The organism is Haloarcula salina (genome assembly GCF_010119195.1).
Taxonomy (GTDB): domain Archaea; phylum Halobacteriota; class Halobacteria; order Halobacteriales; family Haloarculaceae; genus Haloarcula; species Haloarcula salina.
This window is the reverse complement of sequence record NZ_WRXL01000002.1, coordinates 55,939-167,862: the sequence shown is the minus strand read 5'-3', so window position 1 is coordinate 167,862 and position 111,924 is coordinate 55,939. Positions and strand designations below refer to the sequence as shown.

Here is a 111,924-nt window from a genome sequence, read left to right as displayed (position 1 = left end):
GGACTCCTCCACGGCAGCGTCTACTTCTACTCCAACGACAAGGGGTTCGAGACGTACCGGACGATGCGGGTCGGCTCCTTCGGCGGCGCGCTCGACACCGAGCGCCAGACGGTGTTCGAGTCCCGGATCGGCCCGGCCGGTTTCCGCGCGAAGGCGACGAAGAAGATCGGGCCCTCGAACTGGTAGCCCCGAGCACAACGCATAAAACGGCGACCCACCATATGCAGGTTAGATGCTTCAGCGGGCCGAGCCACAGGATTTCGACCGCATTCTTTCGTCGATGTGCACCGTCCCCCACCCCGCGGCGCGCGAGGCCGCCGAGCGCTTCCTCGCAACGAACCCGGGCGACCCGGGGACCTACGAGACCGTCGCGGACCTGGAGCGCGAGGCCGTCGAGTCCCTCGGCGAGGTGACCGGGCTGACCGACCCCGCGGGCTACGTATCCTCGGGCGGGACTGAGGCCAACATCCAGGCGATCCGCGTCGCCCGGAACCGCGCCGACACCGACGACCCGAACGTCGTCGCGCCCGTCCACGCGCACTTCTCCTTCACCAAGGCCGCGGACGTGCTCGGGGTCGAGCTACGGACCGCGCCCGCGCGGGACCACCGCGTCAACATCGACGCGATGGCCGAACTCGTCGACGAGGACACGGTCTGCGTGGTCGGCGTCGCCGGCTCGACCGAGTACGGCTACGTCGACCCGATTCCGGCCATCGCCGACCTCGCGGAGTCCGTCGACGCGCTCTGTCACGTCGACGCGGCGTGGGGCGGCTTCTACCTCCCCTTTACCGACCACGACTGGCACTTCGGCCACGCCGACGTGGACACGATGACCATCGACCCCCACAAGGTCGGACAGGCGGCGGTCCCCGCCGGCGGCCTGCTGGCCCGCGACCGGACGCTGCTGGACGAACTCGCCGTCGAGACGCCGTACCTCGAATCGACGGACCAGCTGACCCTGACCGGCACGCGCTCGGGCGCGGGCGTCGCCTCGGCCGTCGCGGCGATGGAGGCGCTGTGGCCGTCGGGCTACCGCCAGCAGTACGAGACCTCGATGGCCAACGCGGACTGGCTGGCCGAGCAGCTGTCGGCCCGGGGCCACGAGGTCGTCGACCCGGAGCTCCCGCTGGTCGCGGCGGACCTCTCGATGCCGATGACCGACGAGCTCCGTGAGCGCGGCTGGCGCGTCTCGAAGACCGGCGCGGGCGAGATGCGCGTGGTGTGTATGCCCCACGTGACGCGGTCGATGCTGCGGTCGTTCGTGGCGGACCTGGACTGGTACTGAGAGACTGCGGCGGTGAGAGTGAAAGACGTCGCCGCGAGCGGAGCGAGCGGCGGTCCCCGACTGCGAGGCATTCGGCCGAGCAGTCGGCTTTTTTCACCCACGTTTTTCAAGGAGTGGTGCCCGCAGGCTGCTGTGCAGCCGAGGACACCCGACGCAGAAAAAGGTGGTGTCCCACGTGACGCGGTCGATGCTACGGTCGTTCGTGGCGGACCTGGACTGGTACTGAGTGGACTGTAGCGGACCTGGACTGGTATTGAGTGGACTGTAGCAGATTTCGGGTGGTACTGAGCCGGCCCTGGCGTGACCGGACTGAAGCCGAGCGTTTGACTCACTATAGAACGCTCCGGAGTAAACATACGAACATTTAGGACCCGTTGTTTGCTAGAGAGTGCTGTGGACCTGGTAGTCTCGACACCGATGCTCGTCGCGTTCGTCGGCGACTGTACGACGACCGGCTCGGCCCTGACCCCGCTCGAGGACGCCGTCTGTACGGCCACTGGCCCGACCGGCCTCGGCATCATCGCGGTCTACTCGTTTCTCATCGCGTTCGTGCTGCCGCTTCCGAGCGAAGTCGTGCTCGTCCCGGCCGAGACGCTCCGCCTCGGCCTCTCGACGACCGGCAACCTGGCGGCCATCGTCGTCGTCAGTGCCCTCGGAAAGGCCTTCGGGAGCCTCGTCGCGTTCCACATCGGTCAGGAAGCGAAGGAGTACGGCCCGCTCGTGCGTCGCATCAAGCAGTCCCGGTTCGACATCATCGAGTGGTCCGAGAAGACCACCATCCAGCTGGCGAAGAAGTACGGCTACGTCGGCCTCGCGCTGGCGCTGTGTGTCCCGTTCTTCCCCGACACGCTCTCCATCTACGCGTTCACCGTCCTCGAGGAGGACTACCTCCGCTTCGGAGCGGCGACGTTCGCGGGGAGCGCGGGGCGGCTGCTCGTCACCCTCGGGCTCGCTGGCGGCACGCTCGCGCTCCTGTGAACGGCCGCCGCACAGATTTATGTAATCCGTTTGAGTAAACGGACGCATGTCCCGACGCCGTTTGACGGCCCAGACCCTCCTCGGCGGAATCGTCGTGCTGATCGGTCTCGCGCTGCTCGGACGGTCCACCGGGCTGTTCGACCTCGGCGCGCTGTTCGTCTACGTCCCGTCGCTGTTCGTCCTCCTCGGCCTCTACGCGCTGGTGACCGGCGGACTGCGTAACCTCGTGGGTCCGCTGCTGGTCGTCCTCGTCGCCGGCGCGTGGCAGTTGGTCGCGCTGGACCTCCTCGCGGCGAGTGCCGTGGTGCAGTTCTGGCCGCTCCTGATCGTCCTGTTCGGACTCTCGCTGCTCCTCGGGCAGTACCGGGCGAAGGCGCGGGCGGAGCAGAGCGACCACGTCCTGCTGTTCGCGTTCTTCGGCGGTTCGGAGCGACGCGTCACCGCCGACGCGTTCCGGAGCGCCGACCTGACGGCCCTGTTCGGCGGCATCGAACTCGACCTCCGGGACGCGGGCATCGCCGACGCGCCGGCGCACGTGAGCACGACGACCATCTTCGGCGGGACCGAGATACGGGTCCCGCGGGAGTGGAACGTCCGCATCGACGTGCTGCCGCTGTTCGGCGCGGCGGAGGATTCGCGACCTCGCGCCGACGACGAACACGATGAGGTCGACCTCGTCGTCACCGGTTTCGTGGCGTTCGGCGGCCTGGAACTGCTTGATTGACGGACGGCAGTCACGCCGCGACGGACGCCGGGCAGGCTCACGTGACGCCGAAACCAACCTCCTTTTGACCCGTGGGCGGCACACGAACAGGTATGAGCCACGACGAGTTCCCGACGGAGCGCCCGGCGGTCGTGACCTGCGGGTTGCCCTACGCGAACGGCGACCTGCACGTCGGTCACCTCCGGACGTACGTCGACGGCGACGCGCTCTCGCGCGCGCTGCGACGCATCGGCCAGCAGACTGCGTTCGTCTCCGGGTCGGACATGCACGGCACGCCGGTGGCGGTCAACGCCGCCGAGGCGGGCGTCGAGCCCCGCGAGTTCGCGCTGGACTTCCACGAGACCTACGCCGAGACGTTCCCGCAGTTCAACATCGAGTTCGACAACTACGGCCACACCGACGACGCGGCGAACGTCGAACTCACCCAGGAGTTCGTCCGCTCGTGGGTCGAGAACGACCACGTCCACGAGAAGGAGATCCAGGTCGCCTGGGACACCGAGGAGGACCAGCCCCTCCCCGACCGCTTCGTCGAGGGGACCTGCCCCTACTGCGGCGAACAGGCGCGCGGCGACGAGTGTGACGAGGGGTGCCAGCGCCACCTCGAACCCGGCGAGATCGAGGACCCAGTCAGCACCATCACCGGGAACCCCGCCGAGTACCGCACCCGCGAGCACAAGTTCCTCCGACTCTCGGACTTCCAGGAGTACCTCCAGGGCTTTCTCGACCGCCTCGAAGGGACCGACAACGCGCAGAACCAGCCCCGCGAGTGGATCGAGGGCGAACTCCAGGACCTCTGTATCACGCGGGACATGGACTGGGGCGTGGACTACCCCGACGAGGCCGACGGTGGGGAGGACCTGGTGTTATACGTCTGGGTCGACGCGCCCATCGAGTACGTCGCCTCCACGAGGCAGTACTCCGAGCGGGTCGGGGCCGACGAGTACAACTGGGAGGATGTCTGGAAGGTCGGCGGCGAGGAGCGCCACGGCCCGCAGTGGGACGACGACTGGGCCGGCGAGAGCGGCGAGATAATCCACGTCATCGGCCGCGACATCATCCAGCACCACGCCGTCTTCTGGCCAGCTATGTTGCGCGGCGCGGGCTACAACGAACCGCGAGCGATCCTGGCGACCGGGTTCGTCGGCATCGACGGCAAGGCCCTCTCGACCTCGCGCAACCGCGCGGTCTGGGCCGACGAGTACCTCGACGCGGGCTTCCACCCCGACCTGTTCCGGTACTACATCGCGACCGGCGCGGAGCTCGACACGGACGTGGACTTCTCCTGGGACCGCTTCCAGGAGCGCGTCAACGGCGAGCTCGTCGGCAACGTCGGGAACTTCATCTACCGCTCGCTGCTGTTCGCCGAGCGCAACTACGACGGCACGCCCGACGCGCCCGTCAGCGACGACGTGCGCGAGCGCATCGAGGACGCCATCGCGGACTTCGAGGCCGCCGTCCGCGCGTACGACGTGCGCGAACTGGCCGAAATCGCCATCGAACTCTCGAACTACGGGAACGAGTACATCCAGCGCAACGAGCCCTGGAACCTCGTGGACGACGACCCCGAGCGCGCCGAGCAGGTCATCCGCGACTGCGTCCAGCTGACGAAGGCCGTCGCGGTGCTCATGCAGCCCGTCCTGCCGGGCAAGGCCGAGCGACTGTGGGGCCAGCTGGGCGAACAGGGCTCTGCGGCGGACGTGACGCTCGACGCGGCGCTGGACGCGCCGCCCGCCGAGTTCGACGAGCCGGCGGAGCTGTTCGAGCAGGTCGAGGACGACCACATCGAGGCGCTGAACGAAGAGCTTCAGGAGCGCGTCGAGAGCGAGGCGCCGGCCGACGCCTCGAACGGAGGCGAAGGCGACGAAGACGCCGACGAGAGTGATGAAAGCGACGACGTGGACCTCGAACCGCTGGTCGAGGAGCGCATCGGCTTCGAGGACTTCGAGGGCGTCGACATGCGCGTCGGCGAGGTCCGTAGCGCCGAGGCCGTCGAGGGCGCGGACAAGCTCCTGCGCCTCGAAGTCGACATCGGTCACGAGGTCCGGCAGGTCGTCGCCGGGCTCCGCCAGCTACACGACGCCGAGGACCTGCCCGGCACGCGGGTCATCCTGCTCGCGAACATGGAGAAGGCAGAGCTGTTCGGCGTCGAGTCCGACGGGATGGTGCTGGCGGCCGGCGACGAGGCCGACCTGCTGACCACCCACGAGGACGCCCCGCTGGGGACTCGCGTCAAGTAACCGCGGTCGCCAGCGCTTTTGTAGCCGCGGGCCGTATTCGAGGTATGGACGACGACGCCGGCCGCGACGAGACGGCCGCTCGTGACGGCGGGTTCACCGAGGAGTACGAACTGGCCACCGAAGCCGACGTCATCGAGGTCGAGGACGACGCCGAGGAAGGGGAAGGGGCGGTCGCGGGCTCGTTCGCGCCCGACCTGGAGGTGACGCCGGGCACGCCGAAAGCGGAGAACGTGGCGTTCGTCGCGCTCGGCGTCATCTTTGCGATTCTCGCGCTCGGCCGGATGTTCCTCGGCCAGCAGATGTACGCGCCGACGACGCTCGCCGGCGTGATCCTCGTGGTGCTCGTCGGAACGGCGGCGCTGTACGGCCTGTTCGTTCGGACCGGCGACGCGTAAATTCGGTCAACCGACCCCGACACTTAATCCCGCGCCGACCCAACAGCGAGGCATGGTGAACCCGCTGGCGGCGCTCGCCCCCCTGCAGGCCGAACCGCTGCTGAGCATGTCGCTCTCCATCCTGCTGTTCCTGGCCGGCGCGGGACTCATCGTCGGCGAGGCGCTCGCGCCCGGGACGCACTTTTTCGTCCTCGGCGTGGCGCTGCTGACGGCGGGGCTGGTCGGGCTGTTCATCCCGGCGAGCCTGGGCATCTTCGCGCCGCTCATCCTCACCGTCGTGGTGCTGGCGACGACGGCCGCGACGCTGTGGGGCTACCGAAAGCTCGACTTCGCCGGTCAGGGGCGCGGCCAGACGCTGAGTTCGGACTCGCTGCGCGGGCAGTTCGGGACCGTGACGGAGCGCGTGACCCGGAGCGACGGCGAGGTCAAACTGGAGGACGGCGGCTTCAACCCCTACTATCAGGCCCGCAGCGACGGCGATCCGATCGAGGAGGGGGCCGAGGTGATGGTCATCGACCCCGGGGGCGGGAACGTCCTCACGGTTGAGTCGGTCGAAACCGGAACCGACAGCATCGACCGCGAACTGGCACGCGAACGGAGCAAAAGCGACGCGAATTCCGACGCCGAAACCGAGCGCGAGTCCGAGCGTGCGTGAGAATCATGCGATTCGGTAGTGTGTGACACAGACACCGAAGTCTTTTCCTTGCGCGCTCCGGAGTTCTGACTGTCATGTTCCCCGCGACAGTACCGCTGCAGTCAGCGCTCGGAGGGATTATCGGCTTCGTCACGGTAATCTTCCTCCTGCTCGCTATCGCGCTCGTCTACTCGAGCGTCGTGATCATCCGCCCGTACCAGAAAGGTGCCTACACGGTCCTGGGGACCTACCGCGGCGTCCTCGATCAGGGGATCCACTTCATCTACCCCTTCGTCTCCGACGTGACGCGCTTCGACATGCGTACCCAGACGCTCGACGTGCCGCGTCAGGAGGCCATCACCCGCGACAACTCGCCGGTGACCGCCGACGCCGTCGTCTACATCAAGGTGATGGACCCGAAGAAGGCGTTCCTGGAAGTCGACAACTACGAGCGCGCCGTCTCCAACCTCGCCCAGACCACGCTGCGCGCCGTGCTGGGCGACATGGAACTGGACGACACGCTCAACAAGCGCGGCGAGATCAACGCCCGCATCCGCAAGGAACTGGACGAACCGACCGACGAGTGGGGCGTCCGCGTCGAGAGCGTCGAGGTCCGCGAGGTCAACCCCTCGAAGGACGTCCAGCAGGCCATGGAGCAACAGACCTCCGCCGAGCGGAAACGCCGCGCCATGATCCTGGAAGCCCAGGGTGAACGGCGCTCCGCCATCGAGACGGCGGAAGGTGACAAGCAGTCCAACATCATCCGCGCCCAGGGTGAGAAACAGAGCCAGATCCTGGAAGCCCAGGGTGACGCCATCTCGACCGTCCTGCGTGCGAAGTCCGCCGAGTCGATGGGCGAGCGCGCCGTCATCGACAAGGGGATGGAGACGCTCGCCGAGATCGGCCAGGGCGAGTCGACGAAGTTCGTCCTCCCGCAGGAACTCACGTCGCTCGTCGGCCGCTACGGCAAGCACCTCCAGGGCTCGGACGTGAAGGAGAACGGCCACACGCTCGACGCGCTCGACTTCGACGACGAGACCCGCGAGATGCTCGGCCTGGACGACATCGAGGAGATCCTCGGCCAGATCGACGAGGAGGCCCAAGTCGACGTGGAAGCGATGGAAGAGGAGGCCCAGAAGATCAAACACGGCGAGGACTCCGGCGTCGACAACGCCGACGACGTCATCGAGGAGATGGACGCCGAGTTCGAGGGCGGGTCGCAGACGGACGTGGCGGGCGGCCCCGACGACACGGCCCAGCCCTCCGAGGTCGACAAAGATAGTCAATCCTGATAGCAGGCGAAGACGTTTTACCATCGACCCGCCTTTTCCGTAGCAATGAGCCGCGAGGGCGAGGTCGACGAGGACAAGCGGGCCACGCTCCGCCGCTTCGCCGCCCTCGGCGCGGCGAGTCCGCTCGCTCGCTTCACCGACGACGGGAGCGACAGCGACGCGCCCGACGCCATCGCGGGCTACGTCTCGGCCCGCCCCGGAACCCACTTCTCGAAGCTCCGGGACGACCTCAAACTCGGGACCGGCGAGGCCCAGCACCACCTCCATCGGCTGGAGAACGAGGGCATCGTCGCCTCGCGCAAAGACGGCGACTACCGCCGCTACTTCCCCGACGGACAGTTCTCCGCGTTCGAGCAGGTGACGCTCGGCTACCTCCGACGCTCGACCGCGCGGGGGATGCTCGTCACGCTGCTCCGACGCCCGGACGCGACCGCCTCGGAGCTTGCGAGCGAACTCGACGTGTCGCGCCCGACGGTGAGCAACTACGCCGCCGACCTCGAAGCCGCCGACCTGCTGTCGCGCGAAGACGGCTACGCTGTCACGGAGCCCGAGACGGTGCTAACGCTCGTCATCAGGTACGCAGACTCCTTCGGCGACGACGCCGCCGCGCTGGCCGGTGAGGCCGACTCGCTGTTGCGGTACGACCCCTGAGCGTCGGGTTCCGTCTTACCCGAGCAGATACCGCATCCACGGGTAGCGCTCGATCAGCGGCGTACCGCCCACCTCGTACTGCTCGATGTACGGGTCGAGCCCGAGGATTCGCCCGGCCCCGAACGCGGCGACGGCGAGGAAGACGAGCATGTACGCGAAGTCGCCGTTGATGTAGCCGTGGGCGATGTCCCAGTTCCCGAAGTAGAACAGGAGCATCATGAACGCGCCCCAGAACGCCGCGAGGCGGGTGAACGCGCCGACGATCAGACCGAGACCGATGAACACCTCGCCCCACGGGACGGCGACGTTCACGAAGTCGACGAACGCCGGCGAGTTCCCCATGGCCACGAAGACGCCGGCGACGGGGCTCCCGTTGGCCGGCGGGGCGTTCTGGAGATAGCCCGCGGCACTGAAACTGCCAGACAGTGCCTTGTCGATCCCGCTCTGGAAGAACGCGATCCCCATCATCAACCGCAGCGCGAGGATGAACCACACGCTCAGCGTGTGGAGCTTGCCCTCCGCAGTGAACCCCGCGACCGTGCTAGTAAGTGTGACCTCCTGTGACGACATACCGACACAAACGCCACCGAATCTAATAAATCCAGTTCACGGTTCTCGGACTTCGAGACGGTGTTTCGAAGAATATCCGGCGAGAATAGTAAGCGAATCGTACACGAATGTGACGGTTCGCGGCCGGGAGCCGCCTCGGGAGTCAGTCGGTTGACTCGACTCAGGCGTCGACCATCCACGTCGTCGAGGAGGAGTAGCCCCACTTCTCGACAGCCAGGTCGTGATCGCCGTTCGCGATGGCGGTCATGTTCGTCCCGACCTCCTTGGCCGAGAGCCCGAGTTCGTCGCCGATGAGCCGCGACTTGAAGTACGTCTGCTCGTCGGCGTTGTCCCGCAGGTACTCGAGGATGCGACGCTGCTTGTCCGAGAGGGGACTGTCGGTGGTCTGTGCGGTGGCGCTCATTGCTCTGTTTAGGTGCAGGACCGAGACGCCCTTAGGGGGTTTGGTACAGTCGGTTAACGGCTTGCCGTCTTGCGGTTTTTCAGAATGTCGGGGAGCGATATCCCCGCCAGTCGGACCGCGCGCCCGGGCGTTGGTACAGGTGGGAAACACCGCCGGGCCACCACCTGAGTGGGTACGACGCCGGTCGTTCCCTCCGGCAGTTCTTTAGTAATGGGCCGTTTTGTGGGCGAACGGAGGTCTATCACATTGGAAATCTCGGATCAACTGCTGTGTCTGTTCAGTGCTGACGTCCGCGAGGAGGGGGACCGCTACGTCGTCGAGATCCCGCGACGCGAGATCGAGACCGGCGGCGTCGACCCGAACGGGACGTACCGCGTCGCACTCATTTCGGCGGACGACGGGTCGGCGTCGAGCGAGGAGTCCACGTCGGAGACGGAGACGCCGCCGGACCAGCCCCAACCACCGGTCGAACCTGGCGAGACGCGATACGTCGAGATCGAGGACATCGGCAAGCAGGGCGACGGCATCGCGCGGGTCGAACGCGGCTACGTCATCATCGTTCCGGGCGCCGAGATCGACGAGCGCGTCAAGATCGAGGTCACCGAGGTCAAGTCGAACTTCGCCGTCGGTGAGATCATCGACGAGGTCTGAGATCACCGCTCGTAGGGCGTCCCGTCGGGGCGTTTCGCCCCCTCCGAGTCGTGGACGACGACCTCTCCGTCGGCCGGGTCAGTCGGCCGGTAGCTGTCGCGAACGCCGATCGCTTCTTCCAGTTCCCGTACCGCTCGCGCTTTGAGCGCCGCGGCCAGTTCTTCTGCCTCGCCTCGCGGGATGTCGCGGCCGAGGCCCTCGCACTCGTGGGCCCTGACCAGTCCCTCCTCGTCGACCGCCTCGCCCATCGGCTGGCTCGTGCCGCCGAGCGCGACGCTGAACGGGTAGGTCCGGCAGATGAGCGGGCGGTCCTCGTGGACCGTACAGGCCCCCGTCCCGTCGTCGGCCTCGGCGTAGAACGAACAGTCGCCGCAGTCGTCTGTCTGGAGCGCCCACTCGAAGGTCTCGCCCTCGGGGCCGTCCGGGCCTTCCTCTAGCCCGTACGGCATCGGTCGGGCCACGTCGCGGAAGTCGTAGTCCCCCGCGGCCTGCAGTTGTCGGATCTCGTCGGGGAACACCGTCGCGGTGTGGGGGTCGCTCTCACTCTGATCGTCGGCTTCCCCGCCACAGCCGCCCGTTTTCGCCTTGCAGCAGGCCCCGCAGCGCGTACACTCGAACCCGATGGCCTCGATGGCATCGGCGAGCGCCGACTCGTCGAGGTCGCGGGCGCGTTCGAGTTCGGATTCGAGCGATTTCACACGCGCAGTAGCGCCCGGACGGGCAAAAAGGCGTCACCCCAACGGCGAATCGCGCTCGGTGGCCCCGACAAGGCGGGCCCGCTCGCCGTCCCACGTGAGTTCTCCTTCGACGGCAAGTTTCTCGACGTGCGCGCGAACCGTGGCCCGAGCGAGGTCTCGGACGCCGGAGAGGTCCTTCGCGTAGGCGGCTTCGACGATCTCGTCGAGCGACCGCGCGCCCGAGCGGATCGCCTCGCGCACCCGCCGCTCGCGATCGAGGCGATGGGCGATCAGCCGTTCGCACGTCGCACGCGGGTCCTCGATAGCGGGGCCGTGGCTCGGGAGCAGGCGGTCCGGACGACGGGCGTGGAGGCGACGCAGCGAGGACAGGTACGCGCGAACGTCGCCCCCGGGCGCGCCCACGACGACGCTCCCCTCGGCGACGGCCAGGTCACCGGAGACGACGCTTCCCCCGGCCGCGAACGCGACGTGGTCCGGCGCGTGGCCGGGCGTCTCGACGACGGTCGCCGGCCCGGCGTCGGTCGGGATGGTCGTCCCCTCGCCGAAGACGCGGTCCGGCCGGACGCCGGTCGCGGCTTCGAAGTCCGCGACGCGACCCCGGCGCGCCCAGACGGTCGCGTCGGTCGTCGCGGCGTAGTGTGCGACGCCGCCGACGTGGTCGGGATGCGTGTGTGTAACGGCGATGTGAGAGACGGTGCGGCCGCTGAGAAGGTCGTCCAGCGCGTCGGTCGCGTCGGCCGGATCGATCAAAAGTGCGTCGTCGTCGCCAAGGAGGTACCCTGCCGTCTCGCCGGTCGGGGCGCGCGTCGGAACGGACGCGTCGGCCCGCTGCCAGTCCATACCGGCGGGTCAGACCGTGAGGAAATAAACCTGTTTGCGCGCGTCCGTGAAGCTATAGCGGGAGTCCACCAGTCCGGACTCCTCGAGGCGGTTCAGGGCGTACCGGACGGTCCGGTCCGGGAGCAGCGAGTCTTCGGCGAGCTGGCCCTGCGACAGCGGGGCGTCGTCTTCCAGCACCTTCGCCACGAGCTTGGCGCTCGGCGGGAGTTCCCGGAGCGTCTCGCGGAACTCCTCGTCGGTGAAGGGGGCTGGCGCGGCGTTTTCAGTAAGTGCGCTCATACTCTGTGATATTCAAGTCTTGATGGTAAAACTTGGCTATATGCATGACCAAACAATACAGATTCTATGAAGTGTATAATGTGACCTTAAACACGGCCGTCATCGTGTGGTTTCGGTCGGGCCGTCGCTGGAGCGGGCCGGGACGGACTCGTGCGGGCGGGCGGACGGCGGACGTCCCAGCCCCGCCGCCCGAGGCGGGATTCCAGTATCGTTTTATCCCCCGCGGGGTGAGCAATAGAGCGTGAAAGGGCAGGAGTGGTATCAGGCCGACACCGTGGCCGAAGAGTACGAGGCCAAGCGATTCTCCCGCGGGGGTCGGTTGATCGACCGCCGCGAGAAGCAGGCGGTGCTCGACGCCATCGGACCCGTGGCGGACAAGAACGTGCTCGAAGTCGCCTGCGGGACCGGCCGGTTCACGGTGATGCTCGCCGAGCGCGGCGCGAACATCACGGGGCTCGACATCTCCGGGCCGATGCTCCAGCAGGGCCGCGAGAAGGCACAGGCGACCGGCGTCGACGACCACGTCGAGTTCATGCGCGGCGACGCGGCCCGCCTGCCGTTCCCCGACGACCACTTCGATACGGTGTTCGCGATGCGGTTTTTCCACCTCGCCGACACGCCGGCGGCGTTCCTCGCGGAGATGCGCCGCGTCTCGAAGGAGCAGGTCTTCTTCGACACCTTCAATCGGTTCTCGACCCGGTCGATCTACAACTGGGCGCTCCCGATGGGGTCGCGGCTGTACTCCCGGTGGGAGATCGACAGGCTGCTCGATGGCGCCGGACTCGAACTGACCGACTCGGACCACGACTGGCTGCTGCCCTACGGATTCTACCGGAAGATCCCGAACGAACTGGCCGCCTCGTTTCGCTCCCTCGACACGGCGCTGGGCGGGACCCCGCTGGGCGAGAAGATGGCCTCGGTGTCGTACTGGAACACCCACGTCTGACGCGTACCGCGGCCGGTTCCCGGGAGACGGCCGCTCGTTCGGTGTGCTACACGCGGACGTTCGGCCCGCGACTTTTATGCGCCTTCGCCGACGTACCCTGAGACATGACTATTTCGGTAGTGGTCCCGACGCTGAACGGCCGGGAGGAACTGGCCGGCTGTCTGGACGCACTCGCCGAGCAGGTCCCCGACGCCGAGACCATCGTCGTCAACGGGCCGTCCGCCGACGGCACGACGGGGATGGTCCGGGACCGCGACGACGTGTCGGTCCTCGTCGAGATCGCCGACCGCTCTGTCACCGTCGCCCGCAACGCCGGCCTCGACCGCGCCACCGGCGACATCGTCGCGTTCGTGAACCAGGGGCTGTCCGTCGAAGACGGCTGGGCCGACGCGGTCCGCGAGGGGCTCTCGGGGGCGGCTCAGGCGGTCACCGGTCCGACGCACGAGCGACTCAGAGCCGGGATGACCACCGAGTCGAAGGAGGCGCGGACGATCGCCGGCCGCGAAGTGACGTACTTCAACCCCGGCAACGTGGCGTTCGGCGCGGACGTACTGGAGAGCCTCGACGGGTTCGACGAGTACCTCTCGGTCGGGAGCGCGCGGGACTTCGCTCACCGGATGGCAGCGGGCGACCACGGCCTCTCCTGGAGTTCCGAGATGTGCGTCAGCCGCGAGTTCGAAGCCGACGGCGGCATCCGCGAGACGGACTGGACCCCGAAGTACCGGTCGCTCACCTACCGCCTGGTGAAGAACTACAACCTCAGGCCGACCGTCGTCCGCCGCATCGCCGGGCACGCCGCATCCGACGCGAAGGACTCGATGTTCGACGTGATCCGCGGCGACGCGACGCCGTCGCAGTGGCTCGGCACCGGCCAGGACGTGGTATCGGGCGTCGGCGCGGGCGTCGCGGACGGGGTCCGCGCCCGCCTCGGCGACCGGAGCGTTCGGCGAAATCCCAACGGTCGCTCCGCGCGGGCGGACCGCGCGGTGACGGTGTACGACTGGCGGTAGTCGACGGGCGCACGGCCCGCGCATCGACCGCTACGGAGCCAGTTCTTCGACGACGCGACTGGGATTGTTCGAGAATACCTTCCGCATCGCGTCCTCCGGTACGTCGAGCGTGAGAATCTCCATGACGGCGACGTTCGGGTGGACGCTCGGAACGCCGCTGCCGAAGAGGACGCGGTCGGGGTGTTCGAGGATCGCACGCTCCATCGGCCGGCGGTAGCGGACGGCGCTAGTGTCGAGATACAGTTGGTCGTGCGAGTCGAGCAGGTCGATGGCCGCGTCCATCAGGTTCCGTCGGAGCGGATGGGCCCCGAAGTGCGAGAGGACGACCGGGAAGTCGTAGCGCAACAGCGTCTCGGCGGCGGTCTCGGGCGGGAACGACTCGCCGCCGTGGACGATGACCGGCAGCGAGACGGCCTCCAGTTGCGAGAGGACCTCCTCGTCGGGCAGGCCGTCGACCGGGGGATGGAGCTTGAAGCCGCAGAACCGGTCGTCGTAGGCGTACTGCTCGATGTCGTCGGGCGACGTGTGGGCGTCGGTCCTGCTGCTCGTAAGGTTCCGCAGGGTCGATCCGGGACCGCTGCCGGGATCGCGGGCGCCGTTGACCCTGGCGAGGGCCACCATCGGCCGCTCGACGGTCATCCGGGCGACGGCGTTGTTGGCTTTCAGGTACGACCCCTCGCGCTTGCCCGGAAAGACCACGGCACGGACGACGCCAGCCTGATGCATCTCCCGCTCCAGTTGCTCCGGGTCGCCCATGCCGTCGCGGGGACGGCGCTGCTCGTCTGGTTCCAGGCGCGCGTGAGCGTCGACGACGCGGAACCCGTGCTCCAACTCGAGCATCTACAGTACGGTGTGTATACCCCTCTATTAAAACATGCGTCGGCGCACCCGAATCCGCGCCCGGGACGGCGCTGTCACCGGATGTCGCGGCCCGTTCCGTTAGAAAGATTTATATAGAACCGCTTGCCTTGTCTTAGGTGAGGTTCAATACACATGTCATCTGGCCAGCGACGCATGGGCGGCCAGCCTCTTTTCATCCTCGATGAGGACGCCCAGCGCACACACGGGAAGGACGCACAGTCGTCGAACATCTCTGCCGGCAAGGCCGTAAGCGAGTCCGTACGGACCACGCTCGGCCCCCGCGGCATGGACAAGATGCTCGTCTCCGACGACGGCGACGTCGTCATCACCAACGACGGGGCGACCATCCTCTCGGAGATGGACATCGAACACCCCGCCGCACAGATGATCGTCGAGGTCGCCCAGACCCAGGAGGACGAAGTGGGCGACGGCACGACGACGGCGTCCGTCCTGGCCGGCGAACTGCTGGCGAAGGGCGAGGACCTGCTCGACGACGACGTGCACCCGACGACCATCGTCGAGGGGTACTCCGTCGCCGCGGAACTGGCTCAGGAGGCCGTCGACGAGTCCGTCCTCGACGTCGACCTGGACGACGAGACGCTGGTCGAGGTCGCCGAGTCCTCGATGACCGGCAAGGGCACCGGCGACGTCGAGGCCGAGCGCCTCGCCGAAGTCGTCGTCGACGCGGTCCGCCACGCCAAGAGCGATAACGGCGTCATCCGGGACAACATCGAGGTCCACGCCCAGACGGGCGCGGCCTCCTCCGCGACGGAACTCGTCGAGGGCGTCATCGTCGACGAGACGGCCGTCCACGACAACATGCCCCAGTCCGTCGACGACGCGTCCATCGCCGTCGTCGACACCGAGCTCGACGTGCGCGAGAGCAACATCGACGCCGAGTACAACGTCTCCAGCGTCGACCAGCTCAACGCCGCCCTCGACGCCGAGGAGCAGGAGCTCAGCGGCTACGCCGAGGAGATCGTCGACAGCGGCGCTGACGTGGTCTTCGTCACGGAGGACGTGGCCGACCGCGTCGCCTCCCAGCTCGCCAAGGCGGGCGTCTTCGCCGTCGAGAGCGTCAGCTCCTCGACGGCCAAGGACATCGTCGAGGCGACGGGCGCGAAGCGCGTCGGCTCGCTCGACGCGCTCGACGAGGACGCCCTCGGCCACGCCGACGCCGTCGAGGTCGAGAAGCACGGCGACGACGAGGCGACGGTCATCACCGGCGGCGCGACCGCCGAGTCCGTCACGATCATGGCCCGCGGCTCCACTCAGCACGTCGTCGACGAGATCGAGCGCGCGCTCAACGACGCGCTCGACACCGTCGTCGCCGCGCTCGACGCGGGCGGCGTCGTCCCCGGTGCCGGCGCGACCGAGATCGCGATCGCCGACCACATCCGCTCCGAGGCGGCCTCCATCGAGGGCCGCAAGCAGCTCGCCGTCGAGGCGTTCGCCGACGCCGTCGACGTGCTGCCCCGCACCCTCGCGGAGAACACGGGCCTCGACGCCATCGACGCGCTCGTCGACCTCCGCGCGGAACACGAGAGCGAGGGCATCGCCGGCGTCATCAGCGAAGGCCAGACCGGCGTCGTCGGTGACCCCGTCGAGTACGGCATCCTCGACCCCGCCGCGGTCAAGCGCGAGGCCATCGAGTCCGCGACCGAGGCGGCGACGATGATCGTCCGCATCGACGACGTTATCTCGTCGAGTTAGCGACTCGAGCGCCTCGTCGCGAGAGCAGAAGTCGACGAGATCCCGAGTCGAGTTACGCGAGGTCGCCTCGCGGCCGTGTCGGCCTCTCAACACCTGATTTCTTTCGGAGAAGCGAACCGGGAGCGGCAGCCCTCGCGCCGGCTCGCCCGCCACCGAGAATCGTCAGTCCGGTCAGTCCGGTCAGTCCGGCGATTCGACCGTCAGCGTCAGCGTCGCGTCGTGGCCGTCGGCGAGCGCGGAAACGAGGGCGCGGTCGACGTCGCCGGCGGCGGCGTCGGCGTTCACCATCACCGTCCGGTCGTCGACGTAGTCGCTCGTCCGGAGGACGTGGCTGCGTTCGTTCTCGAAAGTAAGATCAGGGTGGCCGGTGCCGGTCACGGTGTCGCTGTGGTCGCCGGCCGCGACGGTGGCCGTGATGGTCGCGTCGGCGTCCCGGCAGGCCGAGACGAAGGCGTCGTCGAAGTCCGCCGGGACGCGGTCAGCATCGACGGCGAGAATGCAGTCGCCGGCGGGGGTCAGGAAATCGTCGCTGGTGACTTCGAGCGTGCTCGCGTGCTCGCCCGTGACGTTCTCGTGGCCGCTCGCGCGGACCACCTCTTCGCGTGGCATATCTGCCGGTCGGACGCCGGGCTACTTCAGCGAGACGACTCCGGGCGAGCGACGGTCACTGTCACCGCACCGCAGGGACACTCGTGGGCCTCCCGTCGGCCGGCCGCTGTCTCGAAGGCCAGTGCCGGTTCGCCGAGCGGCCGCTCGCAGTCCGGCGCGTCACAGGTCGGCGTCGTCGCCTCGTGCAGTTCGGTGAACATACCAGACTGTAGGGGGGCCACCTACCTCAAGGCGAGCCATGTCCGGAGTGAAAGTGAAAGTGAAGCACGGCGCAAAGGATATGGCCGCGGAGAACGCGCCACAAGGTATGTCGCTGGAGTGGCGCGGCGCGGCGGTTGCGCCGGACGACGAGATGCCGACCCCGGAGGAGTGGGAACCGGTGACGGTCCCCGGGCGGCCGGACCAGTTCGCCGGCGCGGACGCCGTCGCCTACGAGACGACGCTTTCGGACCCGCGCTCGGCGGGCGACGAGCACGCGTTTCTCGTTCTCGACGGGGCGTTCGCGCACACGCGGGTGTGGTGCGACGGCGACCTGCTCGCCAGCCACGACGCCTACTTCGAGCCGCTTCAGGTGGCGTTGCCCGACGCCGAAGAACTGCGGGTGGTGGTGGAGTGTCGCGCGCCCGAGGACCGCTTCGGCGGCCTGCACGCGACCGACCGGCTCCCGGACGACCGCTGCGTTCCGGGGATCTGGTGGGGCGCAGAGATAGCGACCCGGCCGGACCCCTGCGTGCGCGACCTGTCCGCGCGACCGCGGCTGCACGACGACGGTGCATCCGTCGAGGTGACGGCCACCGTCGCGACCGACGAGTCGCTCGACGACCGACTCACGCTCTCGCTCCGGCCCGAGGGCGACGTGCGGGGCGGGGGGATGATGGACCGGGCGCGCGTCTCGACCGACCCGGGTACGGAGACGGTGACCTACGCGATGGACGTGCGCGACCCCTCGCTGTGGTGGCCCCACGACCGCGGCGAGCAGTCGCGCTACGTCGTCCGGGCGAAGCTCGGCGACGACGAGCACACCGCGACGACCGGCCTGGCGAGCGTCGAGTACGACGACGGCCTGACGGTCAACGGCGAAACCGTCCGGGCTCGCGGCGTGACGCTCGTCGACCCGACGGTGGCGGACGTCGAGCGGGCCGTCCGGGCAAACGCGAATCTCGTCCGCGTCCGCGCTCAGGGGACGCCGCCCGACGTGGCGGAAGCCTGCGACGAACACGGCGTCCTCCTCTGGCAGGACCTCCCGCTGTCGGGGCCCGACGAGTTCGACCCCGAGCGCGGTTCGGACCTCGCCCGACGGCTCGATGAGACCTACGGGCGGCACCCGAGCTTCGCCGCGGTGGGCGTCCACGACGACCCGGTGTCGCCGTACGCCGACGGGCTCGGGTCGGGGTTCCTCGACCGCCTGCGCTTTCGCTTTCGGGCGTGGCGGGCCGGCTACGACGCGAGCGATGCAGAGGCCGTCGCCGAGGCGGTCGAGTCCGTCCCGACGTTTCCGGTCGTCGGGCCGCCCGGAATCGACCCGGACGCCGTCACGCTCTATCCCGGGTGGCGCTACGGCTCCGTGGACGACCTCGAGTGGCTCTGCGAGCGCTTCGGTGTCGGCGAGATCGTCGGCGGCTTCGGCGCTGGGTCGCTGGGACGGGCGGACCCGGAGGCGGCCCCCGGGTTCGACCGCTCGTGCCACGACCGCCACGTCGAGGGCGGCGTCGACGCGTCGCAAACGTATCAGGCGACCGTCGTCCGTCGGGTCACCGAGCGACTCCGTCAGCGCGAGGCGACGGTGCTCGTCGCCGACAGCCTGCGAGACGCGGGCGACGCCGGCATGGGACTGTTGACCGTCGACAGGGACGAGAAACCCGCGTACGACGCGCTGGCGAACGGATACGAGCCGACACAGATCGTCCTCTCCGATCCGCGTCCCGGCGAGCGCGAGGTCGTGATCCTCCACGACCGCCCGCGCCGCGCGGACCTCACCGTCGAGTGGGACCGCAACGGCGACCGCGAGCAGGTCGAACACACCGTCGGCCCGTTCGCCCGCGTCACCGTCGAGACTCTCTCGCTCTCGGCCGGCGACGACGTGACGCTCGCCGTGACCGACGGCCAGCGGGTCGCCACGAACGAGTACACTATCTCGGAGTAATATATCTCCGTGATATATAAGGCGCTTTCACATTCGTGTGAGGGCCTCACCCCCGAATATAGGGCGTGTGAGGCGTTGACGCGGTATTCGGTGCACCGGAATATTTAAACAATATCCACCTCTATCTGTAGACACCAGAACGCTTCCGCGTTCAGGCAGTATCGCTTTCAGCCCAACATGAGAGGGAACCCTTGTTATTGGTGCCAGCCCCTCAGTAGCGGCTTGACTGCCTGTGCTGAAGCGGTGATGGCATAGAGGTTTCAACAATGGCAGACTCGATAGACGAATCAAAGAACGTTACAGTAACCGAAGAGGATCTCGAAAACAAATCGAAGGGCGAGCTCATCAAACTCGCCGGCCAGCTCCGCGACCGCCGTAACGAGCTGAACCAGATGGCGTCCGAGCGGGCGTCGGCCCGCGACGACCTGAACGCCAAGACGCGCGAGAAGGTCGACGAGGCCCAGGAACACCGCGAGAAGCGCGACGAGCTCAACGAACAGGTCCAGGAGCACAAGGACAAGCGAAACGAGCTCAACGCCGAGGCCAACGAGCTCTTCGACAAGGTCGACAAGCTCAAGAACGACCTCGAACTCGACGAGGGCACGTCCGTCGACCAGCTCAAAGAGGAGATCGAAGACCTCGAGTTCAAGCAGCAGACGGAGGTCCTCTCCTCGGAAGACGAGAAGGAGCTCATCGAGAAGATCGAGACCAAGCGCGAGAAGCTTCAGGAGAAACAGGAGAAGCTCGACCAGGGCGGCGACCTCGAAGAGCTCAAAGAGGAGGCCGAAGAGGTCCGATCAGAGGCCTCGAAGCACCACCAGAAGGTCACGGAACTGGCCGACGAGGCCCAGAAGCACCACAACGAGATGATCGAGGCCTACCGCGAGGCCGACGAGATCCGTGACGAGGCCGACGAGAAGCACGAGGAGTTCGTCGAGGCCCAGGAGGCGGCCGACCAGCACCACGAGGACTTCGTCCGCGTCCAGAAGCGCCTGCGCGAACTCGACAAGAAGGAAGAGGAGCAGGAGCGCTCCCAGCGCGAGGAAAAGCAGGAGGCCGCCCGCGAGGAGGCCGAGGAGATCTACCAGAAGTTCAAGGAAGGCGAGACCCTCGACACCGAGGACCTGATGAAGCTGCAGAAAGCTGGCAAGCTGTAAGCTCGCCCGACTCTCTCTCTCTGTTTTCTCGACTCCATAGATGTATCTCACGCTCGTCTCGCCGCCGCTCGGCGCGTTCGCGTCGCTGAGCACCGGCGTCAGCGGATTGGCGTTACTGCCGACGGCGCTGGGCGGCGTCCTCTTCGGGCTCGCGCTCGCCGCCCCGCCCGGACCGATGAACGCGGTCATCGCCGAGGAGAGCGCGGTCCGCGGCTGGCGGGCCGGCTTCTTCGCCGGACTCGGCGCGATGACGGCCGACGCCTGCTTCTTCGTGCTCGCAGTGCTCGGCGTCGCGGCCGTCGTGACAGAGACGCCGGGCCTGCGACGCGTGATGATCGGCGCGGGCGGCCTCCTGATGCTCTGGTTCGCCTACGGCGCGGTTCGGGAGGCCCACGCGGTGGCGACCGCGGACCACGCGGTCGACGACGACGAGAGCCGCGGCTTCCGGAAGGCGCTGGTGCTGGCGCTGACGAATCCGTATCAGGTCGCCTTCTGGCTCACCGTCGGCGTCGGCCTGCTCGAACCGGGGACGGTCGACGTGGCGTCGTACGTCCCGGCGCTCTCGGCCGGCGCGACGGACGCGCTGGTGATTCAGACCGGACACCCGGTGCTGATGGCCGGCTTCTTCGGCGGCATCGTCCTCTGGATCACGGGGTTCCCGGCGGCGATCGTCGCCGCGAGGAACCGCGTCGAGCGATTCGCACCGCTGGTCGCGTGGGTCAGCGCCGCCGTGCTGGCCGGCACGGGTGTCCTCTTCGTCGTTCGGGCGCTATGAGTCGCCCATGCCGGTCGCCACGTCGTCGAGTTCCTCCTCGACGGCCATCTCGGCCACCTCCATCGTCAGCCACTCCTGGAACCAGCGGGTCCGCTTGAGCCGCTGGTGGATGATGGACTCGGCCGTGTCGCTCTCGACGCGCTCGCTGGCGTCCTCGCCGCGTTCGATGACCCGGTCGACCATCTCGGCGGCGTCCATGTGCGTCCGGGACTCGTAGCCCATGCGCAACAGCATGAGCGCCGTCCCGTTCGCGCCGACCTTGTCGAGGATGTCCGCCTCGATCAGACACTGGACCTCGAGGGGCAGGTCGGTCAGCGGGCCCTGGTACGAATGGGCCTCGACGGCCGAACACACCTGCTCGACGAACGACTCGGGGTAGTCTCCGTGGGTCGTGAGGTACTCGCGGGCGATCCGCGCGCCCGCTTCGGCGTGGACGTCCTGCTCGGCCTCCAGTTTCGCGATGTCGTGAAAGAGCGCGGCCACGCGCGTCACGTCCACGTTCGCCCCCTCTTTGCGGGCGATCTTCGTCGCGATGTCGACGACGTTGAGGATGTGGTTGAAGCGGTACTCCGCCGAGTGCCACGGATACCACCGCATGCGACCCCCTTCCTCCTCGTTTTCGACGCTCGCGGCGAGATAGCCGTGGACGAACTCCTTCATGTCCTCGAACGCGTCCGCCGAGACAGGTGACTCCCTAATCTCGACGCCCACAGCACCACCTCCGGCGACGTATTCCGATATTCATCTTACACATATAGAGGTACGTTCGACTCTTTAGCGTTACGACAGGGAGAACGACTGGCACGGCCGCCGTATCGCGCCCCCGACGAGCGTAGACAGTGCGGGTTTTATCGGCCATCTGTCGCCCTTCCGGAGGATCTGTCGCGGGCAGTCTACGGGACGGAAGCCGCCCGACCCCGGTGAGTCCTCCGCCCCGGTTCTCAGCGTCCGGGAACCCGGTCCTGGATTTTTAGTTCTAGTTGGATAATGAGGACGTATGTACCCAGCCCTGCTTCACGTCTCCGGTGATGCCGGTGGAAGCATCGGCCACGTGATCAACGAACACCTCGTCTCGGACATCCTGGTCGGCGTGTTCATCGCGCTGTGCCTGTTCGGCCTCTACTACAGGCTGATCCTCGTTCCGGCCAGCGAGCGCAAGACCTCACAGGGGAGTCCGCCGCCGGGGAATACGGGGAACTAGAGGTAGGCGGCGTCCCAGCGGAGGGGTTTTCGCACGTTCCCGCAGTTGTTGCACTCGATCCGTCCCATCGAGTTCATCGCGTTCGCGAGCGATTCGCAGTTGCTACAGAAGTACCCGTAGCGGTCGTCGCCGTCCTCGGTCATGTACACCACGTGGAACGGCTCGATCGACCCCTTCTCGTGAGTATCGTGATCGACGTAGACGGTTTTCCCCGACTCGTCTGTGACCGGATCGCGCCCGATCTCGTCGGCGTCGGTGTAGAGATTCTCGACGTAGGTGCGCTCGCCGATGTCGACCTCGCCGGTACCGACTCGCTCGAAGCCGCGGTCCTCGTAGAACGTGTTCCCTTCGACGTTGTCCGCGAGCACCCGGCCGTGGATCGTCTCGGCCCCGCGGTCGCGAAGCACGCGGTCGGTCTCGTCGAACAGTGCTGACCCGATGCCTTCGCCCCGATAGGACGGGTCGACGTGCAGCCACAGAATCGTCCCGACGTGGTCGCCCGAGAAGACGCTCTCCGAGACCCCGACGACCTGTCCGTCCCGGTCGGCGACGAGGAGGAGTCGGTCGTCTCCCTCCAGTATCTCCTCGATGCGGTCCTCGTCGTACCACTCCTCGATAGCGCTGGTGATGGCCTCGGGGCCCAGCGAGTACGATGCATCCAGCGACCGTCGCGCCACGTCCCGGACCGCCGGCCGGTCGGCCGGCTCCGCTTCTCGGATTCGCATATGCCACTAGTTGGCACGCCGCATTATAAATCTACAGTTATGTCTCGTGGAGTGTCACGTACGTCTGCGTATCGGAGGCGACCTGAACGGCTTTGGTACTCAGGCCCGATTCAGTTGTCGTTCCCGGAAGAGGATGTTACACAGACCTTCGGGGCCCCCGGTCGGTGGACAGAGGGGCGGCTCACGACCTCGTTCGTCGCAGAATAGTCCCGGGCGGATTCGAACCGTCCGAAGACTCGCTTCGCTCGTCTTCTGGGGTTCGAACCGCTGCGGATAAGTGCGGCTCGCGGATTGCTCGCCGCAACATAGTCCCGGGCGGATTCGAACCGCCGTCAAGGGCTCCAAAGGCCCTTATGATTGGCCACTACACCACGGGACTGTAGTCCCGCGACTCGCTCGCGGGCTGTACTCTGAGTAACCGACGGAACGCACTTGAACGCTTCGAGAGTCAGTCGCTCGTGGCCTCGACTTCGACTTCCAGGAGACCACAGACGTCGTCCTCGGCGTCGAAGCAGTCCGGGCACTTGGGATCGCGCTCGATGATCGTATCCAGTCGCTCGGCGACGGTCTCGTCGATGACGCCTTCGAGCTGTTTGGCCTCGGTGCGGAATTCCTCGACTTCGAGCACCTCGACGAGGAACCGCTCGATGATGCAGTAGTTCTGGAGGGCCTCGCGGGCCTGGTGGATGCCGTCGTCGGTCAGGTCGACGCCCTTGTACTTCTCGTGGTTGAGCAGTCCGCGGTCCTCGAGCTTCCCGATCATCTCGTTGGCGCTGGCCGGGCTCACGTCGAGCATGTCGGCCACGTCGCCGGTCGATGCGGGACCGTCCTTCTGCTGCTGTGTGAGATAGATCGCCTTCAGGTACTGGGCCTGTGAGTTCATTGCTGAGCCTCCATCAGATCGGTCACTTCCTCGACACCCTCGGCCTCGTCCGCACGGATGTCCGAGAGCACGTCGAGCAGTCGCGCTCGGTCGACGCTGAACGACACGTCCGACGCCTCGATGGCCTCGATGAGGTCGTCGTAGAATTTGTACGCCGTCTCCTCGTTACAGAGCTGATCGTAGAGGACGCCGTCGAAGTCCTCGTCGGACTCGTACTGGGCCTCGACCAGCATCTCGATCTCCTCGAAGGCGACGGTGTCCGCCTCCAGGTCGTCGACCAGTTCCTCCAGTCGACGGCGGTGCTCCGCCGACTCCGTCGAGGCGTGTTCGAGGAGTTCGATCACGTCGGGGTCCAGTTCGTCACCGGTCTCCTCCGCGTGTTTCGCGGATCGGGCCTCGACGACCTCTTCGAGGACGATCCCGATCTGCAGCAACCGGGCGAGCTGATGGTCCGATCCCACCGGCTGCGTGAGGCTCACGACATCACCCCCACGCGGCGCTGTGATGCAGTCATGGACGTAATTCGGGGAGGGGCGGACTTAAGCGGTTCCCTGTCGGCGCCCCGTTCACCGCCGAGCGGCGCAGACCTGTTAGGCACATATCGGACGGCAACACGGGCAAATGGAATCGTGCGAGCGTTCGTTCGCGGTCGATAGACTGCTCGCCGATCGCTTCGCTCCCCGCCTGCTATCCGAGGTCGCTACGCAACCTCGCTACTCACGAAGACAGCATCAGAGAAAGGTCCGACGAGTCTGTGCTCACGTTAGTCGCGCAGACGCCGAGAGAGCGAAGCTCCGACGAGCCTGCGGTCGTTTCACTCCCGCAGACGCTCGTAAATCAGCTGGTCGAGGTCCTCGCGGAGTTCGTCGACCTGGACCTCTTCCAGGACGGGGACGAAGAAGCCCTCGACGAGCATGTTCTTCGCCGCCTCGGGGTTGACACCGCGGGAGGTCATGTAGAACATGTCCTCCGCGTCGACCTGTCCCACCGTCGCGGAGTGAGAGGCCTCGGTGTCGTGGTTGTTGATGATGAGCTTCGGCGACGCGTCGGCCTCGGACTCGTCGGAGAGCATCAGCGTGTTCTCGCGCTGGTACGACGAGGTGTCCCAGGCCTCTCGGCCCACGTCCTGGACGCCCTCGTACACCGAGCGGGCCTCGTCGTCGAGGACGCCGCGGGTGACGAGGTCGGCGACGGTGTGCTCGGCCTCGTGCCAGACGCGGCTGGCGATGTCGAAGTGCTGGTCCTCGTGGCCGAAGAAGGCTCCGAGGATTTGGGACTCCGAGGAGTCGCCGAGCAGGCGCGTCTCGACGCTGGACTTGGTCAGCCGAGAGCCGATGTTGCCCTCGATCCAGTTGACCGTGGCGTAGGTGTCGGCGTGGCCGCGCTTGGCGGAGAAGTTGTACGTCTTCTCAGAGAGGTTCTGGAGCGCGCCGTACTGGACGTAGGCGTTCTCGCCGGCGACGGCCTCGACGACGCCCGAGTAGTAGCGGTCGCCGTCGGTCTCTTCACCGGTCTGCTGGCGTTCGAGGATCGTCACGGACGAGGACTCCTCGGCGACGACGAGCGTGTAGTTGAACAGCGACTGGCTGTTCATCGTCGTCCGAATCTTCACGTCCTCGGCGTCGACGCCCTCGGGGACGTAGACGACCGTGCCGGCCGAGAACAGCGCCGTCGACAGCGCGGTGAGGTAGTCCCGCTGGGTGTCGACGACGGTCCCGAAGTGCTCTTTCACGAGGTCTTCGTGTTCGTCGAGCGCCTCGCTCCAGGAGAGGACCTCGACGCCCTCGGCGTCGACGCGGTCCTTGTCCTGGGCGTAGTCGAGCGGGTCGACCAGCGACTCGTAGTCGAGCGCGTCGAGGTTCGTCCACGTGCGCCCCGGCGTCCGGATGACGTCCGGCATGTCGAGGTCGTCGAGCGCCGCGAGGGCCTCCTTGCGCGTCTCGAGCAGCCACTCGGGCTCGCCGAGATCCTCGGAAATCTGTTCGACCTGGCTCGCTGTGAGATTGGCGTGTACCTGCGTGCTCATTGTTATCCGAGCGACCCCTCCATCTCCAGTTCGATGAGGCGGTTCAGTTCGACCGCGTACTCAATGGGCAGTTCCTCCGTGATCGGCTCGATGAAGCCGGCGACGATCATCTGCTTTGCGTCGTCGTCGTCGAGCCCGCGGCTCTGGAGGTAGAACACGTCCTCGTCGCCGATCTTGCCGACGGTCGCCTCGTGGGCCACGTCGACCTTGGACTCCTGGATCTCCATGTACGGCATCGTGTCCGACGTGGACTCGTTGTCGAACATGAGCGCGTCACACTCGACGGAGGTCGAGGAGTCCTCGGCCCCGTCGCTGATGTGGACGAGACCGCGGTAGTTCGTGCGGCCGCCGTCCTTGCTGATGGACTTGGACTCGATGGTGGACTTCGTGTCGGGCGCGTTGTGGTACACCTTCGCGCCGGTGTCGATGTCCTGGCCCTCGCCCGCGAAGGCGATGGTGATGTGGTTGTCCGTCGCGCCGGGCCCCTTGAGGATGGTCGCGGGGTACAGCATCGTGGCCTTCGAGCCCATCGACCCGGAGACCCACTCCATCGTGCCGTCGGCCTCGACGATGGCGCGCTTGGTGTTGAGGTTGTAGGTGTTCTTCGACCAGTTCTGGACCGTGGAGTACTGGACGTGGGCGTCCTCGCCGACGAACACCTCGACGCCGCCGGAGTGGAGGTTGAACGCCGAGTACTTCGGGGCGGAACAGCCCTCGATGTAGTGGACCTCGGAGTTGTCCTCGGCGATGATGAGCGTGTGCTCGAACTGGCCCATCCCCTCGCTGTTCATGCGGAAGTACGCCTGCACGGGCATCTCGACGGTCGTGTCCTCCGGGACGTAGACGAACGACCCGCCGGACCAGACCGCGCCGTGGAGCGCGGCGAACTTGTTGTCGCTCGGGGGGACGCACTTCGTCATGAAGTGCTCTTTGACGAGGTCTTCGTGCTCCTGGACGGCCTTGTCCATGTCACAGAAGATGACGCCCTTCTCCTCCCAGCGCTCCTGCATGTTCTGGTAGACGATCTCGGACTCGTACTGCGCGCCGACGCCGGAGAGGGCGTTCTTCTCGGCCTCGGGGATGCCCAGCTTGTCGAATGTGTCTTGGATCTCCTCCGGGAGGTCCTCCCAGGAGTCGGCGCCGCCGCGCGTCTCGATGTCCGGACGGATGTAGGGAACGATGTGGTCGATGTCGACCTCGGAGAGGTCGGGCGCGCCCGGCCAGCCTTCCGGCATGGGCATCTCCTGGAACTGCTCCAGCGCGCGCAGGCGGCGCTCGAGCATCCACTCGGGCTCGTCCTTGTCTTCGGAGATGACCCGGACGGTCTCCTCGGTGAGTCCCTTCTCGGTCTCGAAGGCGGCCTTCTCCTCCTTCTTGAACTCGAATCGGGCTTCGGTGTCGGTTTCTTTGAGGTGGTCTTGATCTGAACTCATAGTTTGATGTTGTGTGTCTGGGTTGATGGGCGTTACGCGGCCTCGTAGGCTTCCTCGCGGACCCAGTCGTACCCCTCGTCTTCGAGCTTCTCGGCGAGTTCCGGACCGCCGCTCTGGGCGATCTGGCCGTCGAGCATCACGTGGACGTGGTCGGGCTCGACGTAGTCGAGGATGCGCTGGTAGTGGGTGATCTGGAGGATGCCCGCGCCCTGCTCGTCGCGGAGCGCGTTGATGCCGTTCGAGACGTCCTGCAGTCGGTCGATGTCCAGCCCGGAGTCGATCTCGTCGAGCACGGCGATCGACGGCTCGAGGATCGCGGCCTGGAGGACCTCGTTCTGTTTCTTCTCGCCGCCGGAGAAGCCGGCGTTGAGATACCGCGAGGCGAACTTCTCGTCCATGTCGAGTTGCTCCATCTTCTCCTGGAGGATCTCCTGGAACTCGGCGACGCCGATCTCGCCCTCTTCGACGTTGCCCTCCATCGGGGAGGTGTCGTAGCCGGCGGCGTCCTCGTTGGTGGCCTCGGCGTCGTCTTCCTCCTCGTCGTCCTCCTCGAACAGCTCCTCGCGCTCTTCGAGCTTGGCGTTGAGCGCGGTGCGAAGGAAGTTCACCATCGTGACGCCCTCGATCTCGGCCGGGTACTGGAAGCCGAGGAAGACGCCGAGGGCGGCCCGCTCGTTCGGTTCGAGGTCGAGCAGGTTCCAGGTTCGGAGATCCTCGGGGATCTCCTCGTCGCCGAACTCGTCCTCGTCGAGGTGGATGAGCACTTCGCCGTCGGTTACCTCGTAGGCGGGGTGGCCGGCGATGATCTTCGCCGTGGTCGACTTGCCCGAGCCGTTGGGACCCATCAGCGCGTGGATCTCGCCCGACTCGACTTCGAGGTTGACACCGCGAAGGATCGTCTCACCGTCCTCTTCCGCGACTTCAGCGTGGAGATTGTTGATTTCGAGTGTTGCCATAGGTATCTCTTAGGTCACCCGAAAGGAGGTCCGTTTCACCCATGAAGCTTTCGCATTGTCGTGAAATCCAGTTCAGTATATAGAAATAATATTTCTTCGAGAGAAAAACCGCCGCCCGCACCGGGTTACATGAAGCTGCCGAGCCCCGTCTGCTCCTGCCCCGACTTGACCTCCTCCCAGGAGATGTCCAGGGCTTCGAGGATGCGGGCGATCGGCCCTTTCAGCGTCTTGTCGAGCATCTTGTCCCAGTCGACCTCGAACTCCTCGGGAACCTGGTCTGCGTACTCGAAACAGATCACGTCGGGGTCGCGCCGGAACTCGCCGTACAGCGGGTCCCGTTGCGGGTCGAGATCCCGCTCCGCTTCGACGCGCTGGAAGAAGTCCGAGTGGACCCGGTCCAGGTACAGCCGCTTCGGCTTCGAGCCGCTCTGGAAGTTCGTCCCCAGCAGCATGTTCGCGTACTTCGCGCCGCGGACCTGCGCGGTGTCGGTGTCGTAGTTGTCGAGTTTCTTCCCGATACCGCCGGGGATGCCCACGTCGTCGTAGTCGACGTTGCCGTCCTGGAAGTCCTCGATCACGTCGCCGACGTACTGCTTGATCGACTCCGCGTCCTCGCCGTGGACGATGCGGTCGATGACCTCTTTCTGGACCCGCTTTGTGATGGGCGCGATATCGGAGCGCTGGTACTCGAAGCCGGTGATGTCGATGTCGTCGACGTGCTTGCCCTCCTTCCAGACGATGTGGCCGGCGTAGCGCTTCTTCTTGCCCGCCTGGAAGAACCGCCGGTAGAGCTTCTCGAACTCGATCTGGAAGCGATGCTCGTCGGCGTTGAGCCGCTCGGTGGCGAACTCGTCGTACGAGTCGTTGATCGTCTCCTCCAGCTCGAACCCTTTCTGGATGGTCGCGGCGATGAGTTCGAGTTCGTCGTCACTCATCACCGGGTGCTTCTCGCGCATCTCTTCGGTGACGGTCACGTCGGCCTGAACATCGTCCGCCGAAACGTCACCTAACTGCAACATGACGGAATCCGTATCCCCGTATACGACCTCGTACCCCTCGTTTTCGACGACTTCGTCGGTGTAGTCGATGACCTCCCGGCCGGTTGCGGTGACGGCCGCTCCCATCTCCTTGTCGTAGAGGCGGAACCGATCCCATCCGAGAACCCCATACAACGAATTCATAATTACCTTGACAGCTTGCTGCTGCCGGTCAAATCGCTCGTACTCCGGATTACCAGGGTCGTAGCTGTTCCGGTGGGATTTCTTTTCTTCTCTTTCAGACAGGAGCTCGTCGACCATCTCCCGGATGACGCCGTCCGGTTCCTTCCGGAAGTGGGTCCCGTTGGGCGCGCGATAGGTGTCGCCGTCGTAGGTATCGGGGTCGACCTTCGTCTCGGGACTCGCGTTCGTCGTCACCATGCACATCGGGTAGAGCGACTTCAGGTCCAGCACGGTGACGTTCTCGCGGACGCCCGTGATTGGGTCGAAGACCGCGCCGCCCTCGTAGTCCTCGCTCTCCTGTTGGCCCTTCGAGGGGAGCGCGAACTCGCCGTGGAGCTTGTGCAGGACGTACATGTCGACGGCGTCGCCGGGCGTCGTCGCGTCTTCGAGCTTGCAGCCGACGAACGTGCGGACCTCGTCCCAGAAGTCCACGATGTCCTGTTCGCGGTCGAGTTCGACGCACAGCTCCACGTCCCGGAGGTTGTACTCCAGCAGGCGCTCGGGGTCGTCCTCCCAGAGGTCGCCGATGTCGCCGGCGTAGCGCTCCTTGCCGACGCCGAGTTCCTGCTCGCCGACGGCGTCGAGCCGGTAGGACTCGAGTTCGGTGAACTGCGTACGCTTGTAGGCGTAGAGGAGGTCGAAGACGACCCGGCCCTTGATGTCCGGGCCGCCCCAGCCCGACCGCCACACCTCGTCGACGCGGGAGAGTCGGTCGACGGACAGGTCGTAGTCGTGGTCGAAGCTCTGGAGTTCCTCCAGGCGGTCGAGGAAGTACGGCGCGTCGAAGTCGTCGAAGTTCCACCCCGTGAGCACGTCAGGATCGGTCTCGTCGATGTACTCGATGAACGCCTCCAGCATGGCCTCTTCCGCCTCGAAGACGCGCACGTCGGCCTCGAAGTCCTCCCGAATCGGGTCGTAGCCGGAAAGCGCCGCCGGGCCGTCGATGCCGTCCGGTGACTCGTACAGCCAGACGACGTACTCGTCGCGGTAGGAGTCGTGCGAGGTCAGACAGACGATCGTCTCCTCGCCGTCCTCGGGGAAGCCGTGGCGGTCGTCGACCTCGATGTCGAAGGTGTTCACCCGCAGGTCGGCGGTGACCTCGGTCGGCGTGACCTCCTCGTGGTGTACCTTCAGGCTCCCGTCGTCGAGTTCCCGAGCGGGCACGCGCACGCCGCTGGTGATGTCCTTGTCGATCAGCAGGCGGTTGGGAAACAGGATGTCCGCCTCGTAGTGGTCGAAGTCGTCGCGCATCTGGCCCACGTCGCGTGGCGTCTGGCCGAAGATCTTGGTCAGGCGCTCGCCCCGGATCGACTCGTATGGCTCGCCGTCCGCGCCGGCCTCCTCCCAGTCGGTGATGCGGTCGTACTGGCGGAGGCGGTCGTCGGAGACGCTGTCCGTCGGCGCGTAGAAGTACGGTTTGAAGTCGAAGACGCGCGCGTGGACCGGGTCGTTGTCCTCGGTGCGACCGAAGACGTGGACGACCGGGAACTCGTCGTCGCCCTGACCCTCGATGGTGTAGTCGACCTGGGTGACGACGAATTCGACGGTCTCCTCGACCGGCGGGAACTGGCGCTCGTCGAGGTCGACGACGCTCGTGCCGCCGTTGCCGTTGCCGGCGACAGCCGCCGCCTCGTCGGCGACTGGCCGGTCGCCCGTGCCCGTGTCTGCGTCCGCATCCTGCCCGAAATCCCCCAGCGTTCCCTGGGTCCCGTCGCTCATTCTTGGGGATGCTTCGAGATGCCGGATAAAAACACCGACGGTCGACGGGGTCTTGCCACAGGCAGAAAGTATATGCCACGCAGTACCATACCACCTGGTGACGACCCAATGTCGCACCACGCATCCCCCCACGGCGAGGCGGATCGGTCCGAAGAACTGCGGTCGGAACCCGCGCTTCCGGATGCCATCCGGACGACCGAGACTTACGAGACCGAGGAGGGGACAGTATTCTACGACGCCGAGAATCCGCTGGCGTGGCTGCAGACGGACACGGCGGTCACCCTCCAGGAGATCGCCTGACAACTAAGCACTTTTACCGCCCGACCGTCGTAGCTAGCCCGTGATAGACGGTCCCGGCGAGGACGACGATGGCGGAAGCGTCCTCTCCGAAAAGAGCGAGTTCGAGCCCGAGGAGTTCGACCCGTCCAGCCTCGGCCCCGACGTGCCGACGCCGTCCTCGGGCGACTACCAGAGCGACGCCGCCGGCCTGTTCGTCAGGCTGGTCGTCGTCTTCAACGTCGCGCTGCTCGCGCTCACGATCGGCCCGATGCTGGCGTACTTCGAGGGCCAGGTCGACCTGGGGCTGCGAATCTTCCTCGCCGGCGTCATCCTGTTCGGATACGGGACCTACCGGTACGTCAAGTTCGAACGCGAGCGCAAGGCCAGAGGTGACGGATCGGACGGCGAGGCCGACGACGCGAGCGGGAGCGACTCGGACCCGAGCGACCGTAACGGCTAACCGAATCGCTCGGTTAGAGCCCGTTATGCGTACCGTCCGCGACGAGTCGGGCCGACGCTATCTGCTCGTCAAGGAGTCCGCCGAGTCGAGTCTGGTCCGCGACCCCGAGACCGGCGCGGAGCGCCACGTCCCGAACGCCGACCTCGAGTCGGTCGACGGCGCGTCGCCACTCTCGACCGCGGCGACGGCCGTTCCGGACGCGGTCCGAACCGTCGTCACCGCGGCCCACGGCGACCGGGCGCTCGGCCTGCTGGTCGAACTCGACGACAGGGGCCCGCTGTCGGTCCAGGAACTCCTCGACGCCTACGACCTCTGCGAGAGCGACCTCCACGGGCTGCTCGGCGAGTTCCGCGCCGCGGGCCTGCTGACCGAGGCGACGGTGCACGGCCGACGGGGCTACGACGCGACCGAGACGACGAGCGAGGCGCTGGCCGTCCTCCGCGCGTAGGGTCCGCCCGCGCCGACTGACGCCCAGACCGGCGTTCAGGCCAGTTCCGCGACGGTCGTCTCGACGCGCTCGACGCGCGAACGGTTGGTGGTCGCGTCCTTCTCGACGCGCACGAGGTCGTCTGCGGCCCCGACCAGTTCCTCGTCGTGGCTGACCACGAGGATCTGCTCGACGCCGACCTCGTCGCGCATGTACTCGATCACGTCGAGCAACTGCGTGACGTGGCCCGAGTCGAGGAACACCGTCGGCTCGTCGAGGATGAGCGGCGGCATCGGGGCCGCGCCCTCGATACCCTCCGCCAGCAGGCGATAGATGGCACACCGGAGGCTGAGATTGAACAGCGCCCGCTCGCCGCCGGAGAGCTGTTCGGGCTCCAGGGGCTCGCCGTCCTTCTGGTACACCGTCAGCCGGTACTCGCCGTCCAGTTCGATGTGGGAGTACGAGTCGTTCTGGTACACCAGATCGAACGTCTCGTTGAGCATCCGTTCGAGCGTCTCGACGTTGCGCTGGCGGAGCTCCGCCCGGAGCGAGCCGTACATCTCCTGGAGCTGTTCGGTCTCATCGTACAGCGTTTCGAGCCGTTCGAGCGTCGTTTTCAGCTCCTCGCGGCGCTCGCGAAGTGACTCCAGTTCCTCGATTTCGTTCCTGACGGCACCGATGGCGTTCTGAAGCTCGTCGCGTTTCTCGCGCTTCGTCGCGAGCGCGTCGGTTGCCTGCTCGATGTACTGCTCGGCGCGCTGTTTCTCGCCGCGGGCCTCCTCGATGCGGTCCTCGTCGAAGGACTCCGAGAGGTCCTGTCTGCGCTCGCGCTTCTCCGCGAGGCGGTCGCGTCGCTGGTCGTTCAGTTCGTCCTGCTGGCTGCGTTTCTCGCGCAGGCGCTCGATCTCGGCCTCGCAGTCCTCGACGTCGTCCAGCAGGTCCTCGATCCGTTCCAGGCGCTGGATCGCCTCCTTGACGCGCTGGCGCTCCTGGTTGCACTCGGCGACGACCGACCGGCAGTCGTCCGCTCGCTCCCGCGCCTCGGTCGCCTCCTCGCGTTTCGACGACGCCTCGTCTTCGTGCTCCGCCGCCTCCTCGCGGAGTCGCTCGGCGCGCGCCTCGTCGTCCGCCAGTCCGGCCTCCTTCTCCTCGACGAGCTGAACGACGTTCGCGCGGTTGCTCTCCAGCGTGTCCAGTTCGTCCGCCGCGTCGGCGAGGTCCCGAGCGCGCTCGTGCTTCGTTTCCAGGTCCTCGACCCGGTCGCGGGCCTCGTCGAGGGTCGCTTCGAGATCCGCGGCGCGCTCGCGGTCGTCCTCGATGGAGTCGACGTGCGGGGACTCGCCCACGTCCTGGCCGCACTCGGGACACTTGCCGGCGTCGAGGAGGTCTTCGGCCTCCGCGAGCGACTCGCGGGCGCTCTTCAGCTTCGTCTCCAGTTCCGTGACCCGCTGGCGGGCGTCGTCGAGGTCGTCGGCGACCGACTGCTCGTACGCCCCGACGCCGTCGCGGTCCGCTGGCGCGTCCTCGAACCGCGATTCGAGTTCGGCAATCTGCTCGTCGATGTCGCCGAGTTGCTCGCGGCGGGCGGCGATGGTCTCGCGCGCGTCCTCCAGATCCGCCGCCAGGTCGCTCGCCTCCTCGCGCTTGCGCTCGGCCCGCGATTCGAGGTCCGCGGCGTTCTCCGCGAGGGCCTCGGCCGTGCTGCTGTGCTCCTTGGCGTCGACGCGCTGGTCCTCGATGCGGGACTGGAGTTCGTCGTCGCGGGACCGCAGTTCCTCGAGTCGCCGCTCGACCGCCGACGGGTCCGCGCCGTCGAGCTCCGTCTCCGCGACCGTCTCGTCGAGGTCCGTCTCCAGCGACTCGCGGCGGTCGTTCAGCTCACCGATCCGCTCCGTGAGCCGGCTCCGTTCGGTCTCCGCCTCGGTGATCGTCTCCCGGAGGTCCTCGATGTCGGACTCGAGGTCGGACAGCTCCTCGCGCTTCTGTTCGTACTCGTCGAGGACCGACTGGGCCTGCGAGAGCGTCTCCTCGGCAGTGGCCTTCTGGTCCTCGATGTGGTCGATCTCCGTCTGGAGCTCGTTCTCCTTCGTCTCCAGCCCGTTCAGCCGCTCGTGAAGGTCCTTGGCTTCCTTCTCGTCGATCTGCTCGTCGAGCTGCGAGAGCGCGCCCTGCTTGTCGTCGCGAACGCGACCCACGCCGACGCGGGCGTCGCTGGCGCGCTCCCGGTACGCCTCCAGCTTGCCTAACTGGAGGAGGTCGTCGAGCATGTCCTGTCGGTCGCCCGGCGAGGCGTTGATGAGCTTGTTCACCTCGCCCTGGCGGACGTACGCGCAGTTGACGAACGCCTCGCTGTCCATCCGCAGGAGTTCGGTGACGCGCCGGCGCACGTCGCGGGCTCCCTCGTAGCTCCCGTCGGGCGTCTCCAGCACGCACTTGGCCGTCTGGGCCCGCTCGCCCGTCGCGCGGATCCGTCTGGTGATGTGGTAGTCGCCGCCGGCGTGGGAGAACCACAGTTCGACGGTGCAGTCGTCGGCCCCGATGGTGACCACGTCGTCGAGGGTCTCGTCCAGCGCTTTCGAGCCGTACAGCGCGAAGAAGCAGGCTTCGAGCAGCGAGGACTTCCCGCTGCCGTTGAGGCCGTGGATGACGGTCACGCCCCCGTCGAGTCGCAGGTCGGCGTCGTCGTAGCACTTGAAATGCTCCAGCCTGACGCGTTCGAACCTCATCGGTGTCCCTCCATCACAGGAACTCCTCCACGCTCGCCTGGCCGTCCGTCTGTGCCTCTCCGTCCTCGCCGTCGCCCGTCGACTTGCGGGGCGTCTCGGCCGCGGCAGTCGAGTCGTCCGCACCGGCCGCCTCGTCAACGTCGACAGACGGGTCGTCGCTCTCAGTCGCTCCGTCGGTCTCACCGTCGGAGGCCTCCGCGGCGGTCCCGAACGCGTCCGCTCCCTCGTCGACGAGTTCGCGCACGCGGCGCTCGACCTCGTCTTTGACGTTCGCGTCGGCCACTTTCGAGGCGCGGATCGTCTCGTCGATGTCGCGCGCGGCCTCGCTCAGTCCGAGATCGCGGACCCGCTCGGTGACGGCGTCGTCGGGGTCGGCGAAACTGACCTCCGTCTCGCCCTCCTCGACTGCGATCTCACGGTGGTCGGTGACCCGGGCCACGAGCGCGCCGCGCTCCAGCGCGAACGATTCGACGCTCGCGGGGGTGACCGGCTCGCCGTCGCCGTCGATGGAGACGACGACCACGGCTTCTTCGAGGTCGTGCTGGCCGACGCGGCTCCGAACGCGCTCGACGCCCTCCTCGGGGCCGAGTTCCACGTCGACGAAGACGAACTCCCGGGTATCGAGGCCGCGGCGAGTGATGCGGACCTCGTCGTCGAAGGTGACGATGTTGTAGCCCCGGTCCTCGCGTTCGCTGGCGCTCGCGCGCTCGGTCGACCCGCAGTAGGTGACCCACGCATCGTCGACCCGCTGCTTCCCGGGGTCGTGGTTGTCGCCGAGGAGCATCGCGTCGAAGTCGACCGACGCCTCGGTCAGGATCTCTGCGGCGTCCCAGTCGCCGTAGTCGAAGGGCTGGAACAGGCCGTGGGTGACGAGCGCCGCGGCGTCGGCGTCGTGGGGGGCGAAGTCGTAGTCGAGGTCGTCGCGCTGGGATCGGGGAACGAAATCGAGGCCGTAGAAGGCGGTGTCGCCGATCACGGTCGGGTCGCCCCCGAGGCGCGTCGCCAGCCCGAGCGACTCGTAGAGGTCGAGCCACTGCGCGTCGCGCTTGGCCTCGTGATTTCCTACGACGGCTAGAAAGGGAATGCCGGCGTCGGAGAGCGTCTCGAGTACGTCGAGCGTGCCCATGATGTCCGTCAGGGTCGGCCGACGGTCGTGAAAGAGGTCGCCGGCGTGGACGACGGCGTCCACGTCGTCTTCGACGGCGTCGGCGATCACCTGCCGGAAGGCGTCGAGGAAGTCCGCCCGGCGGTCGGGCACGTTGTACTGCTGGTACCCGACGTGGGTGTCGCCGGTGTGTATCACCCGTGTCATTTGCCCGTTCGTATGCCAGCCCCGCCTAAAGGGGTATCGTAACCGCGGTGAAAGTGGTCGACGGCGACGCGGCGTGACGGCCCCGGAATCGCCGTCCGCGGCCCGACCCACTCACTCACTCTCGCCGTCCCGTGCGGCGTGTCGATACCGTCGAAACGCGGCGCGCGCCGCTCGGCCATCGCCGGCCAGCGCACTCACCTCTCGCTCCGCCTGCCGAACCGCCGCGTCGAGCGCGTCGACACCGACTTCCTCGGCGAACGCCGCGGCCGCGTCGAGGTCCTCTACCGCCGCGCTGGCCCGTTCGATGATCGCGCGGTAGTCGTTCGGTCCCGATTCCGGCCGCGGCCGTTCGGGCGCGTCCCCCTGGTTCGGGGTTCGCGCCAGTTCGATCTCGCCGAAGCCGTCGGCGCTCTCGGCCTCACCGCTCGCCAGCGCCGCGAGCGCCGCCCGCACGTCCTCGCTGTCGACCATACCTCCGCTGGCCGCGGATTCACTGATAAACGTTCGCCGACGCTCGCCCGAGCGTTCAAATATCAGCACGGGACCAGCCACGGCCATGACAGACGTCGAGACGCTGGCCGAACGCCTCCAAGCGGTCGAGCGAGCGGTCACCGACGGCGAGACGGAGTTCCCGGAGGTCACCGACCGCGGCGAGTTCGAAGACCGAATCGATGGCCTCGAAGGACGGGTCGACGACCTGGAGACCCGAACAGCCGAACTGGAAGCCGCGACGCAGGCGCTGCGCGGGTACGTCGGGAACGTCCGCGCGGTCAACGAGGACGTGGAGTCCCGCGCCAACGCGGCGCTCGCGGCGGTCGACCGACTCGAAGCGCGACTGGACGAGCCCGCACCCGCAGAACGCCCGGTAGTGAGTGGAGATGCCGCCGAGCGATCGAACGAAACGACCTACGATGGCACGAGAGCTGACTCACACTCCGGCCCTCCAGTGCCCGGAGGCGAAGGCCACACCGACTTCGGGGCGATCACCAACGGTGGCGACGGCGAGACGACCGAGGAACCGAGTCCGGGGGTCCTGGAACGGATCCGTGAGCGACTGTGATACTGCGCGTCGTCCTCTCGGTGGCAGTACTGACGGCGCTCGTTGCCGCCTCCGCGCCCGCGCTGTCGGCGGCCAGAGCCGACGCGGCGACCGGTACGGTGGAGCGGCAACTGGAGACACTCGCGTCGCGACTCGACGCGCTCGTCGCCACCGACGACCCGACGGCGTCGGGCGACGCGCGGCGCGTGGCTGCACTTCGGCTGCCCGCTCGGAGCTACACGAGCGCCGGCGTCGACTGGCTCCGTTTTCACGGTCGGGCCGGTACCGGCGTCGCGACGTGGCGGGTCGAAAACAGGACCGTCTCCCGGCGAGTCGCACCGCTCCCGGTCCGACCATCGCGTGGCACAAGGCGACTCAGCGAGCCGGGCAGCCACCGGCTCGTCTTCGCGCTCACTCGCGCGGACGGGCGACGGGTCCTGACGGTCGAACGCCTGGGGGCGCGGTCCGGAGAGGGGCGCAGCCGTGCGTGAGTGGTTCGGCGGCGACACGGCGGATGAAGGGTGTCTGTGCAGTCCGTCCTTCGAGGGTAATTCGCTCGCTGTGGCCGCGGACGACTGTCCCGGCGAGGGTGACCTCGCCGAGTCCGCCGACTGCCGAGCGACGGTTATCGGCTCGCTCGACGGCGGAGACATCGACTCCGTGACCACGACGCACTGCGGGCGAACGAGGGCCTACGTCGACCGGGCGGCCGCGGTACTCGTCGCCGCCGGTCGGTTCGCCGTGCGTGCACAGGCCGTCGACGAGCGGCTCGCGGTGCGGGCCCGACGCGACCCGGTCGCGGCCGCCACGGAAGCGACGGGGCGCGCGGGACCGGTCGCGGACCTCGCGGCGGAGACCGGACTCGCGGTCGCCACGGAGCGGTTCGACGGCAGCGCGGCGGCGCTGACGGCATATCGCGGACCGACGCTCAGCGACGCCCGCGTCGCGGCGTCGCCCCCGCCGGAGTCGTCGCTCCGAGACCGGCGCACACTCACGACCGAGGCGGTCGTACGCCGGTACGACACGCCGTCAGGCCGATTGCCTGTCTACCACGTCGAGCCGCGAGAACAGCGGTTCGGCCCGACGGCGATGCGGGCGCTGGCGGCCGTGTACGAGCGGCTCGCGAGCACGGCGGTCGACGGGGGCTGTGACCCGTATTCGGCGGCCGGGGACGCGGTCGACGACGGTGCGACCGCGGCAGCGGTCGGCTCGGTCGTCGAAAAGCACACCACCGGTCTCGGGATTCTCGAGGACGTCTTCGCCGACGAGCGCGTCTCGGACGTGTTCGCGACGGCCCCCGTCAGCGAGACGGCGCTCCGCGTCCGCGTCGACGGCGAGACGATGCGGACCAACGTGAGGCTGACCGGGGGCGGGGCCAGCGCGCTCGCATCGACGTTCCGGCGCACCAGCGGCCGTGCGTTTTCGCGAGCGAACCCGACGCTGGACGCGACGGCGACGGTCGCTGGCAGGCAGATTCGAGTCGCCGGCGTGACCGAGCCGGTCAGCGACGGTCTGGCGTTCGCGTTCCGCGCCCACGACGCGAACGCGTGGCGACTGAGCGACTTCGTCGCCGGCGGGACCATGCCCGCGGCGGTGGCGGGACTGCTCTCGGTGGTGGCCGAGCGGGGCGGAGCCTGTCTCGTTGCCGGTCCCCGCGGGGCCGGCAAGACGACGACGCTCGGCGCGCTGCTCTGGGAGCTCCCCCGCGAGGTCAGGACAGTCCTCATCGAGGACACGCCGGAGCTACCGGTCTCGGCGCTTCAGGCCAGCGGCCGGGACGTCCAGCCGCTGCGAACGGCAAGCGGCGACGGCCCCTCGATCACCGCGACAGAGGCGCTTCGGACGGCGCTCCGCCTCGGTGAGGGCGCGCTCGTCGTCGGCGAGGTCCGCGGTGAGGAGGCCGGCGTCCTCTACGAGGCGATGCGCGTCGGCGGCGGTGACGGGGCCGTCCTCGGCACGATTCACGGCGACGGCCCCGACGCAATCCGCGAGCGACTGGTATCTGATCTCGGCGTCCCCGTCCGGTCGTTCGCCGCGACGGACCTCGTGGTCACGCTCGCGCCACCGACGGCAGCGCACGGCCGCGGCGTCGCGTCTGTCGCGGAGGTCGTCGCCCGCGGTGACGGAGTCGCCTTCGAGTCGCTGTACGAACGCGACGGGCCGGCGGCGACTGCCACCGGCCGCCTCGAACGGGGTAACAGCCGGCTGGTCGAATCGCTGACCGCGCCCGGAGAGCGCTACGCCGACGTCCTCGCGGCGATCGAGAGGCGGACGGAGACGGTCCGTCGCTCGCCCAGGAGCGCGACCGGCGGCGGCGAGACGGCCTCCGACGTGACCGACGCGATTCCGGACGGGAGAGGTGAATGAGCGGCGCGAGTGGATCGACCGAAGCTTCGGGCTCGGACGGAGGCGCGCCGCGCTCGCTCCTCGCCGCAATCGCAGCGACCGCGGACGCAGTCGCAGCGACCGTTCCCTATACCGCCTCGGTTCCCGACGGCTACCGGCGGGCGTGTCGCTCGCTGTCGCTCTCGCGGCCTGCAGCGGCGATACTGACCGCTGGCTACGGAATCGCGAGCTGTGCCGCCGGACTCGCAGTGCTCGCGGTCGCCGTCGGGGGTCCGCTGGCGTCGCTCGTTTCGCTGGCACTCATCACCGGCGCGCTCGGCATCGTCGCACTCGCACGCTACGGCGTTCCGTTCGCGGCCGACGCGAAGCGGGTCCGGACACTCGGAGCGGCCCCCTCGCTCGTCTCCGCGCTGGTGCTCGGCGCGACGCTGTGGCCGAGCGCGGAGCGGGCGACCGCGTTCGCCACACGTGCGAGCGACACACCGCTGGCAGCCCGACTCGATACCCACCGGCGGCGTGCAGCCGGGACACCGCAAAGCGGCCTGAGTGCGTTCGCGGCCGCGTGGGGAGAGTCGTTTCCGGCGCTCGAACGCGCCGTCGGCCTCGTCGAGCGCGCCACGGCGGCTCAGGCGAGCGAGCGGCCGGCGATCCTCGACAGCGCCCGACGACAGATTCTCGACGGGACGCGGGACGAGATGGCGGCGTTCGCGGCCGCACTCCGCGGCCCGGCCACCGGACTGTACGCGTTCGGCGTCCTGCTCCCGCTGGCGATGGTGTCGCTGTTGCCCGCCGCGGCCGCGGCCGGGGTCCCCGTCACGGGACCGGCGCTGGCGGGTCTCTACGGTGTCGCCTTGCCCGCGGCGCTGCTAGTCGCATCGGCCTGGCTGCTCGGCCGGCGACCGGTCGCCTTCCCGCCGAAGCCGATTCCACGTTCGCATCCGGACGTGCCGGCCACCGCCCTGCCGGCGGTGATGGCTGGCGTCGCTGGCGCGGTCGCCGGCGGCGGTCTCGCGACCGCGCTCGTCGCGCCGTGGGCGACGCCCGTCGGTGCGCTCGGAACTGGGACGGGGACAGCGCTCGTCTTTCGCTATCGCCCCGCAAAGCGCGTCCGCGACCGCGTCAACGCCGTCGAGGCGGGCCTACCGGACCTGCTCTCGTCCGTCGGCCGACGGCTGGACGCCGGACAGTCGGTCGAGTCAGCGCTGGCCGAGGCCGCTTCCGAAGCACGGTCCCCCACCAAGGAAATTGTCGACGCCGCGGTCGCCCGTCAGGAACACTTGAGAACGAGCGTCGAGGGCGCGTTTCTGGGGCCCCACGGCGCGCTCTCGACCCTCCCGAGCAGGCGCGCCCGGCGAGCGGCGACGCTGCTCGGGACGGCAGCGACCGTCGGTCCGCCGGCGGGCGAGTCGCTCACGGCGATGGGCGACCACCTCGACGAGCTACGGGCCGTCGAACGCGAGACGCGCCGGGACCTCGCGCGGATCACCGAGACGCTCTCGAACACCGCCGCGCTGTTCGGGCCGCTGGTCGGCGGCGCCACCGTCGCGCTCTCCGGGACGATGGGCGGCGGCGGGCAGTTCAGCGCCGTCCCGAGCGCGACGCTGGGCCCCGTCGTCGGCTGGTACGTCCTCGTGTTGGCCGTGCTCCTGACCGCGCTGTCGACCGGGCTCCATCGCGGACTGGACCGTGCGCTCGTCGGCTACCGAGTCGGCCTCGCGCTCCTGTCCGCCACGGCGACTTTTCTCGCCGCCGTCGTCGCGACGGGACTGCTGGTCTGACCGGACGTTTAAGTCCGAATACGGGACCAAGAGGGTCCATGTTCGAGACACACGTCGACGCGCTGTACCTCTGGGTAGGCCTGAGCGCGGTGAGCGTCGCCGTCCTCGGCGTCGTCGCCGGACTGCCGATGACGGCGCCGCCGAACGCGACGGCGACCGCGGCGACCATCGACGAAGTGGCGACGAGTCCGCCCGGGTCGGTCGAGAAGCGACGGCTGCTCGCCGACGAGTGGGCGCTCGAAGCCGGAGCGCTCCGGCTCCGCAACGACGGCGGGACGGCACAGGCCGGGCTCACGCAGTACGCGGTCGCGGCCGACTCCGAGCGGCTACGGACCGTCCTCGACGGAACCGCGCCGGCGAGCGTCTACGACTCGCCCGCCGCCTTTCGCGCGGCCCTCGACCGGGCGCGAGCACGGAACGAGACGTGGCGGCCTGCACCCGAACGGCTGAGTATCGGTCACGTCGCCTGGGGAGGAGTCGATGTCACGCTCGTCGGGTAGGGCGACGACGGAGCCGCTGGCGGCGCTCGTCGCCGTCTTCGCCGTCGGCGTCGGACTGTCGCTGTACGCGGGCGTCCTCGACGAGGCGTTCGGGACGATGAATCAGGACCGATCCGTCGCCGCGCCGACCGCGGACGCCGTCGAGCAGCGCCTCTCGTCAGCCGGGATCGTCGATCCAGCGCGAACCAACGCGGCGCTCGATGCTGTTCCGGCGGGCTATCGCGGAAACGTCACGGTCACCGTCGACGACGGCGGCCGGTGGAGTACCGGACCGACACCGCCGTCCGGGGCCGACAGCGACACACGGACCGTGAGCGTGCGTATGGCCCCGGGAACGGTCCGTCGCGGGCGGCTCCGAGTTCGGGTGTGGCGATGACGCGAGCCACGAGCGCCGTCGCCGACGTGACGGTGTTCCTCCTGCTCGTCGGGGCCGCCGCCACGGTTATTCTGAGCGGCGCGAGCGCCGAGCACCCACCGACGGCGAACCCGGCCGCCGAACAGGCGTCGATGCTGGCCGCGAGCACGGCTCACGTCTCCTACGATCTGACCGTCCCGGACACGGACGACCACTTGCCGCCCGAGCACGTCACCCGACACCGACGGACGGCTCACGGAACGGTCGCACAACTCCTCGGCGAAGCGGCGATGAGCAACGTGTCTGTCGAAGGAAATCGACTCTCGATCGCAGGCAAAGACTTCGAGTCCGCGATGCGGTCGACCGCACGCGACCGTCTTGGCAGTCCTGGGCGGAAAGCGTCGGTCCGCGTCACGTGGGAGCCGTATCCCGGCGCACCGATTAACGGCAAATACCGTGTCGGGGACCGGCCACCTGCTGACACGGACGTGCGAGCGGCCACAGTGACGGTTCCGAGCGGGATGCAGAACGCCTCCGCGGCGGCGCGCTCGGCGGCGGCCTCGCAGGGGTACGACGGAGTCTCGACGGTCGTCGCCCGCGAGGTCGTCGACGGCCTGTTCCCGGCGGACCGGACGCGGTACGCGCTCCGGGGAGACTACCCCGCCGACGTGTTGATGCGGACGCGCTACGAGCGGGCGGCCGAACTGACCGGGGTCGAAGTGGCCCCCGAGCGCCAGTCGACGGTCGCGATGAACCGGGAGGTGACCGCGGCGCTGGCACGACAGTTGCGCGCCGATATGCGGTCCCGGTTCGATTCGCCAGCGGCCGCTGCCCGCGCCGTTCGAACGAGCGAGATTCGCGTGACGGTCAGGACGTGGTCGCCGTGACGCGCGGCGGACGGGGACTCACCGTGGCGGACGACACGCGAGGCCGGGTCCCGTTCGCGCTGCTGGGCGTCCTCCTGCTCGTGAGCAGTCTCGCGCTGGCCCCGACGTTCGTCGGCGCTCCCGTGCCGACCGACACAGCCGTCGAGCGAGCGTTGGACCGGGCGACGGCCGAGACGCAGAGCGCCGTCCGGAGCGGCGTCGCGACGGCCGGTCGGCGGGCGGCGGCGAACCCGGTCGTCACGCCCGCCGACACGCCCGCGGGCCGGGTGCTAAACGAGTCCGAACCGTTCCGCGACGCGCTCCGCATCCGCGTCTACCTGCGGGTCAGTGAGCGACTGGAGGGGGTCTCGTATCGCAGCGGCGACGTGACCGTCGCGGCCAGCCTCCCGCCGGTCTCGAACGCGAGCGACCTGCGGGCGGCCAAGCGACGTGTGTCGGTCTCGCGGGCTGGTGCGAACGAAACAGCGATGCGTGCGACTGTCACCGACGTGCTGTTGACGGTCCGTCGTCACGGGCGCGTCGTCGCCGAACGACGGGTCTCGCCGACGGTCGTCGTCCCGACGCCGGCGCTCATGCTCCACGATCAGGTGTCGACCTATCAGACGAGGGTGAACGCCTCGATCGCGCATCCGGGACTGAGTCAACGGCTGACCGCACGGCTCTATCCGATCGCGTACGCCAGAGGCTACGCACAGTACGGCGGTGCGGGCATCGAGAACGTCGTCGCGAACCGCCACGTCTCGTTGGCGGCCAACGGCGCGCTCCTCGGCGTCCAGCGGTCGATCTTCGGCCGGAGCGACCCGGACGGCCGCCGCGCGCTGACCGAGGCGACGGCGATGACCGGTATCGAGGACCTCGTCCGCGGGAGCAACGGCTCTGCGGTCGCCAGCGAGGTGCTGAACCGCGCCGAGTACAGGCCCGTCAGCGAGACGCCCGTCCGTCAGCGATCGCCGGGGCGGCCCGGCGCGGGCGACTCGATGACCGTTGGCGTCAACGGAACCGCAGACGCGGCGTTCCGAACCGTCGCCGCACCGGCGGCGCTGAACGAGACGCTCGCCGACGCGTACACCGTCGAAGTCGTGCTGGAGACCGATCGGGAGCGGGTCAGTGGCGGTCGGCCGCCGAAACCGCCCTCGCCGGGCGCGAACTGGACGCTGGTGAGCCAACGGACCACCGCTTCGGTGGCGGCAGTCGAACCCACCGACGGGTCGGTCGCTGCGCCCGACGGGTGGCACGCCCTCGACTCGTTCGGCCGCGTCGTCGAGCGGCGGTACCGGCGGACGGCAGTCTGGGAGAACGCGGGGACGAGTCGCCGGACTGCGGCGACGAGTACCGCGCGCTATCGCGTGACGGTGGCCGTCATCGGCCGCCACCACGGTCGGTCCCCCGCACCGAACCGCTCGATAGCGACGGCCCACGACGCGAGCGCGAGCCCGCTGGGCGGGGCCAATCTCGCTGACGTTGCGGGGAAGGCCGAGACGCGACTCGTCGGCGCTGCCGGCGGCAGGGACCGGATCGCCGAGCGCGTCGTCAGCGGCGATCTCGAACGAACCAACGCGACCGTGACGGCCGACCGACCGCCGGGCCTGGACGCGTGGGTGTACCGAGATCTGATGGACTTGCGGGAGCGGGTCCGGAACGTCAGCGCCAGCGCCGAGCGAGGGAGAGTCGGGACGTTCGAGACGAACCCGCCGAAGCGGCTCCGGGACCGGCTCCGAGCGCGCCGTGCCGGCCTCGCCGACGTGCCGGCCACCTACGACAGCGCCGCGCAGAAAGCGCGCGTCGCGGCGCGAATCGCGTATCTGAACGCGGTCGACGCGGAACTGGCTCGGCAGGCAGCCGGGCGAGCGGAGAGCGAGCGGAAGGTCAGAAGCCGGCTCGCCGCGGAGACCGAGGGCTCGCTCCGCGAGCTCCGGCGCGGGCTCACCGCACGCGAGACGCGTGTCCCGCGTTCGCGCCCGGTGCCGGTCGGACCGGCCGGCCCCGTTCGGACGCGCGTCGACGCTCGGACGCCGTACCTGCCGCTCGCCGAACTCGACGAGCGTCGGTATCGGGCCCTGAACGGGAGCGAACACCCGCTCGTGGCGCGGAACGTGAACGTGTTCACCGTTCCCTACGGCGACGCGGCCGAGACGGTGATCGGATCGGTCCCGGGACCCAGCCGCCGCGTCAGGCTCTCGTCCGCCGCGAGGACGCTCGCCGCCGCCAACGCGACGCTGCAGAACGAGTCGAACGCCACGCTCGCGGCGAAGCGCGACCGGCTCCGAACGCAGGTGCGTCGGTCGAACGTCGAACTCGTCACCGCGATGCGGCGGACGGTCGAGACCGAGACCGGAGCCACGAGCGACAGCGCCATCGTCGTCGACGCACTGGCCCCGTGGGACAGTCCCGCGGGGCGGGCGCTGGCGCTGACCAACGGGTCGGCTCCCGACCGCGTCGCTCGCCTGGCCGGACAGCGGCGGAACCTCACGCGGGCGGAACGGGACTGGCTCCGCCTGCAGTTGCGCGCGGCCGTCGCCGCGCCGGAGGCGGTCCCGACCGCGGGTGCTACGAACCGGACGGGAAGCGCCCTTCGCGACGTGGCCCGAGAGCAGGCGACGCGAGCGCTGGCCGATGCCGGCCGGTCGAAGGTCGAACGACGCGTCGACGTGGACGGACTTCCGGCCGGCCTACCGCTCGGCCCGCCGTGGACGGCCCGGTTCGCGACGGTTAACGTCTGGTGGGTGACGGTCCGCGGGGAGTACGCCCGGTTCGCGGTGACCGCGAGCCACGGGCCGCCGACGGAACCGGGGGCACAGACCACGTACGCTCGCGACGGGAGCGCGGTCACGCTCGACGTCGACGGCGACGGGGCGCCGGAGACGCTGGGGACAGCCGACCGACTCTCGTTCCGGGCCGACACCGGCGTCGTCGTGGTGGTCCCGCCGAAGCCACGCGGCGTCGGCGACAAGGACGGAACCGCCGTGGAGGAATCCGGCGGCTGGCCGAACGCGGGCGACTGAGACGGACGAGCGGCCGTCCGAGCGACATACCCGAAGTAAAATACCCCGGGGACATACCGACGCTCATGCTCAGAGGCGAGTTTCCCGAGGCTGGGGAGCAGTCACCAGAGGCGTTGCTCGCGGCCTACGCGACAGTACTGACCGAGACGGTCGATTCAGTCGGCGTCGACGCCGTCGTCGAGGCGTCGGGGCTCGACCGAGGCGTCGTGGGAGCGTTCGCCGACGGGGACATCGCTGACCGGACGCTGGAAGAGGCGGTCGCCGTGCTGGCGACTGACCCTGATCGACCTGACGCCGACGCGCTCCAGGCGGAGGCCCAGGACATCCTCCTGATGGGGATGACGACGGCCGTGATGGACGTGGAGTCGCTGGCGTCCGGCCTCGACGACCGGCTGGAGCCCAAGGAGATCCAGCAGAAGATCGAGGGCCGGTTCCCGATCACGCTCGAGGAGTACGCCACGCTCCACAGCCACATCGAGGGCGAAAAGCCGTGACGGCGCGCGTCGCGATACTGGGCTGTGGCTACGTCGGCCTCGAACTCGGCCGGCAGCTCCGCGACGAGCACGAGGTCGTCGGCGTCCGCCGCTCCGACGAGGGCGTCGCACGAATCGAGGACGCGGGCTTCGACGGCGTTCGCGCCGACGTGACCGACCCGGACTCGCTGTCCGCCGTCCCGGACGCCGACTGGCTCGTCTTCGCCGCGAGTTCCGGCGGCAGGGGGGCCGACGCCGCGCGCGAGGTGTACGTCGACGGGCTGGAGACGGCCATCGACCACTTCTGGTCGCGCGAGGACGCCCCAGAGCGGCTGGTGTACACGTCGAGCACCGGCGTCTACGGCGACCACGGCGGCGCGTGGGTCGACGAGGAGACGCCGCTGGACCCGCAGACCGAGAAGACCGAGGTGCTGGCCGAAGCCGAGCGCGTCGCCCGCGAACGGCCGACGGAGTACGGCGGCCACGGGAGCGTCGCCCGCTTCGCCGGGCTGTACGGTCCGGACCGCTACCGGCTGGAGCGGTACCTCGACGGACCGGTGACGGCGGGCTACCTCAACATGGTCCACCGGGACGACGCGGCCGGCGCGGTCCGCTTCCTGCTGACCGAGGGGCGCCGCGAGGAGGGCGTGCTGGTCGTCGACGACGAACCCGTCGAGAAGTGGGCCTTCGCCGACTGGCTCGCCGAGCAGTGCGACGTGCCCTTCCCGCCCAAGCAGACGACCGAGGAGCGACTGGACGACCCCGACCTCTCGGAGACGGCGAAGCGGCGCATCCAGACGAGCAAGCGCTGCTCGAACGACCGACTGCGGTCGCTGGGATACGAGTTCGCGTACCCGACGTTCCGGGAGGGATACCGGGACGCGATCCGGGACTACCGGCAACAATAGCTTGTTCTTGGGGAACTTTGATAACAACAGGCTGGCCATGAGCGTGGTATGAGACGCGTTGCCGCCGGCGGGTTACAGATCGACGCCGCCGCGGCGTACGCCATCGAGAACCCCCTGCTGGTCGCCGGCGTCGTCGTCGCGCTGGTCGTGCTCGCCGGGGCCGGCGTCTGGCTCTATCGGTATCTCGGCCGGACGCCCGGGGAGCGGTTGCGACGGGCGCTTTCGGACTACGATCGGCTCGCGGTCCTGATGCACCCCAATCCGGACCCCGACGCGATGGCCTCGGCGCTCGCCGTCGACCAGCTCGTCGCGGGCACCGACACGTCGGTGTCGCTGCTGTACTCCGGCGAGATTCGTCGCCCGGAGAACCGGGCGTTTCAGACCGTCCTGGATCTGGACTTCGACCGGATCGAGAGCGTCGACGACGTGGACGCGGAGGCCGTCGTCCTCGTCGACCACAACCGTGCGCGGGGCTTCCCGGGCGCGGAACAGATCGATCCCGTGGCCGTCGTCGACCACCATCCGGGCGACGGGGAGGGCGAGCGCTTCACCGACGTTCGGACGGACTACGGGGCGTGCGCGACGATCCTCGCGAGCTACTTCAACGAACTCGAGTTCGAGTTCACCGAGTCACAGACGAACGGCGATCTCGACATCGACGCGGCCCCGGCCGACACCATCCCCACCGCGCTCGCGACGGGGATGATGTACGGCATCCAGTCGGACACGCGCTCGCTGACCAACGGCTGTACGTCGTCGGACTTCGCGGCCGCCGCCTTCCTCTACGACGGGATGGACGGCGACCTGCTCAACCGCATCGCCAACCCCCAGGTCGACGCCGAGGTGCTCGACGTGAAGTCGCGGGCGATCACGAGCCGGGAGGTGCGCGCTCCCTACGCGTTCAGCGACGTGGGCGAGGTGTCCAACACGGACGCCATCCCGCAGGCGGCCGACGAACTGGAGACGCTCGAAGGGGTCTCGGCGGTGGTCGTCGTCGGCGAGAGCGAGGGGAGCATCCGCGTCGCCGGCCGCTCCCGGGACGACCGCGTCCACATCGGCCGGGCCATCGAGGCCGTCGTCGACGACATCCCCATGGCCGAGGGCGGCGGCCACGCCCGGATGGGCGGCGGGAAGGTCCCCGTCGAACACATGGCCGGCCTCGGGCCGAGCAGCGGCGTCTCGCGCGAGGAGTTCAAAGAGCGCGTGTTCGCCGCGATGGCCGGCGAGCTGTAGGGCAATCTCGGTCCTTTTGTCGCTCGCCCGCCAACGGTCGGTATGGCCACACGGGAGGCGACCTGGGCGTACCGGGACGACCACGACGAGTTCGCGCGCACCTTCTACCGCCGGTTCGGCGACGGCGTCGTCTCCAGCGTCGGCGTCGGCACGTACCTCGGCGACCCGACCGACGAGCGCGACGCGAGCTACCGCGACGCCATCGTCACGGCGCTGGAATCGGGCGTCAACGTCGTCGACACGGCGATCAACTACCGCCACCAGCGCTCCGAGCGCGTCGTCGGCGAGGCCGTCGCGGACGCCGACGTGGACCGCGAGGCCGTCGCCGTCGCGACCAAGGGCGGGTTCGTCCCCTTCGACGGGGACCACCCGGACGACCCCGGCGCGTTCGTCCGGTCGGAGTACGTCGACACCGGTCTCGTCGACCGCGACGACCTCGTCGCGGGCCAGCACTGCATCGCGCCGGCGTTCGTCGACGACCAGTTCGACCGGTCGCTCGACAACCTCGGGCTCGACACAGTGGACCTCTACTACGTCCACAACCCCGAGACGCAACTGCAGTCGAAGTCCCGCGACGCGGTGTACGATCAGCTCGAAGGGACCTTCGAGCGCCTGGAGGAGCGGGCGGCCGCGGGCGACCTCCGCTACTACGGCGTCGCGACGTGGGAGGCGTTCCGCGTCCCGGCGGACCACGACAGCTACCTCTCGCTGCCCGAAGTCGTCGAGCGCGCCCGTACGGCGGCGTCGGCCGTCGGCAACACGGCGACGCACCTCCGGGCGATCCAGCTCCCGTTCAACGTCGCGATGGCCGACGCGTTCACCGTCGCGGCCCACGACGGAGCTGAAGGACCGCAGTCGGCGCTGTGGTTCGCCCACGAGGCCGGGCTGGACGTGTTCACGAGTGCGTCCATCATGCAGGGCCAGTTGGCCGCCGAGATTCCCGACGAGGTGGCCGCGCGGCTCTCGGGCGAGACGAGCGCACAGCGCGCGATCAACTTCGCGCGGAGCGCGCCGGGGGTGACCTGCTCGCTGGTCGGCACCGGCTCGGTCGAACACGCGAGAGAAAACGTCGACGCGGGCCGGTACGAACCGCTCGGCGCGGACGCGTTCGACGCCGTCTTCCAGTAGCTACCCGAGCTCTTTCCACTCGCTGCCGCACTCGGGGCAGACCCGGATCTTGCCGACCTCGTCGGGGTCGTTGTCCGTCGCGAGCGGCTCGTCGCAGGCGGTACAGGAGAGCCGGCCGTAGTTGTCCTTCTCGACGTCGCCGGCCCGCAGGGCCTTTCGCACTGAGTCCATACCAGACTCTGTGCCACCCGCGAGTAAAAACCCCGTGGGGCAGTTTCGGAACGTTGTTCACGGATTCCGGAGAAGGATCGGCCGTGTCTCGCCGTCGCGTCTTCGGATCGCTGCTGGGGATGGTGTTCGTCATCAACCTCGCCAGAGTCGTGTTCGCGCCGCTCATCGAGCCCATCCGGGCGGCGACGGGTGCGACCGACGCGACGCTCGGCCTGCTGGCGACGATGGCGTGGGCCGGTAGCGCGCTCCCCCGCCTCCCGACCGGCTACCTGCTGACCCGCGTCTCGCGGGCGAAGGCCATCCTCGGCTCGGGCGTCGTGCTGACGCTCGGCACGACGGTCGCGGCGCTGGTGGTCGAGCCGCGACACCTGCTGATCGGCGCGTTCGTCATGGGACTGGCGAGCGGCGTGTACCTCACCGCGGCGAACACGCTGGTCAGCGAGCTGTTCCCGAGCCGACCCGGTCGCGCGCTCGGGGGGCACGGCGTCGCCGCCCAGCTCGCCGCCGTCGGTGCGCCCGCGCTGGTCTCGTTCGTGCTCGTCGTCGGCACCTGGCGGACGGCGCTCCAGTGGATGGCGGTTGCCGCCGCGGTGATGACCGTCGTCTTCACGCTCGTCGCACGGCGCGTCGACCTGCCGGAGGCGGGTACCGAAGACCGCGACCTGCTCGGGGCGGCCCGCGCCCAGTGGCACATCATCGCCACGAGCGTCGCCACCATCGGCGTCGCGGGGATGACCTGGAACGGCCTGTTCAACTTCTACGTCACCTACGCCACGAGCGTCGGGCTGACCGCGGGCCAGGGCCGGACGCTCCTGACAGTGGCGTTCGGGGCCGGCATCCCCGCGTTCTACGTCAGCGGCCGGCTGGCCGACCGCCTCCCGTCGGTCCCGTACCTCCTCGTCATCTTGACGGCGTTCACCGGGTGCGTGCTGGCGTTGCCGTCGCTGTCCGGATTCTGGTCGCTGGCCGCGTTCAGCGTCGTCGTCGGCTACGTCATCCACAGCCTCTTTCCGGCGATCGACACGTACCTGCTGGGCTCGCTCCCGGACCGCCACCGCGGGAGCGCCTACGCGACCTACGGCGCGGGGATGATGCTGTGTCAGGCTCCGGGGAGCGCGCTGATCGGGACCCTCCTCGACCGGGGCGTCGCGTTCCCGACCATCTTCCGCTGGCTGGGCTTCGCGCTGCTCGCGGTCCTGCTCGCGCTCGTCGCGCTGCACCTCGACGGCCGCCTCCCGCGGGCGGCCGAAGCCTAAAGGCTGAAGCCCCTCGACACCGCGTGACCAGTATGGACCTGACGCCGGACGAACTCGCCGGCGTGGTCGACCTCTTCGGGTCGCTCACGCGGGCGGAACTCCGGACGGCCCGGGACGAACTCGCGTTCAAGCGGGGCGTCGAGACCGACCCGGACGACTTCGAGTCGGCTGTCGACGACGCCGTCGCCTCGTACCACCTCGTCGCCGTCCCGGACCACGACGCGGACGCCGACGAGCCCCTGCTGGTGGTCGGGCCGGTCGCGTTCCCCGCGCTGCCAGAAGGGGCGGCTGACCTGCCGCACATCATGGACGTGCCACCGCGGGACCTCTCCCGTCAAGCCGTCGTGGAAGCCGTCAAGTCGCGCTTTCGCGACGACGCCGTAGTGGCCGTCAAGGCCGGTGACGACGACCGAATCCGGACGCTGCTCGACGTGAGCTACGACATCGAGGCCTGGGAGGACGTGGACATGGACGGCCTCCGGGACCGACTCGACGACGTGTGAGCCGATCGGCGGACGCGACCGTCGAGCCGCTGACGACCCACGCGAATTAAGGCCGCCCGTTGCCTACGACGTGGTATGGAGTTCGACCGGGTGGCGGCCCACGAGCCGGTCACCGTGGAGGACGAGCCGCGGGAGGCGGCCGTCGTCGTTCCGGTCGTCAGCCGCGCCGACGGCGAGTCGATCCTGTTCACGAAGCGCGCCGACCACCTGCCGGACCACCCCGGGCAGATGTCGTTCCCCGGCGGCGGCTACGAGCCCGAGGACGACGACCTGCTACAGACCGCCCTCCGGGAAGCCAACGAGGAGATCGGGCTCGACCCGATGGCGGTCAACGTCGTCGGCCGCCTCGACGACATCCGGACGATCACGCGCTACTCGGTCCGGCCGTTCGTCGCCCGGATTCCCGACCGCACCTACCAGCCGTCGGACGAGGAAGTCGCCGAGGTCGTGACGCTCCCGGTGTCGGAGCTGATCGACCTGGAGAACTACGAGTCCGAGCAGCGCGACCACCCCCACTACGGCGAGATTCGGCTCCACTTCTTCTACGTCGACGGCTACACCGTCTGGGGAGCGACCGCGCGGATGCTCGTCCAACTGCTCGAACTCGCGACCGACTGGGACGTGCCGCCCGAACCGGACCGCTATACGGGCCCCGACGACGACCTGCCGCCGAGCGTGCGCGACGAGGTACAGTGACTGCCGGCGGACGAGAACGACAGGATTTTGCGACCCCGGGTACGTGATAGGCTAACTGAATGACTTCGCTCACTGGGCCGCGACTCGCCGCGGCCGGCATCGACGCAGTGGCGCTGAAGCCGACCGAGGTCGACGTGTCACGCGCGGTCGACCTCGACGTAGACACGTTCGCCATCGACTACGAGGGGGCCGACCACGTGCCGGCCCCGGAGGCCGTCGAACGGCTGTCCGACCACGCCGAGGTGCGCGTCACCACGCCGATCCGAGCCGACGGCTACGACCCGCTCGACGACGCGAGCGCGGTCGAGCGGCTCCCGGCGCGCGCGAAGCGCGTCCTCGTCGCGGGCCACAGCGCCTACCTCTCGGACGACGAGGTGAATCGTGCCGTCGCGCCGCGACTGCGGGCCGCCGCCGACGCGACCGACGACCCGTGGGTCGGAACGGAGGGCATCGAGCGGCTCGCGCTCGCCGTCGGCGGGACGCAGTACGAACTCCTCTCGCGGACCACGGCCCGTGACGTGCGGACGCTCCGGACAGCCGGCTTCGAGGGCGACATCGCGGTGTACGCGCCGCTGGTCCTCTCGGCCAGCGAGGACGCGGTGCTCGACGCCGTCGGCGACTACGCCGCCCGGCGCGCGCCGGTCCGAAAGGCGCTGCCCGAGGGCGCGCCGACCGACAGCCGCGCCACGGGGCGCGCCCGCGACGTACTGGCCCAGGCCGTCCGCGACTACGCGCTCGTCGGATCGGTGGAGACGGTGGCCGAGCGGACCGAGCGACTGCACGACCTCGGCGTGGACGCCGTCGTCGGCTACCCGGCACGCGGACTGGACCCCTTCCTCCCGTAGATGACCACCGTCGCCGTCGTCGGCGGCGGGGCCGTCGGCCTGGCGACCGCCGGTGCGCTCGCTCGCCGCGGCGCGTCGGTGACCGTCTACGAACGCGCCGAACTCGGCAGCGGCGCGACCGGGCGCGCAGCGGGCATCTGCTACGACGCGTTCGCCGACGACGTGGACGCGAGCGTCGCCCGGGCCGCCCTTGCCCGCTACCGCGATCTGGATCTGTTCGAGTCCCGGCCGTACGTCTGGGTCGCCCGCGACGAGAGCGACGCGCGGGCGGTCCGCGAGCAGGTCGAAGGGATGCGAGCGAACGGCGTCGCGGTCGAGACGCTCTCTCCGGGCGAACTCGGCGAGCGCTACCCCGCGCTCGCGACCGGCGGGGTCGAGGTCGCGGGACTCGCCCGCGACGCCGGCCTCCTCGACCCCGAGCGCGTCGTCTCGACGCTTGCTGACCGCGCTCGCGAGGCCGGCGCGACCATCGAGACCGGAACGACGGCGTCGCTGGCGTCGCCGATGACGGTCGAAACAGACACGGAGGCGCGCGACTTCGACGCCGTCGTGGTCGCGGCCGGCCACGCGAGCGCGCCGTTGGTCGCGGCCGTCGATGTCTCGCTCGCGGTGAAACCCTACCGGGCGCAGGCGCTCGTCACAGCGCCGGTGGACGCCGACCTGCCCTCGTTCTACGACGCGACGGCCGAGTTCTACTGGCGGCCGAAGGGCGACGGCCTGCTCGTCGGGAACGGCGCACACGAGGTCGACCCCGCGGACTGGAACCGGGACGCGGATCCCGAGTTCGTCGAGCGGAGCCTGGCCCGCGTCGCCCGGTCGACGACGCTCGATCCGACGCGGGACCGGTCGTGGGCCGGCCTCTGTACGGCGACGCCGGACGGCGACCCGCTCGTCGGCCGGATCGCGGACGGCCTCTGGGTGGCGACCGGGTGGCAGGGCCACGGGCTCATGCGCGCCCCGGCGATGGCCGACTACCTCGCGGCCGACGTGCTCGACCGGCCGAATCCGCTCTCGGAGCACCTGCCGGCCCGCGTCGACCCGACCCGGTTCGACGGGTCGGAGTCGTTCGACGCGCTTGCCGACCCCACCCGTGACTGGTGAGGTGAAAGACAGCGTCAGAAAACGTAGACGGCCGCTCAGTCCTCGGTCCCGTCGGTCTGCTCGTCAGCGTCGTCGGCATCGGCGGTGTCCACGGCCACGTCGGTCTCGTCGCCCGATTCGACGGCGTCTTCGGCGGATTCGTCCTCGTCGTCTTCGGCCGACTCCGCGACTTTCGGGACGCGGACGTGGAGCGTCCCGTTGCTCTTGAGCGTCGCCCGAGCCGTCTCCGGGTCGACGTCGGCGTCCCCGGGGAGGGTGACGCTCCCGTCGAGCGAGAGGCCGCGGCCGGGGTAGCGCATGTCGAAGCCCTCGTAGAACTCCCGGAAGCGGTCGACGCGGACTTCGACGCGGTCGTCGACGTAACGCACCTGGATGTCCGAGGCCGTCGCGCCCGGGGTGTCGAAGACGACGAGGTAGGCGTCGTCGGACTCCAGCAGGTCCGACGGCAGGGATTTGTTCTCCTGGACGCGACTCGCGGCCCGCCCCAGGTTCTCGAAGATGGCGTTGCCGATGGACGACCCGATATCCCGGATCATAGCTCGATCTCGTCCAGGCACTCGGTCCCGCCGCAGTACGGACACGAGAACGCCGCGAGTTCGACATCGTCCGGCATGTCGTACGTGTAGTGCATCTCGAACATGTCGAGTTCGCAGTCGTCGTCCGTGCAGACGACCTCCATCGTGGCTGGCATAGTATTCCGTTGGTCCGTCGCGGACAAACCCCTTACGGACGGGGCGAGGCCCAGGCCGTGACCGCGGCGCGCCCGGCGTCGGTGAACGCTGGAAAGCGTCGAACCGACGGGTCCCAACATTGATGTCGATTCCATCGAACTGGGTGGTATGTGTTCACTGGTCCTCGGTGTCGACTTCAGCGGCGCGGCGGCCGCCGGCGACGCGCTCTGGGTCACCGAGGCGACGCCGACGGCCGACGGACTGCGCGTCGAGGACTGCTACCGCGGGACCGACCGGTGGGGCCGGGACCGCGAGGCGGCCCACGCCGGACTGGTCGCCCGCATCGCCGACGACGAGGTCGATGCGGCCGGGCTCGACTTCCCGTTCAGCCTCCCGCAGGCGCTGCTCGACGCCCAGTGCGGCGGGACGTGGGCTGGGTTCGTCGACTGGGTGGCGAGCGCCGGCGGACCCACCGACCCGGAGTCGCTCTCGGAGGTCTGCCGACACACCGCCGAGATGGTCGCTGGCAGCCGTGACCTCCGCCGGGAGACGGACTTCCGTCGGGGCGCGCTCTGCCCCTACACCAATCGGACCCGGAGCATGACGCTCTACGGCGTCCGCGACGTGCTCGGGAAGCTTCGAGACGACGACTCGACGGCCGTCGTTCCGATGCAAGAACGGGACGCAGACACGGTCGTCGCGGAGGTGTACCCCGCCGCGACCTTCGGCTGGCTGGGCTGCTACCGCGAGGGGTACAAGAACGCCGACGGAGCGCGCCCGCGCCGGGAGGCCAACGTCGCGGCGGTCGAGGCCTGTAGCGTCGCGCTCGGCGAGCACCGCGGGTCGTACCTCGACAGCCACGACGCGCTCGACTCGCTGGCCGCCGCCGTCTCCGCCGCCCGCCTCGCCGACGGGGCCGCCCCGCCGCTGTCCGGCCCCGAGAGCGAGGGCCACATCTACGTCTGACCGGGCGGGTCCGCGGCCGCGACGGGTCGCCGGTACTTCTGCGACGAAAGCCGCCATATTTCAGTTTCCGCCCCAATGACCGTCTATGCCCGACGACCACGGCGGCTTCGAGGGCGTCCGCGAGAACGTCGACGGCCACCCGATGGTCAGCCTCGTCGGGTACGCGTCGCCGTACTGGCTCCGGCTGACCGTCGGCGTGCTGGCGGCGTTTTGCACCCGCTTCGCCCGCCTCGTCCCGCCGATCGTCGTCGCCGCGGCCATCGACCGCGTCGTCCTCAGTAGCGGGACGCCGGGGCTGCTGACCGACGCGGGGCTGCTGCCGGCCGGCGAGATCGCGACCGAGGCCGCGAAGCTCACCTTCCTCCGGCGGCTCGTCGCCATCGCCGCCATCGCGTACCTCGTCCGGTCTGCCACGCGCTTCGGCTCGCGGTACCTCCTGCAGTCCAGCGCGCAGAAGATTCAGCGCGACCTGCGCAACGACACCTACGACCACCTCCAGCACCTCTCGCTGTCGTTCTTCGCGAACCACCAGACCGGCGCCATGATGTCGATACTCAACAGCGACATCAACAGGCTGGAGTCGTTTCTCAACACGGAGTTCCGCCAGCTCATCCGGGTGGTGGCGACCGTCGGGGGCATCGCCGTCGTCCTCTACACCTACTCGCCGAGACTGGCGCTCATCGCGCTCGCGCCGGTCCCGGTCATCGGCGTGGCGAGCGGCTTCTTCCTGACGTGGATCGAGCCGCGGTACCGCTCGATCCGTCAGACCGTCTCGCGGCTCAACACCCGCCTGGAGAACAACCTCAGCGGTGCGGCGGTCATCAAGGCCTTCGACCGCTACGACTTCGAGCGCCGGCGCGTGACCGAACAGAGCCAGACCTACCACGACGAGAAGGTCGCCGCCCTGCGCGTCCGCCGGGCCTTCTTCGCCGGCCTCCGCCTGCTGACCGGCGTCGTGTTCGTCCTGATCCTCTACGTCGCCGGGCTCGACTTCGTCACCAGCCCCGACGGCGAGGCGGCGCTGTCAGCCGGCGCGTTCACCGCCTTCTTCCTCTACATCCGGCGACTGTACTCGCCGATGCGCCGCGTCGGCAAGTCCGCGAACAAGTACCAGCTCGCCAAGTCCAGCGCCGAGCGCGTCTTCGGCCTGCTCGGGCAGGAGCCGTCCGTCACCGACCCGTCGGACCCGTACGAACCGGAGCGCGTCGACGGCGACGTGACGTTCGACGACGTGACTTTCGGCTACGGAGACGAGCCCCCGGTCGTCCGGAACGTCTCGCTCGACGTGCCCGACGGGGCGACGGTCGGGCTGGCCGGGCCGACCGGAGCCGGGAAGTCCACCCTGCTGAAACTGCTGCCCCGGTTCCACGACGTGGACGAGGGGACCGTCCGAGTGGACGGCGTCGACGTGCGCGAGTACGGTCTTCAGGCGCTCCGGCGCGACATCGCCGTCGTCGAACAGCAGCCGTACCTGTTCTCCGGGACCGTCGCCGAGAACATCGCCTACGGGGACCGCGACGTGCTCGACGCCGAGCAAGCCGTTGCGGACGGGGACGAGACGGACCGTGAGCGGCCGGCGGCGGGACCCGGCGACGACCACCAGGCGGCCCGCGAGCGCGTCCGCGAGGCCGCCCGCGCCGCGCAGGCCCACGAGTTCGTCAGCGATCTGCCCGAGGGCTACGACACCCAGATCGGGGAGCGCGGCATCAAGCTCTCGGGCGGCCAGCGCCAGCGCGTCGCCATCGCCCGCGCCCTCCTGAACGACCCGGAGATCATCGTCTTCGACGAGGCGACCAGCGACGTGGACACGGAGACGGAAGACCGCATCCAGGAGAGCATCGAGCGATTGGTCGCGGACCGCACCGCGTTCGTCATCGCCCACCGGCTGTCGACGATCCGGGACGCCGACCGCATCGTCGTGATGGACGACGGCGAGATCGTCGAGCGCGGCACGCACGACGAACTGCTCGCGGCGGACGGCGATTACGCCGACCTCTGGTACGCACAGGCCGACGACCGTGCGGTCAGCGCCGACGACTGAGCCGACCGTGCCGACTGTTTGCCTGACCGACACTTCCTTGGTCCGTCCCGTCGTGGACGACGTATGGCGACCGAACCGCCGGCGCTCGGCCGCGTCCGAACGATCGCCCACCTGCTCGACGAGAGCGTCCGCGTCCCCGGAACCGGCTTCCGCGTCGGTCTCGACCCGCTGCTGGGCCTCGTCCCGTTCGTCGGCGACGTGCTGGCCGCGCTCTGCTCGCTGTACATCGTCGCCGAGGCCGCCCGACTGGGCGTCCGCAAGCGGACGCTGGTCCGGATGCTGTTCAACGTCGCGCTGGACACGCTGCTCGGGAGCGTCCCGTTCGTCGGCGACTTCTTCGACGCCTACTGGAAGGCTAACGTGAAGAACGCGAACCTCCTCGCGGCGGCCCTCGACGCCGACGACTGAGGCCGACCAGACACGGTTTTGAGTGTCGAGCGTCAAGCGACGGGTATGACCGACCCCGAGACGCTCGACGTGACCATCGTCGACGGCTACGTCGACGAGCCCGCGCACTTCGGGGTCCCGCCGTACGTCTCGACGTACCCGCGGTACGCCGCCGGCGCGATGGTCGACGCCGGCGTCCCCCGCGAGCAGATCACGTACCACACCATCGACGAACTCCGGGATGACAACGCCGTCTGGCGCGACGTGGAGGAGGCGGACCTGCTCGTGTACGTCGGCGGGATGACCGTGCCCGGCAAGTACGTCGGCGGGACGCCGGCCGAGCCCGACGAGGTGCGAAAGCTCGCCTGGACGGCGAACGGCGCCTCGCTGATGGGCGGTCCCGTCCGCTTCGGCGTCGGCGAGGCCAACGAGGGCGCGAGCGAGACGGCGCGCGACGATCTGGACTTCGACTTCCTGGCGATGGCCGACGTGGAGGCCGCGGTGTACGACCTCGTCGACTCCGGGCTGGAGGGGTTCAACGACCGCTACCGCTCGGTCGAGGAGGAGACCCGCTGGGCCCGCGCCGGCGCGTTCGTCGTCGAACAGCACCCGAACCACCCCGACTACCTCATCTGCGAACTGGAGACCTCCCGGGGCTGTCCGTACCGGTGTTCGTTCTGCACGGAGCCGATGTACGGCGACCCGGACTTCCGCCCGCCCGAGAGCGTCGTCGACGAGGTGGACGCCCTCTCCGACCGCGGCGTCGGACACTTTCGGCTGGGCCGGCAGGCCGACATCCTCGCCTACGGCGGCGACGGCGAGGCCCCGAACCCCGACGCGCTCCGACGGCTCTACGGCGGCATCCGCGAGGTGGCCCCGGATCTGGAGACGCTCCACCTCGACAACATGAACCCCATCACGGTCGTGAAGTGGCCCGAGAAGGCCCGCGAGGGAATCCGCATCATCGCCGAGCACAACACGCCCGGCGACACCGCCGCCTTCGGCCTGGAGTCGGCCGACCCGAACGTGATGAGCGACAACAACCTCAACGTCACCGCCGACCAGTGCTTCGAGGCGGTGAAGATCGTCAACGAGGTGGCCGGCTGGCGGCCTGGAGGAGAGTCGGATACTGCTCCGAACTTCGGCGACGACGCCGCCCGCCGCCTTCCGAAGCTGCTGCCCGGCATCAACCTCGTCCACGGGCTGAAAGGCGAGACGAAGGAGACGTTCGAACACAACAAGCGGTTCCTCCAGCGCGTCTACGACGAGGGACTGATGCTCCGCCGGGTGAACATCCGCCAGGTGATGGCCTTCGAGGGGACGGACATGGCCGACACCGGCGCGGAGATCGCCCGCGACCACAAGAAGCTGTTCAAGCAGTACAAGCGCGAGGTCCGCGAGGAGATCGACAATCCGATGCTCCAGCGGGTCGCGCCGCCGGGGACCGTCCTGCCCGACGTGCACCTGGAGTACCATCAGGACGGAAAGACGTTCGGCCGGCAGCTGGGCACCTACCCGCTGCTGGTCGGTATCCCCGGCGAGCGCGAACTCGGGCGGACCATCGACGTGGCCGTCACCGACCACGGCTACCGCTCCGTGACCGGCGTCCCCTACCCGCTCGACCTCAACAGCGCGTCGATGGCGGAACTGGCGACGATTCCGGGCGTCGGGAAGAGCCGCGCCGGCGACATCCTCGTCGGTCGGCCCTACCAGACCGCCGGCGAAGTGGACGATGACCTCGCGAAGTTCGTGACCGCGCGGTCGCCCGAGGGCGCGGACTGACGGTGCTGGCTGCGAGCGTGCCGATTTCGTCGGTCGACCGCGGTTCGAGCCGAACAGAAGGTACTTTTGTGTCGCTCTCGCAACCATAGGGCAATGAGTTCCGGCGTCGAGGTGAGCGTCGTCCTCCCCGCCTACAACGAGGCGGACACCATCGAGCAAACGGTCTCGACGACGCTCGCGACGCTCGACGCCTTCCTCCCCGAGGGCACGTACGAGGTCATCGTCGCTGAGGACGGGTGCTCCGACCGGACGCCGGAGATCGCGACGCGGCTCGCGCGCGAGGACGATCGCGTCCGCCACGTCCACAGCGACCAGCGCCTCGGTCGCGGCGGCGCGCTCGAGTACGCGTTCGAGCGGGCCGTCGGCGAGACGCTGGTGTACTTCGACACGGACCTCGCGACGGACATGGACCACCTTCAGGAGCTCGTGGACGCGATCCGGGTCGAGGGCTACGACGTGGCGACTGGATCCCGATGGCTCCCCGAGAACCGCGCCGACCGGCCGGCCAAGCGCGGCGTCCCGAGCTTCGGCTACAACGCGCTCGTCCGGACGGTGCTGCGGTCCGACCTGCGAGACCACCAGTGCGGCTTCAAGGCGTTCGACCGGACGGCGCTGGAGACGCTGCTGCCCCGCGTGCAGGACGAGCACTGGTTCTGGGACACGGAACTGCTCGTCAAGGCCCAGCGCGACGGCTACCGGGTCAAGGAGTTCCCGGTCGACTGGACGCCCAAGGGCGACTCGAAGGTCGACATCGTCCGCGACGTCTTCGGCATGGGCAGCCAGATCCTCCGGACGTTCTGGGAGCTGTCGGTCAGCCCGCGCATCACGCGCGAGGTGTCGCTGGGCGCGGGCACGATGCTCGTCGTGCTCGCCCTCCTCCTGATGACGCAGTACCTGAACCCCGAGCGGGTGCTGGCGGAGATGGCCGGCGCGGCCCCCGAGGTCGTGGCGCTCTCGGCGCTCGTCTACGCCGCCTCCTGGCCGCTCCGTGGCTTGCGCTACCGGGACATCCTCGTCTCGATGGGGTATCGCGAGCGCTGGCAGTTCCTCACCGGCGCTGTATTCATCAGCCAGACCGGGAACCTCGTGTTCCCCGCGAGGGCGGGCGACGCTGTCCGGGCCTACGTCGTGAAGGCCCGCCGCTCGATCCCTTACCCCAGCGGCTTCGCGTCGCTGGCCGTCGAGCGCGTCTTCGACCTGCTGACCATCACGCTGCTCGCCGGCGTCGTCATGATGGGTCTGGCCGCGACGGGGTCGGCCGGCGAACTGCTGTCGGCGCTCTCGGGCGGGTCGGTCGGCGGCGACGCGGCGAGCAGCGGACGGACGGCCGTCGCGGTGGCCGGCGGGGTCGGCCTCGCGGCAATCGCGGCGGTCGCCGTCATCGTCGGGAGCGCCCGCACGGACCGGAACTTCGTCCGGACGGTCGTCGGCCGCCTGAGTGAGGACTCCTACGCCGACTACGTCGCGGGCGTCGTCGAGCGGTTCGTCGGCGACGTCCAGACCGTCGCCGCGGACGGCCCGGCCTTCGCCCGCGTCGGCGCGGGCAGCCTGCTCATCTGGACGCTCGACGTGGTCACGGCGCTGATCGTCTTCGAGGCCTTCGGCTACGGGCTGACGCCCTCGCTGGTCGCCGTCGGCTTCTTCGCCGTCAGCGTCGGGAACCTCGCGAAGGTGCTGCCGCTGACGCCCGGCGGCATCGGCCTCTACGAGGGCGCGTTCACCGTCATCGTCGCGTCGCTGACACCGGTCGGCGTCGCCGCAGCGCTCGGCGTCTCCATCGTCGACCACGCGGTCAAGAACGGCGTCACCATCGCCGGGGGCCTGGGCTCGATGGCCTGGCTCAACGTCTCGCTGACGACGGCGGTCGAGGAGTCCCGAACGGCCGAGGCCGTCGAACCGGAGACCAACGACTGAGACGGACCGCTGCAGTGGCTATCACCGAGACCGTCGATTTCGGATAGTCACTGCCGAACTGACGGACTGCGATCCGCGTGAACGACAGCGACCGGGTAACCCTCATCATTGTTACTTTAATCGGCATGGGTGAGTGCCCCAAACGTACGTCTCGTGACGTGTGCGGTGGATATCTGACCGGATACCGAAACCATTTAATAACTTTCGTTGGAACACAGTATTACCGACTGCCTCCGGGTTTTACGACGTATCCTACCCGGTGAGCCCCCGCCTTCGCAACCAATGAGTGAACACACACTGACGCGACAGCAACGTGAGGAACAGACGGAGTCGACCGAATCGACCGAATCGACGGCCACGGCGTGTCCGGAATGCAGCGGCTCGCTCGTCATCGACGACGAGCACGGCGAGACGGTCTGTGAGGACTGCGGCCTCGTCGTCGAGTCCGACGAGATCGACCGCGGCCCCGAGTGGCGCGCGTTCGACTCCAGCGAGAAAGACGAGAAGTCCCGCGTCGGCGCGCCGACGACGAACATGATGCACGACAAGGGCCTCTCGACCAACATCGACTGGCGAGACAAGGACGCCTACGGCAACTCCCTGTCGGGCAAGCAGCGCCAGAAGATGCAGCGCCTGCGCAAGTGGAACGAGCGCTTCCGTACCCGCGACTCCAAGGAGCGCAACCTCAAGCAGGCGCTGGGCGAGATCGACCGCATGGCGAGCGCCCTGGGTCTCCCGGAGAACGTCCGCGAGACCGCCAGCGTCATCTACCGCCGCGCGCTCGACGAGGACCTCCTGCCCGGTCGTTCCATCGAGGGCGTCTCGACGGCCTCTGTCTACGCCGCCGCGCGGCAGGCGGGCGTCCCGCGCTCGCTCGACGAGATCACGGAAGTCTCCCGCGTCGAGAAGAGCGAGATCGCGCGGACCTACCGCTACGTCGTCCGCGAGCTCGGCCTCGAAGTCCGGCCCGCTGACCCCGAGAGCTACGTGCCGCGCTTTGCCTCTTCGCTCGAACTCTCCGACGAGGCCGAGCACCGCGCCCGCCAGCTCCTCCAGAACGCCAAGGAGCAGGGCGTCCACTCCGGGAAGTCGCCGGTCGGCCTCGCCGCCGCCGCCGTCTACGCCGCCGCACTCCTGACCAACGAGAAGACCACGCAGGCCGCCGTCTCCGAGGTCGCCGACATCTCCGAGGTCACCATCCGAAACCGCTACCACGAGCTGTTGGAAGCGGAGCAGGACCTCCCCGTCGCGTGAGAGCGCCCCGCACGTAGAATCAGGGGTGATAACTGCGGAGGTACGTTTACTGCGGTGGCGGCGTTTTCTCCGGTAAATGACGGTAAATCCGGACGAGACCAGTCAGCAACTGACTGGCGAGACTGACGTATCCGTTTCCGACATCGGAACGGCGATCGACGAACTGCTGCACACGTCCGAGGACGTCTCACAGAGCTCACAGGAGATCAGCGAGCTCGCACACGACCAGTCCGACACGATGCGCGAGGTCGCGAGCGAGGTCTCGAATCTCTCGGCGACCGTCGAGGAGGTCGCCTCCAGCGCGAGCCAGGTCCGGCAGGTCAGCGACAGGGCCCGAGACCTCGCCGACGAGGGCCGTGAGGTGGCAGACGACGCTATCGACGCGATGGAGTCCGTCGACGAGGCCAACACCGACGTGGCCGAGGACGTGGAGCAACTCCGCGACCGCATCGACGAGATCGACGACATCGTCGAGGTCATCAACGACATCGCCGACCAGACGAACATGCTGGCGCTGAACGCCTCCATCGAGGCCGCACGCGCCGGCGAGGCCGGGAGCGGGTTCGCCGTCGTGGCAAACGAGGTCAAGAGTCTCGCCGAGGAGTCCCAGCAGAACGCGACGGAGATCGAACAGCTCGTCGCCAACATCAAGGCGGACACCGAGGACACCGTCTCCAGCATCGACCACGCGAACGACGAGGTCGAGGAGGGGATCGACCAGGTGCGCCGGGCCGTCGAGATCCTGCGCGACATCGACGACGCGGTCAAGGAGGCCGCCCGCAGCGCCGAGGAGGTCGCCTCCGCGACCGACGAGCAGGCCGCCTCGACCGAAGAAGTCGCCAGCATGATCGACGAGACGGCCGACAGCGCCGAGCGGGTTGCCGACGAGATCGAGCAGATCGCCGCCGCGAACGAGCAGCAGACGGCGAAGATCAACGAGGTGCAGCGCGAGCTCGGCGAGCGGTAACCGCAAGACTAGAGTCGGTCCCTCCGCTGGGACCGGTATGGAGACGACACACCGGGTCCACACCGGTGACGCCCGCGACCTGCCGCTCCCGGACGACAGCGTCGAGCTCGTCGTCACGTCGCCCCCGTACCCGATGATCGAGATGTGGGACGACATCTTCGCCAGCCTCGATCCCGCAATCGGGGACGCGCTGGACGACGGCGACGGCGACCGCGCGTTCGCGCTGATGCACGACGTGCTCGATTCGGCCTGGGACGAACTGGCGCGCGTGCTCGCCCCCGGCGGGATCGCCTGTATCAACGTCGGCGACGCGACGCGCTCGCTCGAGGACGGCTTCCGCTCGTACCCCAACCACGCGGAGATCACGAACCGGCTGACCGGCCACGGACTGCGCGCGCTGCCGGACATCCTCTGGCGGAAGCCGACCAACAGCGGCGCGAAGTTCATGGGGTCGGGCATGGTCCCGCCCAACGCCTATCCGACGCTCGAACACGAGCACGTTCTCGTCTTCCGCAACGGCGAGCGCCGCCGCCTCGAACCGGGAGCGGACCGACGCTACGAGAGCGCCTACTTCTGGGAGGAGCGCAACGAGTGGTTCTCGGACCTCTGGGAACTGCCAGGGGAGACACAGGCGATCGACGACGGCCTCCGGGACCGCTCCGGCGCGTTCCCCCTGACGGTCCCCTACCGTCTCGTCTCGATGTTCTCGGTGTACGGCGACACCGTGCTCGACCCGTTTCTCGGCACCGGGACGACGACGCTCGCGGCGATGGTCGCCGGCCGGAACTCCGTCGGGGTCGACCGCGACCCGGACCTGCTTGCCGCGCTGGACCGCCGGGTCGGCGACGCTTCCGAACGCTCCCGCTCGCTGGCCCGCGAGCGCCTCGACGCCCACCGCGAGTGGGTCGAACGCCGGCGCGCCGACGGCAAGGAACCGGGCTACGAGGCCGAGTACTACGACTTCGCCGTGAACACGAAACAGGAGCGGCGCGTCCGTTTCTACGCCGTCGAATCGGTCGAGGCGACCGACGACGGCTTCCGCGTCGTCCACGAGGCGGTCGAGTGAGCGCCTCGGTCGCCGAGTGCGCTACTGAGCGGAATCTGAGAGGCTCCCGGAGCGGCGTCGTCGGCCGGAATCGGCGGGTCGGAAGATATAGGGGCGTGCGAACCGGACCCGGCGAGTATGACTGATTCAGGGCGCAAGCGGCCGCTGCTGGCTGTCGTGCTTGCGTTCATCTTCCCCGGGCTCGGACACTTCTATCTCCGCAAGTGGGGGCGGGGACTGCTCTGGCTCGGGCTCACGCTCGCGGTGTCCACACTCCTCGTCGTCACCGGGACCGTCCAGATGGTCGACGAGTTCAGCACGGAGGCCGTCCTGGCGGCGTATCGAGCGCGGCCCCAGGAGGCGACCATCGCCTCGGTCGTGGTCTCGACGCTCAACGTCGCCGACGCCTACTGGGTGGCGATCAGAGAGAACCGGTCTCAGGAGGTCGAATCGGGCAGGAAGTGCCCCAACTGCGGCCGAGAACTGGACCAGGACATCGACTTCTGTCACTGGTGTACGACCCGGCTCGAACCGGTCGAAGCGGACGGCCAGTAGCGGTCGCGGTCGACCGGCGCTCGCCGGACCTACTTCTCGATGATGCTCTCTTCGATCTTCTCGCCGAAGTGCGTCGCCGTGTCCTCGTGGTAGACGAGGATCTCGTCGCCGGGTTCGAGGTCGGTGACGGCCGTGCGCCCGTCGCGGGTGTGGACCTTGATGGTCTCCGCGTTCTGCAGCAGCGTCTCGATGCGGTCGCCGTCCTCGGTCTCGGCCTGCACCCGAAACATCGGGCGCTTCTCGATCTTCGCCCGGCCGACGATGGCCTCGCGAGTGCGCCCGTTCGCGTCGACGATCTGGACCTCGTCACCTGACTGGAGTTCCGAGAGGTACTTCGTCCCGCCGTCGGGGGTGCGGACGTAGGCGTGGACCGCGCCGGCGTTGACCCGGAACGGCCGGGAGGCGACGTAGGGCGACTCGGCCGTCTCGGCGTGGACGAAGAACAGGCCGCGGGCCATCGACCCGACGAGCATCCCCTCGTCGTGCTCCATGAGGTTGCCCGTGTCGATGCAGACGCGGTCGGCCGACCCGGTCTGTTCGATCGCGGTCACCTCGGCGTACTGCAGGTCGAGGGACTCGCGGCCCATCTCGTCGCGGACCTCCACGGTCCGCCTGATCTCGTCGAGGTCGTCCGTGTCGAGCAGGACGCCGTCGGCACCGTGCTCCAGCGTCTCGTACGCCGTGCGGGCGTCCTCGGCGGTCTTGACGCCGGTGATGAGGTCCGTCTCGTCGCCGACGCGGGCGATGAGGTTCTCCAGCGGGATGATCTGCCAGTCCTCGCCGATGACGATGGTGAAGTCGGCCTCGGCAGCGACCGCCTCGGCGAAGGCCTCGTAGTCCTCGTCGAAGATGCGGACGTAGCCGCCGTCGGGGGCCGCGCCGTTCTGCCGGAGCGTGGAGAGGTCCGCAGAACCGGAGAAATCGGAGGGTAGATCGACCGTGCCGTCGCCCTCGCCGTCCTTCCCGACGATGGTCGCGTCGGCGTTTGACTCCTCGGCCTCGGCCTCCATGACGTGGACGTCGCCGTTGGTGAACGCGGCGATGTTGATCGCGCCGAGTTCGGAGACGCGCTCCACGTCGGCCTCGTCGACGAGGACCCAGTCGACGCCGGCCTCGATGCCGGCGGTGATTCGTCGCTTTCGTGTCTCCCAGTCGCCGACCTCGCCGTCGGCTTTGAGCCACACGCTTCGTGTCATACCCCCACGTGTGCGACGGTGGGGCTTGAACGTGGCGGACCCGGCGTCGGTGGCTCGTTTCCGGCCCCGACGACGGGCGCGCGTGACGGGGTACCGCGACCGTTCAGCCCACGGTGGAAAGTCGGCAGAAATAGAGGCGGTTTCGTTCGAAGAACAAATTCTACCCGAGTTGTCGTTAGTTTAGGCAGGACATTCATAAGAAACCAAATGTTAGTCAGTAGACTTATCATCGAATATTACTAACAGGCAACTTGACTGATAAGGTCCAGATAGATATGGTTACTAACCACGTATACACGGTCGCGGGGGCGAAAGGGGGCGTCGGGAAGACCACGACGAGCATCAATCTCGGGACGATGCTGGCCGAGGCGGGCTACTCGACGGTCGTCGTCGAGATGGATCTGGCGATGGCGAACGTCGTCGACTTCCTCGACATGGACCTGGACACGGACGAGGCGACGACGTTTCACGACGTGCTCGCCGGCGACGCGCCGATCGCGGACGCGATGTACGAGACCGAGGTCGGACTGTCTGTCGTTCCGAGCGGGACGACTCTCGACGGCTACGCGGCGACGGACCTCGACCGACTGCCCGACATCGTCGAGGACCTGCGCTGGCACCACGACGTGGTCCTCCTCGACACGCCGGCGGGGCTGAGCGAGGAGACGATTCGGCCGCTGCAGCTCGCCGACGACGTGTTGCTCGTCTCCACGCCGCGGGTCTCGTCGATCCGAAACGTCGGGAACACGCAGGAACTCGCCGACCGAGTCGACGCGCCGGTCAGAGGACTCGTGCTGACGAAGTCGGGGACCGGGGCCTCGCCCGGCGCCGACCAGATTGCCGACTTCCTCGGCGTCGAACTGCTCGGCCACGTCCCCGAGGACGACGCGGTCCCGCACGCCCAGGACGGCGGCGCTCCCGTCGTGCTGGACGCGCCGAAGAGCGGCGCGGCCGTCGCCTACCGGAAGATCGCCCGCCAGCTCGTCGAGACGGAGAAAGCGTCGAGCGGCGACGCGACGGTCCACGAGGAAGCGGACGACGCCGGCAGCGGATCCGAACCGAGCGGGGCGGGGCCGATCCGTCACGGCGAGGCGGCCGCCGACAGCGCGACCGACGGCGGGCGCGTCCAGTCCAGCGAGTTCGACGACGACAGCGACCTGCTGGGGCCGTCGCCGCCAGGGAGCGCGGACGCCGCCCCGGAACAGCCGACCGAAGACGCCCCCACGGAGCCGACCGACGGCGCGCCCGGCGATGTCGCCGGCGAGTCCGAACCGGGTACGGTCGAGGACTCGAAGGAGGACGCGGAGCCGTCTCGGGGGGCGACGGGAACCGCGGGGGACGACGGCCCCGACGCAGTGACCGACGCCGACCGCGCCGTCGCGACGGCCGGCCAGCACGGGACCGCGACTGACGCCGGCCGCGACGACCGCGACGGCGCGACCGATACGGACGAGGGGGAGACGGCGGCCGAGGACGACGGTGGGTCGCGGTCCGACGCGACGCCCCGACGGTCCGGCGACGAGACCGACTCGGCGTCGGCGACCGACGCGGCCGCCGCTGACGAGGAACGGGGGTCGGAAAACGATGGGTCGTCAGACGGTCTCGGGACGAAGGTCCGCTCGCTGTTCGGCCTCTAGGCCTCGACGGGCAGTTCGGCTTCTCGCAGCGCCGCCTCGGTCGTGGCGTCGTCGTGGACGACGGCGGAGACGGCGCGAGCGATCTTCTCGGGGTCGTCGTGCTGGAAGATGGAGCGCCCCATCGAGACGCCGGCGGCCCCGGCGTCCATCGTGCCCCGCACCATCCGGACGGTCTCCTCGTCGCTTCCCTTCGCGCCGCCGGCGATGACGACGGGTAGCGACGTGGACTCGACGACGTGCTGGAAGGTGTCGGCGGAACCGGTGTAGCCCGTCTTGACGATGTCCGCGCCGAGTTCCTCCGCGAGTCGGACGGCGTGGCCGACCGACTGATTGTAATCGTCGTTCTCGGGATCGATGTCCGGGCCGCGGGCGTAGGCCATCGCCAGCACCGGGAGGCCGTACTGACTGGCCTCGGTGGTCAGCTTCGAGAGGTCCTCGATCTGGCCGGGTTCGTGCTGGCTACCGACGTTGATGTGAAAGGAGACGGCGTCGGCCCCGGCGCGGATGGCGTCCTCGACCGTTCCGGTCACCCGCTTGTCCTGCTCGTCGGGCCCGATGGTCGTCGAGCCGTTGAGGTGGACGATGTAGCCCGCGTCGTTCTTGTTCGGGTGGACACGGCCGGCGATGCCCCGCTGGGTGAGGACGGCGTCCGCGCCGCCGCTCGTGACCGCGTCGATCGTCGATTCGATGTCTTTGAGCCCCGTTACGGCCCCCATTGTGATACCGTGGTCCATCGGGACGATGACGTACGTGTCGTCTGTCCCGATGCGTTCGAGTCGTGCGCGCTTTCCTGCGGTCATGTTATGAGACTGTGTGGCAAGTACGATTATGTGCGTTCCGGTTGCGGCCGTTCTGACTCGCCGCGCAGCGCCCCCTCTTTGAGTTCGCGGGCCTTCGCTTCGAGGCGGTCCGCGACCGCCTCGGCGGGGTCGCCGTTATCGTGGCCCTCGGCGACGATGTCGATGAGGGCCGAGCCGACGATGATCCCGTCCGCGCCGGCCCCGACGATGCGCGCCGCGTGGTCGCCCGTCTTGATGCCGAAGCCGACGGCCTTCGGCACGTCCCAGTCGGCGAGGCGGGCGAGCGATTCTTCGGTGGCGTCGTCCACGTCCTCGCGCGCGCCGGTGACGCCCAGGCGCGCCTGTACGTAGACGTAGCCCGACACCTGCTCGCGCATCCGGTCGAGCCGTTCGCCCGTCGTCGTCGGCGCGACGATGAACACCAGGTCGAGGCCGAACTCGTCGCAGGCGGCGCGGAGCGGACCGGCTTCCTCCGCCGGCAGGTCCGGGACGACGAACCCCTCGATGCCGACCTCGGCAGCTTTCTCGACGAACGGGCGTGGGCCCTTGCTCGCGGTTGCACCGCTCGCGTCCGAGGCGCTCTGCGCCTCGCTGCCCCCGTACTGGTAGATGAGATTGTAGTAGGTCATACACACCACCGGCACGTCCACGTCGAGGTCCGCGACGAACTCGAAGTAGCGCTCGACGGTCATGCCGGCGTCGAGCGAGCGGACGATGGCGTTCTGGATGGTCCGGCCCTCCGCCATCGGCTCGGAGAACGGCAGACCGAGTTCGATGGCGTCAGCGCCGCCGCGGGCCAGCGCCTCGACGTACGAAAGCGAGGCCTCGTAGGTCGGATCGCCGGCGGCGAGGTACGGGACGAACGCCGGTTCGTCGGCGAAGGCGCGTTCGAGGCCCATCAGAGCCCACCTCCCACGCGCTCGAAGACCGAGAGATCCGGCGCGATGTCGAGGTCGCGTTCGCTCGTCTCCTCGATGACCGTCTCTAAGTCCTTGTCGCCGCGGCCGGAGACGTTGACGACGACGGTGTCCCCGAGGTCGTCGCGGCGTTCTTCGAGATACGCGAACGCGTGCGCCGTCTCCAGGGCGGGGATGACGCCCTCGTCCTGCGAGAGGCGGTGGAAGGCTTCGAGCGCCGCGTCGTCGTCAACGTTCGCGGGCGTCACACGGCCCTCGTCGACGAGGTGGGCGAGTTCGGGGCCCACGCCGGCGTAGTCCAGCCCGGCCGAGACGGAGTGTGACTCCATGATCTGTCCGTCGGAGTCCTGCAAGAGCTTCGTGCGCGCGCCGTGAAGGACCCCCTCGTCGCCGGTCGAGAGCGTCGCGGAGTTCGGCGCGACGCCCTCCTCCTCGTCGACCTCCAGCGAGGAGCCGCCGGCCTCGACGGCGTGCAGTTCGACGGACTCGTCTGCGACGAACTCCGCGAACGCGCCCATCGTGTTCGAGCCGCCGCCGGCGCAGGCGACGACGGCGTCGGGGAGGCCGCCGGTCTGTTCGATGGCCTGTTCGCGGGCCTCCTCGGAGATGACGGCCTGGAAGTCCCGGACCAGCTTCGGGAACGGGTGCGGGCCGACGACGCTCCCGACGACGTAGTGGGTCCGCTCGACGGTCGTCGCCCAGTCGCGGAACGTCTCGGTGATGGCCTCCTTCAGCGTGCCGCGACCGACGGTCACCGGGTTCACCTCGGCTCCGTTGATGCGCATCCGGAAGACGTTGGGGCGCTGGCGCGCGATGTCGGTCTCGCCCATGTAGATCTCGCAGGGCATGTCGAGGTGGGCCGCCGCCATCGCCGTCGCGGTGCCGTGCTGGCCCGCGCCGGTCTCGGCGATGATGCGCTCCTTGCCCATGTACTTCGCCAGCAGCACCTGGCCGAGCGCGTTGTTGAGCTTGTGCGCGCCGCCGTGGAGCAGGTCCTCGCGCTTGAGGTACACGTCGGTGTCGTAGCGCTCCGACAGTTGCTCCGCGTACTGCAGCGGGGTCGGCCGGCCGCCGAAGTCCGCCAACCGCTCGCGGAACTCGTCCATGAAGCCGTCCTCGTTCTCGAGCACGTACCGCTCGTAGGCGTCCTCCAGTTCCTCCATGGCCGGCATCAGTGCCTCGGGTACGTACTGTCCGCCGTACTCGCCGAACTTGGGGTCGTGTGCGTCGTCAGTGCTCATGTGTCTGGTGTCGTCGTGTCCGTCTCTGCGTTCGTCAGCCGCCGCGTGTTCGCTGTCACGTCCGTCTCCGCGCCGTGGTCCATGATGGCCGAGCCGACCAGCAGGGCGTCCGCGCCGGCCTCACGCATGCGCGCGACGTCGTCTGGTGTCTGTATGCCGCTTTCCGCAATGAGGGTGACGCTCTCGGGCACCTCGGGCGCGACCGTCTCGAAGGTCCCGAGGTCGACGTCGAGTTCGGCGAGGTCCCGGTTGTTGACGCCGATGATCTCCGCGCCCGCCGAAAGCGCCGTCTCGACCTCGGCCGCGGTATGGGTCTCCACGAGGACCTGGAAACCCCTGTCCCGCGCGGCCGCGAGCAGGTCTTCGAGGTCGTCGGTCCCCTCGGCTTCGAGAAAGCGGACGATGAGCAGGATCACGTCCGCCTCGACCACGTCGAGCTGTCCCTCGTGGAGGACGAAGTCCTTGCGCAACACCGGCACGTCGACGGCGTCCCGCACCGCTTCGAGCGTCTCCGCCGACCCGCCGAAGTGTTCCGGTTCGGTCAGCACGGACAGCGCCGCCGCGCCGCCCTCGACCATCGCTTCCGCCAGTTCCACCGGGTCGTCGGTCCGTTCGCCGTCGGCCGTCGGGCTCGTCGGCTTGACCTCCGCGACGAGCGGGGTCCGGCCGTCGGCCGCGGCCGCCTCGAACGCCGCCGGCAGCGAGCGCGGACTCACCGATACCCGGTCGCCTCCGCCGCCGCGCTCGCGCGCCGCGTCGAGAATCGACCGAACTGCTGGCGCTATCTCCTCACTGTCGTCCATTACTGAACACTAACGTACAGAAGTGTACATAAGGCTTGCTGTCCCGGCGGGCGACGGCGCGGCCGAATGTTCAAGGGGCGACCGCCCGAGGACGGGGATATGGAGACACCGACCGGCGACGCCGGGATCTACGCCCGGGAATCGTCGTACCTCGATCAGTTCGTGCAGTTCGGCGAGGCCGGCGACCGAGTCATCTCGCTGTCGTTTCCCTCGACGCCGGAGGCGGACGCTGGAACCGACCACCCGCTGCTGGACCGCATCGAGGAGTACCTGCAGGGAGCCGAGGACGACTTCGCCGACGTGACCGTCGGGCTGACCGTCCCGACCGCCCAGCGGCGCGTGCTGGAGGCCGTCCGCGAGATCCCCTACGGCGAGGACGCCTCGGTCGCACAGCTCGCGCGGATGACGCCGGACCTCGACGACGAGGACCAGGAAGACCTGACGGCGGTCCGCGAGGCGCTAGCCGCAAACCCCGTGCCGCTTCTGATTCCCGACCACCGCGTGCGCGACGGGCCGAGCGCCGCGCCGCCGCCCGTCGAGCAGAAGCTCCGCGCCGTCGAAGGGCTGTGACTACGGGGCATCGAGTGCCTCGACCCCGGAGACCTCGAAGCGCGCGCCCCCTTCGCGGCTCGCGCCGACCGTGAACGTCCACCCGTGTCCCTCGGCGATGCGCTTGCTGATGGCGAGTCCCTGTCCGGTGCCGTCGGCGGCGGTTGAATAGCCCGTCCGAAGCACGGCCTCCCTGTCTTCCGGGGGGATACCGACGCCGTCGTCGCTGATGGCGAAGCCGGTTCCGACACCGAGGGCGGCGACCCGGACGTGGAGCGGCCCGCCCTCGCCGTCGGCCGCGTTCTGACTGCACGTGGAGCCGTGCTCCACGGCATCTTCCTGAGCTTCCGAAGGAAGGTTTGTCGAACCGTGTTCGACAGCATTTCGAAAGAGATTCTCGAACAGTTGCGTGAGCCGCGCCTCGTTGGCCTCGACGACGAGATCCGTCTCGACGGAGAGGGCGGCGTCGCCGGTCTCGACGTGCGCCCAGGCGGACTCGGCCACGTCGGCCAGCGCGACCGGGCGTAGATCGCCGGCGTCGTCACCGCGGCGTGCGAGCGTCAGGAGGCTGTCGACGAGTTCGGTCATCCGGTCGACGGCCCGTTTCGAGCGCTCGAAGTGCTCCTCCTCGCCCGTTCGCTGGGCGAGTTCGAGCGACCCTTCGAGCACCGAGATCGGGTTCCGGAGGTCGTGGCTCACCACGTCGGCGAACTCGTCGAGACGCTCGTTCTGCCGGCGGAGGTGTTGCTCGCGCTCGATGCGCTCGATGGCGGTGGCGGTGTGTCTGGCCAGCAGTTCGGCCAGTTCGACGTCCTGCGTCTCGAAGCCGTCCACCTCGGACATCACCGCCTGGAACACGCCCAGGTCGCCGACCGGCACGCTGAGTCCCGATTTGTACGTCGGCTTCGCCGGGTCGGCGTTCTCGTCGCGGTCGATGTCGGTCGCCACCTGCGACTCCCCGGTCCGATAGGTCAGGCCGGCGAGCCCCTGGTCGAGACGCATCCGCCTGCTCCCGCCGGGCGGCGCGTCCTTCGACGTGGCGCGCGGCACGAGCCACTCGCCGTCGCGGAGCATCACGGTACACATATCGAAGTCGAGGATGTCGGCGGCGGCCTCGACGGTGCGGTCACAGATCGCGTCGACGCTCTCCTCGCTCTGGACCCGGCTGGCGAACCGATTGAGCGCTTCCAGCGATTGCCGCTGTGTCCGCAGGGCGGTGACGTCCTCGTGGAACATACTGAATCCGGTCACCGTCCCGTCGTCGTCGGCGAGCGGCGTGAGCCGGAGCCGGTCCCAGAAGGTCGACCCGTCGCACCGCTGGACCTGCAGTTCGACGGTTTCGGGGACGCGCTCGGCGACCGCCCGGTCGAGTCGATCGACGGCGTCGGCCGACGTCTCGGGGCCCAGGAACGTCCGGTACCCACGACCCAGCACGGCCGTCCGATCGTGTCCCGTCAGCGACAGAAACCGGTCGTTGACCGAAACAAGCACCGGCTCGGTGTCGAAGACGGTGATTCCCACCGGCGCGCTGGCGACGATAGCCGTCGCCTCGTCCGGAAGAGGGTCGGATGCGGTCACTGCTCGCATGTCGTCGCCGACAGCTTTCAGTATTGCTATCACCTGTCAGCCAAGGGGCCATTCAGGCCCAGAGCCGGTCGACGCCCAGCCCCTCGTGGACGATCAGTTCGAGCGCGTTCACGAGGTAGTGAGCGACGACGACCGCGAGCAGGCTGTTCGTGAGGACGAACAGCCCCGCGAGCGCGAGGCCAAGCCCACCGGTGACGACGATGCCGGCCTTCCCCTGTGCGCCGTGGCCGAGCGCGAACGCGACGGAGGCGACGACGGCCATCGCCCACGCCGGCGCGCCCAGCCCCGCGACGGGGACGCCGACGGCCGCCGCCCGGAAGAGCAGTTCCTCGACGACGGCGATGACGGGGAGGACGACGCCGAGCAAGACGACCCAGCCGCCGGCCGAGTCCGGTGCCAGTAGTTCCCGTAGCGACTCGTCGAAGGCGACGCCGAAGCCGTCGGCGACCGCCGCGGCGGCCTCGTTGCCGATCCAGAAGCCCACGCCCGCGCCGACACCGATCGCCAGCGCCGGCAGTCCGGTCGAGAGCGGGTCGGCGGCGACGCCGAACGCGTTCGCTGGGATCTCGAAGTAGAACGCGCCCGCGACCAGCAGCGCGCCGAACAGGCCCTGCGTGAACGCGACGTTGGCCAGCAGCGCGCCCGTCGACAGGTCCTCCGGCGCGAGTCGCTCGGTCAGTCGTTCGCGCTCGGCCGCCGCCTGCCGCGTCTCGAATCGAGGAATCGTCGGGTCGCGGTCCGCTCGGGACCGGCCGGCGACCGACTGCATCCCGCCGCCGTCGGTCCGCACCGCTCCCTGTGAGAGCCGTGCCAGACCGAGCAGCGCGGTCAGAAGAAGACCCGTCAGGCCGACGAAGGCGGCCCACTCGGGCATCCGTTACTGCGGGCTGGGACTGCCGCTGCCCTGTCGCCCGACCTCGTGTTCGAGGGCCTTGCCCGTGATGGACTTCAGGCGGTCGACCAGCGAGTCCTTCTCGGGTTCGCCGGCGAGCGCGACCTCCAGCACCTCGGAGATGTGCGAGACCGGGATGATCTCGACCATGTCCTCGTACTCGTCTTCGATCATCACGTCCTGCGTGTTCGCCTCGGGGATGATGACCGTGTCGAGGCCGGCCTTCGCGGCCGCCTCGATCTTGTGCGTGACGCCGCCGACCGGGAGCACGTCGCCCCGGACCGACAGCGAGCCGGTCATGGCGATGTTCTGCTCGACCGGGACGTTCTCCAGCGCGGAGATGACGGCCGTGGCGACCGTGATCGAGGCGGAGTCGCCGTCGACGCCGCCCTCGCCGGCCTGGACGAACTGGATGTGAACGTCCTTCTCGGAGATGTCCTCGTCGGAGAACTTCTTGATGATGGCCGAGACGTTCTGGACGGCCTCCTCGGCCATCTCCTGAAGCTGGCCGGTCGCGATGACCTGGCCGGGGCCCTGCGAGGGCGTGACCTCGGCCATGACGGGGAGGACGATGCCGCTGTCCTCGCCCATGACGGCGAGGCCGTTGACGCGGCCGACCACGTCGCCGGTGTTGACCGTCAGCTCGTAGTCCTTGCGGCGCTCGATGTAGTTGTCCGCGAGCTGTTGCTCGATGGACCGGGAGCGGCGCTTGGCCTGGAGCACGTCGGCGCGTTCGGTGCGCTCGCGGTCCTCGGCGCGGGCGATGTCGCCGGCGACGCGGACCAGTCCGCCGAGGTCGCGGAACTTCAGGCTGAGGTGGCCCTTGCGGCCCGCGCGGCGGCGGGCTTCGAGGATGACCTCTTCGACGGCCTCCTCGGTGAAGTGCGGGAGCCGACCGTCGTTCTCGACCTCCTGGGCGACGAAGCGCGCGTACTTGCGGCGCATCTCGGGGTCGTCGTCGATGGTGTCGTCCATGTACACCTCGTACCCGTAGCCCTTGATTCGGCTGCGGAGCGCGGGGTGCATGTTCTCCATCGCGTCGAGGTTCCCCGCCGCGATCATGATGAAGTCACAGGGGACGGGCTCGGTCTGGACCATCGCGCCCGAGGAGCGCTCGGACTGGCCCGTGATGGAGAACTCGCCCTCCTGGATGGCCGTCATCAGCTTCTGCTGGCTGCGGATGTCGAGCGTGTTGATCTCGTCGACGAACAGCACGCCTTTGTTGGCCTGGTGGATCGCGCCGGGTTCGACGCGGTCGTGGCTCGGCGTCTCCATCCCGCCGGACTGGAACGGGTCGTGGCGGACGTCGCCGAGCAGGGCACCCGCGTGGGCACCGGTCGCGTCCTCGAACGGCGCGGTCTTCTGGTTCGCGTTGTTGACCAGCAGGTTCGGGATCATCGCGTCGCTGCCGCGCGAGCCGTAGCGGAACGCGAGGTAGATGACACCGGCGGCGAGGATGCCCAGCAGGACTTGCTGGACGAGGATCAGCGCGTAGCCGATGACGATGGCGATGATGATCCACATCAGGAAGGTCCGCATCTGATTTCGCTTGCGGGCCTCCTCCTTGTGGGCCTCGACGATCTGTTCTCCCTTCCCGCCGGGGACCGTGCGCACTTTCGGCTCGTTGCCGTCGTCGGGGTTGTGATAGACGAGAACGTCCTGTAGTTCCTCCCGCGGGAGCAGCTGGCTCATCGCCTTCGCGAGCATCGACTTCCCCGTCCCGGGGGAGCCGATCATCATCACGTGGCGGCGCTGTTTGGCCGCCTTCTTGATCACGTCACGGGCGTGGTCCTGGCCGATGACCTGGTCGACGAGACGGTCGGGGACCTCGATGTCGGCGGTCGACTCGATTTCGAGCCCGCCGAGCAAGGCCTCCTCGTCGCCTTCCAGTTCGGATTCGCCGTCGACCTGGACGTCGCTGCCGAGTGTCGTTTCGGACGTTGCTCCGTCGCCCGCCTGAGAGTCCTCGGGCGCGCCGGATGGCTCGTCGGCCGAGGGGTCAGAAGCGGGGGCGTCGGGGTCTCGTTCGGCCCCGTCACTGGACGCCTCCTCCCCGGCGTCACTCGCCTCCCGGTCGGGGTCGGGAGCCGCGTCGGTGTCGGTGTTGTCGCTCATACAAACGTTGCTAACATCGGTATCGAAGGACTGTCGACTGATATACTTTCTCCCCGCGTTCGTCCGTACCACACCCCCGAAACCGCCAGACTGCGTCCGGGTGTCTCGGTTCGAGTGCGCCGGCCGTTCCCCGTCGTCGCCTTTTTGAAACCACCCGTCTCACTCACGTGTATGCGTGGGTTCTACATCGGCCGCTTCCAGCCGTATCACAACGGCCATCACTCGATGGTCGAACGCATCGCCGAGGAGGTGGACGAGCTCGTCCTCGGCATCGGAAGCGCCGACGACTCGCACACCACTCACGACCCGTTTACCGCCGGTGAGCGGATCATGATGATCACGAAGGCCGTCTCGGAGTACGATCTGACGACGTACGTCGTACCCCTCGAAGACATCAACCGCAACGCCGTCTGGGTGAGCCACGTCGAGAGCATGTGCCCGGACTTCGACGTGGCCTACTCGAACAACCCGCTCGTCGTCCGCCTGTTCGAGGAGGCCGGCATCGAGGTCCGTCAGTCCCCGATGTTCGACCGGGACCGCCTGGAGGGCAGCGAGATCCGCCAGCGCATGATCGACGACGAGTCCTGGCGCGACCGCGTCCCGCCGTCCGTGGTCGAGGTCATCGAGGAGATCCACGGCATCAAGCGCCTCCAGCACGTCTCGGCCAGCGACTCGCTCGACCGCTACACCGCGGCCGACGAGTCGGTCGAGGAGAAACTCGACGGCTTCGACGAGCGATGATCACGCTCAGTTCCGACTTCGGGTCGCCGTACCCCGCGGCGATGAAGGGCGTCATCTGCGGGCGAAGCGACGCCCGCATCGAGGACGTGGCCCACGACTTCCCGCGCCAGGACGTGCGCGCGAGCGCGTTCTGGCTCACGCAGACGCTCCCGTACTTCCCGCCGGCGGTCCACTGCGTCGTCGTCGACCCAGGCGTCGGGACCGACCGGGACGCGCTGGTCGTCCGCGCGGGCGGGCACGCGCTCGTCGGTCCCGACAACGGCGTCCTCCTGCCGGTCGCCCGCGAGCTGGCCGCGGCCGCCGGTGACGAGGGCGGCGTCGAGGCGTTCACGTGGGCCTACGACGACACCGCCAGCACGACGTTCCACGGCCGGGACGTCTTCGCGCCCGCGGCCGCCGCCGTCCACGACTCCGGCGTCGAGCGCGTCGAGGAGCGACCGGAGACAGCGCCGTCCGGGGACTGCGTCGACCTGCGGTTCCCCGAGCCGTCGGTCGACGACGACGGGGCGACCGGCGAGATCCTCGTCGTCGACGGCTTCGGCAACGCGATCACGAACGTTCCCGGCGACGTGCTCGCCGAGCGCTTCGGCGAGACGGTCGCGGTCGGCGGTGACGACGTGCCGGTCCGGCGCGCGTACGCGGCCGTCGACTCCGGACAGCGCCTCGTCACCGTCGGCAGCCACGGCAACGTCGAGCTCGCCGTCAACCGGGGCCGCGGCGACGAGGCCTTCGGCGTCGCGGCCGGGGACGGCGTGACGCTGTCGCTGTGAGACCGTGCAGCGTTCAGGACGGCGGAGACGACCACGAACGGTCAGCTCAGGTACCCGTTGGTTTCGAGGGTCCAGCGTCCGCTGAACTGATTCCGTTCTGAACCGCGAATATTCGCGGTATCCACCGACGAGAGTCCGGTTCCCCGAATTTTTAGGGTGCCCGAAAGTTCGGAGCAATTAAGTGTTTTAGGTGCACCTAATCGAGTGTATGCCACGCAGACGCGACTTGCTGAAGACCGTGGGGATCACCGCGACCGGACTGCTTGCCGGCTGTCCGGGCACGCAATCCGGTGGCCCGAGTACCGAGACCTCTGGCAGTGACGCGACCGGGACACGGACACAAACCGAGACCGAAGGCACGCAGACCGAGAGCGAGGTCTCGGTCGGCCCGATGACCGCCGTCGCGGCCGAGTGGAACGCCTACCGGGCGCGGTTGTTCGACGCCGTCGCGCTCGGGCGAGCGGGCGCGCCGAGCGCGGGGGCGAGCGTCGCTCAGTCCGTCTTCGCCCGCTTCGAGGGCGCGTCGGGCGAGTACGGCGCACACGAGCAGCTGGAATCGGTCTCCGAGTCCGCCTACGAGGGGTTCGAGGAGGCCCTCGGGGAACTCCAGTCGTCGCTCTCCGAGGGCGAGGTGGGGGCCGCGGCCGACGCCGCGAGCGAGGCGTCCGGGAAGCTCCAGACGGCCCAGCAGTCCGCCGCCGGCCAGAGGGCGACGCGGGCCTTCGACCTGCTCCTGCTCGGAAGTCGCGCGAGCAACGCCGTCGTCGCCGCCAGGCTCGGCTCCTTCGAGGGGGCCGCGACGGTGGCCGAGGAGACGACGGTCGCCTTCGAGGACGGCCCGGTCTACAGCGCCGTGGAGGAGGCCGACGGCGAGGCCTACGAGGCCTTCGAGAGCGGGCTCGCGGGTATCGGCGAGGCGGCGAGCAGCGAGGACGCGGCCGGCGTCACCGAGCAGGCCCGCGCCGCGCTCGACGCGGCCGTGCAGGGCGCGTACGCCATCGCGCCGACCGACTCGGTCGCCGGGGCCGGCCACCTCTCCGCGATGCAGGCCCGCGGCTGGGACGCGGCCGCGCTCGCGTCGGGCGGCGGCGTCGGAGCGGACTACGCCCACGCGACGACGCTGAACACGTACCGGGCCCGCGTCCACGACGCCGCGTGGCTGGCCCGCGCCGGCGAGACGGACACGGCGGCGACGATGGTCGAGGACGTGTTCGCGCACTTCGAGGGCGCGGCCGCTCACGACGCCCTCGAAGAGGCTGACGGCGAGGCCTACGAGGCCTTCGAGGGCGGGCTGTCGGACCTGTCGACGGCCGTCGAGAACGGGAACAGCGAGGGGATCGCGTCGGCAGCCGAGACCGTCGACACCAATCTCGTCGCCGGCATCGAGGCACTGGCCGGCGGGAACGCGCCGGCCCTCCAGTCGGGCTTCTTCAAGGCCCGGTTCGCTGACGCGCGCGAGCTGTACCGACAGGGCCAGGCGGGGCGGGCGGCGACGCTCGTCTCCGACCTGTTCGCCCGGTTCGAGGAGAATCAACTCGACTTCCACGAGACGCTGGAGGAGACCAGCGAGGACCTCTATCACCGCTTCGAGGAGGAACACCTCGCGAGCCTCCAGACGGCCTACGAGAACGGTGACGACGACGCGGTCGGGACCCACCACGACGGCGTCCTCGCGGCCCTGCTGGAGTTCGAATCGGCCCACAGCGCCGCCGTCGCCAGCGGGTCCGGCGCGACGTACATGGTCGGGCTCGCGTTCGACGCCGCGGCGACGAACGCGCTCGGGAACGCCGACCGCGCGGCGTCGACCGCCCAGGGGGCGCTGGCGTTCTTCGAGTCAGGGGCCGCCGGCTACCACGAGGCGCTGGAGGAGGCGGACGAGGACCTCTACCACCGCTTCGAGGACGAGGCGCTCGGGGGCGTCATCTCCGCCGCGAACGACGGCGGCGACGTGTACGCGGCCGCGAAGACGTTCTACGGCGCGGCCGTCGAATCGGTGAGGGCCATCGTCGGGTCGAGCGGCGGCGGGACCGGCCCCGGAGCCGCCAGTATCGTCAGCGACGTGTTCGCCACCTTCGAGAACGCGACGGTCCACGACATGCTCGAAAACGCCGACGCCGAGGCCTACGAGTCCTTCGAAGCCGCACTGAACGACTACGTCGCCGGACTGGAGAGCGGGTCGACCGACGGCGCGACCGCGTTCGCGAACGCCGCCCGGACCGGGGCCTTCGCCGTCGTCGGCGCTGTCGACAGCGCCCCGAGTGACTCCGGCGGTCACGGCGACCACGGCGGCGAGGAGACCGAGACGTCGCTGTCCGGCGGCCCGGACGTCGTCGAGGGCGTGCCCGAGGACGCGAACCACATCGTCGACATGGAGGCCGTCGCGTACGCGCCGGAGGAACTTACCGTCAGCGTCGGCGACAAAGTCGCCTGGAAGCACGTCGGCGGCGAGCCGCACTCGGTCACTGCGGTCGAGGCCGACCTCCCCGAGGGCGCCACGTACTGGGCCTCCGGCGGCTTCGAGAGCGAGTCGGCGGCCCGCGAGGGCTGGGAGAACGGCGAGGGCGCAGTTCAGTCGGGCCAGAGCTACGTCCACACGTTCGAGACGGCCGGCGAGCACCCCTACGTCTGCATTCCGCACGAGGCCGCCGGCATGGTCGGGACCGTCGTCGTCGAAGAGTAGGGTCGCTCGGCCCGGGCGCGACTGCTGTTTTTTGGGTGGCCGAAAAATCGATGCCTTTTTGTGTTTTAGGGTTGCCTAAATTAGTGTATGCCGGACGAACAGGACACGCGGCGGCGCGACCACTGTCGGCCCAGCGAGTCGGGTGTCGCCCTGCCTGGCGTCCGCGCGCGTCTGTCCCAGCACGGAGGTGAGACCGAACGAGGCGACCCCTAATCGTCACGATCGACCATCTTCAGCGACGGATACCGTGGGCATGGCCCGTCGCTGCGCGCCACGAGGTATCTCTCGTGTCTGTCCCGGGCGTCGACAGACGCCCTCCGTTTTCGCCCCAGAACTCGTCGTTCCCAGCGGCGACGCTTTTGCCGCTGGGCCATCGAACTGCGTCCGCTCAGTCGTCCGACCCGACAGCGTCGGTGACGGCGCTCTCGACCCGCGTGACCTCCCGTTCGAGATACGACCGCTCGAAGTAGAGCAGTTCGACGGCGACGACGGCCGCGGCGACGACGAGCACCATGTAGAACGTGTTCGGTTCGCGGCTGTAGAGGTTGTACAGCATCAGCGGGAAGAAGGCGGCCGAGCCGACCGCGCCGATCGCGGGCGGGATCGGATTGACGCCGTCCGCGTCCCGCCGGCTGAAGGCGAGGACGCTCATCGCGCCGAAGATGACGATGAACGACAGCGAGGCGAAGGAGGTGATCGCGCTCAAGCTCCCCACCGCCGAGAACGCGGCCGTGATGACGCCGATGACCAGGAGCGTGCGCTGGGGGACGCCGTCCGCGTCGCTATCGCCCAGGTCGTCCGGCAACAGGTCGTCGGTCAACATTCCCTTCGCGAAGTGCGCCGCGGAGAACAGCGTCGCGTTGATGGCGCTTCCGGTCGAGAACAGCGCCGACACGGAGAGCAGTATCGCGCCGACCGACGCCAGCCCGTAGGGTTGCATCATCATCGACGCGGCGTCCTTCAGCGCGACGTGCGGGTGACTCGTCAGCGCGTCCGGTACGAGGTTGACGGTGACGACGCCGACCAGCACGTACACCACGACCGCAGCCGGGATCGAGACGTACACCGCCTTCCGGATCGTCTCTGTCGGGTTCTCGATGCTGTCCTGGTCGTAGAACAGCAGTTGCCAGCCCTGGAACGCCACGAAGGAGATGGCCGCCGCGACGAGCGGGCTGACGCCGGCGAGCCGCCCGAACCCGAGTTCGAGCGGTGCGGAACTGTAGCCGGTGGCGTAGACCAGCCCGAGGATCCCGAAGGCCACGAGGATGGCGACCTTCAGCGCGACGAGGACGTTCTCCGCCATCCCCGTCGAGCGCGCACCCAGCAGATTCAGGCCGACGAAGCCGGCGACCGCGAGCACGGACACCACCGGCCGCGTCGGGAGGCCGGCGAGTCCGGCGGGGAGCCCGAGCGTGATCGCGAACTCCGCGAACGCGAAGGCGTACATCGCCATCGACCCGATATAGCCGAAGAGGAGCGTCCAGCCGACCATCCCGGCCAGCGTGGAGTTCCCGAGGTAACACTGCACGAACGACACCGCTCCCCCGCGGTCGTCGCTGCGTTCGTTGAGCGCGTTGTACGAGTAGCCCGCACAGAGCGCGACGACGCCGGCGAGGGCGAACGCCGCCCACGTGGCCGTCATCGTGACCTTCGCGACGACGCCCATCACGGCGTAGATGCCACCGCCGATCATCCCGCCCAGTGCGATCGAGACCGCTTCCGTGAGTCCGAGGTCGGCCTCTCCCATCGCCGGGGGGATACGACCCCCGGTCGCAATAACGCGCTGCCGGCATTTGCCGGGGACCCAACCGACGGGACGCGATTCGGGGCAGGCGTTTTGGCCGTCCCGCCCCTCGGTTCGGACATGAGCGACCCGGAACCGGACGAGAACATCAGCGGCGGCGCGTCGGGCGGCGGCCGCGCGGCCGCGTTCGATCCCGAGACCGCGGGGACGCGTGCCGAGGCCGTCGTCGACCGCCTCGGCGATCTGTACTGGCAGAAGACCTACGGCGGCCGGGACGCCTTCGAGTGCCTCGTCCGCACGATCCTCAGCCAGAACACCTCCGACAAGGCGAGTCAGCCGGCCCACGACAGCCTCGTGGCCCGGTACGGGAGCGAGTCGTCGGACGGGGACCTCGCCCGCGCACTCGCCGACGCGGACCAGGAGGAACTCGCCGAGGTCATCTCCTCGGCCGGGCTCTACAACCAGAAGTCAGCGCGCATCGTCGCGCTGGCCCAGCGGATCTGCGAGGTCTACGGCGGCGAGGGCGGCTTCGACGAGTTCGTCAGGGAGCGCGATCCCGACGAGGTCAGGGAGACCTTACTCGACATGAACGGCGTCGGCCCGAAGACCGCCGACTGTGTCCTCCTGTTCGCCGGGGGCCGCGAGGGCGTCTTTCCCGTCGACACGCACGTCCACCGCATCGCCCGGCGGATGGGGCTCGCTCCGGCCGACGCCGACCACGAGGGCGTTCGAGAGCATTTGGAGCGGGACGTGCCGCCCGAAAAGTGCGGCTTCGGGCACACCGCGATGATCCAGTTCGGTCGCGAGTACTGCACCGCGCGCAAACCGGCCTGTCTCGACGACCCCGACGCCTGCCCGCTGGCCGGCCGCTGCGACCAGGTCGGCGTCTATCCGATGAGCGGCGAGGTCGTCGACCCGGCCGAGACGGTGGAGTGAGGTGCCGTGGCGTCCCGAACCGAGCCGGTCCGACCGACTGCTCGGGCCGGGTCAGAGCGGGACCGTCTCGACGGCGCCGTCGCGGAGCGAGACGGAGACGCCCTCGTAGAGAAACGTCATCGTGACCGTCGAGGGAGTTCCGTCGCGGTCGGCGAACAGTTCGTCCAGGGCCTCGGTGTCGATCGTGTCCTGGAGCGGCGAGAGGTCCAGGGCGTCGCAGTCGCTCTGGTACGCGACGAGTTCGACGACGGCCTGTGATACCGACGCCGCATCGCCGTCGAACTCGCCGACCGTGGCCTTGGTCTCGTCGTGATAACTGAGAGAATTAAAGACTGTCTCGGACGCGCCCAAGAGGTCAGCGGCGGGAGCGTCGTCGCAACGATCGTCAGAGCCAGACATGTACTACCCTACACACGTTGAACGTGGATAGGAAATCGCATTGACTATGTAACCCTTATTTAGGTGACCAGCGCGCGTCGTCAGTGAACGTCGCGTCGAATCAGCGTTCGGTGGCCGCGACGCAGTCGGTTCGACAGCGCCTGGCGGGAGATGCCGAGTTCGTCGGCGATGTCGTCGAGCGTCACCCGCCGGTCGTCGTCGAAGTACCCCATCTCGTCGGCGAGGACGAGGGCTTCCCGCTGGGATTCGGTCAGCGACGGTGCGCTGCCCGTCTCCGTGAGGTCGTGCAGTTCGACCAGCGCCGGGTCGAGGTCCGCGTCGGTACACGCCCGGTGGAACGCAGAGACGTCGGCCGGTAAGTCTCCTCGAACCTGGACGGTCCAGCCGTCGGCGTCGCCGACGGCGCTCAACAGCGTCACGTCGGCGGCGGTGATCGCTCTCACGCCGCCGTCTTCCGAAGCGTAGTTGCACCGGAGCAGCGACGAGCCGTTCACCGTGTCGATGACCTCGACGGACTGCAGTCCCGGCGTCCCGTCGAGGGCCGCCGCCGCGTCGTCGCCGTCGACGCCGTCCAGCCAGACGTACGGGAGGACGGTGTCCGCGGTGGGAACGACCCGCTCGATCTCGACGACTGCGTCGGGATAGTGCTCGAAGAGGCGACCGAGAACGAACGCCTCGATCGGGAGGCGAAACTCCGCAACTGTTGCCATTCCAGGGGCGATACGTGTGCCGACGGAATAAGAAGAATGCCTAATTGAATACCCCGGCGATTGTCCCGACAGTCGTCACGCCGCGAGGTCGTGGGACGCACGTGGTCGCGCCGCCAGTGGGCGACGGTCTCAGTCGCGGTGGCCCCAGCGCTCGCCGTCGTCGGCGTAGCGGGCGCTGACGATGCGGTTGAACTGCTCGTCCGACAGCGAGATGTCCACCGCGCCGACGTTCTCGTCGAGCTGGTCGACGGTGCGCGCGCCGACGATGGGGACGCAGGTGATGTCGGGCTGTTCGACGAGCCAGCGGAGCGCGACCTGCGCGGGCGTAGCGTCGAGTTCGTCGGCGACCGCCCGGAGCTCGTCGAGGACGTGCCAGCCCCGCTCGGAGAGGTAGTAGTCCTCGAAGGAGTCGTAGATGTCGCCCCGCGAGCCCTCCGGCCCCTCGAACTGCTTCGGGTCGTCGGGGTCGGCGCGCTCGTACTTCCCGGTGAGGAAGCCGCCGGCCAGCGGCGAGTACGGACAGACCGCGAGGTCCTGGTCGGCGCACACGTCGAGGTAGTCTTTCACGTCGTCGCGGTAGCCCGCGTGAAAGAGCGGCTGTGTCACCTCGAAGCGCTCGTAGTCTTCCACGTCGCTCGTCCAGAGCGCCTTCGTCAGCTGCCAGGCGGCCATCGTCGACGCGCCGAGGTGGTGGACTTTCCCCTCGCGGACGAGGTCGTCGAGCGTCGCCAGCGTCTCCTCGATGTCGCTGTCCTCGTCCCAGCGGTGGATGTAGTAGAGGTCGAGGTAGTCCGTGTCGAGGCGGTCGAGCGTTCCCTCGACCTGAGCACAGATGTGCTTGCGGCCCAGCCCGGAGTCGTTCGGACCCGGTTCGCCGCGGCCGTCGAAGGGGAAGTACACCTTCGAGGCGATGACGAAGTCCTCGCGGTCGTAGTCGTCCAGCCACTCGCCGATGTACTCCTCGCTCGTGCCGTTCGGATTGCCGTAGACGTTGGCCGTGTCGATGAAGTTGACGCCGCGGTCCCACGCCGCGTCGAGCAGGTCGTGGGCCTCCTCGCGGTCGGTCTCGACCACGCCGCCGGTGTCGCGCCCGAAGCGCCACGTGCCGAAACACAGCTGTGAGACCGTCGTCCCGGTCGAACCGAGTCGTGTGTACTCCATGTCCGGGCCAACGGCGGGCTGTCGAAAAAGGGGTCGGGTCGCGGCGAGCGGCCGCCGGTACCCCTACGACCGCCCCGCGTACGCCGCGGCGACGAGCGCCGTGACGAGGACGAACGCCGTCAGCGCGAGGTTCGGAACCGTCAGCCCGGCCACGCGGTACTGGACCTGCGCGCAACTGAACGCGCCCAGCCCGCAGGCCGTCTGGGTCACCTGGAGCCAGGAGTGGTAGGCCGCGATGGTTCCCCCGAGGACCGACAGCGGCAGCGCGGTGCGAGCCACGGCGGGCCGGTCTTCGAGCGTCGCCACGCCGAGGACGACGACCAGCGGGTACATGCAGATGCGCTGGTACCAGCAGAGCCGACACGGCGTCAGCCCGAGACCGAGCGAGAGATAGAGGCTCCCGACCGTCGCCACGGCGGCGACGACCGTGGCGGCGGCGAGGAGCGGGCGCGTCAGGTCCGTGCGTCGAGCGTCGGCCACAGCGAAGCCAGCGGCCCTCGCGGGCAAAAGCGTTCCGAGAGCGGTGGAGGCGTCCCGTGCCCCGACCGCTTTTTCAGGCGCGCCGCCGACGGTCCCCGTATGAGTGACGAGCGCGACCCCGAGTCGAACCTCGAACAGTGGAAGTCGGCGATGCAGGAAGAACACAGCGAGGCGATCTCGAACCCCGACCCCGAGGAGTCACACCGCATCGAGGGGGTCGCGCAGGTCACCTACCGCGTGACCTTCGATTACGACGCCGAGGCGGACGCGCTGGACCGCGCCGACGCCGAGGAGGTCGACGACCTGACCGACCCGGAACTGCTCTCCTGTGCCTGCGGCGTCCGCGGGATGACGCCCGAAGAGGCCAGAGAGCACATGGCCGCGGCCGCGTCGCGGGACTGAGGCCGCCCCCGGACCTCACCGACCCCGCTCAGTCGTGGATGGTCACGCCGGACTGGTCGACCGAGATGTCGAGGAGGCTGGTCACCTCGTAGTCGGTCTCGTCGAGGGCCGACCCGCCGACCTTTCGGAAGACAACGACGATGTCCGAGATGTTCGCGCCGATGTCGTCGAGCGCGTCGCAGATGGCCGCCATCGTCCCGCCCGTCGACAGCAGGTCGTCGACGATGAGCAGGTCGTCGTCGGCCTCGATGTCGTTGATGAACATCTCCGAGTCGGAGTAGCCCGTCGTCTTGTGCAGCGCCACCTCCTCGTCCAGGCCGTACGAGCGCTTGCGGATGACGACGAGCGGGATGTCCGTCTGCAGCGAGAGCGCCGTCGCGATGTGGATGCCCATCGCCTCGGGCGCGACGATCTTGTCCACGTCCAGGTCGGCCACCCGCGTCACGCCGACGACGACCTCCCGCAGGAGCTGGGGGTCGAGCATCGGCACGCCGTTGCTCAGCGGGTGGACGAGATAGGAATAGCCGTCCTTGTCGATGATCGGGGCCTCGTGCAGCGACTCGCGAAGCTTCTCCATGGACACCGTTAGACGAACTCCCTCATTACGGTCCTGATTCCGAGCGAGCGGCGGCCGCCGACTACCGCCCGTCGCCGAACGACGACAGCGACGCGTCGCGGGTTCCGTCGAGGTACTGCCGGATCCGGCGCTCGTCCCAGCCGAGCGGCCCGAGGACGCTGGCGCAGGCCCGGACGAGGCGGTCGGCGTAGCAGTCGGCGTCGTACGCCGTCCCGTCCTCGAACGCGAGTCTGACTCGCTCGGCCCCCGAGCGGTCGTCGTCGACGACGACGTACTCGATTGACTGCCCGGGGTTGCGCTCGAAGCCGCGTTCGGCCGCCCGTTCGAGCGCGGCCTTCGCCCGGGAGGCCCGCCGGTACTCGCCGGCGCGCTTCGAGACGCGCTGCGTGACGACCAGGTCGTCCCGCGGAACGTCGCCCCGCCGAAGCGTCGCCAGGTGCCGGGCGAGGCGGTCGCAGACCGGTTCCGGCGCGCGCCCGCGGTCGAAGGCGTCGAGCAGGTCGCGCTGGGCCGCCGCGACGAACGGCGACGTGCTCCGCTGTCGGGCCTCGATACCTCGCAGTTTGTACCGCTCCGACGCGCTCGCCGCCGTCCCGTCGGCCCAGCGCCCGAAGTACCGCATCAGCGCCGCGCCGCTGGCCCGCTTTCGCGGACAGAACGCGATCCAGTCGAAGCGCCCCTCGTACTCCAGTTCGATCCCCACCTCGTCGGTCACGGCCGCGGCGACCTCGCGGACCGGCGTCTGCTCGCGGTCGGGAGCGGCCGTCACCCAGAGGCTGTCGACGATGCCGTGGACGACGTGCCAGCCAGCGGCTTCGAGCCGTTCCTTGGCCGTGAGCATGATCTCGCGGGCGAAGGCGTTGATCGCCTCGTGGGTCTCGATGCGTCCGAACTTCGCGTGGCGGTAGCCCTGGTAGCCGAAACAGGAGACGAGGACCCACTTGACGGCGTCGGCCTTCGCTTCGAGGTCGTCGGTCGAGGCCCTCTCGTCGGCCGCGGCGATGCGGGCCTTCCAGCCCGCCCGGTCGTCGAGCAGCGGCCCGAGCACGTCGCCGAGGAAGCCGTCGCGCTCGCAGACGCTGTAGCCGAGTTCGGGCACGGCCGCGCCGTCGTGACAGTCACAGCAGATCGTCTCCGGCGAGACGTTGTACTCGCGGATGATATTGGGGTACAGCGAGGCGAAGTCGAGTTCGTGGACGGCCTCGTGGACGCCGGAGCCCCCCGCGTCGCCGTTCGCGCCGCCCGCCGAGCCGCCGGTGTCCGGCTGGAACGTGAACCCGCCCCGGTCGGCCGCGTGGAGCGTGTCCAGCGACTTCCAGCGTTCCGTCTGGCGCTTCTGCCACGGGGCCAGCACATCCCGCTCGCGAGCGTGCCGGACCTCCAGCGCCGTGAGGACGCCGCCGATGCTGTCCCTGGCGACCTCCTGGAGCGGCTTGCCCGCTCGCTCGACGAAGTACCGCAGGCCGGCCATGCTCGAGTGCCCGAGCAGGAAGCTGTTCGAGCGGTCGACCACGACCCGCCCGGGCACGTCGTAGCGCGCCGGGGAGTGGCCGACGCGGCCGTAGCTGGCGTACGTGCTCTCGCCGGCGAGCTTTCGGTGGCCCGGCCGCCGCCCGAGGTCGACGCCCGCGTCGGCCAGGAGCGCGACGATGTCGCCCGAGGAGAGGACGAGCACGTCGGGGTCGCACGATTCGAGGGCCCGCTCGACGCCCCGTCGAACCGCCGCCGCGTCGTCGCCGGCCGAGTCGCCGTCGACGGTCAGCGCCGTCAGGTCGTCGGCGGCGAGGGCGGCCGGCGGGAGCGACAGCGAGAGCGTGCGGAGGTCCCGCCCGGGCGTCGGGTCGCGCCCGGTGTCGAGGCAGTAGCGGAACTGCGGATCGAGGTCCACGTCGTACAGCGAGAGCACGCCGGGCGCGTGGGCCTCGTGCTCGCGCTGGCGGATCTCGCGGCCCACCTGCCGGACCTCGCCCAGCCGGTCGATCGAGAGCCGGAGGACCGGCGAGCGCTCGGTCGCGCCCAGCGCCGTGAATCGCCGCTCGCGCTCGACGGCGGTAACCTTCGGGTCGGGCGCGACCGCGTCTGCGAGCCAGTCGAGGTAGCGCGTCCGGTCGTTCCGGGCGGCGGCGTAGAGCGCGGGCTCGTACTCCGGGTCGGCGGTCGCCGCGACGCCCTCGCCGTCGGTCGCCCAGCGGACCGGCACGCCGTCCTCGCGGACGTCAATCTTGAACGCCATCGGCGTCGCGGCGCGCTCGCAGTTCCGCCTCCTGGGCCAGCAGGACCGTCATCACGAACGCCCGCCACGGGTCGCGGGCGTTCTGCTGGCTCGCGGCGTCGGCGTGGGCGCGCGCCCGCTCGAACAGCCCGTCGAACGCCGGCTGGTGACGGCGGCGGAGCGACCGCCGGAACGGCCGCCACTCACGCTCCAGGCGGTCGAACTGCTCGCGCACCGTGGGACCGGTTCGGCCCACGGCTCACACCTCCGGGGCCGCGGGCTCGACCGGGGCGGGTTCGGCGTCGGCGTCCGCCGCACCGAGCAGGTCGACCCAGTACGGGATGGTCGTCTGGAACCCCCAGTCGTGCCAGTACACGTCCGTCCGAAAGGACGGCCCGTCGACGCGGAGACCGGCTTGCGTGCGCTGGGCCGTGACCGTCCGATCGGCCGCGTCACGGACCCGGTCGCGGCGCTCGCGAGCGGTGACGAGCACCGGGACGGCCAGCGCGTCGGCCAGCGCGGCGAGCAGTTCGAGCGTCGCGTCGAACATCGCCTCGGCCTCGAACGCCGGCACGTCGTCCTCCGCGTACAGCGACGCGACGTTCGGGACGACCACCAGGGCGGTCCGCGGCGTCACTTCGGCCGGCAGCGATCGGACCAGTTCGTAGTGCTGGTAGCCCGTGAACGCGCGGGCGACGCGGACGGACCGGGCGACCCGGCCGTCCGCGTGCCGCCGTATCGCGTCCGGCGACGCCGCGTTCCGGGCGTCCAGCCAGTACGTCGACCCGTTCGCGTCGGCGAGGTGACGGCCGACCAGCCGGTACAGCGCCGCCGGCGTGTCCCCGTCGTCGAGGAAGGTCACGCCGGGCTCGAGCGTCGGAAGCTGACTATTCATGGTCGGCCGTTTTCGAGAGCAGTGTCTTATACGCCAGCCGGGGGCGGAGTGAAAGTGAAAGTGAAATCGGCGGTGAGCCAGTGACGGCGGGCCACCAGCGAAAGCGAACCGGACGGGAACCCGAACACCGACGGTCGTCGCCCGGCAAGGCGTACGAACGGAACGGATGAACGCCGAACGCTGGTGGCCGCGGTTCGTCGACGTCGCGGCCGTCGTCTGGACCGGGCTGTTCGTGACCGACATGGGGGCGGCCTACGGCCACGTGACCCTCTCACCGGCGGTCAGCGCCGGCGTCAGGTGGGGCCTGCAGACTCTGTTGCTCGTCTTCCTGCTCGACGTGGTGGTGCTCTATCGCTGGTCGGAGCAACGGCCGCTTGCGTTCGTCCGCTCGAACTGGTTCTGGATCCTCACGGTCGTCCCGTGGTTCCGGCCGCTGCGGGCGCTGCGAATCGGACGCGGGCTCCGGGCGCTCCGGGCGCTTGCCGGGGTCCGCAAAGTCGGGTCCCTCCTCAACAAGGCGCGCCGCACGGGGACCCGGCTGTTACGCCGACTGCGCGAGTGAGGCGGCTCCCGAACGCGGACAGTCGGTCGGCGTACCGGGCGAACAGGTCGTCGAGGCGTGGCGACTGCTCGGCCGCCTCGGCCGTCTCGTAGTCCACGAAGCGGACCTGGACGGTCACGGGCCGGTCCGTCGCCGCGCTCACGTTCGCCTGGAGGTCCTCGTCGAGCCCGCCGTAGTCGGTCTCGCTCGTCCGACTCACGGTGACCGTCACCGTCTCGGCGCGTCCGAGCAGGTTCATGTCGTTGTAGCCGGACTTCACGGTGGCGAGTTCGAGGTCGCTGTACGCGTCGTCGTCGAGAACGGTCTCGACCTCCTGGTTGACGCGCTGTTCGAAGACGAGGTGCTGGTACGTGCCGGCGCTGGTCAGCGCGACCATGCAGACGAAGACGACGACGACGGCGGCGTACGCGCCCGACCGGAGCGAGAGGTGCACGTCCTCGCGGAGGCTCCGTATCACCGACGACCGATACCCCAGCGAGACGAGCGCGAGGTAGGCGGCGAGGTTGATGAACACGATGTTCATGAGCAACAGGACGAGGGCACCGAGGACGAGGAGGAGTTCGCCCCACACGACCCCGATACCGGCCGTCGCGGCCGCCGGAACGATGGCCGCCGCGACGGCGACCCCGGCTATCGAGACCGGGAGGTCCGTCGCCAGGGCGAGCGCGCCGGCGATGCCGGCGGCGATGGCGATAGCGAGCGTCAGTAGGTTCGGCGTGGCGAAGGCGCTCACCTGGTCGACGCGGGAGATGACGAGCGACGCTGGGACGAAGCCGGTCCGCTGTAAGAACGCGCTCATCGCCACCGACCCGGCGAAGGCCAGCACGAGACCGGTCGCCTGCGAGGTCGCGCTGTCGACGACCATCTCCCGGTCGCTGATGACCGCGCCGACGCTCGCCGACAGCGTGGAGCCGGCGAACGGCGCGATGACCATCGCGCCCACGATGACGATGGCCGAGTCGAGCAAGAGCCCGCCCACGGCGACGATGGCGCTCAGCGCCGCGAACGCGAGGTACGTCGCCGTGTCGGGCTTGAGATCGGCCGCGCGCTCCCGGATCTCGGGGTGAGAGGCCCCCCGGTCGCCCTTCGGCCCGTCGACGTACCGGTCGGTCACCTCGTCGACGTTGGGCACCGTCGCCCGGTGAACGTCCGTCACCACGGTGTACGTGTCCTCGTCGAGGCCGGCGTCGTACAGCTCGTCGAGGACCGCGTCGACCGCGCCGGACGGTACCGGGACGTACGCGACCGCCCCGTCCCGGTCGCTGTCCTCGTCGGTGAACAGGTACTCCACCTCCATCTCAAGCAACGTCTGTCGCACCGCGGCTCGGTCTTCGTTCGGTACGAAGACCTGTAAGAGTCTCATACGCCCCGGACGCGAAAGACCCGATTATATACTCGGTGGCTATGTCCCGGTAACAGATAGTTACGTCCGGCCGGCGCCGATCACCGTGCTGTCACACGAGAGTCCCGCGATCACCCGGTTCAGGCCCGGGCAGGGATCGAATCCCGACCTTACTCGTGGCCCGAGACGGGGACCGGCTCGTAGGGCGCTTCCAGGTACTCCACGTCGCTCTCGGAGAGGTCGATCTCCAGGGCCTCGACGGCGGCTTCGAGGTGCTCGACGCTCGACGTTCCCAGAATCGGCGTCGTGACCCACTCCTTGTGGAACTGCCAGGCGAGCGCGATCTGGGCCATCGTCACGTCCCGCTCGTCGGCGAGTTCCTGCACGCGCTCGTTGATCTCGCGGCCGCCGCCCTCGGCGTACGGCCGCCCGAGTTCGGCCTCGTGTTCGCCCCGCGTCGTCGCGTCGAACGCCTCGTGCGGCCGGGTGAGAAAGCCCGCCCCGAGCGGGCTCCAGGGCATCACCGCGACGCCCTCGTTCGCACACAGCGGCAGCATCTCGCGCTCCTCCTCCCGGTAAGCGAGGTTGTAGAGGTCCTGCATGGAGACGAAGCGCTCCAGCCCGAGCCGATCCGAGGCGTGCAGCGCCTCGGCGAACTGGTGGGCCCACATCGACGACGCACCGACGTACCGCGTCTGGCCGCGCCGCACCGCGTCGTCGAGCGCTCGCATGGTCTCCTCGATGGGCGTGTCGTAGTCCCAGCGGTGGATCTGATACAGGTCGACCGTCTCCATGCCCAGCCGGTCGAGGGAGTTCGACAGTTCCTGCTCGATGGCCTTCCGCGAGAGCCCGCCCGAGTTCGGGTCGTCCTCGCGCATCTGGCCGTACCCCTTCGTCGCCACGACGAACTCGTCGCGGTCGTAGTCGTCGAGCACCTCGCCGAGAATCTCCTCGGACTCGCCGTTGGAGTAGACGTTCGCCGTGTCGAAGAAGGTGATCCCGAGGTCGATGGCGCGCTCGATCACCTCGCGGCTCTCCTCGCGGTCGAGCGTCCACTCGTCCCAGTCGGTGCCGAAGCTCATGCACCCGAGGCAGATCTCCGAGACCGTCATGCCGGTGGAGCCGAACGTGGTGTACTCCATACCGACACTGCGGCCAGCCGCGACAAAAGTGTCCGTCCCACCGACGGACCGCACGAACAGGAGTATGCAAGGCGCAGCGGTAACCGGCCGGGACCTGAAGCGTCCACAGAGATGCATTCCCTCCAACAGCAACCGAGATGTCGAGGTTGTCGATGAGTGGACAAGTGACGACGGAGAGGTCCGTCAGAAACATCGATGGATCCCTGGAGCGGGCGCTCCACTGGCTCCTGCTGAGCGGAAACCGAGCCGCCGTCGCGGCGGTCCTCGTTTCGGTCGTCGTCGCCTTCTTCGCCGTCTCGGCGCAGACGGGGCTGCTCGCCGTCGGACCGAAAAGCGCCGCCGCGTCGGCGTTCGCGAGCGGCTTCATCTCCGGGACGGTGACGCTCGTGACCATCGCGCTCTCGATCAATCAGCTCATCCTCTCGCGCGTGTTCGGCTCGCCCAACGAGCTGTTCGACCAGCTGAACGGGACCCGTGACCTCCGCCAGCGAATCCGTGACCACGCCAACGAATCGGCCGCCCCGAACGACCCTGCCGAGTTCCTCGAACTCGTCGCCGAGACGCTCACCGAACGCGCGAACCGACTGGTATCGGCCTGTGAGAACGCCGACGGCGACTACCCGAGCGACGTGGGCGACTACGCCGCCGACATCGGCGCCTACGGCGAGAACATTACCGAGCAAGTCGAGAGTCAGACGGCCATCGTGAACGTCCTCGAAGTGATCCTGGGGACCGAGTACGCCCAGAACCTCACCGCGACGGAGTGGGTCCGAAACGAGTACGGCGACCAGCTCTCGGAGACGGCGACGGCGGATCTCCAGGCCATCGACGACCTGCTGGAGGCCATCGCGGTCACGCGACAGTTCTTCAAGACGCTGTCGCTCCAGCAGGACTTCGCGCGGCTTTCACGCGTCATCGCCTACACCGGCCTGCTCGCACTGGTCGCGAGTGTCGCGCTGGCGCTCGTCTACCGAACCGGTTCGACTACCGTCCCGGCGCGGTATCTCCCGGTGCTCGTCAGCGTCGGTATCGGCGTCATCGTCACGCCGCTCGCGTTCTTCATCGCCTACGTGTTCCGGGCCGCGACGATCGCTCGCCGGACCGTCTCCGTCGGTCCGTTCGTTCCGCCCGAGGAACGCTCCGACGACGGGTGAGCGGCGGCGCGGCTTGCGCTGGAGGACCCACTGGGCCGGTTCGACGTGCATTCAGATATCGCTAAACGGATGGGCGTAGAACTGACCGCGAGTGACAGTCGAATGTCCGTTACAGAACCCCAGACGATCGGCATCCTCGGCGGAATGAGCAGCGAGTCGACCAGGACGTACTACCGGCTCATCGATAGCAACGTGAACGATGCGCTCGGCGGGCACAACGCAGGTGACATCCTCATTCGAAGCGTCAACTTCGCCCGGATCGAACGCTGTATTCGGGACCAACGGTGGGAAGAGGCGGGTGAGATACTGGTCGACGCGGCGCTCGATCTAGAAGCCGGCGGTGCCGACTTCGTCGTCATGGCGACGAACACGATGCATCGCGTCGCTCCACGACTCGTCGACGGGCTGTCGATCCCGTTTCTCCACATCGTCGACGCCGTAGTTGACGCGATCCGCGCCGACGGGGTCGAGACGGTCGGAGTGCTCGGGACGAAAGCCGTGATGGAGGGGTCGTTCTACCACGAGCGGTTCGGCTCGCACGGAATCGAAACGGTCGTGCCCGGTATCGACGACCGCGAAGCCGTCGACCGGATCATCTTCGAGGAACTGACGACCGGACAGGTGCGAGAGGAGTCTCGAGGGAGATATCTCGACGTGATCGACGGTCTGGTCGAGGCGGGTGCCCAGGGAATCGTCCTCGGGTGTACCGAAATCGAACTCCTGATCGAGCAGCGGGACTGTCCCGAGACCCCGCTGTTCGATACGACTGCACTTCACGTCGAGCGTGCCGTGGAGCGGAGTCTTCGCCCCGTCTTCGACGATTGAGCTCTCGGTCACGCCAGCCGATCAAAGGATGTGATCCAGGTAAATCGATGGCCTCGGCACTCGAACCAGTAAGTATTACCGACTCACGAAACTATTTATAGAAGAAAGACCGATTCACGCTTAAACCGAGAGACGGCGAAGGGATAATTACCGAGATGCGCCCTATGTTCTGGAATGCGCCACGGCTGCTCGCAATCATCCGTGCTTCCTAATAGAAGTAAACTGATTTGCGCGCTTTCCTTACGAACACGCACTCGAACCAGTAAGTATTACCGACTCACGAAACTATTTATAGAAGAAAGACCGATTCACGCTTAAACCGAGAGACGGCGAAGGGATAATTACCGAGATGCGCCCTATGTTTCGGAATCTCTCTCGGCTGCTCGCAACCATCTGCGCTTCCCAAACGAAGTAAACCGATTTGCTCGCTTTTTGGACGAACACGCACTCGAACCAGTAATTATTACCGACTTACGAAACTATTTATAGAATGAAACTGAATTCTCACTCAAACCGATAGACTGCGGTAGGATACATCGAGCAATGCGCCCTATGTAACGGAACTCCCCTCGACTGAAGGGAATCATTCGCGCTACCCAAACGAAGTAAACCGATTTGCGCGCTTTTTGAACGAACACGCACTCGAACCAGCAATCATTACCGACTTACGAAGATATTTATAGAAAAACCGATTCACGGTCAAATCGATAGACAGCGTAGGGATGACTACTGCGATGCGCCCTATGTTGTGGAATCTCTCTCGCCTGAAGGGAATCATTCGCGCTACCCAAACGAAGTAAACCTATTCGCGCGCTTTTTGGATGAACACGCACTCGAACCAGTAATTATTACCGACTCACGAAACTATTTATAGAAGAAAAATCGATTCTCACTTAATCGAGAGACTGCGCGGGGATGGCCAGCGGAACGCGCCCTATGTTGTGGAATACTCTCCGGCCGCTCGCAACCATCTGCGCTACCTAAACGAAGTAAAGCAGATTGCTCGCGTTTTGGACGACCACGCACTTGCGGCTCACAACCTGTCAATAGCGAATGTGTTTAGACCTCTATCAAGCCTGCTCAGTTCGTATAAACCGTATCTCGTAGTCCCTTTCGTACTGAGTGGATACATTCGCCCCATTCCTCATCGGTCAGTCGATTGTGGTTGTCGTAATACCCCCAATGAGGGATATGAATCAGCGGCGGGTCAGTGTCGAACTTGCTCAAGCCCCACCACTCCGACTTAGAAATACTGAGGTTACGTATATCCGTGGATGACACCCCCAGTAGCTCAGCAGTTCCTTCAGTCGCTAATTTGCCTGCAGTAACGATTACCTCGGGGTCCATCTCCCTGATTTCCTGTTCGAGGTACGACCGACAAGATGTGAAGGGTTCATCCAACTTGCGGTTCTTTACAGGACACTTGACGCTACTCGTCATGTAGACTTCCTCGATTATCTCGGACTCATCAAAGCCCAAGGGTTCGAATACTGGGCGGAGAAACAGCCTGACAGGAGGCCAAGAAAGGATAGAATTCAGATGTTCCTCCTCGTAGAAGCTCCTGTACCACTCGTAATCGTGAGACCTCTCATAGCCGGAAAACTCGAAGTGTGTGAACGAGGGTGCTTCTTCTACGACTAAAATGTCGGCATCGTAGTTGAAAAATCCAGGGTGATTGTAGTCACTTCCAGCCTTCGGACAACCCTGACACGGTCCTTTAGCTGATTTTGAGTTGTTCCAGATTTCGTTCCGGATATCGCTCATAAACTATGTCTGCCGACGAGTCTGATAATTATTGGTACTAATCGACTTGACTAGCTTCATCTGGTCTCGGTCATGCGTGAAAGCTCTCATCACAACTTCGGCAGGTAGCCCACTGCCCTGCCTTCACTTTCTGCTTTTCCCCGCACTCAGGGCACTCGCGCCACACAGAGCGATTTCCGTAGGACATACTCTTCCTAACAAAAGCCGCGTGTAAATCTCTGACCCCCCACTCGAAAGTGAAGCTGTTTAGCATGTCTAATATATCCAGAGTATCGAGACTCCGATTATGTCGACGAGCCTCCCTATTGAGGAACAGCGTAAGCCCTTGTTTGAGGACATTCCACTTCTCAACTATCTCCTGTTTCCGTTCGCTATCTTTTTTCTAGGCATCGTCCTTGGTTTCACCCAAGACAAAATTGATAAACCAACAGTCATCGCTGTCGGATTAACTATCGATATCATTGGGGCTCTCCTTCTTGCACTTCCTGACCTAGCTGTTCGACAGTATCTAACTACGCCAAACAAATTAAGAGAAGTTCGGAACCAGCTATTCCAAGTCGGGCATGCGACCCGTAATGACGGTTCAACTGAGCTTTTTGAGGTGATTGAAAAAGTCATTGAGTCCTACTGGGGAGGGAACCTCCGAGACCAATGCCAGGAAGTCTATGTGAAGAGAGTTTTTCCGCCAGGACAGGGTCGTAGTTCAGAGAAAGGGATACTCGTCCTGTACAAATCTGCAGAAGAGGCAGAAACACCAATAGAACGAACTCAGACAATGGACCCTGATGAGTATTCCTTAGAGGAAGCAGTGTTCGGGGGTGAAGATTATGATTGGGTTGCCCAACAAACTCTATTCTATCAATGGCTTGGCGAGGAGATTGAGAGACTGGAGCGCCACCTGACTTGGATTAGAACACAGGGTGGTATTGTTCTGATGGGTGGCTTCACGCTTCAACTCATTGCATCACTATGAGTCTAAGTGGGTTGTCCGTGGACTCTAGTAATCAGGAAGAATGGGCGGATGATATTGTGAATGCGATACTCATAGCACTCACTGCCAGAGAATGCGGGGAGAATCCACCTCGGCTTCCGAAAGAATCCAGTCCAGAATATGATGACGTTCGGGGAAGAGAGATGGAGATTGTATTCTGGCCCGATATAGATTAGCTTGGAATACTCAGTTCTCGTGCCATTCCGGGGTTCTCTCGTACCCGTTCGAGGTGCTGTTGATTCTCGATACTCTGAGCCAAAGTGAGTAATTCTCTCCCTCGTAGTTCAAGCCACGTTGTCTCAAGCTGGCTCCGCTCAGACTCGGTTGCAGGAATCCAATAGCAGTCCCCGATGAACTCCTTGCTTCCTTTAGACGCGAATGCGAATCCAGCCGTCTCTTCCGGCACTGACGTCAACGCTTCCTGAGCAGCAATCAGGTACTTGGTTCCCAATGCGGCGAAGACCAAGTCGTAGCCTTCGGCAAAGATTTGCTGGAGCTCTTGAGGAATATTCTTCTCCCAGCTGACGGCGGCTATCAACTCGTTGTTGGTCATCTTCTCTACGTCTAGCCCGAATCTCTCCGCTCGTTCTCGAACCTGCTCGATTTCGTTAAACGTGCACTCGTAGGAAGGAATCTCTGTGCCGGAAGAGAGCACACCAAAGCCGGCGGAGATGATACGCCAATCGACGTTGGCGACCTCCGAAAGCTGTTCTATGGCAGACTGAATGTGTCCGTGTTCCCTCCCCGTGTACATCTCAGCCGCCGAAGCGACAGACTCGGAGAACTCCTCATTCAATGCCTCCCTTGAGTTCTCGTCGACTCGTCTACAGTCAGCTACTGCGTCGTATCTCTTGCTTCCAGAGCAAGGTGAGACGACCAATACGTTTGGCTCCATAGTTCCCGATGCCTCCCGATGAATCGTATATCCTACGAGACAGACCGTACTATCAAGTTAAGTTGTTCATCACCAAAGGAGCCTCTATGGACCTGACACGCAACAAGAAAATCAGAAAAGCATGGCCTGGAGGTGGCTATGCGAGCGTCTACAGGTACAATCTAAGCGACGAGAAGGGCGATGAAATTCTAACCAGACTCCGGAGCTCGGTTGACTCCGACTCGAATGACTACGACCAGCATCCTCAATCAGTTAGCCGAGAGTACTGGGTGAAGTACTACCTCGAGGAATTCGGTGATGAAATTGGCATCAGCATTCACGCCAACCTCGACAAGAAAGTATCCGGGAAGCGTGGAGACTACGAAGTAGTCCACGACGGCAAGCAGAAAGTACTCGAGGTTGAGAAAGACGTAAGTGATTTTCTCAAGCACGGCCACTCAACTGATGGGAAATCTGGATGGAGTGACCCCGCGAGTATCGACCTGGTGTTTGCAGCCACCGATAGGAACGACCGCAAGTCCGAAATCGATGTTCCTGTCATTGTCTCCGCCGAGCAGGACTACGATGATACCGACGCTCCCGCATTCTCCCAATGGTACGACCGGGTGAATGATATCAAATCAGCCAAAGAAGCCCTCTATTATCATCTCCTCAACGCGGTCTATAGCCACTATTGTAAAGGCGTACCGAGTCTTCCAGATTTCAATCGTCTCGCCGGGGACCTCGATGAGTATAGTCTAAAGATGAACAAACGATATCTCACTGCGATTCACTCAGTGATGGGAGACCAAGCGAAACTACATACTGATTCTGTGCTATTCGACTCGGACACCGAATCAATTCAGAGTGAAGATTCGTTCTCTGATGTGAAAGAGAGAGTCATAGACTCGGTTGAGGAATCGTACTCCGAAGGGGAGAGTTGGGATTGTCCAAAATGCAATCAGCCGATGGTAGCTCTCGGTCAGAACCGGTTCACGTACGAACCAGATATGCAGGAAATGACCGAGGGACAGTTTGCTGAGCAAGTTGCTGCCCAACAAGGAGGGTTCTTTGAAGAAGGCATACACGGAGAGACGCTTACCGTTTCGTACTGCTTCGGCTGCCTCGTCGTTGGTGCGAAGGCTCCTCGAGATTCAGAAGCAATGTACATCGACAACACAGAACCATTTCAATTGCCGGACGAAGAGAATTGAATAGATATGACGAGAAAAAGGGATATCGAGCGTCTGTATCGACTTCTCGAAGAGCTAGAGGAAATAGTCGGAGGCAAACAGAAGCTAAAGGATTGCACTGGCTACATGGACTGGCCCGACCGGGGCGTCTACATTTTCTTCGCACCGGACGAATACCGAGAGTCTGGTGACCAACTTCGAGTAACTCGTGTCGGAACTCACGCTGTTTCTGAGGGGAGTAGTACGTCACTCTGGGACCGCCTCAGAACACATCGAGGAGCGAAACGTGGGACCTACGAAGGCGGGGGAAACCACCGAGGTTCCGTTTTTCGGAAACGAGTCGGAGAGGCGTTCGTCGAACGCGACGCACTCCACGAAGCGTATCCGCACTGGGGCAAGGGTTCGAGCGCGAAGCGGGAACAGCGACTCAGTGAACTTGAGATGGAGCAGCGAGTGAGCGACTATCTTCGGGACCTGCCGTTCCTCTGGTTGAACGTCAACGACGAACCGAGTGCTGATAGCCAGCGGGCCTACATCGAACGAAACATGATTGCACTCCTCAGTAACTACCAGCGAGACGCCGTTGATGCTCGCTCAGACGACTGGCTCGGCAAACACAGTCGGAGCGAGAAAATCCGCAAATCAGGACTGTGGAACGTGAATCACGTCGATGAGGACTACGACCCTGCATTCCTTGATGATGTGAGTGCGGCTATCGAGAATACGGAAGCGGTGTAGCGTAATCGACAGTCACCAACGGGAGTATTTTAGTGCTGCGTCACGCCAGTATCGGGTCAATGAGTTTTCAATCTAAAACCATCGCCAACGCCATTCAGGAACTCAATACGGCGACCTTTGTCCCCGCTATCCAACGAGAATTCGTCTGGACCGAAGAGCAAATCATCCAACTCTTTGATTCCATCCTACGTGACTACCCAATCGGTTCCCTCCTCTTTTGGCGGGTTCGAGGCGACCTCGCTCAAGAGCAAATCAAATACAAGTTCGTTCAGCACTACGTCACTGACCCCGTCCACCCGGAGAGCTTAGGAAACGTCCACCACCGTAACCCTGAGGTCGAAGACTACGAGGACGTCCCCAACGGAATTCAGTTAGTCCTCGACGGCCAACAGCGACTCACGGCGCTCTACATTGGATTACAAGGAACGCTGACGACCAAGCAGAAACACCGCCATCGGACCAATCCGAGCGCATGGGACCGAAAGCAGCTCTATCTCAACGTTCTCTCTGACCCCAACGAGGTTAGCGACGACGACCTCAAGATGCGGTATGAGTTCGAGTTCAAAACTGACCCTGAGATGTCCGAAGACGAATACTGGTACCGAGCGAAGGACATCCTCGAACTCAACGAATACGACGGCATTCACGATATCACCGAAGAGATTGATGCCGAACTCTCTGAGCAGGAGATTGACCATCCCTCGCAGTGGAAGTTCATCAACAAGAACCTCACTGCCCTCTATCGCGCTGTTCACGAACGCAGCCTCATCAACTACGACGAGAAAGAAGAGGACGACTTGGGGAAGGTTCTGGATATGTTTATCCGGACAAATCGCGGCGGAACTCAACTCAGTACCTCCGAAGTCCTGCTCTCTATCGCAACCGCTCAGTGGGCGAATGGTGGCGGTGCAGACGCCATTAATGCCCGAGAGGAGATTACAGAGTTCATTGACGACCTCAATCGTCGACGCCAAGACGCTGGTTTTAGTTTCGATATTGACTTCGCGCTTCGTAATCTCCTGATGTGCTCCGACCTGCCAACCTCTGAATCAGTTCGTCACTTCAACCAGTCGAACCTCCAGAGGATGAAGCAGACCTGGACGGACAACGGCAAGATGCAGCAGGCAGTACGAAACGCTGTTGACCTCATTGTTGACTTCGGCCTCGACTCCCGCAGCCTCACGAGTCGGAACGCCCTCGTCCCGGTTGCATATTTCTTCTATATCAACGACAATCCGAACCTCGAATGGAGTAGCGGTCACGAGGAGATTTCGGCTAGGCAAGAGATTCACCAATGGCTCTGTACGTCAATTCTCAACGGCACGTTCTCTGTTGGTCGAGGAGCCATCGAACGAGCGCGGTCACTAATGCAGACTGCGCCTGCTATGACATTCCCCGGCGACGAGATTCACCGTGAACTACGAAGCGATGGGCGTGTCTCCAGATTCGACCGTGACCTACTGGAACTGCAACTCGACAGCCTCGAATACGGGAGTCGAAAGACCTTCTCGTTTCTCTCACTGCTCTATCACCCCGGACCAGCCCGAAGCAACACGCGCCATGATGTCGACCACATCTTCCCACAGGACCAGTTCGACACGGAAACGCTGGTTCAAGACTACGGACTAGACCAGGTTGAGGCAGAACGATACGTGGAACACAAAGACCGAATCGGAAACCTCCAACTTCTCAACGAGAATGAAAACCGCTCAAAGAGCGGCCGTTCCTTCCTCGAATGGCTGGAGTCCCAGGATGACTCTTACTTCGAGAAGCATCACATCCCACAGGACGAGGACCTCCACCGCTTAGAGAACTTCCCCGAGTTCATCGAGAAGCGCGAAGAACTCATCATTGAGGACCTGCTGAACAAATTTGGTCCCGAGGAGACTCAAGACGCGTAATATCAACCGAGCAGTATCATTAATATCCTGACAGCCATCCGATTAAATGGCGATTCTCGATGACTGATGCACCATTAGCGCCCCGTCGACCGATGGACGACAACAAAGGATTAGGCGAAGGAATGACCAGCGTCGATATCTACTGTCACCGCCAGCACAAAGGCCAATGGCAACAAGAAGCCGACGAACAAGGAATAAGCCTGAGTCGCTATCTGGTTGAACTCGTTCAGGAAGCTCGCTGGCAGCGCCATAACGACGACTGAGACGACGAAGTTCCAAAGTCCGTTTTCCTCCGAAATCGGGACATAGACCGCGTTTCTACCGGTAATCTCTTTAACCTAACAACCGAATGATTATTCGGAGATTCTAGCATGACAGAGACGTCTATGGACAGCCCCAGCGACGAGCGGGACTTTCAAACGCTTCACGAGAACACGACGCGAGCAGAACTCTTCCCCGCGAAACAGCACAAAAAGGAATGGTGGGAAGAAGCCGAACACGAAGGGTCTAGCCTTAGCCGTTACCTCTACGACCTGATTCAGGAAGCCCGGATGTACCGGGACAGCGGTGCTCCGTTCATCCAGACACAGGACCAGACGGTCAAGCAACTCCAGAACAAAATCGACGACCTCCAAACGCAACTCGAAGAGGCTCGACAAGGTGGCGGTGGTCGAACCCATCTCAGTATAGATGACCTCGTCACCCGGGTTCTGGACCAACAGTACCAATCATTAGACGAACTCGTCGAGCGAATCTCAGCTAGCGACGAAGTCACCAACCACCTGCAAGGACAAATCGAGAATCGGCTGTATTCCCTAGCCGAAAACAGGCAGGTCGAGTATCAACGTGGGCACGGCTGGCGGCTCAAGGAGGGGAACTAACATGGGAGCCGAACCCAACGCCTCGAAAATCTACGACAACAAGCACGATGAGGTCACCTACTTCCTTACTCGCAAAGAGGCGACCGGCCGTAGCACCCGAACGCTCAATTCCTACAGTCGTATCCTTCGAGAGTTCTTCCACGACCAGTTCCCAGACCTCTCCCCCGACGAGGTCGAGATTCGACACGTCGAGGACTATCTAATGGCGCTCACAGACCGCGGTGTCTCCCAAAACTCGAAAAAGAAGTACCTGGAAGTCCTCTCCAGCTTCTACGGCTACACGATGAAACGGCCGCAGTTTGAGGGAATCACGAGTAATCCCGCTGCGGTCGTGATGGAAGAGATTCCTCGAATTCGTCCAGACCGACCAGACTGCGCGACGTGGGAGAATGCCTGCAAACTCATCAACGCGATTCCTGACCCACGAGACAAGACGGTCGCCATCATCCTCGCAAAGACTGGTGCTCGACTCCTGGAAGTCCTCTCCATCGAAGAGGACGACGTAGACTTAGAGAAAGGATTCATTCGTCTCCGAGAGCGCAAGGGAGGCAAACAGACTGTCGTTCCAATCGATGACGAAACAATCTACGCTATCAAACGCTACCAGTTCGTCAACGTCGATTCTGATTCACCGTATCTCTTCACGAGCAATCGAGGCGGTCGACTCTCGAAAGAACGGATTCGACGTGAAGTGAAGGAGGCAGCCGATAGAGCTGGCGTCGCCCCCAAAGAGGAGCGACGATTCGAGAAGAAGTTCACACCTCACACGTTCAGGACCGTCTTCACGACCCTGATGCGGAAGCAGGGGATGAAGCCGTACATTCTGAAATACATCCGTGGGGACGCCAAGACCGAGACGATGGACATCTACACTCGCGTCGACCGTGACGAAGCGAAAGAAGAGTACCTGAACTGCATCAAGGAAATCGGACTGTAGAAGGCAGAAGCATGGTCGAAGTCATCATCTACAGAAATCCATGGGAAGACCCTGAGGAGGTAGCCCGAGTTACCATTGAGGGAGAGGTGAAAGGACAGACACCGACGGCTGAATCCCTTCGAGAGCGGATTGGCGACAAGAACGACCCAATCATCAGCGAATACATCGATGGCCGCGAACTCCTCCGGTACATCGCTTCGTCGTACTCGAATGGCTACGTCATGGCGAACTACGATAGCGAAGAGTCGCTGCGAGTCATTGAGGACCTGAGCGACGACGAATATCGAGACTGGGTTCAAGACTCTGGGCTCGACACCCGACTCTGAATCTCGAAGACTGTACGCTGGTAGTAGTCCCTCAACTGCTCACACATTTCTGAGCGAATTGAATAGATTGTCTCCCAGTCGTCCTCGAACGGCGCTCTACTCCTGATAGGTAACACTCAGTCCTACGCTGGCTTGGACCGAGGAGTCCCGATATTTTCTCTATCAATCGATGGGTGTCCCCTGGTGTGCGTGATTGCTCCAGAGAACGGGTTGCTGTCCTCGATGATGACTGGTATTCGATTGCCGATGAACGCATTCTTTGTTCTCCCAGCTTGGACCTGCACGCTGTTGCAGACCAAGAGAGGCTGAATCAGTCCGCTGCTCGGGAGTCTTATGATGGAACAGAGCGATTACTGAATACGGTGATTCGACGTGGCATTGCTCTTTCTAGGACTCAACGAGGACCGAGACGGCTGGGACGTTCTCGGGAAGATTGCTGACGGCGAGATAGTCGAGGACCCGACCGGCGAGCTTGAAGCAACGGTGAAAGGAGCGTACGATTTGGATGACGAAGGCCACCTGAGGCGAGCGTTCAATAATCACTACATCAATGCCGTTCCACTGGCAGAGGACGAGGAATAGCTAATGCGGATTCTCTTCCAAATGTACCACGCCGGCGAGCTACACGACCTCGGTATCATTGAGGATGGCGACGTGGTCGAAAGCATCGAGGAGGGCTTTGAAGACTGGATTCGATGGGAGCTAAGCCAGCCGACAACTCCCGACCTCGATGACTCTGAGAGAATCTTGGCAGCGTATGATGGACCACATCTGATTACGAAAGTCGTCGACAAGTGACCGTCCCATATATACTATAAATAGGGGAACCTACGGACACATACTCTCTAATAACGTCACCGTGTGCTCTCCGCATCTGTAATGGGATATACACGGTGTACAGTATCTACGGAGTAGAATTATTATCGTGTCAGGGCCAACGAGAGATTAGATGTCTAATAGCAACGGCGGTGGGATTCTGTTTAATACGTTCGTCAATGTCGTTAGAACATTGCAAGAGTTGGGAGGTGAAGCTAGAACTAAGCAAATAGTCGAGTCTGAGTATGAGACTCGTCAGAAACGGCAGGTCCTCAACGTGCTGCAAGAGCTTCGGAGAATGGGGTATGTCACCGATGAAAAACGAGGCATATACACGTACTGGATAGCGGACAGACATGACCTAGATACGTTCTATACTAAAGAAAGAGAATACCTAGATAAACTAATAACTGAAGAAGAGTGGACCGAACAGAAGAGAGAGTATCTACTACAGAAACTCAGCAACAAAGCCAGTCCCGAATCAGAGTAAGTAGAGTCATAGAAACAGGGTGTATGAGTCCCCCTCTTTCTAGACTATTATAATATTATAATTATGCATTTCGTCACCTCGGCGCGGTATACCGATTTGCGGAGATTCGGTGCGTTGCGATTTGTAGAAGATGCTACCCTACATCCTGATTAGTGCAGATGTCGTGCGAGAAGAAACTCAATTAATTCATCCAACAAAATATATGTAATTTTACTGTTCTCTCCGCTTGTAACCTTTGGAACGGAGAAAAACCCATTCCAAAGGTTACAAACGAATTTCCAAACGTTTGGGCTTCGTCACTGGCGTAACACTTATACAACTGTGCGTTTGATGAGTTTCGCTATGAACCCCATAGTAATTCGATGCTGCCGCTCGCATCGCACGAGACACGCTTCAAACAGGAGGACCATATAATGCACAAGTCATGGTGGGACCGCTATCTCACACGCATATGGACGCAGATGCAGACTGACGACGAGCGACGGTACGGCGAAGACGTCGCAGACACCGACCCCGCAGAGGACGAAGACGCGAGAGAAATCGAGCAATTCGAGGCGAAATATCAGGAATACCAGGAACGGAACGCGAGCGACGAGATAAGCAACGTCACAACGACGGATATCAACACGGGCGAAGAACTCCCGTACTTCACATGGGTCCCGTACAAGGGGCCGCGCGGAGGTCGAGGCTGGAGAAATACCCGAACCGGAGAAGTCCGCTACGAACTCAGAAAACCGGGGCCGCGAGAACCCAGCATTTCGGAGGGATATCAGAAAGGGATTTGAACGGGGGTAGCAACAGACACTAGGTCCGCATTTCCGTGCCGTACGGACGGTTCGTTTCTCGAATGATAGAGAACCCATGAACGCGAAAGAACGCATTCTCTAGTCCTCTCACGGTACGCTCGTCGCCATCATAGAACCTCTCGCGTTGATTACGGTCAAAAGAATTGGTTCCTATCGCAGTCGGACTATCCCAATTTTGCGTTCCCAGGACTCCCCCGACTACCGAGCGCCATGGTGTCACCATCTCGTTCGAGGACCCCGTCTTCGATGAAGCTCTCTACGCGGTCCTTTGCGACTCCCAATTCGACGCCAGTCGAATTGTGAACGTGCAATACGAGCTGATTGAAATTGAGGTCGTCGGTGTGAGGATGGGTTTTCTCGGATGCTCTCTGAACGAGCTGTGAAGCATCGATAGAAATCGTGTCCTCGCCTACTGGAAGCTTGGTGACGCCGTCTCGCTCGATATTTCGAGCGAACACTAGCCATTCTGGTACCTCTTGAGGGTCGAGGTGGTCGACACCCTCAAAATATAACGGCCCGCCGTCTGAGAGAATACCATCTTTGGTTGCCCCAATCACGATGTACCTTGCTGCAAGAGGTGAGATTTCTTCTTTGTCGGCAATTCGCTCAACAAGATTTAGATTGATATAGGGTCCCCTCCAATCCTCCTCCCCCGGAAGAACCTCTCGCCACCAGTATTCTCGACAGGGAGCAATCATTAGAGTGCCCCCCAGAACGACTGCGATACTGTAGTCGCAGTAGTCTTGATGTGATGCCTGCCGCCTGTAATACAATTAGTTGGTTTCATATCATGTCTCTTTGGAGCAACGCTTAGAGAATCCTCTACGCGCCGTCTAGGTTCGTCAGCGTCTGATGCTGTCGGGTCTCTGAGTAGCTCTCTTTCTTGCGGTTGCGAGTCGTCCCGCAACCCATCTTACTCTATGATAGCATATGCAATAAGCATTACGCCGTGATAGAATACGATACGGTTTGTCCAATATATGCTGATTCAGTAGCTTCATTAGACTCACCGTAATAGAATATCACATGGCATCTGACGGCGAACGAGAACGCGGCATCCTCAGCACCAAAGACCGCAACTACCTCGGAAGCGGTGCTGGAATCGCGCCGAAAAGCTCCGCAGAACGAGTCGCTAGGTCCCGAATCCGAAAGCGACTCTACAACGCCTACATAGATTTCAGGCTCATCAACAGTGAGTTAGAAGAACGCGACCGGAGAAGCGTGTTCGAGGACTTACCCGATGACCGAGATTTCCACCGGGGAATCATCGCCGCACTCGAATTCACATACCTCGCTCTGAAAGAACAGAACCTCGATTTCAAAGACTACCTGGAGGAAGCGGTGACAAACGCGGAGGAGAAGCTAGCGCGAAAGGAATCCGAAAATCGCGTTGAGGTAGATGTAGAGTTCAACGTCGAAACAAGACTCGTCCTCGATGAGACGCGAGACATCAGTGAGTACAGTGATGAGGAAATCGGTGAGCTACTGATGAACGGCGAGATTGATGGTGAACTTGCAGCCCACCTTCTGCAAGAGCGACACAGCGACGGTAAGAGCAGAGATATCGCGTAATCGACGCTGAACGCATTCGTCCAGTACCTCTGGCAAAGATTTGCCGCAGGTCTCCATCAGTCGTCTTCTCACGCAGTCCTTACAGCATCCGATAGATATGATTCCGTGAGGGAGAAACGGATTTTCAGCGCCGAGTACGGGGACCTCCGTACAGTCTTCGACCCTCGAAGCGTGAATCAGTCCTCAGAACTCCCCTCCTCGTAGCCAGCTTCGTATTCCTCACGTAGCGTCTCCGACGCCCGCTTTGAGACCTTGATGATACCCTTGTTGAATCGACGGATAGAGAGGTAGATGTACAGCAGAAGGAGATACGGCCAGAGGAATAGTCCGATAACAGCGTAGGCGACTAGCTTGAGAAATCCGTACTCTATCGGACCGATGTGGATGCCGCCTATTTGGATGCCGCGCGATTCGCCTTGCTGGTCGCTGTCGGATTCAGTCATCGTAGTCTCCCGGCCAAAGCCGTCGCTGCTAGAACTAGCGGCGACAGTAGGACCTATTCAGAGAGACGCCGGAAACGAATATCAAATTACTTACTTAATCACCAGAATCCGCTGGACGCCCCTGAAGAGAAGTGAGTACACAATTTCAGGACTGCTGAACGAGTCCACCGGACGAACGAAGACCGATATCCAGAGTTGAGAAATATTCCGTTAGCGTCCGCGCTAAGCTCCAATCAACCGTGACATACAAGTACCTGTTTAACTCACTTTTGTAACAGTCAATGGGATTAGAAGAATGGACTGACGGGAGTTCATCGGTAGAATTGTGTCCAAAAGAGAAGTATTGCAACCGTCTTCCAAGCCATAGTGGAAAATGTAAGTTCTTCTCAAAAGGAATGGTGGATGACCTTCCTGAGGAAGTGTATAACAAGCTCGATAAAACTGCAATGACCAGGGGGGCCCAACCAAAAGATAGGGTTCCATATCAGAATAGGGTTCGCAGATGGAACAGGGCTGTTATTCCCTTAGAGTTCAAAAACACATCCCCAGATGGAGGGTATGATAACGGCTACACGATAATGGTTCGTCCCTCGCAATACTTTGACGAAGAAACTGGGGAAGAGAGAGAGGACTTCCCTGGGGACGTGAACATTGGCGATAACGCGTTCATTTTCTACTCTACCCGTCAGGAATGGGATATGTTCCCTCCGAAAGATGACTGGGAACCTTGTAAATATGTAGATTCCGAGGGCAATGAAAAGCGGAGTATGAGAGGAGAGGTATATCACGAGGGCGAATATATCGCGAGAGCTCCAGCAACGGTAGCAGAAGAGAAGGTAGTGAGGGGTGAAGCCCAGGGAATTAGGTTCTTCGAATATGCTTCTGAACGAGATACGAGAGAAGCGCAGTTTCAGTTGGCATATCTAGCATGGAAAACGGAAGATATGGAGGATAAGGCGGGGACATCTCTACCAAACCATCTCAAAACAATACTTGAACAACGCGAGTTGATAGACCGAGAAAAGTTCGAGGAGCAGAATATGATAAAAGACGATACGACGATTTGCCCCTTATGTAGAGAGCCGATTAAAGCAGAAGAGTTGATGAGCCAAGTCGAGCAAACTCAGGGGAGAGAAAATCTACACAACAGAATTACTGAGGCAAATCTCTTTCATCTGGATGCCTTAGAGCCTGGAAGGTTTACTCACAAGCCATACAAACTTGGATGGGGACACCATCATTGCAATCAAGTAGCTCACGACGATGGTGTGGATAGAACGTTAGATTGGATGGAAAAGGTTCTGAGAAACAATAACCGAATATAGTTTACCGCTCGATTTGGTCCTCCAGTATCTTACTTATCTTTGTTTTAGCGCTTGAGAGACTGTCTTTCTTCTGTTTTTTGAGTTGAAGTCCTTCTTTAGCCACAGATATAGCTTCGTGGATTTCCTCATTGAAGTCATCCGAATCAGCCGGAGATATGGGGATATATACCTCTCGTATTCGCCCCGCGATACCGGGGATAGTTGTTTGGATTACCTTCTTTGTCCTTACTTGGTAGTCTCCATATTCGGTATTTAAGAACAAGAATGCAAAGACAGGGTCGACTTGTTCATTTTGAATTCTTATTCGTTCTATGTGGTTTTTGAACACACATTTTTCATCTTCTAGTAGGATTGCTGACTGGCCAACCTTCCCCTCA

At 66.3% G+C, this 111,924-nt stretch carries 116 protein-coding genes and 1 tRNA gene (2 of these 117 cut by a window edge); 70 read left to right on the top strand and 47 right to left on the bottom strand.

From position 1 onward, the window contains the following. From GM656_RS05785 to GM656_RS05745, 9 genes are all read left to right on the top strand, one after another. On the top strand, positions 1-186 hold the end of the coding sequence (locus GM656_RS05785) for an RAD55 family ATPase (protein ID WP_162412721.1). 723 nt of this gene lie to the left of the window's left edge; 186 of the gene's 909 nt are visible here — the last part of the coding sequence; its start codon lies off the left edge, out of view; the stop codon is at positions 184-186. Positions 187-232: 46 nt separating this feature from the next. Then, the gene (gene mfnA / locus GM656_RS05780) at positions 233-1,285 is read left to right on the top strand and encodes a tyrosine decarboxylase MfnA (RefSeq protein ID WP_162412720.1); all 1,053 of its coding nucleotides are present in this window, start codon (positions 233-235) and stop codon (positions 1,283-1,285) included. Between the two features lie 393 nt (positions 1,286-1,678). Further along, positions 1,679-2,263 carry a YqaA family protein gene (locus GM656_RS05775; protein ID WP_174242942.1) on the top strand — a complete coding sequence of 195 codons (585 nt, stop codon included), beginning with the start codon at positions 1,679-1,681 and terminating at the stop codon, positions 2,261-2,263. A gap of 46 nt (positions 2,264-2,309) precedes the next feature. Next, the gene (locus GM656_RS05770; RefSeq protein ID WP_162412719.1) at positions 2,310-2,987 is read left to right on the top strand and encodes a LiaF transmembrane domain-containing protein; all 678 of its coding nucleotides are present in this window, start codon (positions 2,310-2,312) and stop codon (positions 2,985-2,987) included. A 92-nt stretch (positions 2,988-3,079) separates the two neighbouring features. After that, entirely contained in the window at positions 3,080-5,224 is a 2,145-nt protein-coding gene (gene metG, locus GM656_RS05765) for a methionine--tRNA ligase (RefSeq protein WP_162412718.1), read from the top strand. 44 nt (positions 5,225-5,268) lie between these two features. Beyond that, positions 5,269-5,619 carry a DUF7312 domain-containing protein gene (locus tag GM656_RS05760; RefSeq protein ID WP_162412717.1) on the top strand — a complete coding sequence of 117 codons (351 nt, stop codon included), beginning with the start codon at positions 5,269-5,271 and terminating at the stop codon, positions 5,617-5,619. 52 nt (positions 5,620-5,671) lie between these two features. Continuing rightward, positions 5,672-6,274, top strand: a complete 603-nt coding sequence (locus tag GM656_RS05755; RefSeq protein ID WP_162412716.1) for an NfeD family protein — start codon at positions 5,672-5,674, stop codon at positions 6,272-6,274. A gap of 74 nt (positions 6,275-6,348) precedes the next feature. Beyond that, the gene (locus GM656_RS05750) at positions 6,349-7,545 is read left to right on the top strand and encodes an SPFH domain-containing protein (RefSeq protein ID WP_162412715.1); all 1,197 of its coding nucleotides are present in this window, start codon (positions 6,349-6,351) and stop codon (positions 7,543-7,545) included. Between the two features lie 45 nt (positions 7,546-7,590). Beyond that, positions 7,591-8,196, top strand: coding sequence for a winged helix-turn-helix transcriptional regulator (locus GM656_RS05745; RefSeq protein WP_162412714.1), 606 nt, complete (start codon positions 7,591-7,593; stop codon positions 8,194-8,196). 15 nt (positions 8,197-8,211) lie between these two features. On the opposite strand, the gene GM656_RS05740 is transcribed toward GM656_RS05745, so the two are convergent. Together GM656_RS05740 and GM656_RS05735 are read right to left on the bottom strand one after the other, a co-directional pair. Then, complete coding sequence (locus GM656_RS05740; RefSeq protein ID WP_162412713.1) at positions 8,212-8,766, bottom strand: DoxX family protein; 555 nt, start codon at positions 8,764-8,766, stop codon at positions 8,212-8,214. 160 nt (positions 8,767-8,926) lie between these two features. Continuing rightward, complete coding sequence (locus GM656_RS05735) at positions 8,927-9,169, bottom strand: DUF7123 family protein (protein WP_162412712.1); 243 nt, start codon at positions 9,167-9,169, stop codon at positions 8,927-8,929. A 246-nt stretch (positions 9,170-9,415) separates the two neighbouring features. Between GM656_RS05735 and GM656_RS05730 the strand changes: the two genes are divergently transcribed. After that, positions 9,416-9,820 (top strand): TRAM domain-containing protein, encoded by a 405-nt coding sequence (locus tag GM656_RS05730; protein ID WP_162412711.1) that lies wholly within the window; start codon positions 9,416-9,418, stop codon positions 9,818-9,820. A gap of 2 nt (positions 9,821-9,822) precedes the next feature. Here the strand turns inward: GM656_RS05730 and GM656_RS05725 are convergent, their stop codons facing one another. The 3 genes from GM656_RS05725 to GM656_RS05715 are packed head-to-tail and all read right to left on the bottom strand — an operon-like array spanning position 9,823 to position 11,637. Further along, on the bottom strand, positions 9,823-10,518 hold the full coding sequence (locus GM656_RS05725; RefSeq protein ID WP_162412710.1) for a YkgJ family cysteine cluster protein: 696 nt from the start codon (positions 10,516-10,518) through the stop codon (positions 9,823-9,825). Between the two features lie 33 nt (positions 10,519-10,551). Beyond that, entirely contained in the window at positions 10,552-11,358 is an 807-nt protein-coding gene (locus tag GM656_RS05720; RefSeq protein ID WP_162412709.1) for an MBL fold metallo-hydrolase, read from the bottom strand. Positions 11,359-11,367: 9 nt separating this feature from the next. Next, entirely contained in the window at positions 11,368-11,637 is a 270-nt protein-coding gene (locus tag GM656_RS05715) for a helix-turn-helix domain-containing protein (RefSeq protein WP_162412708.1), read from the bottom strand. Between the two features lie 241 nt (positions 11,638-11,878). Here GM656_RS05715 and GM656_RS05710 point away from each other — a divergent pair, with 241 nt between their 5' ends. Both GM656_RS05710 and GM656_RS05705 read left to right on the top strand, forming a co-directional pair. Continuing rightward, positions 11,879-12,583 (top strand): class I SAM-dependent methyltransferase, encoded by a 705-nt coding sequence (locus GM656_RS05710; RefSeq protein WP_162412707.1) that lies wholly within the window; start codon positions 11,879-11,881, stop codon positions 12,581-12,583. 104 nt (positions 12,584-12,687) lie between these two features. Further along, the gene (locus tag GM656_RS05705; RefSeq protein ID WP_162412706.1) at positions 12,688-13,593 is read left to right on the top strand and encodes a glycosyltransferase family 2 protein; all 906 of its coding nucleotides are present in this window, start codon (positions 12,688-12,690) and stop codon (positions 13,591-13,593) included. A 30-nt stretch (positions 13,594-13,623) separates the two neighbouring features. Here the strand turns inward: GM656_RS05705 and GM656_RS05700 are convergent, their stop codons facing one another. Beyond that, entirely contained in the window at positions 13,624-14,433 is an 810-nt protein-coding gene (locus GM656_RS05700; protein WP_162412705.1) for an amidohydrolase family protein, read from the bottom strand. A 174-nt stretch (positions 14,434-14,607) separates the two neighbouring features. Between GM656_RS05700 and thsA the strand changes: the two genes are divergently transcribed. Then, positions 14,608-16,167, top strand: coding sequence for a thermosome subunit alpha (gene thsA, locus GM656_RS05695; protein WP_162413211.1), 1,560 nt, complete (start codon positions 14,608-14,610; stop codon positions 16,165-16,167). A 180-nt stretch (positions 16,168-16,347) separates the two neighbouring features. Here thsA and GM656_RS05690 read toward each other — a convergent pair whose 3' ends face one another. Next, positions 16,348-16,776 carry a DUF371 domain-containing protein gene (locus GM656_RS05690; RefSeq protein ID WP_162412704.1) on the bottom strand — a complete coding sequence of 143 codons (429 nt, stop codon included), beginning with the start codon at positions 16,774-16,776 and terminating at the stop codon, positions 16,348-16,350. A gap of 26 nt (positions 16,777-16,802) precedes the next feature. Beyond that, positions 16,803-16,976: a hypothetical protein gene (locus tag GM656_RS19035; RefSeq protein WP_174242941.1), complete on the bottom strand. Its 174-nt coding sequence runs from the start codon at positions 16,974-16,976 to the stop codon at positions 16,803-16,805. A gap of 107 nt (positions 16,977-17,083) precedes the next feature. On the opposite strand from GM656_RS19035, the gene GM656_RS05685 reads away from it, so the two are divergent. The 3 genes from GM656_RS05685 to GM656_RS05675 all read left to right on the top strand — a co-directional run bounded on the left by GM656_RS05685 (position 17,084) and on the right by GM656_RS05675 (position 20,851). Then, complete coding sequence (locus GM656_RS05685; RefSeq protein WP_162412703.1) at positions 17,084-18,919, top strand: glycoside hydrolase family 2 protein; 1,836 nt, start codon at positions 17,084-17,086, stop codon at positions 18,917-18,919. Positions 18,920-19,185: 266 nt separating this feature from the next. Next, positions 19,186-20,076 (top strand): coiled-coil protein, encoded by an 891-nt coding sequence (locus GM656_RS05680; protein ID WP_162412702.1) that lies wholly within the window; start codon positions 19,186-19,188, stop codon positions 20,074-20,076. Positions 20,077-20,116: 40 nt separating this feature from the next. Beyond that, on the top strand, positions 20,117-20,851 hold the full coding sequence (locus tag GM656_RS05675; protein ID WP_162412701.1) for a LysE family translocator: 735 nt from the start codon (positions 20,117-20,119) through the stop codon (positions 20,849-20,851). On the opposite strand, the gene GM656_RS05670 is transcribed toward GM656_RS05675, so the two are convergent. Then, the gene (locus tag GM656_RS05670) at positions 20,846-21,562 is read right to left on the bottom strand and encodes an HD domain-containing protein (protein WP_162412700.1); all 717 of its coding nucleotides are present in this window, start codon (positions 21,560-21,562) and stop codon (positions 20,846-20,848) included. The two genes, GM656_RS05675 and GM656_RS05670, sit on opposite strands and share 6 nt — an antisense overlap. Before the next feature lie 286 nt (positions 21,563-21,848). On the opposite strand from GM656_RS05670, the gene GM656_RS05665 reads away from it, so the two are divergent. After that, on the top strand, positions 21,849-22,052 hold the full coding sequence (locus GM656_RS05665) for a hypothetical protein (protein WP_162412699.1): 204 nt from the start codon (positions 21,849-21,851) through the stop codon (positions 22,050-22,052). Here GM656_RS05665 and GM656_RS05660 read toward each other — a convergent pair. From GM656_RS05660 to GM656_RS05625, 8 genes are all read right to left on the bottom strand, one after another. Beyond that, positions 22,049-22,777 (bottom strand): GNAT family N-acetyltransferase, encoded by a 729-nt coding sequence (locus tag GM656_RS05660; protein ID WP_162412698.1) that lies wholly within the window; start codon positions 22,775-22,777, stop codon positions 22,049-22,051. The two genes, GM656_RS05665 and GM656_RS05660, sit on opposite strands and share 4 nt — an antisense overlap. Positions 22,778-23,083: 306 nt before the next feature. Then, positions 23,084-23,156: transfer RNA gene (locus GM656_RS05655), tRNA-Gln, on the bottom strand. A gap of 69 nt (positions 23,157-23,225) precedes the next feature. After that, positions 23,226-23,660: a metal-dependent transcriptional regulator gene (locus GM656_RS05650; RefSeq protein ID WP_162412697.1), complete on the bottom strand. Its 435-nt coding sequence runs from the start codon at positions 23,658-23,660 to the stop codon at positions 23,226-23,228. Beyond that, complete coding sequence (locus tag GM656_RS05645; RefSeq protein WP_162412696.1) at positions 23,657-24,139, bottom strand: ferritin family protein; 483 nt, start codon at positions 24,137-24,139, stop codon at positions 23,657-23,659. The genes GM656_RS05650 and GM656_RS05645 overlap by 4 nt, the downstream gene beginning before the upstream one ends. A 335-nt stretch (positions 24,140-24,474) precedes the next feature. After that, entirely contained in the window at positions 24,475-25,686 is a 1,212-nt protein-coding gene (sufD, locus tag GM656_RS05640; protein WP_162412695.1) for a Fe-S cluster assembly protein SufD, read from the bottom strand. Positions 25,687-25,688: 2 nt separating this feature from the next. Next, positions 25,689-27,119 (bottom strand): Fe-S cluster assembly protein SufB, encoded by a 1,431-nt coding sequence (sufB, locus tag GM656_RS05635; protein WP_162412694.1) that lies wholly within the window; start codon positions 27,117-27,119, stop codon positions 25,689-25,691. Positions 27,120-27,151: 32 nt separating this feature from the next. Next, positions 27,152-28,075 carry an ABC transporter ATP-binding protein gene (locus tag GM656_RS05630; protein WP_162412693.1) on the bottom strand — a complete coding sequence of 308 codons (924 nt, stop codon included), beginning with the start codon at positions 28,073-28,075 and terminating at the stop codon, positions 27,152-27,154. 125 nt (positions 28,076-28,200) lie between these two features. Beyond that, positions 28,201-31,014, bottom strand: a complete 2,814-nt coding sequence (locus GM656_RS05625) for a DNA-directed DNA polymerase (RefSeq protein ID WP_162412692.1) — start codon at positions 31,012-31,014, stop codon at positions 28,201-28,203. A gap of 108 nt (positions 31,015-31,122) precedes the next feature. Here GM656_RS05625 and GM656_RS05620 point away from each other — a divergent pair, with 108 nt between their 5' ends. From GM656_RS05620 to GM656_RS05610, 3 genes are read left to right on the top strand one after another with little or no spacing between them, the layout of a single operon-like run. Then, positions 31,123-31,314 (top strand): DUF7331 family protein, encoded by a 192-nt coding sequence (locus GM656_RS05620; RefSeq protein ID WP_162412691.1) that lies wholly within the window; start codon positions 31,123-31,125, stop codon positions 31,312-31,314. A 40-nt stretch (positions 31,315-31,354) separates the two neighbouring features. Then, positions 31,355-31,753, top strand: coding sequence for a DUF7322 domain-containing protein (locus GM656_RS05615; protein ID WP_241692711.1), 399 nt, complete (start codon positions 31,355-31,357; stop codon positions 31,751-31,753). Positions 31,754-31,778: 25 nt separating this feature from the next. Then, positions 31,779-32,201 (top strand): DUF7346 family protein, encoded by a 423-nt coding sequence (locus tag GM656_RS05610; protein WP_162412690.1) that lies wholly within the window; start codon positions 31,779-31,781, stop codon positions 32,199-32,201. 35 nt (positions 32,202-32,236) lie between these two features. On the opposite strand, the gene rad50 is transcribed toward GM656_RS05610, so the two are convergent. The 3 genes from rad50 to GM656_RS05595 form a co-directional block, all read right to left on the bottom strand. Next, positions 32,237-34,906, bottom strand: coding sequence for a DNA double-strand break repair ATPase Rad50 (gene rad50 / locus GM656_RS05605; protein ID WP_162412689.1), 2,670 nt, complete (start codon positions 34,904-34,906; stop codon positions 32,237-32,239). A 13-nt stretch (positions 34,907-34,919) separates the two neighbouring features. Beyond that, a complete protein-coding gene (gene mre11 / locus GM656_RS05600; protein ID WP_162412688.1) occupies positions 34,920-36,218 on the bottom strand; it encodes a DNA double-strand break repair protein Mre11 in 1,299 nt (432 codons plus the stop codon). 111 nt (positions 36,219-36,329) lie between these two features. Then, positions 36,330-36,689: a hypothetical protein gene (locus GM656_RS05595; RefSeq protein WP_162412687.1), complete on the bottom strand. Its 360-nt coding sequence runs from the start codon at positions 36,687-36,689 to the stop codon at positions 36,330-36,332. 85 nt (positions 36,690-36,774) lie between these two features. On the opposite strand from GM656_RS05595, the gene GM656_RS05590 reads away from it, so the two are divergent. From GM656_RS05590 to GM656_RS05535, 12 genes are all read left to right on the top strand, one after another. Beyond that, complete coding sequence (locus tag GM656_RS05590; protein ID WP_162412686.1) at positions 36,775-37,278, top strand: DUF7310 family coiled-coil domain-containing protein; 504 nt, start codon at positions 36,775-36,777, stop codon at positions 37,276-37,278. After that, entirely contained in the window at positions 37,275-37,748 is a 474-nt protein-coding gene (locus tag GM656_RS05585; RefSeq protein WP_162412685.1) for a DUF7311 family protein, read from the top strand. The genes GM656_RS05590 and GM656_RS05585 overlap by 4 nt, the downstream gene beginning before the upstream one ends. Beyond that, positions 37,741-39,624 carry an ATPase, T2SS/T4P/T4SS family gene (locus GM656_RS05580; RefSeq protein WP_162412684.1) on the top strand — a complete coding sequence of 628 codons (1,884 nt, stop codon included), beginning with the start codon at positions 37,741-37,743 and terminating at the stop codon, positions 39,622-39,624. Before GM656_RS05585 ends, GM656_RS05580 begins: the two co-directional genes overlap by 8 nt. Then, the gene (locus GM656_RS05575) at positions 39,621-41,381 is read left to right on the top strand and encodes a type II secretion system protein (protein WP_241692710.1); all 1,761 of its coding nucleotides are present in this window, start codon (positions 39,621-39,623) and stop codon (positions 41,379-41,381) included. Before GM656_RS05580 ends, GM656_RS05575 begins: the two co-directional genes overlap by 4 nt. Before the next feature lie 38 nt (positions 41,382-41,419). Next, the gene (locus GM656_RS05570) at positions 41,420-41,881 is read left to right on the top strand and encodes a DUF7283 family protein (protein WP_162412683.1); all 462 of its coding nucleotides are present in this window, start codon (positions 41,420-41,422) and stop codon (positions 41,879-41,881) included. After that, on the top strand, positions 41,862-42,257 hold the full coding sequence (locus GM656_RS05565; RefSeq protein ID WP_162412682.1) for a DUF7285 family protein: 396 nt from the start codon (positions 41,862-41,864) through the stop codon (positions 42,255-42,257). The genes GM656_RS05570 and GM656_RS05565 overlap by 20 nt, the downstream gene beginning before the upstream one ends. Then, a complete protein-coding gene (locus GM656_RS05560; RefSeq protein WP_162412681.1) occupies positions 42,254-43,123 on the top strand; it encodes a DUF7284 family protein in 870 nt (289 codons plus the stop codon). Before GM656_RS05565 ends, GM656_RS05560 begins: the two co-directional genes overlap by 4 nt. Before the next feature lie 23 nt (positions 43,124-43,146). Continuing rightward, positions 43,147-46,125, top strand: coding sequence for a DUF7286 family protein (locus GM656_RS05555; RefSeq protein WP_241692709.1), 2,979 nt, complete (start codon positions 43,147-43,149; stop codon positions 46,123-46,125). A gap of 65 nt (positions 46,126-46,190) precedes the next feature. Then, positions 46,191-46,619, top strand: a complete 429-nt coding sequence (locus GM656_RS05550; protein ID WP_162412679.1) for a DUF5791 family protein — start codon at positions 46,191-46,193, stop codon at positions 46,617-46,619. Further along, on the top strand, positions 46,616-47,506 hold the full coding sequence (locus GM656_RS05545; RefSeq protein WP_162412678.1) for an SDR family oxidoreductase: 891 nt from the start codon (positions 46,616-46,618) through the stop codon (positions 47,504-47,506). The genes GM656_RS05550 and GM656_RS05545 overlap by 4 nt, the downstream gene beginning before the upstream one ends. Before the next feature lie 48 nt (positions 47,507-47,554). Continuing rightward, a complete protein-coding gene (locus GM656_RS05540) occupies positions 47,555-48,739 on the top strand; it encodes a DHH family phosphoesterase (protein WP_162412677.1) in 1,185 nt (394 codons plus the stop codon). A 42-nt stretch (positions 48,740-48,781) separates the two neighbouring features. Continuing rightward, entirely contained in the window at positions 48,782-49,867 is a 1,086-nt protein-coding gene (locus GM656_RS05535; protein ID WP_162412676.1) for an aldo/keto reductase, read from the top strand. On the opposite strand, the gene GM656_RS19030 is transcribed toward GM656_RS05535, so the two are convergent. Next, positions 49,868-50,038, bottom strand: a complete 171-nt coding sequence (locus GM656_RS19030; protein WP_174242940.1) for an HVO_0758 family zinc finger protein — start codon at positions 50,036-50,038, stop codon at positions 49,868-49,870. Between the two features lie 119 nt (positions 50,039-50,157). Between GM656_RS19030 and GM656_RS05530 the strand changes: the two genes are divergently transcribed. From GM656_RS05530 to GM656_RS05510, 5 genes are all read left to right on the top strand, one after another. Continuing rightward, positions 50,158-51,294, top strand: a complete 1,137-nt coding sequence (locus tag GM656_RS05530; RefSeq protein ID WP_162413210.1) for an MFS transporter — start codon at positions 50,158-50,160, stop codon at positions 51,292-51,294. Positions 51,295-51,326: 32 nt separating this feature from the next. Then, a complete protein-coding gene (locus GM656_RS05525) occupies positions 51,327-51,797 on the top strand; it encodes a DUF7109 family protein (RefSeq protein WP_162412675.1) in 471 nt (156 codons plus the stop codon). A 75-nt stretch (positions 51,798-51,872) separates the two neighbouring features. After that, positions 51,873-52,493: an NUDIX hydrolase gene (locus GM656_RS05520; protein WP_162412674.1), complete on the top strand. Its 621-nt coding sequence runs from the start codon at positions 51,873-51,875 to the stop codon at positions 52,491-52,493. Positions 52,494-52,552: 59 nt separating this feature from the next. Then, on the top strand, positions 52,553-53,338 hold the full coding sequence (locus GM656_RS05515; protein ID WP_162412673.1) for a DUF7388 family protein: 786 nt from the start codon (positions 52,553-52,555) through the stop codon (positions 53,336-53,338). Then, positions 53,339-54,439, top strand: coding sequence for an NAD(P)/FAD-dependent oxidoreductase (locus tag GM656_RS05510; protein WP_162412672.1), 1,101 nt, complete (start codon positions 53,339-53,341; stop codon positions 54,437-54,439). A 35-nt stretch (positions 54,440-54,474) separates the two neighbouring features. On the opposite strand, the gene GM656_RS05505 is transcribed toward GM656_RS05510, so the two are convergent. Both GM656_RS05505 and GM656_RS19025 read right to left on the bottom strand, forming a co-directional pair. Further along, positions 54,475-54,975, bottom strand: a complete 501-nt coding sequence (locus GM656_RS05505) for an Hsp20/alpha crystallin family protein (RefSeq protein WP_162412671.1) — start codon at positions 54,973-54,975, stop codon at positions 54,475-54,477. Then, entirely contained in the window at positions 54,972-55,130 is a 159-nt protein-coding gene (locus GM656_RS19025) for a DUF7559 family protein (protein ID WP_174242939.1), read from the bottom strand. Before GM656_RS19025 ends, GM656_RS05505 begins: the two co-directional genes overlap by 4 nt. Positions 55,131-55,278: 148 nt before the next feature. Between GM656_RS19025 and GM656_RS05500 the strand changes: the two genes are divergently transcribed. From GM656_RS05500 to GM656_RS05460, 9 genes are all read left to right on the top strand, one after another. Beyond that, positions 55,279-56,076, top strand: coding sequence for a DUF429 domain-containing protein (locus GM656_RS05500; protein ID WP_162412670.1), 798 nt, complete (start codon positions 55,279-55,281; stop codon positions 56,074-56,076). Between the two features lie 85 nt (positions 56,077-56,161). After that, positions 56,162-58,117 (top strand): ABC transporter ATP-binding protein, encoded by a 1,956-nt coding sequence (locus GM656_RS05495; RefSeq protein ID WP_162412669.1) that lies wholly within the window; start codon positions 56,162-56,164, stop codon positions 58,115-58,117. A gap of 63 nt (positions 58,118-58,180) precedes the next feature. After that, complete coding sequence (locus GM656_RS05490; RefSeq protein WP_162412668.1) at positions 58,181-58,525, top strand: DUF4112 domain-containing protein; 345 nt, start codon at positions 58,181-58,183, stop codon at positions 58,523-58,525. 45 nt (positions 58,526-58,570) lie between these two features. Next, a complete protein-coding gene (locus GM656_RS05485; protein ID WP_162412667.1) occupies positions 58,571-60,286 on the top strand; it encodes a radical SAM protein in 1,716 nt (571 codons plus the stop codon). 93 nt (positions 60,287-60,379) lie between these two features. Then, entirely contained in the window at positions 60,380-62,200 is a 1,821-nt protein-coding gene (locus GM656_RS05480; RefSeq protein WP_162412666.1) for a flippase-like domain-containing protein, read from the top strand. A 282-nt stretch (positions 62,201-62,482) separates the two neighbouring features. Beyond that, a complete protein-coding gene (locus tag GM656_RS05475) occupies positions 62,483-63,454 on the top strand; it encodes a transcription initiation factor IIB (RefSeq protein ID WP_162412665.1) in 972 nt (323 codons plus the stop codon). 76 nt (positions 63,455-63,530) lie between these two features. Beyond that, positions 63,531-64,421, top strand: coding sequence for a methyl-accepting chemotaxis protein (locus tag GM656_RS05470; RefSeq protein WP_162412664.1), 891 nt, complete (start codon positions 63,531-63,533; stop codon positions 64,419-64,421). Positions 64,422-64,458: 37 nt separating this feature from the next. Beyond that, entirely contained in the window at positions 64,459-65,487 is a 1,029-nt protein-coding gene (locus GM656_RS05465) for a DNA-methyltransferase (protein WP_162412663.1), read from the top strand. Positions 65,488-65,604: 117 nt separating this feature from the next. Continuing rightward, a complete protein-coding gene (locus GM656_RS05460) occupies positions 65,605-66,021 on the top strand; it encodes a DUF6677 family protein (RefSeq protein ID WP_162412662.1) in 417 nt (138 codons plus the stop codon). Positions 66,022-66,050: 29 nt separating this feature from the next. Here the strand turns inward: GM656_RS05460 and GM656_RS05455 are convergent, their stop codons facing one another. Next, the gene (locus GM656_RS05455) at positions 66,051-67,217 is read right to left on the bottom strand and encodes a 3-dehydroquinate synthase II (protein WP_162412661.1); all 1,167 of its coding nucleotides are present in this window, start codon (positions 67,215-67,217) and stop codon (positions 66,051-66,053) included. Between the two features lie 275 nt (positions 67,218-67,492). Between GM656_RS05455 and GM656_RS05450 the strand changes: the two genes are divergently transcribed. Then, the gene (locus GM656_RS05450) at positions 67,493-68,854 is read left to right on the top strand and encodes a P-loop NTPase (protein ID WP_162412660.1); all 1,362 of its coding nucleotides are present in this window, start codon (positions 67,493-67,495) and stop codon (positions 68,852-68,854) included. Here GM656_RS05450 and GM656_RS05445 read toward each other — a convergent pair. Genes GM656_RS05445 through trpC form a run of 4 tightly spaced genes read right to left on the bottom strand, consistent with a single transcriptional unit; the run spans position 68,851 to position 72,615 of the window. Further along, positions 68,851-69,654: a 2-amino-3,7-dideoxy-D-threo-hept-6-ulosonate synthase gene (locus GM656_RS05445; RefSeq protein ID WP_162412659.1), complete on the bottom strand. Its 804-nt coding sequence runs from the start codon at positions 69,652-69,654 to the stop codon at positions 68,851-68,853. The genes GM656_RS05450 and GM656_RS05445 overlap by 4 nt on opposite strands. A 26-nt stretch (positions 69,655-69,680) precedes the next feature. After that, positions 69,681-70,553, bottom strand: coding sequence for a tryptophan synthase subunit alpha (gene trpA, locus GM656_RS05440; RefSeq protein ID WP_162412658.1), 873 nt, complete (start codon positions 70,551-70,553; stop codon positions 69,681-69,683). Then, entirely contained in the window at positions 70,553-71,812 is a 1,260-nt protein-coding gene (trpB, locus tag GM656_RS05435) for a tryptophan synthase subunit beta (RefSeq protein ID WP_162412657.1), read from the bottom strand. Before trpB ends, trpA begins: the two co-directional genes overlap by 1 nt. Further along, positions 71,809-72,615, bottom strand: coding sequence for an indole-3-glycerol phosphate synthase (gene trpC / locus GM656_RS05430; RefSeq protein ID WP_162412656.1), 807 nt, complete (start codon positions 72,613-72,615; stop codon positions 71,809-71,811). The genes trpB and trpC overlap by 4 nt, the downstream gene beginning before the upstream one ends. 66 nt (positions 72,616-72,681) lie before the next feature. Here trpC and GM656_RS05425 point away from each other — a divergent pair, with 66 nt between their 5' ends. Continuing rightward, a complete protein-coding gene (locus tag GM656_RS05425; protein WP_174242938.1) occupies positions 72,682-73,185 on the top strand; it encodes a methylated-DNA--[protein]-cysteine S-methyltransferase in 504 nt (167 codons plus the stop codon). Here GM656_RS05425 and GM656_RS05420 read toward each other — a convergent pair whose 3' ends face one another. The 3 genes from GM656_RS05420 to lonB form a co-directional block, all read right to left on the bottom strand. Next, positions 73,186-74,742, bottom strand: a complete 1,557-nt coding sequence (locus GM656_RS05420) for a receiver/sensor box histidine kinase (protein WP_162412654.1) — start codon at positions 74,740-74,742, stop codon at positions 73,186-73,188. A 61-nt stretch (positions 74,743-74,803) separates the two neighbouring features. Next, the gene (locus tag GM656_RS05415) at positions 74,804-75,625 is read right to left on the bottom strand and encodes a CPBP family intramembrane glutamic endopeptidase (protein WP_162412653.1); all 822 of its coding nucleotides are present in this window, start codon (positions 75,623-75,625) and stop codon (positions 74,804-74,806) included. A 3-nt stretch (positions 75,626-75,628) separates the two neighbouring features. After that, positions 75,629-77,758, bottom strand: coding sequence for an ATP-dependent protease LonB (gene lonB / locus GM656_RS05410; protein ID WP_162412652.1), 2,130 nt, complete (start codon positions 77,756-77,758; stop codon positions 75,629-75,631). Positions 77,759-77,929: 171 nt separating this feature from the next. On the opposite strand from lonB, the gene GM656_RS05405 reads away from it, so the two are divergent. The 3 genes from GM656_RS05405 (at position 77,930) to GM656_RS05395 (ending at position 81,949) form a co-directional block, all read left to right on the top strand. Further along, positions 77,930-78,499 (top strand): nicotinamide-nucleotide adenylyltransferase, encoded by a 570-nt coding sequence (locus GM656_RS05405; RefSeq protein ID WP_162412651.1) that lies wholly within the window; start codon positions 77,930-77,932, stop codon positions 78,497-78,499. Continuing rightward, complete coding sequence (locus tag GM656_RS05400) at positions 78,496-79,269, top strand: SAM hydrolase/SAM-dependent halogenase family protein (RefSeq protein ID WP_162412650.1); 774 nt, start codon at positions 78,496-78,498, stop codon at positions 79,267-79,269. The genes GM656_RS05405 and GM656_RS05400 overlap by 4 nt, the downstream gene beginning before the upstream one ends. Positions 79,270-79,477: 208 nt before the next feature. Next, positions 79,478-81,949, top strand: a complete 2,472-nt coding sequence (locus GM656_RS05395; RefSeq protein ID WP_162412649.1) for a DUF5059 domain-containing protein — start codon at positions 79,478-79,480, stop codon at positions 81,947-81,949. 388 nt (positions 81,950-82,337) lie between these two features. On the opposite strand, the gene GM656_RS05390 is transcribed toward GM656_RS05395, so the two are convergent. Beyond that, complete coding sequence (locus GM656_RS05390; protein WP_162412648.1) at positions 82,338-83,696, bottom strand: APC family permease; 1,359 nt, start codon at positions 83,694-83,696, stop codon at positions 82,338-82,340. A gap of 117 nt (positions 83,697-83,813) precedes the next feature. On the opposite strand from GM656_RS05390, the gene GM656_RS05385 reads away from it, so the two are divergent. Continuing rightward, on the top strand, positions 83,814-84,629 hold the full coding sequence (locus tag GM656_RS05385) for an endonuclease III domain-containing protein (RefSeq protein WP_162412647.1): 816 nt from the start codon (positions 83,814-83,816) through the stop codon (positions 84,627-84,629). Between the two features lie 51 nt (positions 84,630-84,680). On the opposite strand, the gene GM656_RS05380 is transcribed toward GM656_RS05385, so the two are convergent. The 4 genes from GM656_RS05380 to GM656_RS05365 all read right to left on the bottom strand — a co-directional run bounded on the left by GM656_RS05380 (position 84,681) and on the right by GM656_RS05365 (position 87,379). Then, on the bottom strand, positions 84,681-85,028 hold the full coding sequence (locus GM656_RS05380; RefSeq protein ID WP_162412646.1) for a HalOD1 output domain-containing protein: 348 nt from the start codon (positions 85,026-85,028) through the stop codon (positions 84,681-84,683). A gap of 80 nt (positions 85,029-85,108) precedes the next feature. Next, positions 85,109-85,738: a helix-turn-helix domain-containing protein gene (locus tag GM656_RS05375; protein ID WP_162412645.1), complete on the bottom strand. Its 630-nt coding sequence runs from the start codon at positions 85,736-85,738 to the stop codon at positions 85,109-85,111. A gap of 129 nt (positions 85,739-85,867) precedes the next feature. Then, on the bottom strand, positions 85,868-86,899 hold the full coding sequence (locus GM656_RS05370) for an aldo/keto reductase (RefSeq protein WP_162412644.1): 1,032 nt from the start codon (positions 86,897-86,899) through the stop codon (positions 85,868-85,870). Positions 86,900-86,962: 63 nt separating this feature from the next. After that, a complete protein-coding gene (locus GM656_RS05365) occupies positions 86,963-87,379 on the bottom strand; it encodes a disulfide bond formation protein B (protein ID WP_162412643.1) in 417 nt (138 codons plus the stop codon). A 99-nt stretch (positions 87,380-87,478) separates the two neighbouring features. Here GM656_RS05365 and GM656_RS05360 point away from each other — a divergent pair, with 99 nt between their 5' ends. After that, entirely contained in the window at positions 87,479-87,781 is a 303-nt protein-coding gene (locus tag GM656_RS05360; RefSeq protein ID WP_162412642.1) for a hypothetical protein, read from the top strand. A gap of 28 nt (positions 87,782-87,809) precedes the next feature. On the opposite strand, the gene hpt is transcribed toward GM656_RS05360, so the two are convergent. From hpt to GM656_RS05340, 4 genes are all read right to left on the bottom strand, one after another. After that, on the bottom strand, positions 87,810-88,358 hold the full coding sequence (hpt, locus tag GM656_RS05355; protein ID WP_162412641.1) for a hypoxanthine/guanine phosphoribosyltransferase: 549 nt from the start codon (positions 88,356-88,358) through the stop codon (positions 87,810-87,812). 61 nt (positions 88,359-88,419) lie between these two features. Continuing rightward, positions 88,420-90,591 carry a type B DNA-directed DNA polymerase gene (locus tag GM656_RS05350; protein ID WP_162412640.1) on the bottom strand — a complete coding sequence of 724 codons (2,172 nt, stop codon included), beginning with the start codon at positions 90,589-90,591 and terminating at the stop codon, positions 88,420-88,422. Beyond that, positions 90,575-90,826, bottom strand: a complete 252-nt coding sequence (locus GM656_RS05345; protein ID WP_162412639.1) for a hypothetical protein — start codon at positions 90,824-90,826, stop codon at positions 90,575-90,577. The genes GM656_RS05350 and GM656_RS05345 overlap by 17 nt, the downstream gene beginning before the upstream one ends. A 3-nt stretch (positions 90,827-90,829) precedes the next feature. Then, the gene (locus tag GM656_RS05340; RefSeq protein WP_162412638.1) at positions 90,830-91,465 is read right to left on the bottom strand and encodes a P-loop NTPase family protein; all 636 of its coding nucleotides are present in this window, start codon (positions 91,463-91,465) and stop codon (positions 90,830-90,832) included. Between the two features lie 166 nt (positions 91,466-91,631). On the opposite strand from GM656_RS05340, the gene GM656_RS05335 reads away from it, so the two are divergent. Continuing rightward, positions 91,632-92,027 carry a hypothetical protein gene (locus GM656_RS05335; protein WP_162412637.1) on the top strand — a complete coding sequence of 132 codons (396 nt, stop codon included), beginning with the start codon at positions 91,632-91,634 and terminating at the stop codon, positions 92,025-92,027. On the opposite strand, the gene GM656_RS05330 is transcribed toward GM656_RS05335, so the two are convergent. Further along, positions 91,975-93,390 carry a DUF389 domain-containing protein gene (locus GM656_RS05330; protein ID WP_162412636.1) on the bottom strand — a complete coding sequence of 472 codons (1,416 nt, stop codon included), beginning with the start codon at positions 93,388-93,390 and terminating at the stop codon, positions 91,975-91,977. The two genes, GM656_RS05335 and GM656_RS05330, sit on opposite strands and share 53 nt — an antisense overlap. Before the next feature lie 149 nt (positions 93,391-93,539). Further along, complete coding sequence (locus GM656_RS05325) at positions 93,540-94,511, bottom strand: aldo/keto reductase (protein WP_162412635.1); 972 nt, start codon at positions 94,509-94,511, stop codon at positions 93,540-93,542. Between the two features lie 152 nt (positions 94,512-94,663). Between GM656_RS05325 and GM656_RS05320 the strand changes: the two genes are divergently transcribed. Together GM656_RS05320 and GM656_RS05315 are read left to right on the top strand one after the other, a co-directional pair. After that, on the top strand, positions 94,664-95,665 hold the full coding sequence (locus GM656_RS05320) for a hypothetical protein (RefSeq protein ID WP_162412634.1): 1,002 nt from the start codon (positions 94,664-94,666) through the stop codon (positions 95,663-95,665). Between the two features lie 102 nt (positions 95,666-95,767). Further along, on the top strand, positions 95,768-96,490 hold the full coding sequence (locus GM656_RS05315) for an aspartate/glutamate racemase family protein (protein ID WP_162412633.1): 723 nt from the start codon (positions 95,768-95,770) through the stop codon (positions 96,488-96,490). Between the two features lie 1,080 nt (positions 96,491-97,570). On the opposite strand, the gene GM656_RS05310 is transcribed toward GM656_RS05315, so the two are convergent. Beyond that, positions 97,571-98,254: a uracil-DNA glycosylase family protein gene (locus GM656_RS05310; RefSeq protein ID WP_162412632.1), complete on the bottom strand. Its 684-nt coding sequence runs from the start codon at positions 98,252-98,254 to the stop codon at positions 97,571-97,573. 286 nt (positions 98,255-98,540) lie between these two features. Between GM656_RS05310 and GM656_RS05305 the strand changes: the two genes are divergently transcribed. Continuing rightward, the gene (locus tag GM656_RS05305) at positions 98,541-99,227 is read left to right on the top strand and encodes a hypothetical protein (protein ID WP_162412631.1); all 687 of its coding nucleotides are present in this window, start codon (positions 98,541-98,543) and stop codon (positions 99,225-99,227) included. Positions 99,228-99,417: 190 nt separating this feature from the next. On the opposite strand, the gene GM656_RS05300 is transcribed toward GM656_RS05305, so the two are convergent. Next, positions 99,418-100,140, bottom strand: a complete 723-nt coding sequence (locus GM656_RS05300; protein WP_206673695.1) for a hypothetical protein — start codon at positions 100,138-100,140, stop codon at positions 99,418-99,420. 86 nt (positions 100,141-100,226) lie between these two features. On the opposite strand from GM656_RS05300, the gene GM656_RS05295 reads away from it, so the two are divergent. The 11 genes from GM656_RS05295 to GM656_RS05245 all read left to right on the top strand — a co-directional run bounded on the left by GM656_RS05295 (position 100,227) and on the right by GM656_RS05245 (position 108,186). Continuing rightward, on the top strand, positions 100,227-101,333 hold the full coding sequence (locus GM656_RS05295; protein WP_162412630.1) for a hypothetical protein: 1,107 nt from the start codon (positions 100,227-100,229) through the stop codon (positions 101,331-101,333). Between the two features lie 6 nt (positions 101,334-101,339). After that, entirely contained in the window at positions 101,340-102,050 is a 711-nt protein-coding gene (locus GM656_RS05290; RefSeq protein ID WP_162412629.1) for a hypothetical protein, read from the top strand. Positions 102,051-102,109: 59 nt separating this feature from the next. Next, positions 102,110-103,951, top strand: a complete 1,842-nt coding sequence (locus tag GM656_RS05285) for a DUF262 domain-containing protein (RefSeq protein WP_162412628.1) — start codon at positions 102,110-102,112, stop codon at positions 103,949-103,951. A 92-nt stretch (positions 103,952-104,043) separates the two neighbouring features. Then, on the top strand, positions 104,044-104,214 hold the full coding sequence (locus GM656_RS05280; protein WP_013035302.1) for a hypothetical protein: 171 nt from the start codon (positions 104,044-104,046) through the stop codon (positions 104,212-104,214). A gap of 108 nt (positions 104,215-104,322) precedes the next feature. Then, positions 104,323-104,832: a hypothetical protein gene (locus GM656_RS05275; protein WP_162412627.1), complete on the top strand. Its 510-nt coding sequence runs from the start codon at positions 104,323-104,325 to the stop codon at positions 104,830-104,832. 1 nt (position 104,833) lies between these two features. After that, positions 104,834-105,769, top strand: a complete 936-nt coding sequence (gene xerA, locus GM656_RS05270; protein ID WP_162412626.1) for a site-specific tyrosine recombinase/integron integrase — start codon at positions 104,834-104,836, stop codon at positions 105,767-105,769. Between the two features lie 11 nt (positions 105,770-105,780). Beyond that, positions 105,781-106,095 carry a hypothetical protein gene (locus GM656_RS05265; protein WP_162412625.1) on the top strand — a complete coding sequence of 105 codons (315 nt, stop codon included), beginning with the start codon at positions 105,781-105,783 and terminating at the stop codon, positions 106,093-106,095. Between the two features lie 372 nt (positions 106,096-106,467). Next, positions 106,468-106,677, top strand: coding sequence for a hypothetical protein (locus GM656_RS05260; protein WP_162412624.1), 210 nt, complete (start codon positions 106,468-106,470; stop codon positions 106,675-106,677). Positions 106,678-106,680: 3 nt separating this feature from the next. Continuing rightward, positions 106,681-106,893: a hypothetical protein gene (locus tag GM656_RS05255; RefSeq protein ID WP_162412623.1), complete on the top strand. Its 213-nt coding sequence runs from the start codon at positions 106,681-106,683 to the stop codon at positions 106,891-106,893. A gap of 151 nt (positions 106,894-107,044) precedes the next feature. Next, entirely contained in the window at positions 107,045-107,401 is a 357-nt protein-coding gene (locus GM656_RS05250) for a hypothetical protein (protein ID WP_162412622.1), read from the top strand. Positions 107,402-107,862: 461 nt separating this feature from the next. Continuing rightward, complete coding sequence (locus GM656_RS05245) at positions 107,863-108,186, top strand: hypothetical protein (protein WP_162412621.1); 324 nt, start codon at positions 107,863-107,865, stop codon at positions 108,184-108,186. 185 nt (positions 108,187-108,371) lie between these two features. Here the strand turns inward: GM656_RS05245 and GM656_RS05240 are convergent, their stop codons facing one another. Beyond that, a complete protein-coding gene (locus tag GM656_RS05240) occupies positions 108,372-108,905 on the bottom strand; it encodes a hypothetical protein (protein ID WP_162412620.1) in 534 nt (177 codons plus the stop codon). A gap of 328 nt (positions 108,906-109,233) precedes the next feature. On the opposite strand from GM656_RS05240, the gene GM656_RS05235 reads away from it, so the two are divergent. Beyond that, positions 109,234-109,779, top strand: a complete 546-nt coding sequence (locus GM656_RS05235; protein ID WP_162412619.1) for a hypothetical protein — start codon at positions 109,234-109,236, stop codon at positions 109,777-109,779. Positions 109,780-109,955: 176 nt separating this feature from the next. Here GM656_RS05235 and GM656_RS05230 read toward each other — a convergent pair whose 3' ends face one another. Further along, positions 109,956-110,222: a hypothetical protein gene (locus GM656_RS05230; protein ID WP_162412618.1), complete on the bottom strand. Its 267-nt coding sequence runs from the start codon at positions 110,220-110,222 to the stop codon at positions 109,956-109,958. A 281-nt stretch (positions 110,223-110,503) separates the two neighbouring features. On the opposite strand from GM656_RS05230, the gene GM656_RS05225 reads away from it, so the two are divergent. Then, positions 110,504-111,547: a BstXI family restriction endonuclease gene (locus GM656_RS05225; RefSeq protein ID WP_162412617.1), complete on the top strand. Its 1,044-nt coding sequence runs from the start codon at positions 110,504-110,506 to the stop codon at positions 111,545-111,547. A gap of 1 nt (position 111,548) precedes the next feature. Here the strand turns inward: GM656_RS05225 and GM656_RS05220 are convergent, their stop codons facing one another. Further along, positions 111,549-111,924, bottom strand: the end of a protein-coding gene (locus tag GM656_RS05220; protein WP_162412616.1) for a restriction endonuclease subunit S. 989 nt of this gene lie beyond the right edge of the window; 376 of the gene's 1,365 nt are visible here — the last part of the coding sequence; its start codon lies beyond the right edge, outside the window — the gene reads right to left on this strand; the stop codon is at positions 111,549-111,551.

Excerpts from the sequence above, each read along its gene's own strand:
- GM656_RS05550 (WP_162412679.1), top strand. The coding sequence starts at position 46,191 with ATGCTCAGAGGCGAGTTTCCCGAGGCTGGGGAGCAGTCACCAGAGGCG.
- GM656_RS05520 (WP_162412674.1), top strand. The coding sequence starts at position 51,873 with ATGGAGTTCGACCGGGTGGCGGCCCACGAGCCGGTCACCGTGGAGGAC.
- GM656_RS05310 (WP_162412632.1), bottom strand. The coding sequence starts at position 98,254 with ATGAGCGATATCCGGAACGAAATCTGGAACAACTCAAAATCAGCTAAA.
- GM656_RS05535 (WP_162412676.1), top strand. The coding sequence starts at position 48,782 with ATGGCCACACGGGAGGCGACCTGGGCGTACCGGGACGACCACGACGAG.
- GM656_RS05300 (WP_206673695.1), bottom strand. The coding sequence starts at position 100,140 with ATGGAGCCAAACGTATTGGTCGTCTCACCTTGCTCTGGAAGCAAGAGA.
- GM656_RS05575 (WP_241692710.1), top strand. The coding sequence starts at position 39,621 with ATGAGCGGCGCGAGTGGATCGACCGAAGCTTCGGGCTCGGACGGAGGC.
- GM656_RS19035 (WP_174242941.1), bottom strand. The coding sequence starts at position 16,976 with ATGTTCACCGAACTGCACGAGGCGACGACGCCGACCTGTGACGCGCCG.
- GM656_RS05750 (WP_162412715.1), top strand. The coding sequence starts at position 6,349 with ATGTTCCCCGCGACAGTACCGCTGCAGTCAGCGCTCGGAGGGATTATC.
- GM656_RS05375 (WP_162412645.1), bottom strand. The coding sequence starts at position 85,738 with ATGGCAACAGTTGCGGAGTTTCGCCTCCCGATCGAGGCGTTCGTTCTC.
- GM656_RS05745 (WP_162412714.1), top strand. The coding sequence starts at position 7,591 with ATGAGCCGCGAGGGCGAGGTCGACGAGGACAAGCGGGCCACGCTCCGC.
- GM656_RS05735 (WP_162412712.1), bottom strand. The coding sequence starts at position 9,169 with ATGAGCGCCACCGCACAGACCACCGACAGTCCCCTCTCGGACAAGCAG.
- GM656_RS05540 (WP_162412677.1), top strand. The coding sequence starts at position 47,555 with ATGAGACGCGTTGCCGCCGGCGGGTTACAGATCGACGCCGCCGCGGCG.
- GM656_RS05455 (WP_162412661.1), bottom strand. The coding sequence starts at position 67,217 with ATGACACGAAGCGTGTGGCTCAAAGCCGACGGCGAGGTCGGCGACTGG.
- thsA (WP_162413211.1), top strand. The coding sequence starts at position 14,608 with ATGGGCGGCCAGCCTCTTTTCATCCTCGATGAGGACGCCCAGCGCACA.
- GM656_RS05275 (WP_162412627.1), top strand. The coding sequence starts at position 104,323 with ATGACAGAGACGTCTATGGACAGCCCCAGCGACGAGCGGGACTTTCAA.
- GM656_RS05650 (WP_162412697.1), bottom strand. The coding sequence starts at position 23,660 with ATGAACTCACAGGCCCAGTACCTGAAGGCGATCTATCTCACACAGCAG.
- GM656_RS05490 (WP_162412668.1), top strand. The coding sequence starts at position 58,181 with ATGGCGACCGAACCGCCGGCGCTCGGCCGCGTCCGAACGATCGCCCAC.
- GM656_RS05680 (WP_162412702.1), top strand. The coding sequence starts at position 19,186 with ATGGCAGACTCGATAGACGAATCAAAGAACGTTACAGTAACCGAAGAG.
- GM656_RS05425 (WP_174242938.1), top strand. The coding sequence starts at position 72,682 with ATGTTCAAGGGGCGACCGCCCGAGGACGGGGATATGGAGACACCGACC.
- GM656_RS05620 (WP_162412691.1), top strand. The coding sequence starts at position 31,123 with ATGTCGCACCACGCATCCCCCCACGGCGAGGCGGATCGGTCCGAAGAA.
- GM656_RS05280 (WP_013035302.1), top strand. The coding sequence starts at position 104,044 with ATGGACGACAACAAAGGATTAGGCGAAGGAATGACCAGCGTCGATATC.
- GM656_RS05390 (WP_162412648.1), bottom strand. The coding sequence starts at position 83,696 with ATGGGAGAGGCCGACCTCGGACTCACGGAAGCGGTCTCGATCGCACTG.
- GM656_RS05560 (WP_162412681.1), top strand. The coding sequence starts at position 42,254 with ATGACGCGAGCCACGAGCGCCGTCGCCGACGTGACGGTGTTCCTCCTG.
- trpC (WP_162412656.1), bottom strand. The coding sequence starts at position 72,615 with ATGGACGACAGTGAGGAGATAGCGCCAGCAGTTCGGTCGATTCTCGAC.
- GM656_RS05595 (WP_162412687.1), bottom strand. The coding sequence starts at position 36,689 with ATGGTCGACAGCGAGGACGTGCGGGCGGCGCTCGCGGCGCTGGCGAGC.
- mfnA (WP_162412720.1), top strand. The coding sequence starts at position 233 with ATGCTTCAGCGGGCCGAGCCACAGGATTTCGACCGCATTCTTTCGTCG.
- GM656_RS05530 (WP_162413210.1), top strand. The coding sequence starts at position 50,158 with ATGGTGTTCGTCATCAACCTCGCCAGAGTCGTGTTCGCGCCGCTCATC.
- GM656_RS05715 (WP_162412708.1), bottom strand. The coding sequence starts at position 11,637 with ATGAGCGCACTTACTGAAAACGCCGCGCCAGCCCCCTTCACCGACGAG.
- GM656_RS05495 (WP_162412669.1), top strand. The coding sequence starts at position 56,162 with ATGCCCGACGACCACGGCGGCTTCGAGGGCGTCCGCGAGAACGTCGAC.
- GM656_RS05340 (WP_162412638.1), bottom strand. The coding sequence starts at position 91,465 with ATGAATAGTCAGCTTCCGACGCTCGAGCCCGGCGTGACCTTCCTCGAC.
- GM656_RS19025 (WP_174242939.1), bottom strand. The coding sequence starts at position 55,130 with ATGCCAGCCACGATGGAGGTCGTCTGCACGGACGACGACTGCGAACTC.
- xerA (WP_162412626.1), top strand. The coding sequence starts at position 104,834 with ATGGGAGCCGAACCCAACGCCTCGAAAATCTACGACAACAAGCACGAT.
- GM656_RS05660 (WP_162412698.1), bottom strand. The coding sequence starts at position 22,777 with ATGCGAATCCGAGAAGCGGAGCCGGCCGACCGGCCGGCGGTCCGGGAC.
- trpA (WP_162412658.1), bottom strand. The coding sequence starts at position 70,553 with ATGGGCCTCGAACGCGCCTTCGCCGACGAACCGGCGTTCGTCCCGTAC.
- GM656_RS05245 (WP_162412621.1), top strand. The coding sequence starts at position 107,863 with ATGCAGACTGACGACGAGCGACGGTACGGCGAAGACGTCGCAGACACC.
- GM656_RS05400 (WP_162412650.1), top strand. The coding sequence starts at position 78,496 with ATGATCACGCTCAGTTCCGACTTCGGGTCGCCGTACCCCGCGGCGATG.
- GM656_RS05740 (WP_162412713.1), bottom strand. The coding sequence starts at position 8,766 with ATGTCGTCACAGGAGGTCACACTTACTAGCACGGTCGCGGGGTTCACT.
- GM656_RS05295 (WP_162412630.1), top strand. The coding sequence starts at position 100,227 with ATGGACCTGACACGCAACAAGAAAATCAGAAAAGCATGGCCTGGAGGT.
- GM656_RS05770 (WP_162412719.1), top strand. The coding sequence starts at position 2,310 with ATGTCCCGACGCCGTTTGACGGCCCAGACCCTCCTCGGCGGAATCGTC.
- GM656_RS05315 (WP_162412633.1), top strand. The coding sequence starts at position 95,768 with ATGTCCGTTACAGAACCCCAGACGATCGGCATCCTCGGCGGAATGAGC.
- GM656_RS05325 (WP_162412635.1), bottom strand. The coding sequence starts at position 94,511 with ATGGAGTACACCACGTTCGGCTCCACCGGCATGACGGTCTCGGAGATC.
- GM656_RS05760 (WP_162412717.1), top strand. The coding sequence starts at position 5,269 with ATGGACGACGACGCCGGCCGCGACGAGACGGCCGCTCGTGACGGCGGG.
- GM656_RS05630 (WP_162412693.1), bottom strand. The coding sequence starts at position 28,075 with ATGGCAACACTCGAAATCAACAATCTCCACGCTGAAGTCGCGGAAGAG.
- GM656_RS05470 (WP_162412664.1), top strand. The coding sequence starts at position 63,531 with ATGACGGTAAATCCGGACGAGACCAGTCAGCAACTGACTGGCGAGACT.
- mre11 (WP_162412688.1), bottom strand. The coding sequence starts at position 36,218 with ATGACACGGGTGATACACACCGGCGACACCCACGTCGGGTACCAGCAG.
- GM656_RS05320 (WP_162412634.1), top strand. The coding sequence starts at position 94,664 with ATGAGTGGACAAGTGACGACGGAGAGGTCCGTCAGAAACATCGATGGA.
- GM656_RS05405 (WP_162412651.1), top strand. The coding sequence starts at position 77,930 with ATGCGTGGGTTCTACATCGGCCGCTTCCAGCCGTATCACAACGGCCAT.
- sufD (WP_162412695.1), bottom strand. The coding sequence starts at position 25,686 with ATGAGCACGCAGGTACACGCCAATCTCACAGCGAGCCAGGTCGAACAG.
- GM656_RS05460 (WP_162412662.1), top strand. The coding sequence starts at position 65,605 with ATGACTGATTCAGGGCGCAAGCGGCCGCTGCTGGCTGTCGTGCTTGCG.
- GM656_RS05720 (WP_162412709.1), bottom strand. The coding sequence starts at position 11,358 with ATGGACTGGCAGCGGGCCGACGCGTCCGTTCCGACGCGCGCCCCGACC.
- rad50 (WP_162412689.1), bottom strand. The coding sequence starts at position 34,906 with ATGAGGTTCGAACGCGTCAGGCTGGAGCATTTCAAGTGCTACGACGAC.
- GM656_RS05570 (WP_162412683.1), top strand. The coding sequence starts at position 41,420 with ATGTTCGAGACACACGTCGACGCGCTGTACCTCTGGGTAGGCCTGAGC.
- GM656_RS05415 (WP_162412653.1), bottom strand. The coding sequence starts at position 75,625 with ATGCCCGAGTGGGCCGCCTTCGTCGGCCTGACGGGTCTTCTTCTGACC.
- lonB (WP_162412652.1), bottom strand. The coding sequence starts at position 77,758 with ATGAGCGACAACACCGACACCGACGCGGCTCCCGACCCCGACCGGGAG.
- GM656_RS05625 (WP_162412692.1), bottom strand. The coding sequence starts at position 31,014 with ATGAGCGACGGGACCCAGGGAACGCTGGGGGATTTCGGGCAGGATGCG.
- GM656_RS05395 (WP_162412649.1), top strand. The coding sequence starts at position 79,478 with ATGCCACGCAGACGCGACTTGCTGAAGACCGTGGGGATCACCGCGACC.
- GM656_RS05485 (WP_162412667.1), top strand. The coding sequence starts at position 58,571 with ATGACCGACCCCGAGACGCTCGACGTGACCATCGTCGACGGCTACGTC.
- GM656_RS05225 (WP_162412617.1), top strand. The coding sequence starts at position 110,504 with ATGGGATTAGAAGAATGGACTGACGGGAGTTCATCGGTAGAATTGTGT.
- GM656_RS05465 (WP_162412663.1), top strand. The coding sequence starts at position 64,459 with ATGGAGACGACACACCGGGTCCACACCGGTGACGCCCGCGACCTGCCG.
- GM656_RS05480 (WP_162412666.1), top strand. The coding sequence starts at position 60,380 with ATGAGTTCCGGCGTCGAGGTGAGCGTCGTCCTCCCCGCCTACAACGAG.
- GM656_RS05705 (WP_162412706.1), top strand. The coding sequence starts at position 12,688 with ATGACTATTTCGGTAGTGGTCCCGACGCTGAACGGCCGGGAGGAACTG.
- sufB (WP_162412694.1), bottom strand. The coding sequence starts at position 27,119 with ATGAGTTCAGATCAAGACCACCTCAAAGAAACCGACACCGAAGCCCGA.
- GM656_RS05505 (WP_162412671.1), bottom strand. The coding sequence starts at position 54,975 with ATGATCCGGGATATCGGGTCGTCCATCGGCAACGCCATCTTCGAGAAC.
- GM656_RS05380 (WP_162412646.1), bottom strand. The coding sequence starts at position 85,028 with ATGTCTGGCTCTGACGATCGTTGCGACGACGCTCCCGCCGCTGACCTC.
- trpB (WP_162412657.1), bottom strand. The coding sequence starts at position 71,812 with ATGAGCACTGACGACGCACACGACCCCAAGTTCGGCGAGTACGGCGGA.
- GM656_RS05590 (WP_162412686.1), top strand. The coding sequence starts at position 36,775 with ATGACAGACGTCGAGACGCTGGCCGAACGCCTCCAAGCGGTCGAGCGA.
- GM656_RS05250 (WP_162412622.1), top strand. The coding sequence starts at position 107,045 with ATGTCTAATAGCAACGGCGGTGGGATTCTGTTTAATACGTTCGTCAAT.
- GM656_RS05335 (WP_162412637.1), top strand. The coding sequence starts at position 91,632 with ATGAACGCCGAACGCTGGTGGCCGCGGTTCGTCGACGTCGCGGCCGTC.
- GM656_RS05360 (WP_162412642.1), top strand. The coding sequence starts at position 87,479 with ATGAGTGACGAGCGCGACCCCGAGTCGAACCTCGAACAGTGGAAGTCG.
- GM656_RS05525 (WP_162412675.1), top strand. The coding sequence starts at position 51,327 with ATGGACCTGACGCCGGACGAACTCGCCGGCGTGGTCGACCTCTTCGGG.
- GM656_RS05565 (WP_162412682.1), top strand. The coding sequence starts at position 41,862 with ATGTCACGCTCGTCGGGTAGGGCGACGACGGAGCCGCTGGCGGCGCTC.
- GM656_RS05290 (WP_162412629.1), top strand. The coding sequence starts at position 101,340 with ATGACGAGAAAAAGGGATATCGAGCGTCTGTATCGACTTCTCGAAGAG.
- GM656_RS05330 (WP_162412636.1), bottom strand. The coding sequence starts at position 93,390 with ATGAGACTCTTACAGGTCTTCGTACCGAACGAAGACCGAGCCGCGGTG.
- GM656_RS05265 (WP_162412625.1), top strand. The coding sequence starts at position 105,781 with ATGGTCGAAGTCATCATCTACAGAAATCCATGGGAAGACCCTGAGGAG.
- GM656_RS05510 (WP_162412672.1), top strand. The coding sequence starts at position 53,339 with ATGACCACCGTCGCCGTCGTCGGCGGCGGGGCCGTCGGCCTGGCGACC.
- GM656_RS05235 (WP_162412619.1), top strand. The coding sequence starts at position 109,234 with ATGGCATCTGACGGCGAACGAGAACGCGGCATCCTCAGCACCAAAGAC.
- GM656_RS05450 (WP_162412660.1), top strand. The coding sequence starts at position 67,493 with ATGGTTACTAACCACGTATACACGGTCGCGGGGGCGAAAGGGGGCGTC.
- GM656_RS05255 (WP_162412623.1), top strand. The coding sequence starts at position 106,681 with ATGCGGATTCTCTTCCAAATGTACCACGCCGGCGAGCTACACGACCTC.
- GM656_RS05475 (WP_162412665.1), top strand. The coding sequence starts at position 62,483 with ATGAGTGAACACACACTGACGCGACAGCAACGTGAGGAACAGACGGAG.
- GM656_RS05700 (WP_162412705.1), bottom strand. The coding sequence starts at position 14,433 with ATGCTCGAGTTGGAGCACGGGTTCCGCGTCGTCGACGCTCACGCGCGC.
- GM656_RS05675 (WP_162412701.1), top strand. The coding sequence starts at position 20,117 with ATGTATCTCACGCTCGTCTCGCCGCCGCTCGGCGCGTTCGCGTCGCTG.
- GM656_RS05230 (WP_162412618.1), bottom strand. The coding sequence starts at position 110,222 with ATGACTGAATCCGACAGCGACCAGCAAGGCGAATCGCGCGGCATCCAA.
- GM656_RS05515 (WP_162412673.1), top strand. The coding sequence starts at position 52,553 with ATGACTTCGCTCACTGGGCCGCGACTCGCCGCGGCCGGCATCGACGCA.
- GM656_RS05445 (WP_162412659.1), bottom strand. The coding sequence starts at position 69,654 with ATGACCGCAGGAAAGCGCGCACGACTCGAACGCATCGGGACAGACGAC.
- GM656_RS05685 (WP_162412703.1), top strand. The coding sequence starts at position 17,084 with ATGTCGCTGGAGTGGCGCGGCGCGGCGGTTGCGCCGGACGACGAGATG.
- GM656_RS05690 (WP_162412704.1), bottom strand. The coding sequence starts at position 16,776 with ATGCCACGCGAAGAGGTGGTCCGCGCGAGCGGCCACGAGAACGTCACG.
- GM656_RS05610 (WP_162412690.1), top strand. The coding sequence starts at position 31,779 with ATGCGTACCGTCCGCGACGAGTCGGGCCGACGCTATCTGCTCGTCAAG.
- GM656_RS05755 (WP_162412716.1), top strand. The coding sequence starts at position 5,672 with ATGGTGAACCCGCTGGCGGCGCTCGCCCCCCTGCAGGCCGAACCGCTG.
- GM656_RS05350 (WP_162412640.1), bottom strand. The coding sequence starts at position 90,591 with ATGGCGTTCAAGATTGACGTCCGCGAGGACGGCGTGCCGGTCCGCTGG.
- GM656_RS05500 (WP_162412670.1), top strand. The coding sequence starts at position 55,279 with ATGTGTTCACTGGTCCTCGGTGTCGACTTCAGCGGCGCGGCGGCCGCC.
- metG (WP_162412718.1), top strand. The coding sequence starts at position 3,080 with ATGAGCCACGACGAGTTCCCGACGGAGCGCCCGGCGGTCGTGACCTGC.
- GM656_RS05240 (WP_162412620.1), bottom strand. The coding sequence starts at position 108,905 with ATGATTGCTCCCTGTCGAGAATACTGGTGGCGAGAGGTTCTTCCGGGG.
- GM656_RS05285 (WP_162412628.1), top strand. The coding sequence starts at position 102,110 with ATGAGTTTTCAATCTAAAACCATCGCCAACGCCATTCAGGAACTCAAT.
- GM656_RS05665 (WP_162412699.1), top strand. The coding sequence starts at position 21,849 with ATGTACCCAGCCCTGCTTCACGTCTCCGGTGATGCCGGTGGAAGCATC.
- GM656_RS05385 (WP_162412647.1), top strand. The coding sequence starts at position 83,814 with ATGAGCGACCCGGAACCGGACGAGAACATCAGCGGCGGCGCGTCGGGC.
- GM656_RS19030 (WP_174242940.1), bottom strand. The coding sequence starts at position 50,038 with ATGGACTCAGTGCGAAAGGCCCTGCGGGCCGGCGACGTCGAGAAGGAC.
- GM656_RS05305 (WP_162412631.1), top strand. The coding sequence starts at position 98,541 with ATGTCGACGAGCCTCCCTATTGAGGAACAGCGTAAGCCCTTGTTTGAG.
- GM656_RS05370 (WP_162412644.1), bottom strand. The coding sequence starts at position 86,899 with ATGGAGTACACACGACTCGGTTCGACCGGGACGACGGTCTCACAGCTG.
- hpt (WP_162412641.1), bottom strand. The coding sequence starts at position 88,358 with ATGGAGAAGCTTCGCGAGTCGCTGCACGAGGCCCCGATCATCGACAAG.